General features: G+C 64.5%; 107 protein-coding genes and 3 pseudogenes (1 of these 110 running past the window's edge). 67 read left to right on the forward strand and 43 right to left on the reverse strand.

All coding sequences use genetic code 11. The annotated features are described in order from the left end of the window. Positions 1 to 114 precede the first annotated feature (114 nt). The 3 genes from JMF82_RS00815 to JMF82_RS00825 form a co-directional block, all read right to left on the reverse strand. Entirely contained in the window at positions 115 to 807 is a 693-nt protein-coding gene (locus JMF82_RS00815; RefSeq protein ID WP_201312640.1) for an HAD family hydrolase, read from the reverse strand. Between the two features lie 11 nt (positions 808 to 818). Beyond that, complete coding sequence (locus JMF82_RS00820; RefSeq protein ID WP_201312641.1) at positions 819 to 2033, reverse strand: substrate-binding domain-containing protein; 1215 nt, start codon at positions 2031 to 2033, stop codon at positions 819 to 821. Positions 2034 to 2370: 337 nt separating this feature from the next. Beyond that, positions 2371 to 3744 (reverse strand): Do family serine endopeptidase, encoded by a 1374-nt coding sequence (locus JMF82_RS00825; protein WP_201312642.1) that lies wholly within the window; start codon positions 3742 to 3744, stop codon positions 2371 to 2373. Positions 3745 to 4176: 432 nt separating this feature from the next. On the opposite strand from JMF82_RS00825, the gene JMF82_RS00830 reads away from it, so the two are divergent. The 10 genes and pseudogenes from JMF82_RS00830 (at position 4177) to JMF82_RS00875 (ending at position 12858) form a co-directional block, all read left to right on the forward strand. Next, the gene (locus tag JMF82_RS00830) at positions 4177 to 6321 is read left to right on the forward strand and encodes an adenosylcobalamin-dependent ribonucleoside-diphosphate reductase (protein WP_201312643.1); all 2145 of its coding nucleotides are present in this window, start codon (positions 4177 to 4179) and stop codon (positions 6319 to 6321) included. 138 nt (positions 6322 to 6459) lie between these two features. Then, a complete protein-coding gene (locus JMF82_RS00835; protein ID WP_236585229.1) occupies positions 6460 to 7038 on the forward strand; it encodes a histidine biosynthesis protein HisIE in 579 nt (192 codons plus the stop codon). Between the two features lie 252 nt (positions 7039 to 7290). Next, positions 7291 to 8034 (forward strand): NrdJb, encoded by a 744-nt coding sequence (locus tag JMF82_RS00840; protein WP_201312644.1) that lies wholly within the window; start codon positions 7291 to 7293, stop codon positions 8032 to 8034. A gap of 150 nt (positions 8035 to 8184) precedes the next feature. Beyond that, a complete protein-coding gene (locus tag JMF82_RS00845; protein WP_201312645.1) occupies positions 8185 to 8949 on the forward strand; it encodes a TonB family protein in 765 nt (254 codons plus the stop codon). Positions 8950 to 9027: 78 nt separating this feature from the next. After that, a pseudogene (locus JMF82_RS00850) lies at positions 9028 to 9318 on the forward strand (NrdJb); the annotation flags it as partial. 98 nt (positions 9319 to 9416) lie between these two features. Then, positions 9417 to 9812 (forward strand): hypothetical protein, encoded by a 396-nt coding sequence (locus JMF82_RS00855; RefSeq protein WP_201312646.1) that lies wholly within the window; start codon positions 9417 to 9419, stop codon positions 9810 to 9812. 222 nt (positions 9813 to 10034) lie between these two features. Then, a complete protein-coding gene (locus tag JMF82_RS00860; protein WP_201312647.1) occupies positions 10035 to 10799 on the forward strand; it encodes an energy transducer TonB in 765 nt (254 codons plus the stop codon). Positions 10800 to 10866: 67 nt separating this feature from the next. Next, positions 10867 to 11130 (forward strand): annotated as a pseudogene (locus JMF82_RS00865) (NrdJb); the annotation flags it as partial. 289 nt (positions 11131 to 11419) lie between these two features. Next, positions 11420 to 12037 (forward strand): hypothetical protein, encoded by a 618-nt coding sequence (locus JMF82_RS00870; RefSeq protein ID WP_201312648.1) that lies wholly within the window; start codon positions 11420 to 11422, stop codon positions 12035 to 12037. Continuing rightward, entirely contained in the window at positions 12034 to 12858 is an 825-nt protein-coding gene (locus JMF82_RS00875; RefSeq protein ID WP_201312649.1) for a hypothetical protein, read from the forward strand. Before JMF82_RS00870 ends, JMF82_RS00875 begins: the two co-directional genes overlap by 4 nt. 151 nt (positions 12859 to 13009) lie before the next feature. Here the strand turns inward: JMF82_RS00875 and JMF82_RS00880 are convergent, their stop codons facing one another. Genes JMF82_RS00880 through JMF82_RS00890 form a run of 3 tightly spaced genes read right to left on the reverse strand, consistent with a single transcriptional unit; the run spans position 13010 to position 14810 of the window. Then, positions 13010 to 13504, reverse strand: a complete 495-nt coding sequence (locus tag JMF82_RS00880; RefSeq protein ID WP_201312650.1) for a hypothetical protein — start codon at positions 13502 to 13504, stop codon at positions 13010 to 13012. A 60-nt stretch (positions 13505 to 13564) separates the two neighbouring features. Then, positions 13565 to 14047: a hypothetical protein gene (locus JMF82_RS00885; RefSeq protein WP_201312651.1), complete on the reverse strand. Its 483-nt coding sequence runs from the start codon at positions 14045 to 14047 to the stop codon at positions 13565 to 13567. 43 nt (positions 14048 to 14090) lie between these two features. Beyond that, complete coding sequence (locus JMF82_RS00890) at positions 14091 to 14810, reverse strand: hypothetical protein (protein ID WP_201312652.1); 720 nt, start codon at positions 14808 to 14810, stop codon at positions 14091 to 14093. A 368-nt stretch (positions 14811 to 15178) separates the two neighbouring features. Between JMF82_RS00890 and JMF82_RS00895 the strand changes: the two genes are divergently transcribed. Beyond that, a complete protein-coding gene (locus tag JMF82_RS00895) occupies positions 15179 to 15937 on the forward strand; it encodes a hypothetical protein (RefSeq protein WP_201312653.1) in 759 nt (252 codons plus the stop codon). Positions 15938 to 16182: 245 nt separating this feature from the next. Here the strand turns inward: JMF82_RS00895 and JMF82_RS00900 are convergent, their stop codons facing one another. After that, positions 16183 to 16395 (reverse strand): hypothetical protein, encoded by a 213-nt coding sequence (locus JMF82_RS00900; RefSeq protein ID WP_201312654.1) that lies wholly within the window; start codon positions 16393 to 16395, stop codon positions 16183 to 16185. A gap of 394 nt (positions 16396 to 16789) precedes the next feature. Here JMF82_RS00900 and JMF82_RS00905 point away from each other — a divergent pair, with 394 nt between their 5' ends. From JMF82_RS00905 to JMF82_RS00915, 3 genes are all read left to right on the forward strand, one after another. Further along, positions 16790 to 17134 (forward strand): hypothetical protein, encoded by a 345-nt coding sequence (locus JMF82_RS00905; protein WP_201312655.1) that lies wholly within the window; start codon positions 16790 to 16792, stop codon positions 17132 to 17134. A 139-nt stretch (positions 17135 to 17273) separates the two neighbouring features. Beyond that, on the forward strand, positions 17274 to 17582 hold the full coding sequence (locus JMF82_RS00910) for a HigA family addiction module antitoxin (RefSeq protein ID WP_201312656.1): 309 nt from the start codon (positions 17274 to 17276) through the stop codon (positions 17580 to 17582). A gap of 373 nt (positions 17583 to 17955) precedes the next feature. Beyond that, positions 17956 to 18330, forward strand: coding sequence for a hypothetical protein (locus JMF82_RS00915; protein WP_201312657.1), 375 nt, complete (start codon positions 17956 to 17958; stop codon positions 18328 to 18330). 341 nt (positions 18331 to 18671) lie between these two features. Here the strand turns inward: JMF82_RS00915 and JMF82_RS00920 are convergent, their stop codons facing one another. Beyond that, entirely contained in the window at positions 18672 to 19409 is a 738-nt protein-coding gene (locus JMF82_RS00920) for a CPBP family intramembrane glutamic endopeptidase (RefSeq protein ID WP_201312658.1), read from the reverse strand. 973 nt (positions 19410 to 20382) lie between these two features. Here JMF82_RS00920 and JMF82_RS00925 point away from each other — a divergent pair. Beyond that, positions 20383 to 20670, forward strand: coding sequence for a DUF2845 domain-containing protein (locus tag JMF82_RS00925; protein ID WP_201312659.1), 288 nt, complete (start codon positions 20383 to 20385; stop codon positions 20668 to 20670). 113 nt (positions 20671 to 20783) lie between these two features. Here the strand turns inward: JMF82_RS00925 and JMF82_RS00930 are convergent, their stop codons facing one another. Then, positions 20784 to 21347, reverse strand: a complete 564-nt coding sequence (locus JMF82_RS00930) for a TetR/AcrR family transcriptional regulator (protein WP_201312660.1) — start codon at positions 21345 to 21347, stop codon at positions 20784 to 20786. Positions 21348 to 21498: 151 nt separating this feature from the next. On the opposite strand from JMF82_RS00930, the gene JMF82_RS00935 reads away from it, so the two are divergent. Genes JMF82_RS00935 through JMF82_RS00945 form a run of 3 tightly spaced genes read left to right on the forward strand, consistent with a single transcriptional unit; the run spans position 21499 to position 23636 of the window. Beyond that, positions 21499 to 22233: an SDR family oxidoreductase gene (locus tag JMF82_RS00935; protein WP_201312661.1), complete on the forward strand. Its 735-nt coding sequence runs from the start codon at positions 21499 to 21501 to the stop codon at positions 22231 to 22233. Positions 22234 to 22245: 12 nt separating this feature from the next. Beyond that, the gene (locus JMF82_RS00940) at positions 22246 to 23013 is read left to right on the forward strand and encodes an SDR family oxidoreductase (protein ID WP_201312662.1); all 768 of its coding nucleotides are present in this window, start codon (positions 22246 to 22248) and stop codon (positions 23011 to 23013) included. Between the two features lie 26 nt (positions 23014 to 23039). Next, the gene (locus tag JMF82_RS00945; protein WP_201312663.1) at positions 23040 to 23636 is read left to right on the forward strand and encodes an NAD(P)-binding domain-containing protein; all 597 of its coding nucleotides are present in this window, start codon (positions 23040 to 23042) and stop codon (positions 23634 to 23636) included. A 205-nt stretch (positions 23637 to 23841) separates the two neighbouring features. On the opposite strand, the gene JMF82_RS00950 is transcribed toward JMF82_RS00945, so the two are convergent. The 3 genes from JMF82_RS00950 to JMF82_RS22145 form a co-directional block, all read right to left on the reverse strand. Further along, positions 23842 to 24384, reverse strand: coding sequence for a TlpA disulfide reductase family protein (locus JMF82_RS00950; RefSeq protein WP_236585230.1), 543 nt, complete (start codon positions 24382 to 24384; stop codon positions 23842 to 23844). 71 nt (positions 24385 to 24455) lie between these two features. Then, a complete protein-coding gene (locus tag JMF82_RS00955; RefSeq protein WP_201312664.1) occupies positions 24456 to 25556 on the reverse strand; it encodes a transporter in 1101 nt (366 codons plus the stop codon). A gap of 180 nt (positions 25557 to 25736) precedes the next feature. Beyond that, positions 25737 to 26264 (reverse strand): DUF2946 domain-containing protein, encoded by a 528-nt coding sequence (locus tag JMF82_RS22145; protein WP_255559914.1) that lies wholly within the window; start codon positions 26262 to 26264, stop codon positions 25737 to 25739. Between the two features lie 324 nt (positions 26265 to 26588). On the opposite strand from JMF82_RS22145, the gene JMF82_RS00965 reads away from it, so the two are divergent. Further along, positions 26589 to 28286, forward strand: a complete 1698-nt coding sequence (locus tag JMF82_RS00965; RefSeq protein WP_201312666.1) for a D-aminoacylase — start codon at positions 26589 to 26591, stop codon at positions 28284 to 28286. A 140-nt stretch (positions 28287 to 28426) separates the two neighbouring features. Here JMF82_RS00965 and JMF82_RS00970 read toward each other — a convergent pair whose 3' ends face one another. Together JMF82_RS00970 and JMF82_RS00975 are read right to left on the reverse strand one after the other, a co-directional pair. Further along, complete coding sequence (locus JMF82_RS00970) at positions 28427 to 29647, reverse strand: DUF418 domain-containing protein (protein ID WP_201312667.1); 1221 nt, start codon at positions 29645 to 29647, stop codon at positions 28427 to 28429. Between the two features lie 152 nt (positions 29648 to 29799). Next, positions 29800 to 30498, reverse strand: a complete 699-nt coding sequence (locus tag JMF82_RS00975; RefSeq protein ID WP_201312668.1) for an ABATE domain-containing protein — start codon at positions 30496 to 30498, stop codon at positions 29800 to 29802. Positions 30499 to 30579: 81 nt separating this feature from the next. Between JMF82_RS00975 and JMF82_RS00980 the strand changes: the two genes are divergently transcribed. The 3 genes from JMF82_RS00980 to JMF82_RS00990 are packed head-to-tail and all read left to right on the forward strand — an operon-like array spanning position 30580 to position 32387. Then, the gene (locus JMF82_RS00980; RefSeq protein ID WP_201312669.1) at positions 30580 to 31272 is read left to right on the forward strand and encodes an alpha/beta hydrolase; all 693 of its coding nucleotides are present in this window, start codon (positions 30580 to 30582) and stop codon (positions 31270 to 31272) included. A gap of 35 nt (positions 31273 to 31307) precedes the next feature. Next, the gene (locus JMF82_RS00985; RefSeq protein ID WP_201312670.1) at positions 31308 to 32162 is read left to right on the forward strand and encodes an alpha/beta hydrolase; all 855 of its coding nucleotides are present in this window, start codon (positions 31308 to 31310) and stop codon (positions 32160 to 32162) included. Positions 32163 to 32192: 30 nt separating this feature from the next. Beyond that, positions 32193 to 32387 (forward strand): SDR family oxidoreductase, encoded by a 195-nt coding sequence (locus tag JMF82_RS00990; RefSeq protein ID WP_201312671.1) that lies wholly within the window; start codon positions 32193 to 32195, stop codon positions 32385 to 32387. A gap of 34 nt (positions 32388 to 32421) precedes the next feature. On the opposite strand, the gene JMF82_RS00995 is transcribed toward JMF82_RS00990, so the two are convergent. Next, the gene (locus JMF82_RS00995; RefSeq protein ID WP_201312672.1) at positions 32422 to 33177 is read right to left on the reverse strand and encodes a molybdopterin-binding protein; all 756 of its coding nucleotides are present in this window, start codon (positions 33175 to 33177) and stop codon (positions 32422 to 32424) included. After that, a complete protein-coding gene (locus tag JMF82_RS01000; protein ID WP_236585231.1) occupies positions 33170 to 34102 on the reverse strand; it encodes a cytochrome b/b6 domain-containing protein in 933 nt (310 codons plus the stop codon). Before JMF82_RS01000 ends, JMF82_RS00995 begins: the two co-directional genes overlap by 8 nt. A 396-nt stretch (positions 34103 to 34498) precedes the next feature. Here JMF82_RS01000 and JMF82_RS01005 point away from each other — a divergent pair, with 396 nt between their 5' ends. Beyond that, positions 34499 to 35692 (forward strand): GGDEF domain-containing protein, encoded by a 1194-nt coding sequence (locus tag JMF82_RS01005; RefSeq protein WP_201312673.1) that lies wholly within the window; start codon positions 34499 to 34501, stop codon positions 35690 to 35692. Positions 35693 to 36249: 557 nt separating this feature from the next. Here the strand turns inward: JMF82_RS01005 and JMF82_RS01010 are convergent. The 3 genes from JMF82_RS01010 to JMF82_RS01020 form a co-directional block, all read right to left on the reverse strand. Further along, on the reverse strand, positions 36250 to 36747 hold the full coding sequence (locus tag JMF82_RS01010; RefSeq protein ID WP_201312674.1) for a hypothetical protein: 498 nt from the start codon (positions 36745 to 36747) through the stop codon (positions 36250 to 36252). 260 nt (positions 36748 to 37007) lie between these two features. Next, positions 37008 to 37568, reverse strand: a complete 561-nt coding sequence (locus JMF82_RS01015; RefSeq protein ID WP_201312675.1) for a cytochrome P460 family protein — start codon at positions 37566 to 37568, stop codon at positions 37008 to 37010. A 361-nt stretch (positions 37569 to 37929) separates the two neighbouring features. After that, positions 37930 to 38928 (reverse strand): restriction endonuclease, encoded by a 999-nt coding sequence (locus JMF82_RS01020; protein WP_201312676.1) that lies wholly within the window; start codon positions 38926 to 38928, stop codon positions 37930 to 37932. Between the two features lie 250 nt (positions 38929 to 39178). Between JMF82_RS01020 and JMF82_RS01025 the strand changes: the two genes are divergently transcribed. The 3 genes from JMF82_RS01025 to JMF82_RS01035 all read left to right on the forward strand — a co-directional run bounded on the left by JMF82_RS01025 (position 39179) and on the right by JMF82_RS01035 (position 42357). Next, a complete protein-coding gene (locus JMF82_RS01025; RefSeq protein ID WP_201312677.1) occupies positions 39179 to 40078 on the forward strand; it encodes a hypothetical protein in 900 nt (299 codons plus the stop codon). 396 nt (positions 40079 to 40474) lie between these two features. Beyond that, entirely contained in the window at positions 40475 to 41527 is a 1053-nt protein-coding gene (locus tag JMF82_RS01030) for a hypothetical protein (protein WP_236585232.1), read from the forward strand. 164 nt (positions 41528 to 41691) lie between these two features. Beyond that, on the forward strand, positions 41692 to 42357 hold the full coding sequence (locus JMF82_RS01035; protein ID WP_201312678.1) for a CDGSH iron-sulfur domain-containing protein: 666 nt from the start codon (positions 41692 to 41694) through the stop codon (positions 42355 to 42357). 22 nt (positions 42358 to 42379) lie between these two features. Here the strand turns inward: JMF82_RS01035 and JMF82_RS01040 are convergent, their stop codons facing one another. Beyond that, a complete protein-coding gene (locus JMF82_RS01040; RefSeq protein ID WP_236585233.1) occupies positions 42380 to 43108 on the reverse strand; it encodes a DoxX family protein in 729 nt (242 codons plus the stop codon). An 82-nt stretch (positions 43109 to 43190) separates the two neighbouring features. Between JMF82_RS01040 and JMF82_RS01045 the strand changes: the two genes are divergently transcribed. From JMF82_RS01045 to JMF82_RS01060, 4 genes are all read left to right on the forward strand, one after another. Beyond that, positions 43191 to 43991 (forward strand): carbonic anhydrase family protein, encoded by an 801-nt coding sequence (locus tag JMF82_RS01045; RefSeq protein WP_201312679.1) that lies wholly within the window; start codon positions 43191 to 43193, stop codon positions 43989 to 43991. A gap of 150 nt (positions 43992 to 44141) precedes the next feature. Beyond that, positions 44142 to 44675 (forward strand): hypothetical protein, encoded by a 534-nt coding sequence (locus tag JMF82_RS01050; protein ID WP_201312680.1) that lies wholly within the window; start codon positions 44142 to 44144, stop codon positions 44673 to 44675. Between the two features lie 72 nt (positions 44676 to 44747). Next, positions 44748 to 45203 carry a hypothetical protein gene (locus JMF82_RS01055; protein ID WP_201312681.1) on the forward strand — a complete coding sequence of 152 codons (456 nt, stop codon included), beginning with the start codon at positions 44748 to 44750 and terminating at the stop codon, positions 45201 to 45203. A 146-nt stretch (positions 45204 to 45349) separates the two neighbouring features. Further along, complete coding sequence (locus JMF82_RS01060; RefSeq protein WP_236585234.1) at positions 45350 to 45706, forward strand: hypothetical protein; 357 nt, start codon at positions 45350 to 45352, stop codon at positions 45704 to 45706. Positions 45707 to 45759: 53 nt separating this feature from the next. Here the strand turns inward: JMF82_RS01060 and JMF82_RS01065 are convergent, their stop codons facing one another. Further along, the gene (locus JMF82_RS01065; RefSeq protein WP_201312682.1) at positions 45760 to 45993 is read right to left on the reverse strand and encodes a hypothetical protein; all 234 of its coding nucleotides are present in this window, start codon (positions 45991 to 45993) and stop codon (positions 45760 to 45762) included. A gap of 213 nt (positions 45994 to 46206) precedes the next feature. Here JMF82_RS01065 and JMF82_RS01070 point away from each other — a divergent pair, with 213 nt between their 5' ends. After that, positions 46207 to 47256: an alpha/beta hydrolase gene (locus JMF82_RS01070; RefSeq protein WP_201312683.1), complete on the forward strand. Its 1050-nt coding sequence runs from the start codon at positions 46207 to 46209 to the stop codon at positions 47254 to 47256. Between the two features lie 86 nt (positions 47257 to 47342). On the opposite strand, the gene JMF82_RS01075 is transcribed toward JMF82_RS01070, so the two are convergent. Together JMF82_RS01075 and JMF82_RS01080 are read right to left on the reverse strand one after the other, a co-directional pair. Beyond that, positions 47343 to 47870, reverse strand: coding sequence for a PH domain-containing protein (locus JMF82_RS01075; RefSeq protein WP_201312684.1), 528 nt, complete (start codon positions 47868 to 47870; stop codon positions 47343 to 47345). Between the two features lie 128 nt (positions 47871 to 47998). Then, a complete protein-coding gene (locus JMF82_RS01080) occupies positions 47999 to 48580 on the reverse strand; it encodes a TetR/AcrR family transcriptional regulator (RefSeq protein WP_201312685.1) in 582 nt (193 codons plus the stop codon). Positions 48581 to 48694: 114 nt separating this feature from the next. Here JMF82_RS01080 and JMF82_RS01085 point away from each other — a divergent pair, with 114 nt between their 5' ends. Both JMF82_RS01085 and JMF82_RS01090 read left to right on the forward strand, forming a co-directional pair. Next, complete coding sequence (locus JMF82_RS01085) at positions 48695 to 49372, forward strand: glutathione S-transferase family protein (protein ID WP_201312686.1); 678 nt, start codon at positions 48695 to 48697, stop codon at positions 49370 to 49372. Positions 49373 to 49416: 44 nt separating this feature from the next. Continuing rightward, positions 49417 to 50082, forward strand: coding sequence for a glutathione S-transferase family protein (locus JMF82_RS01090; RefSeq protein ID WP_201312687.1), 666 nt, complete (start codon positions 49417 to 49419; stop codon positions 50080 to 50082). 23 nt (positions 50083 to 50105) lie between these two features. On the opposite strand, the gene JMF82_RS01095 is transcribed toward JMF82_RS01090, so the two are convergent. Continuing rightward, positions 50106 to 50933, reverse strand: coding sequence for a class I SAM-dependent methyltransferase (locus JMF82_RS01095; RefSeq protein WP_236585235.1), 828 nt, complete (start codon positions 50931 to 50933; stop codon positions 50106 to 50108). A gap of 161 nt (positions 50934 to 51094) precedes the next feature. On the opposite strand from JMF82_RS01095, the gene JMF82_RS01100 reads away from it, so the two are divergent. Beyond that, positions 51095 to 52147, forward strand: a complete 1053-nt coding sequence (locus tag JMF82_RS01100) for a LacI family DNA-binding transcriptional regulator (RefSeq protein WP_201312688.1) — start codon at positions 51095 to 51097, stop codon at positions 52145 to 52147. Positions 52148 to 52447: 300 nt separating this feature from the next. Further along, positions 52448 to 53500: a ribosome small subunit-dependent GTPase A gene (rsgA, locus tag JMF82_RS01105; protein ID WP_201312689.1), complete on the forward strand. Its 1053-nt coding sequence runs from the start codon at positions 52448 to 52450 to the stop codon at positions 53498 to 53500. Positions 53501 to 53567: 67 nt separating this feature from the next. Here the strand turns inward: rsgA and JMF82_RS01110 are convergent, their stop codons facing one another. Then, positions 53568 to 54344 carry a hypothetical protein gene (locus JMF82_RS01110; RefSeq protein ID WP_201312690.1) on the reverse strand — a complete coding sequence of 259 codons (777 nt, stop codon included), beginning with the start codon at positions 54342 to 54344 and terminating at the stop codon, positions 53568 to 53570. Positions 54345 to 54798: 454 nt separating this feature from the next. Beyond that, positions 54799 to 55629, reverse strand: a complete 831-nt coding sequence (locus tag JMF82_RS01115; RefSeq protein ID WP_236585246.1) for an endonuclease/exonuclease/phosphatase family protein — start codon at positions 55627 to 55629, stop codon at positions 54799 to 54801. Between the two features lie 280 nt (positions 55630 to 55909). Between JMF82_RS01115 and JMF82_RS01120 the strand changes: the two genes are divergently transcribed. From JMF82_RS01120 to JMF82_RS01135, 4 genes are all read left to right on the forward strand, one after another. Further along, on the forward strand, positions 55910 to 56305 hold the full coding sequence (locus JMF82_RS01120; protein WP_236585236.1) for a GFA family protein: 396 nt from the start codon (positions 55910 to 55912) through the stop codon (positions 56303 to 56305). A gap of 3 nt (positions 56306 to 56308) precedes the next feature. After that, positions 56309 to 56542: a hypothetical protein gene (locus JMF82_RS01125; RefSeq protein ID WP_201312692.1), complete on the forward strand. Its 234-nt coding sequence runs from the start codon at positions 56309 to 56311 to the stop codon at positions 56540 to 56542. Between the two features lie 138 nt (positions 56543 to 56680). After that, the gene (locus JMF82_RS01130; RefSeq protein WP_201312693.1) at positions 56681 to 56881 is read left to right on the forward strand and encodes a hypothetical protein; all 201 of its coding nucleotides are present in this window, start codon (positions 56681 to 56683) and stop codon (positions 56879 to 56881) included. A 260-nt stretch (positions 56882 to 57141) separates the two neighbouring features. Further along, a complete protein-coding gene (locus JMF82_RS01135; RefSeq protein WP_201312694.1) occupies positions 57142 to 57723 on the forward strand; it encodes an OmpA family protein in 582 nt (193 codons plus the stop codon). 175 nt (positions 57724 to 57898) lie between these two features. Here JMF82_RS01135 and rho read toward each other — a convergent pair whose 3' ends face one another. After that, positions 57899 to 59638, reverse strand: a complete 1740-nt coding sequence (gene rho, locus JMF82_RS01140; protein ID WP_201312695.1) for a transcription termination factor Rho — start codon at positions 59636 to 59638, stop codon at positions 57899 to 57901. A 183-nt stretch (positions 59639 to 59821) separates the two neighbouring features. Further along, positions 59822 to 60172: a thioredoxin TrxA gene (trxA, locus tag JMF82_RS01145; RefSeq protein ID WP_201312696.1), complete on the reverse strand. Its 351-nt coding sequence runs from the start codon at positions 60170 to 60172 to the stop codon at positions 59822 to 59824. A gap of 454 nt (positions 60173 to 60626) precedes the next feature. Between trxA and JMF82_RS01150 the strand changes: the two genes are divergently transcribed. The 11 genes from JMF82_RS01150 to JMF82_RS01200 all read left to right on the forward strand — a co-directional run bounded on the left by JMF82_RS01150 (position 60627) and on the right by JMF82_RS01200 (position 75060). Next, positions 60627 to 62324 (forward strand): DEAD/DEAH box helicase, encoded by a 1698-nt coding sequence (locus JMF82_RS01150; RefSeq protein WP_201312697.1) that lies wholly within the window; start codon positions 60627 to 60629, stop codon positions 62322 to 62324. Between the two features lie 139 nt (positions 62325 to 62463). Further along, on the forward strand, positions 62464 to 63141 hold the full coding sequence (gene ftsE / locus JMF82_RS01155) for a cell division ATP-binding protein FtsE (RefSeq protein ID WP_201312698.1): 678 nt from the start codon (positions 62464 to 62466) through the stop codon (positions 63139 to 63141). Beyond that, positions 63138 to 64130 carry a permease-like cell division protein FtsX gene (ftsX, locus tag JMF82_RS01160; protein WP_236585237.1) on the forward strand — a complete coding sequence of 331 codons (993 nt, stop codon included), beginning with the start codon at positions 63138 to 63140 and terminating at the stop codon, positions 64128 to 64130. Before ftsE ends, ftsX begins: the two co-directional genes overlap by 4 nt. Positions 64131 to 64275: 145 nt before the next feature. Then, positions 64276 to 65118, forward strand: a complete 843-nt coding sequence (locus JMF82_RS01165) for a response regulator (protein WP_201312699.1) — start codon at positions 64276 to 64278, stop codon at positions 65116 to 65118. Next, positions 65115 to 65816: a uracil-DNA glycosylase gene (gene ung / locus JMF82_RS01170; protein WP_201312700.1), complete on the forward strand. Its 702-nt coding sequence runs from the start codon at positions 65115 to 65117 to the stop codon at positions 65814 to 65816. Before JMF82_RS01165 ends, ung begins: the two co-directional genes overlap by 4 nt. Positions 65817 to 66003: 187 nt before the next feature. After that, the gene (gene rpoH, locus JMF82_RS01175; RefSeq protein WP_201312701.1) at positions 66004 to 66861 is read left to right on the forward strand and encodes an RNA polymerase sigma factor RpoH; all 858 of its coding nucleotides are present in this window, start codon (positions 66004 to 66006) and stop codon (positions 66859 to 66861) included. A 111-nt stretch (positions 66862 to 66972) separates the two neighbouring features. Further along, positions 66973 to 67671 carry a response regulator transcription factor gene (locus JMF82_RS01180; RefSeq protein ID WP_201312702.1) on the forward strand — a complete coding sequence of 233 codons (699 nt, stop codon included), beginning with the start codon at positions 66973 to 66975 and terminating at the stop codon, positions 67669 to 67671. Continuing rightward, on the forward strand, positions 67668 to 69098 hold the full coding sequence (locus JMF82_RS01185) for a HAMP domain-containing sensor histidine kinase (protein WP_201312703.1): 1431 nt from the start codon (positions 67668 to 67670) through the stop codon (positions 69096 to 69098). Before JMF82_RS01180 ends, JMF82_RS01185 begins: the two co-directional genes overlap by 4 nt. Before the next feature lie 113 nt (positions 69099 to 69211). Then, positions 69212 to 72415, forward strand: coding sequence for an efflux RND transporter permease subunit (locus tag JMF82_RS01190; RefSeq protein WP_201312704.1), 3204 nt, complete (start codon positions 69212 to 69214; stop codon positions 72413 to 72415). Next, the gene (locus JMF82_RS01195; protein WP_236585238.1) at positions 72408 to 73607 is read left to right on the forward strand and encodes an efflux RND transporter periplasmic adaptor subunit; all 1200 of its coding nucleotides are present in this window, start codon (positions 72408 to 72410) and stop codon (positions 73605 to 73607) included. Before JMF82_RS01190 ends, JMF82_RS01195 begins: the two co-directional genes overlap by 8 nt. Then, on the forward strand, positions 73594 to 75060 hold the full coding sequence (locus tag JMF82_RS01200) for an efflux transporter outer membrane subunit (RefSeq protein ID WP_201312706.1): 1467 nt from the start codon (positions 73594 to 73596) through the stop codon (positions 75058 to 75060). Before JMF82_RS01195 ends, JMF82_RS01200 begins: the two co-directional genes overlap by 14 nt. Before the next feature lie 809 nt (positions 75061 to 75869). Here the strand turns inward: JMF82_RS01200 and tal are convergent. From tal to JMF82_RS01220, 4 genes are all read right to left on the reverse strand, one after another. Next, on the reverse strand, positions 75870 to 76823 hold the full coding sequence (tal, locus tag JMF82_RS01205; protein ID WP_201312707.1) for a transaldolase: 954 nt from the start codon (positions 76821 to 76823) through the stop codon (positions 75870 to 75872). A gap of 38 nt (positions 76824 to 76861) precedes the next feature. Continuing rightward, positions 76862 to 78151 carry an NAD(P)/FAD-dependent oxidoreductase gene (locus tag JMF82_RS01210; protein ID WP_201312708.1) on the reverse strand — a complete coding sequence of 430 codons (1290 nt, stop codon included), beginning with the start codon at positions 78149 to 78151 and terminating at the stop codon, positions 76862 to 76864. Between the two features lie 50 nt (positions 78152 to 78201). Beyond that, the gene (locus JMF82_RS01215) at positions 78202 to 80370 is read right to left on the reverse strand and encodes a primosomal protein N' (RefSeq protein ID WP_201312709.1); all 2169 of its coding nucleotides are present in this window, start codon (positions 80368 to 80370) and stop codon (positions 78202 to 78204) included. Between the two features lie 459 nt (positions 80371 to 80829). Further along, positions 80830 to 81948, reverse strand: coding sequence for a DUF3667 domain-containing protein (locus JMF82_RS01220; RefSeq protein WP_201312710.1), 1119 nt, complete (start codon positions 81946 to 81948; stop codon positions 80830 to 80832). 135 nt (positions 81949 to 82083) lie between these two features. Here JMF82_RS01220 and JMF82_RS01225 point away from each other — a divergent pair, with 135 nt between their 5' ends. Then, positions 82084 to 83451: an MATE family efflux transporter gene (locus tag JMF82_RS01225; RefSeq protein WP_201312711.1), complete on the forward strand. Its 1368-nt coding sequence runs from the start codon at positions 82084 to 82086 to the stop codon at positions 83449 to 83451. A 114-nt stretch (positions 83452 to 83565) separates the two neighbouring features. Further along, positions 83566 to 85431, forward strand: a complete 1866-nt coding sequence (gene sppA, locus JMF82_RS01230) for a signal peptide peptidase SppA (protein ID WP_201312712.1) — start codon at positions 83566 to 83568, stop codon at positions 85429 to 85431. Between the two features lie 70 nt (positions 85432 to 85501). Here the strand turns inward: sppA and JMF82_RS01235 are convergent, their stop codons facing one another. After that, positions 85502 to 86326, reverse strand: a complete 825-nt coding sequence (locus JMF82_RS01235) for an ATP-binding cassette domain-containing protein (RefSeq protein WP_201312713.1) — start codon at positions 86324 to 86326, stop codon at positions 85502 to 85504. A 222-nt stretch (positions 86327 to 86548) separates the two neighbouring features. Continuing rightward, positions 86549 to 86767: a hypothetical protein gene (locus JMF82_RS01240; RefSeq protein WP_201312714.1), complete on the reverse strand. Its 219-nt coding sequence runs from the start codon at positions 86765 to 86767 to the stop codon at positions 86549 to 86551. Between the two features lie 94 nt (positions 86768 to 86861). Between JMF82_RS01240 and JMF82_RS01245 the strand changes: the two genes are divergently transcribed. Continuing rightward, a complete protein-coding gene (locus JMF82_RS01245; RefSeq protein ID WP_201312715.1) occupies positions 86862 to 87644 on the forward strand; it encodes an SDR family oxidoreductase in 783 nt (260 codons plus the stop codon). 241 nt (positions 87645 to 87885) lie between these two features. Here JMF82_RS01245 and JMF82_RS21885 read toward each other — a convergent pair whose 3' ends face one another. From JMF82_RS21885 to JMF82_RS01260, 4 genes and pseudogenes are all read right to left on the reverse strand, one after another. After that, complete coding sequence (locus JMF82_RS21885; protein WP_236585239.1) at positions 87886 to 88257, reverse strand: hypothetical protein; 372 nt, start codon at positions 88255 to 88257, stop codon at positions 87886 to 87888. Between the two features lie 87 nt (positions 88258 to 88344). After that, positions 88345 to 88548, reverse strand: a pseudogene (locus JMF82_RS22225) (DUF4124 domain-containing protein); the annotation flags it as partial. Positions 88549 to 88552: 4 nt separating this feature from the next. Then, on the reverse strand, positions 88553 to 89497 hold the full coding sequence (locus JMF82_RS01255) for a DegV family protein (protein WP_201312717.1): 945 nt from the start codon (positions 89495 to 89497) through the stop codon (positions 88553 to 88555). Between the two features lie 126 nt (positions 89498 to 89623). Then, positions 89624 to 92041 (reverse strand): acyl-CoA dehydrogenase, encoded by a 2418-nt coding sequence (locus JMF82_RS01260; protein WP_201312718.1) that lies wholly within the window; start codon positions 92039 to 92041, stop codon positions 89624 to 89626. A gap of 190 nt (positions 92042 to 92231) precedes the next feature. Here JMF82_RS01260 and JMF82_RS01265 point away from each other — a divergent pair, with 190 nt between their 5' ends. The 7 genes from JMF82_RS01265 (at position 92232) to JMF82_RS01295 (ending at position 102689) form a co-directional block, all read left to right on the forward strand. Then, a complete protein-coding gene (locus tag JMF82_RS01265) occupies positions 92232 to 93023 on the forward strand; it encodes an AMP nucleosidase (protein WP_201312719.1) in 792 nt (263 codons plus the stop codon). A gap of 342 nt (positions 93024 to 93365) precedes the next feature. Next, the gene (locus JMF82_RS01270) at positions 93366 to 96275 is read left to right on the forward strand and encodes a TonB-dependent receptor (protein WP_201312720.1); all 2910 of its coding nucleotides are present in this window, start codon (positions 93366 to 93368) and stop codon (positions 96273 to 96275) included. 82 nt (positions 96276 to 96357) lie between these two features. After that, the gene (locus JMF82_RS01275) at positions 96358 to 98184 is read left to right on the forward strand and encodes a sulfotransferase (protein WP_201312721.1); all 1827 of its coding nucleotides are present in this window, start codon (positions 96358 to 96360) and stop codon (positions 98182 to 98184) included. After that, the gene (locus JMF82_RS01280; protein ID WP_201312722.1) at positions 98174 to 98791 is read left to right on the forward strand and encodes a 2OG-Fe(II) oxygenase; all 618 of its coding nucleotides are present in this window, start codon (positions 98174 to 98176) and stop codon (positions 98789 to 98791) included. The genes JMF82_RS01275 and JMF82_RS01280 overlap by 11 nt, the downstream gene beginning before the upstream one ends. A gap of 45 nt (positions 98792 to 98836) precedes the next feature. After that, positions 98837 to 100201, forward strand: coding sequence for a sulfotransferase (locus tag JMF82_RS01285; protein WP_201312723.1), 1365 nt, complete (start codon positions 98837 to 98839; stop codon positions 100199 to 100201). Positions 100202 to 100309: 108 nt separating this feature from the next. Beyond that, entirely contained in the window at positions 100310 to 101632 is a 1323-nt protein-coding gene (locus JMF82_RS01290) for an aspartyl/asparaginyl beta-hydroxylase domain-containing protein (RefSeq protein ID WP_201312724.1), read from the forward strand. A gap of 100 nt (positions 101633 to 101732) precedes the next feature. After that, complete coding sequence (locus JMF82_RS01295; RefSeq protein ID WP_201312725.1) at positions 101733 to 102689, forward strand: quinone oxidoreductase; 957 nt, start codon at positions 101733 to 101735, stop codon at positions 102687 to 102689. A gap of 81 nt (positions 102690 to 102770) precedes the next feature. On the opposite strand, the gene JMF82_RS01300 is transcribed toward JMF82_RS01295, so the two are convergent. Both JMF82_RS01300 and JMF82_RS01305 read right to left on the reverse strand, forming a co-directional pair. Further along, positions 102771 to 103655: an ion channel gene (locus JMF82_RS01300; protein WP_236585240.1), complete on the reverse strand. Its 885-nt coding sequence runs from the start codon at positions 103653 to 103655 to the stop codon at positions 102771 to 102773. 74 nt (positions 103656 to 103729) lie between these two features. Next, the gene (locus JMF82_RS01305) at positions 103730 to 104002 is read right to left on the reverse strand and encodes a hypothetical protein (protein WP_201312727.1); all 273 of its coding nucleotides are present in this window, start codon (positions 104000 to 104002) and stop codon (positions 103730 to 103732) included. A gap of 59 nt (positions 104003 to 104061) precedes the next feature. On the opposite strand from JMF82_RS01305, the gene JMF82_RS01310 reads away from it, so the two are divergent. The 3 genes from JMF82_RS01310 (at position 104062) to JMF82_RS01320 (ending at position 105214) form a co-directional block, all read left to right on the forward strand. Beyond that, a complete protein-coding gene (locus JMF82_RS01310; protein WP_307837949.1) occupies positions 104062 to 104508 on the forward strand; it encodes a PIN domain-containing protein in 447 nt (148 codons plus the stop codon). Positions 104509 to 104579: 71 nt separating this feature from the next. Beyond that, the gene (locus JMF82_RS01315) at positions 104580 to 104999 is read left to right on the forward strand and encodes a hypothetical protein (RefSeq protein ID WP_201312729.1); all 420 of its coding nucleotides are present in this window, start codon (positions 104580 to 104582) and stop codon (positions 104997 to 104999) included. A 26-nt stretch (positions 105000 to 105025) separates the two neighbouring features. Beyond that, positions 105026 to 105214: a CPXCG motif-containing cysteine-rich protein gene (locus tag JMF82_RS01320; protein ID WP_201312796.1), complete on the forward strand. Its 189-nt coding sequence runs from the start codon at positions 105026 to 105028 to the stop codon at positions 105212 to 105214. Between the two features lies 1 nt (position 105215). On the opposite strand, the gene pncA is transcribed toward JMF82_RS01320, so the two are convergent. After that, the gene (gene pncA / locus JMF82_RS01325) at positions 105216 to 105863 is read right to left on the reverse strand and encodes a bifunctional nicotinamidase/pyrazinamidase (RefSeq protein ID WP_201312730.1); all 648 of its coding nucleotides are present in this window, start codon (positions 105861 to 105863) and stop codon (positions 105216 to 105218) included. A gap of 217 nt (positions 105864 to 106080) precedes the next feature. On the opposite strand from pncA, the gene JMF82_RS01330 reads away from it, so the two are divergent. After that, positions 106081 to 106428: a hypothetical protein gene (locus JMF82_RS01330; RefSeq protein ID WP_236585241.1), complete on the forward strand. Its 348-nt coding sequence runs from the start codon at positions 106081 to 106083 to the stop codon at positions 106426 to 106428. A 57-nt stretch (positions 106429 to 106485) separates the two neighbouring features. Continuing rightward, the gene (locus JMF82_RS01335; RefSeq protein ID WP_201312732.1) at positions 106486 to 107679 is read left to right on the forward strand and encodes an MFS transporter; all 1194 of its coding nucleotides are present in this window, start codon (positions 106486 to 106488) and stop codon (positions 107677 to 107679) included. A gap of 78 nt (positions 107680 to 107757) precedes the next feature. Here JMF82_RS01335 and cls read toward each other — a convergent pair whose 3' ends face one another. Next, a complete protein-coding gene (cls, locus tag JMF82_RS01340; RefSeq protein ID WP_201312733.1) occupies positions 107758 to 109161 on the reverse strand; it encodes a cardiolipin synthase in 1404 nt (467 codons plus the stop codon). A 70-nt stretch (positions 109162 to 109231) separates the two neighbouring features. Continuing rightward, a complete protein-coding gene (locus JMF82_RS01345) occupies positions 109232 to 110161 on the reverse strand; it encodes a LysR family transcriptional regulator (RefSeq protein ID WP_201312734.1) in 930 nt (309 codons plus the stop codon). Positions 110162 to 110260: 99 nt separating this feature from the next. Between JMF82_RS01345 and JMF82_RS01350 the strand changes: the two genes are divergently transcribed. Next, entirely contained in the window at positions 110261 to 111502 is a 1242-nt protein-coding gene (locus JMF82_RS01350) for an MFS transporter (RefSeq protein WP_236585242.1), read from the forward strand. Positions 111503 to 111538: 36 nt separating this feature from the next. Beyond that, a protein-coding gene (locus tag JMF82_RS01355) for an SDR family oxidoreductase (protein WP_201312735.1) crosses the window boundary here: on the forward strand, positions 111539 to 111935 show its beginning. Its footprint extends 662 nt past the window's final position; only the first 397 of its 1059 coding nucleotides appear in the window; its start codon is at positions 111539 to 111541; its stop codon lies beyond the right edge, outside the window.

The raw sequence follows: 111935 nt of genomic DNA on the forward strand, positions 1-111935 counted from the left end.
GTGGCAACCGAAGGCAGCACCCCGCTCTCAAGAGAAAAACCGTGCAGACCGGCGCGAAAGGCTGTCGCCCACAGGGTGCGCTCCTGCAGAGGTAGGTGGCAGGGGCGATGGGGGCTACCCCTGCTTCTCCAGCCAGTCGGCGAGCTCGCCCATGTGGCGCACATCGACATCCGGCGCCCGCCCCAGCGCCCCGGGCCACGGATGCCCCGCGCGATTGATCCATGCCGTGCGCAACCCCGCGTCGCGCGCGCCGACCACATCCAACTCCGGGTCGTCGCCCACGTGCAGGATCTCGGCGGCGCTCAAGCCGAACCGCTCGGCGGCGGCAAGGAAGATGCGCGCGTCGGGCTTGGGCACGCCGGTATCGCGGGCGCATACGTGGTGCGCGAAGTGCGCGCGGATGCCGATGCGGTCGAGGTCGGCATTGCCGTTGGTGAGGCTGGCGATTGGCCAGCGGCCGGCAAGGCGCTGCAGCGCCGCCAGGCTTTCGGGGAAAAACTCCACGCTGTTGCGCGCGGAAAAGTAGATCTCCCACAACGCCTCCACCGGCGCCTCGTCGATGCCGCAGTGGGCAAAGGCGCGCTGGATGGTCAGGTGGCGCTGTGCGGTGAAGTCGTGGGCGAGGTCGGTGCGCTCGGCGGCGACCTCGGCGCGCAGCGCGCGCATGGCCGGGATGGGCCATGCGCGTGCCACGTCGGGATAGTGCTGGCGCAGGTACGCATCGACATCGCGGTCCGCGCGTTCCAGGGCCGGCAGTACCGGCCACAGGGTGTCGTCGAGGTCGAGCGTGATGGCGCGGATGCGCACGCCGCGAGCGATCAGTTGCCGCTGACCTTCAGTACCTGGTCAAGCTTCACCGTATCGTTGCTCAGGTGGTTCCAGTCCTTCAGCTGGGCCACGGTCACCGAGTACTTCTCGGCAATGATGGACAGCGTCTCGCCCTTGGCGACCTTGTGCGTTTCGCTGGCCGCGGCGGCCTTGCGCGATTCCACCGCCTGCTTGGCTTCCAGCGCGCGCTCCGAGGTCGGCGCGGTGGCCGAGGCCGAGGCGTAGGTCGCGCCCGGCGCGGCGAGCACCGGCGGGGCCGGGGTCGGTTCCACCTGCATCTTGATGCCGATCTCGGCGAGGATCTTCTCGCGGCGCGCCGTGTCGTTGGCGGCCAGTTCCGGCGCATCGGAGTACGGCACCAGCTGGTGCTGGCGGGCCAGCGCCTTCACCGTATCGGTGTGCAGGAATTCCATGAACTGCTGGATCAGCGCGGCCTTCGGGCTGTTCGCGTTGGTCACCAGGTACAGCGGGGTGTAGAGGATGTAGCTGCCGTCGGTGACGGTGGCGACGCTCGGGCGCACGCCGTTGACGCTCACCATCTTCACCTTGCCGTTGTTCGCCACGCCCGACAGCGTGGTCACGCCCAGCGCGTTCGGATCGAGCGTCACCGCCTCTTCCAGCTTGGCCGTGTTGACGTACAGGCGGGGCGCGGCCACCGGCTGGTTGCCGCGGCCGAAGATCAGGCGGCGCAGGCTGTATTCCACGCCGTCACCCGGGCTGGCCACGGCGTACAGGTTGATCGGCGCGTCCTTGCCGCCCACGTCCTTCCAGTTGGTGATCTTGCCGAAGTAGATGTCGTGCAGCTGCTTCACGGTGAGGTTGCCCGCCGGGTTCGACGGGTGGGTGATCATCGCCAGCGCGTCGTATGCCACCGGCATGAACTGCAGGTCGGTCTCGGTGCCACCGGCGCTGCCGCGCGCGCTGCCGGCCACGTCGGCCATGCCGTGGGCGACCGCATCAAGGCCCGAGGCGGTGTTGAACGGCTGGATGTCGATGCGGCCCTTGCCGCTCTTTTCCCAGGCCTTGGCCACGTCGTCGACCACGCCACGGGCGGTGGCGTAGTCGCCGCGCCAGGTCAGCGAGGGCAGCGCGGCGGCCTTGCTCGACTTGGCGGGCGTCTTGGTCTTGCCGGCGGCGAGTGCGCCGGTGGCCGCGCATGCGGTGAACAGCGCGACGATGAAAAGGCGGGAAATGCGTGATGACATGGCGGTTGGGAACCCCGAGTGCTGAAGGTGGATCCGCAGGCCGCCGTTCCGGGCGCGCGTGCAGGGACTGATGTAACCCGGGTATTTCAGCCAGCTCAGGGCCAAACATCAAGCTCGCGCGACGCCCTGACACCGGGAAAAACGCGATGCCGCGCACGATGTCTTCACATCGTTCATGGGCGGTTATTCGTCTCAGCGCGACCCATACGGTCGCACCTGCCATGCGACGATTCGGCGGGCTTTCGATCGTCCCCGACCGCGCGTGCTGCCGCTCACAGGCAAACTGCCAAGGGCTTCGTCATTCCGGCTGACGCCAGCATGACGAAGCCCCGATGGCTCAGCGGATATCCACGTAGCGCACACCCTCGTCGCCCGACACCACCAGCACCAGCTGGCGCGGATTCACGCCGGACAGCTTCTGCAGCGTGCGCATGTCGGGCACGCGCAGGTTGCCCACGCCGATCACGATGTCGTCGGGCTGCAGGCCGGCCTGCGCCGCGCGGCTGCCCGCACGCACCACGCTCACGCCCACGCCGGCAATGCCCTGGCTGCGCATGCTCTGCGAGAGCTCGCTGAAGGTCACGCCGGCCAGCCGCGGATCGAGCTTGGCGCCATCGACGGTGGCCAGCTTCTCGGGCGTCAACTTTGCGGTGACGTCCTTGCTGGCGCCGTTGCGCTGCACGGTCAGCTTCACGGTGGAGCCGATCGGCATCAGGCCCTCGGCATTGCGCAGCTCCTGCGCGCTGCGCAGCGGCTTGCCGTCGATCGCGGTGATCACGTCGCCCACCTCGATGCTGGCGCTGTCCGCCGCCGAGCCGCCGGTCACGCGCGTCACCACCACGCCCTTGGTGTCCTTCAGGCCCAGCACCTTGGCGATGCGCGGGGTGATGTCCTGCGCCTCCAGGCCCAGGTTGCCGCGATTGACCTTGCCGTGCGCGATCAGCTGCTGCATCACCTCGCCGGCCAGGTTGGTGGGGATGGCGAAGCCGATGCCCACGTTGCCGCCCGAGGGCGAGATGATCATGGTGTTGATGCCCACCAGCTCGCCGCGCAGGTTCACCAGCGCGCCGCCGGAGTTGCCCGGATTGATCGACGCGTCGGTCTGGATGTAGTTCTGGTAGCCGGTGCCGCCCAGGCCCGAGCGGCTCAGCGCGGACACGATGCCCGAGGTCACCGTCTGGCCCAGCCCGAACGGATCGCCCACCGCCACCACGAAGTCGCCCACGCGCAGCTTGCCGGAGTCGGCCATCGGCAGCGCCGCCAGGCCGGTCGCCTGGATCTGCACCACCGCCAGGTCGGTTTCCGGATCGGTGCCCACCAGCTTGCCCTTCACGTCGCGACCGTCCTGCAGGGTCACGGTGATGTCGTCGGCGCCGCCCACCACGTGGTTGTTGGTGAGCACGTAGCCCTTGGCCGCATCCACGATCACGCCCGAACCCAGGCTCTGCTCCACGCGCTCGCGCGGCGAACCCTGCAGGCCGAAGAACTGGCGGAACACCGGGTCTTCGAAGAACGGGTCGCGCACCTGCACCCGCGTCTTGGTGGAGATGTTCACCACCGCCGGCGTCACCTTCTCCAGCATCGGCGCCAACGAGGGCAGCGGTTGCCCGTCGACCACGGGCGGCAGCGCCGCCGCGTGTCCGGCAAGCGGCAGCGCGGCGGCGGCAACAAGACTCAAGGCAGCCCATCGGCGGGCAACACGAGCAAGCATGGAAGCTCCTTTTTCACTTTGAAACGGCGGTCGTTCGACTCGCAACGCGGCGCGCGGTTCCTCAAGGTCGCAACGCTTTGCTCCGTTGCCTACCGCGGTGCCCAACGGGCTCCAAGGATGCGTTCGCAGCAAGCTTGGGAACAGGAACGAAGAACGCGTGGAAAGACTTTACAACCAACCATCCGAGGGGTAACTTTCTCTTCCGTTCGCGACCACAACATCTTGTGTGACGACGCTGGTAATAAACCCAAGAGCTGGTGTCAGGGGATGCGGCCTTGGGGGAGTTGTCGAAGGTCAGGCAGGGAGCGCAGAGGTCGGGCAGTGTGCTGGCTATGTGGTTTCTCAGGCACATGACTGACGCGAGCGGCAAAGCCGAATAAAACAAGAAACCAACACGGGGCCGAAAGGCCGAACCGGGAGGTCAGGAAGCCGATGAGCACCATGCGTGCACCAGCCGTAAATCGCGACACCACCATTCCGCTGCAGCCGGCGTCGTACGACATCTGGGACAAGAAGTACCGCCTGAAGGCGAAGTCCGGCGAGCCGGTCGACGGCAGCGTCGACGAAACCTACCAGCGCGTCGCCCGCGCCCTGTCCGAGGTGGAAACCACCCCCGAGCTGCGCGAGCACTGGAACGAACGCTTCCTGTGGGCGCTGCGCCGTGGCGCCATCCCCGCGGGTCGCATCACCTCCAACGCGGGCGCGCTGGAGCACAAGCCGGCCACCTCCACCATCAATTGCACGGTGTCGGGCACCATCCGCGACTCCATGGACGACATCCTGGAGAAGGTGCACGAGGCCGGCCTCACGCTGAAGGCCGGCTGCGGCATCGGCTATGAGTTCAGCACGCTGCGTCCGCGCGGCGCGTACGTGTCGGGCGCGGGTGCCTACACCTCCGGCCCGCTGTCCTTCATGGATATCTACGACAAGATGTGCTTCACCGTCTCGTCCGCCGGCGGCCGCCGCGGCGCGCAGATGGGCACGTTCGACGTCAGCCATCCCGACGTGAAGGAATTCATCCGCGCCAAGCGCGAAGACGGCCGCCTGCGCCAGTTCAACCTGTCCCTGCTCATCACCGACGGCTTCATGCAGGCGGTGGAGCACGACCAGGACTGGCCGATGGTGTTCCCCGTGCACGTCAAGGAACAGGACGAGATCGACCTCAACGACCCCAGCAAGGTCGTGTGGCGCGAGTGGCCCACCCACGAAAACTACGTGGAGCGCGAAGACGGCCTGGTGGCCTGCAAGATCTACGGCCACATCCGCGCGCGGCACCTGTGGGACATGATCATGGTGTCCACCTACGACTTCGCCGAGCCGGGCTTCATCCTGATCGACAAGGTCAACGAGATGAACAACAACTGGTGGTGCGAGCACATCCGCGCCACCAACCCCTGCGGCGAGCAGCCCCTGCCGCCGTACGGATCGTGCCTGCTGGGTTCGGTCAACCTCACCACCTTCGTGCGCGACCCGTTCGGCCCCAAGGCCCGTTTCGACTGGGACGAATACCGCGAAGTGGTCAAGGTGTTCACCCGCATGCTCGACAACGTGGTGGAGATCAACGGCCTGCCGCTCGAGCAGCAGCGCAACGAGATCCTCTCCAAGCGCCGCCACGGCATGGGCTTCCTGGGCCTGGGCACCACGCTCACCATGCTCAAGATGCGCTACGGCTCGGCCGAATCCGTCAGCTTCACCGAGGACGTCTCCCGCGAGATGGCCGTGGCCGGCTGGGAAGTCGCCCTCGACCTCGCCAGGGAGAAGGGCCCGGCGCCGGTGCTCACCCGTGACTACACCGTCACCGGCGACATGCTGCGCAAGCGCCCCGAGATGGCCACCGACGGCTACAAGGTCGGCGACACCATCCCCGGCCGCGTGCTGCACGCCAAGTACAGCCGCTACATGCAGCGCGTGGCCGAAGTGGCCCCCAACCTGGTGGCCGAGCTCGCCGAAACCGGCGCGCGCTTCACCCACCACAGCTCGATCGCCCCCACCGGCACCATCTCGCTCTCGCTGGCCAACAACGCCAGCAACGGCATCGAGCCCAGCTTTGCCCATCACTACTCGCGCAACGTGATCCGCGAGGGCCGCAAGACCAAGGAAAAGGTGGAGGTCTACAGCTACGAGCTGCTGGCCTACCGCGCGCTCATCAACGCCGACGCGCTGCCGTTCTCCGACGACCCGAAGTCCAAGCTGCCGGAATACTTCGTGGCCGCCGACGACATCTCGCCCAAGGAGCACGTCGACATCCAGGCTGCCGCGCAGCGCTGGGTCGATTCGTCCATCTCCAAGACGGCCAACGTCCCCACCGACTACCCCTACGAAGACTTCAAGGACATCTACTTCTACGCTTACAAGCAGGGCCTCAAGGGCTGCACCACCTTCCGATTCAACCCCGCCGCGTTCCAGGGCGTGCTGGTGAAGGAAGCCGATCTTGAGAGCACCCTCTACCGCTTCGAATTGGAAGACGGTAGCGTTGTGGAACTGAAAGGCAACGAAGAAGTGGAGTACGACGGCGAAATGCACACGGCCGCCAATTTGTTCGATGCCTTGAAGGAAGGGTATTACGGAAAGTTCTAATATCGTCGCCGGGACCTGGTGCTCAGGTTCCGGCACGCTTGCAGGAGTCGTTCCGGATGCCTAGAGGCAAGGCTCACTACAAGATCCAAATCCACGTCGGAGGGGATTACCCGCATGTCTATCGATACTGATTTCGAAGTGAAAGAAGAAGCCATCCAGGTTGTTGACGCGCCGGTGGAGGTTCCCGTGGTCGAAGTGACCCCGGCCGCCCCCAAGAAGGCCCGTGCCAAGAAGAAGTCGGCCGCGGCCAAGAAGGCAGCTCCGGCCAAGAAGGCTGCCGCCAAAAAGGCGGTCAAGAAGGCCGGTGCCAAGAAGACGGCGAAGAAGGCCGTGAAAAAGGCCGCCGCCAAGAAGGTCGCCAAGAAGGCGGTGAAGAAGGCTGCCGTCAAGAAGGTCGCCAAGAAGGCTGCGGCCAAGAAGGGCGCTCGCAAGGTCGCCAAGAAGGCCGCCGCCAAGAAGCGCGTGGTGAAGAAGGCCGCCGCCAAGAAGGTCGCCCGCAAGGTCGCCAAGAAGGCCGTGCGCAAGTCGGCCGCCAAGAAGGTTGCTCGCAAGGTCAGCAGCAAGAAGACGGCCAAGAAGGCCGCAGTCAAGAAGACGGCCCGTAAGGCCGCCGGTAAGAAGGCCGCCAAGGCGGTCAAGAGGTCCACTGCCAGCAAGAAGGCAGGCGTGAAGAAGGCCGTGCGCAAGCCGGCCAAGAAAGCCGCCCGCCGCAAGTAAGTTGTAATCCGGTCCGGCCCGGCGACCAACGCCGGGCCGGATTGTTTCCAGCGACGCGCGCCGCCAGGACGTCGCTACCAAACCCAGGACACGGACGCCTTCGTTAAGGCCGTCATTCCGGCGCAGGCCGGAATCCAGCGCCTCAAGGCCCCAACCCCGCGCCAGGCCCCAGCCCCTAAAGCTGTTGGAAACCCAGGCCCGGACCCCAAGGTTCTGTTAGCGCCCCTCAAGACTCGAAAAGAAGCACACACCATGGCGATCAAGATCGAAAAGAAGATCAAGGGCTACAACGTCGTCAAGCCCGAGGACAAGGCCGCCGCGCCCGTCGCAACCCCTGCCGCGCCGGCCGCCAAAGAGGCGCCCAAGGCAGAAGTCATCCAGATGCACGAGAGCCTGGAGCGCCCCGAAACGCTCATCGGCTCCACCTACAAGATCAAGTCACCGCTGTTCGAGCACGCGTTGTACGTCACCGTCAACGACATCGTGCTCAACGCCGGCACCCAGTACGAACAGCGCCGCCCCTTCGAGATCTTCATCAACTCGAAGAACATGGACCACTTCCAGTGGATCGTGGCGCTCACCCGCATCATCTCCGCCGTGTTCCGCAAGGGCGGCGACGTCACCTTCCTGGTGGAAGAGATGAAGGCCGTGTTCGACCCGCGCGGCGGCTACTTCAAGGCCGGCGGCGTCTACATGCCCAGCATCGTCGCCGAGATCGGCGCGGTGATCGAGCAGCACATGAAGACCATCGGCCTCATCCACGACCCGGAGATGGACGAGAGCACCCGCAAGCTCATCGCCGAAAAGCGCGCGGCCTATGAAGCCGCCACCAACCCCAAGAAATCCGCCCCGGCCGCCGAAGCCAGCACCGAGCCCACCAACGCCAACGGCTTCCCGCCCGGCGCCACCCTCTGCGCCAAGTGCAACACCCAGGCGCTGGTACTGATGGACGGCTGCCAGACTTGCTTGAATTGTGGGTATAGCAAGTGCGGGTGAGGTAGCCTCACCGCGAAATGAGACGAGGCGGCAGCGATGCCGCCTTTTTTTTACAGGCCAGCCATTCGCTTCCGGCCTGAGTCGGATCGTTCGACTGGCTTACACCGATCGCTTCGATCGACAACTTCAGAATGTTCTTGGGGGAATAGAATGAAACGCTTTGCTTTAGGTGTTGCTGCCCTAATCTTCACTCATGCCGTTTTGGCAGAAGACCCAAGTGCAAACGATTGGAAGCGGTCCACGGTCTTCGTCACAGGCGTTGCCGACATTGACGCAAAAGGCAACGTTCAGCATATCGAACTCTTGCCCGACGAGAACAAGGACACCAAGGTGCTCTCAGAAGAGCTCGCGCCACTTGCCAAGTCCACTATGTCCCATTGGGCATTCGAACCAGCGACCGCAGATGGCAACCCGGTGCCAGGTCGCACCTTCCTGCATGGCGTTTTCGAATTCCACGAGGAAGGAAGCAGTTACAAGGCTCGTCTTGCCTTCATTGGCAATGGTCCGCGAATCTACAAGGCGGTAGCGCCGAAGTATCCGAAAACCAAGATATCCGATCGCGTAGAGGCGACCTTGTACATGCTTGCGCTGGTACAGCCGGATGGCAGCATTACAGATATTCATCTTGAGTCAGCACAAAGCACGGGTAAGAGACGGGTTGCCGAGTTTGTTGAAGTCGCCATGATGGCCATGAAATCCTGGCGTGCTGAGCCGGAGACGGTCGATGGGCATCCCATGAGAACTTGGGTTCGCCTCCCGATAACGTTCAACCTGGGCGATCCCCTCAGTGGGCGCCGACACGCCCCTGAGCTTGAACGGTCCGTCGATTCACCTGGGGAACCTCCCACGTCCTCGTCAGGGGATCTGGCCCTGGCGCTCGATAGCCGCATCAAGATTCGTCCTCAAACGCCCTGACGGCGGGGCCAAAAAGGGGGCAGGGTGCCCCCTTTTAATAGAAAGGTACGCTGGCCCCTTTTCGTTGCTCCTGGCACCCTGGCCGAGATCGGCGCGGTCATCGAGCAGCACATGAAGACCATCGGCCTGATCCACGACCCGGAGATGGACGAGAGCACCCGCAAGCTCATCGCCGAAAAGCGCGCGGCCTACGAGGCCGCCACCAACCCCAAGAAGTCCGCCCCGGCTGCCGAAGCCAGCGCCGAGCCCACCAACGCCAACGGCTTCCCGCCCGGCGCCACCCTCTGCGCCAAGTGCAACACCCAGGCGCTGGTACTGATGGACGGCTGCCAGACTTGCTTGAATTGTGGGTATAGCAAGTGCGGTTAAAGTTCTGCGCGTAAGTGCCGATCAGTAAAAGGGCGGCAGCAATGCCGCCCTATATTTTTGTCCGGTACTTTCTGCTCGAATGTAGGGATTGACGTCAAATGAAGGACTTCAAAGCTGGCGGAGATATAAACGTCGGTGGCGATGTGTATATCTATGACAATTCGACGCAGCACAAACTTCTAATCACCTGCACCGATAGACAGCTATACGAAGAGCGATTGCATCGCACTGCAATTTTGAGCGACGAGCGCAAACGCAAGTGGAAGCGTCTTGGGCTGGCGTGGCTGATTGTTGGAAGTGGATTTGCTGCGGGAGCCATTTGGCTACAGGCGATCGGACAGGGGGCGTTCTCGACCCTACTTCTCGGACTTGGCGGTCTAACTCTTGCCGCAGCCTCCGTCAAAGTAATTGACGAGCCGACCGTGTTTGAGCGGCGTCAGCTACAAGCGCTTCAAGAAATATCATTCATCTTGAAAGAGCGTGGCCTGGAATGAACTGCCGATTGGTGCCTGCCCATCGAATAGGGTACTGGGTCGCAGCTTGAGTAAAAGATAAATGTCCTTGGCAAACGGGGTCAGGTTTACTTCTTTTGTATACATAAGTTAACCTCGTCCCGTTTGCTGCTGGCCATTCGCTTCCGATCCGAGTCGGATGATTCGATTGGTTTAAGCTGATCGCATCGAGCGACAAATTAGAGCGTTTTTGGGGGGGGCGGAATGAAACGCTTTGCTTTAGGTGTTGCTGCCCTGGTCCTCACTCATGCCGTTTTGGCAGAAAGCCCAAGTGCAAACGATTGGAAGCGGTCCTCGCTGTTTGTTACTGGCCTTGCCGACATTGACGCACAAGGCAATGTTCAGCATATCGATCTCTTGCCGGATGAGGACAAGGACAGCAAGGCGCTCTCGGAAGAGCTCGCGCCGCTGGCCAAGTCCACCATGTCCCATTGGGAATTCGAACCAGCGACCGAAAACGGCAAGCCGGCGGCAGGTCGCACCTTCCTGCATGGCGTTTTCGAGTTCCACGAGGAAGGAAGTAGTTACAAGGCTCGTCTTGCCTTCATTGGTAATGGTCCGCAAATCTACAAGCCGGTGGCGCCGAGATATCCGAAAAGCATGATCGCCGATGGTGTTCAGGCCACTTTGAACATGATCGTGCGGGTACAGCCGGATGGCAGCATTACAGACATTCACCTTGAGTCAGCACAAAGCACGCGTAAGAGACGGGTTGCCGAGTTCGTTCAAGCCGCCATGGTGGCCATGAAATCCTGGCGTGCTGAGCCGGAGATGGTCGATGGACATCCCGCGAGCACTTGGGTTCGCGTCCCGATATCGTTCAACCTGCGAGATACCGTCAGCGGGCGCAGATACGCTCCTGAGCTTGAACAGTCCATCGATTCGCCCGCAGAACCTCCCGCGTCCTCTACAGGCGATCTGGCCCTGGCGCTCGATAGCCGCATCAAGATTCGCCCTCAGACGCCCTGATGGCGAGGCTAAAAAGGGGACAGGGTGCCCTTTTTAAGAGAGGCACTCTGGCCCCTTTTGCGTTGCTCCCAGCATCCTGGCTGAGATCGATGCGGTGATCGAGCAGCACATGAAGACCATCGGCCTGATCCACGACCCGGAGATGGACGAGAGCACCCGCAAGCTCATCGCCGAAAAGCGCGCGGCCTACGAGGCCGCCACCAACCCCAAGAAGTCCGCCCCGGCTGCCGAAGCCAGCGCCGAGCCCACCAACGCCAACGGCTTCCCGCCCGGGGCCACCCTCTGCGCCAAGTACAACACCCAGGCGCTGGTGCTGATGGACGGCTGCTAGACTTGCTTGAATTGTGGGTATAGCAAGTGCGGGTGACGTGCGCCTGACTCGAAATCAGGCGTATGTGCAAACGTAACGTGGATTTGAATTTCGCCATATTGGTCAATGAAATCAAAGGGCTACGCTGCAAGAGCGTGGTCCTTTTTCTTTGCTCCCACGCGGTCGATTTTCACTATGTACGGTTCGTGTACGGGATGCAGCCTATGGCTAAAGTCTAGTGGGCGGCGTTTCGAGTTGACGCCGGGCTTTCGCACTTGAATCATTTGAGCAGGACCTCAGGGGAAGAGCCATGTTCGAAGATGCAAAGCCGCAGATCGAAAACATTGTTGCCTTAGTCGCGTTGTGCCCGGATAAGCTCCAGGAGAAATGCTTCGAACTGCTCTTAACTAGCTACCTTCAAAGCCTGTCTCCAAGCAGGCCAGCGGCTAATCCAGCCAGCGTCACACCCGCTCCTGCTCTAGCTCCTCATGAAGCGCCCTCCAACGCAGGAGCGTCTGCGACGATTCCGGACGCAATCAAAACGCGCTTCAACTCGCTCGTCAGCAGAACCAAGGTCAACGGCGCAAAAGCAGCCGATCTTTTCGACTTCAACGTCGATCCATTTACCTTTCATGCGTTGTCAGTGCCGGGCTCCTCGACCACAGAGAAGATGAGGAATGTCGCGCTCTTGCTCGCGCTTAAGGGATATCTCATCTCGGCAAGTTGGGTTGCGGACTGGAAGGAGTTTCGCGCCACATGCATTGATCACAGTTGCTGGGATCAAGGCAACGTGGCAAAAACCATGAAGCACAAGTGGTTCAAAGTCGCATCCTCAGCAACAGATATCAGCCTCACTGGGGAAGGGATCAAGGCAGCCGAAGGGTGCTTCACTAAGTTGGCAAGCGGCCCCGATGACGCCAGTGCATGATGCCGACTAGCGAAGATTTGGAATCCTTCCATGAGCGTGCATGCAGTCTGCACACACAGCTCGGCACCAATCACAATTTCGCCCGCGTTGACCAATCGGCTGCACTTGCAGAGGCTGCGAGAGACTGGCTGAAAATCTCGGCGGCGCTGAAGGAGGCAGTAGATGGATTCCTTCCCGCGCTCGAACAGTTCGACAGCATCATGGCAGAGGTGTTGAAGGCGACGAAGCAACGCACTCGGGCGAGTGTATTCCGCAAACACCTTGAACCTTTCAAGTCCGTCTTCATGGACTCCGTCGTTGTTCCTCTAATGAGGTACGAGGGCAGCCCGTCGCAAGCCGCTGCACGTCAACTGGAAGGCGTATTCGCCGGCTTAGTCAGCACAGACGAAGAACAGTACATTTCCGAAGCTGCAAGGTGCTCTTCAGTCCGATGCCACAGGGCAGCAATCGTGATGTTGTGGGCAGCTGCAATTGCTCGAATTCATGCCGAAATCCAAAACGTTGGGTTTGCGGCCTACAACGCAGCCGCAGCCGCATCAGTGAAAAAGAAAGGCAGTCCCTTCAACCGCATCCAGAACTCAATCAACGTTGCGAGCTTGGCGGACCTTCAACTAGGCCGCGACTTCGACCTCATCGCGGTGGGCATGGAGCTATGGGGATATGACAGCCAGACCTTTGACGAACTAAATCGTTGCTTGAACATAAGAAATGCTGCTGCTCATCCAGGATCGTTTGAGCCAACGAGCTTGGATGTCCGACAATTTGCCGAAAAGATTAAGCGCTTCATTTTTGAGTTTTTTGCAACGAAAAGGAAGATTTGAAAAAAGGACGGAGGTAGTTAAGTCCGCCTAACTACCTCTGTCCCTTTACCCTGAAGGGACAGAACTTCGCCGTCTAGGATTCTCGGACACGGTGCAGCGCCTGACCTGCAACGGTGCTTTGGATTGAAAGTTGATGCGCGGCAGCCACAAGTTATCTCCAAACCATCCAAATGGGCGCATTGATACGAGGGGCAAGCTCAATGGCCTCGCTCACAACTTTGTCCCTTGCCTCCAAGACTTTCAACGCCAGCGCCTTCGTTTCCGCCTCAGAGACGCCATTCAGTCGCGCGGCGGACACTTCGCTCTCCGCCTTCTTAGCTACATTCATGTAGTGCCTAAGGCTCGGAAAATAGATGGCGATGAGCGCACTAACTCGGAAATTTTCGTCGGGCAATTTCTCTTCCGTGAGCGTCTTGATCTGCGCAAACATTGCCTCGCGCTTGGACGGGTCGCGCTCGGCAATTTCCAAACAATCGGCCATGCGACGAAGGCGGTGATTTGCGCGACGCATAATCGTCACTACTTCTTCCAGCTTTGCGCGCCTGAGCTGGCGCTCAGACGCGCGGAGGTTGAAAGTGGAGGTGGCCAGTGCAGCTGCCACACCGCTAGAAAGAATAGTAAGGAGACTACTAATGACGACGTTCATGTTTCCCCCCAGCTTGGTACTCTTGTTTAAGGACTAAGCCCGCAATTATGACGCCGTTACCTATTTCCAAAACTTCCAAAGCGGCGCATTTACGGTAGGCCCCAGCTCAATTGCTGCGCGGTAAACCCCTTGGTGGCATGCGGTCAAAGCCTCAAACTGCTTAACCTGTTTAGCCATCCCTGCCGCGCCAGTTGCAGCCCAACCGGCTCGCGCCGCAGCGTCAAATTTTGGCTTCAGCGTTGGAAAGTAAATGGCGATGAGTGCCACCACTTTTTCATGAGCAATGTCGTTCTCACGAGCGCTTTCGGCCATGAAATCTTGATAGGCCTTGAGGTCTGCAGGGCCGGCCAATGCTTGGTTGGCCAGTCTCGTCATTCCCGCGAAACGGGCATGTTGCTTATGCAAGAGGCCGCAGAGAAGCTCAAGCTTCTCACGTTTAACCGAACGCTCCTGCTGGCGAGCATTGAGCAAGAAGGTGACGAAACCCGAAGCGAGGCTGCTTGTCACCACGGTTACGGCGGTTGTGGCCCAGTCCATTGACACTACCCCTTTGTGTTTGTTCCCAAGTTGTTAGCGGAAACTGGGGTCAGAGTGTACTTTTCAAGAAAGTCGACTCTGCACCCTCACTTTGGTGGTCGCCGTCCCTGTGGATAGTTGCCGATTCGGCTGCCTGCGATAAGAGCAATGCAAACAGTTGCGCGCGAAAGCGGACGCTAACGAGTAGCAGACTTGCCCAGTACAGCCCGACGATGGCCATGCCAAGGAAGAACTCAGGCCACGTGGGTTGGGGTGGCCAGTGGAGATCTTTGAACTGTAGGTAGAGCACCGCCGCCACTGGAAGCGCACCAAGCTTCTCAAGCCCGCCCGAAATGAGTGGATGTTTGTCCTTCAGGCGCTCATGTCGCTGTGAGGCGTACTGCGCCATTGCCTCCAGCCGTCCCTTGGGAAAGGAGGTGAGCCATGCGATCAGTTGCTGGTAATGGTAAAGATCAAAGTCGAGCTGGTCGGCAAACTCACGCCGCTCTGACGCAAAGCTGGGCAGCCTCCATTGCCGCCAATGACCACGCGGCGCGATCGCGAGAATCAACCCGCCGACTTCCACAATCAGCATCACGGCTGTGAAGATCAGCGCAATCTTGGAACTAGGGAATAGCTTGGCCGCAAGCAGGCCAGTAAACCCCGCGCCGAAACCTAGGATGTAGCCCCATCGCTGACGCGTGCTCGGTGTGACCGACAAACTTTCGTGGTCAGGCAGCGCATCAATGCGCGCATTCAGTGCAGCAAAGGTCAATGTCGCCGGTTCCATAGCTCTCCCCTTGTTTAAACAAGGATAGAGCGGCCGGTCGCGCCCCGCCAGAAGGCCACTAGAAGGCCTATCTTTCTGAGGTTGGATCGTGAACAACGGGAGCGGCGCTGACTAAATCCCCGAACTACCCCTGTCCCCTTAAGCTTGCTCTTCGCCCCACCGCCTATATGGTGAGAGGCATTCTGCCCCTCCTTTGCCAGCCTTTTTGGATCGCAGGCCGTCTGTCGAATTGTGACGTCGCCTAGCAAATATTCCGTTCAAGATTTCTTTCCGCTGCCGACGCCCCATTTTCGAGGGCCCACCCCGAGTGATTTCATGATTGGCAATCAGTGCGCAAGGCGCTGGCATGACTTTGGCGGAGGACTTCTATGGATGACCAACAATTGAAGTGGACACGCAAGCTGGGGAACGTTGTTGAAAAAGCTTTGCCGTTTGTACTGACAGCCGCTGTAATCTGTGCCTTGCTCGGGCTTGAGTGGCTTACGTTTGATAACGGGCGTTCCAGGTACTTCTTTCTTTTCATCGCGGCTTTGAGTGTTGCATGGGGCTTGCTTCTGACAGTCGAGAAGGTGCGGCGATTAAATGCTTTGCCTGATACGAAGCGACCAGCAGCAAGGGCGCGAACGAGATTTCGCTCGGAAGCACTTGCCGCGATGGCCATCATCTCTTTCCTCGGCCTGTTCTTCCGCGCTGGCTTTGATCACGACATCGCAAACTATCCAGCGAGATTGGGCTATTTGAATCAAGCGGCTAATGAACTCTCTCGGATCCTCCCGGAGGACCAGTGCGCCAAAAGACCGGATTCGGGCACTTGCAATCGGGTCTGGAGTTCACTGCATGGGCTTCAACGCGCCATCGGTTCCGCGAAGGAGTCCGACGTCTATCAACTCATGGAATCCGCAAATCGAGCGTTGGATGAGACTTTGCAGCGATCGGTATCGCTGGATCAGGAAACCATTCGAGTGGTTCAGGGAAACCTGAATGACGCGGTCATCGATGAGCGGAGGCTGTCAATTCTGTTCGAGGCCTTGCAGCTCTTTGCCATCACCTTCGCCGTTTCAGCTATTTCGAGGAAGCTGGCGTTGGCATGGATTGATCATAGAGAAATGATGGCTAAAACCGCCTAGTTTTTGGATACCAAAACAGGGGCAGGGTGCGCTTCTTAGGAAAGTTCACTCTGCCCCTTGTTTTGTTGGCTACTGCACGCTGGTCAGCTATTCCAACTAGTAATGAGCCGCCAAACAACAATACAGGCGGCAATGACTAGTCCTGCTGTCTGAAGCTTGCGATTTTTCGTGCCGGTGCTAAACGCGCATAGCGTCATGACAAGAACGAGCCACAATGGCACACACATGGCCAGGTTCATCGGTGATTACGCAAAGAAGTAACTGCAGCCGACCGTCCCGACGAGGCTGCCAATCCAGCCACCAACGCCAATGCCCGCCCCGGTGCCGAACCCCAGGGTTCCGTATGCACCGATTACACCGCCAATCGCTGCGCCAGCAATGGATGTTCCCGCTTGGCAAATTTCCACATTGCTGCCGCCTGACACCTGCGCAATTTCATCCGTCGTTAACTCTTGCATGGGTAGTGCTCCTTTTTGGGTGGAACGACGAAAGTCCTCCATCAAGGCACGGTAGGCAATCAGACAATTCTGAAAGAATGTAAAACAGGGCTAAGAGCCGACTGCTAAACGGTGCTCTCTGTCCTCTCTCTCGAAAGACGCACAACCCTATGTGCGAAGCCACGACACCGCCCCGGCCAGTATCACCGCACGCGTCATCTTCCATTAGACGGACGTCCATCCCGTCGAAATCCGACAGACGGTGCGAACGCCAGTCGTTAGCTTCGGACGGTCACTCGCGTCGTCGTTTGCAAAACCTCGCCAGTGACCATGACACCAAGTCATGAGGCGCGAGCCGTGAGTGCTGGAAACACTCACGACCCGCTAACCATCACCAACTGACTGGAAGTTGATCATGGCTACCCACGATCATACGGTACGCATTCGCCCGTCTGTTCCCGCTGACGGCACCCTCACTCCTCCCGCTGGCGCCCCGCCACACACACGTGTGGCATGGCCCGAAACCCTGCGCCATGGCACGCGCGGTGACATCGCCCTGGCGCTGCTTGCCCTGACCCGCCTGCGTATCGACAGCGAGCGCTGCCGCATCGCGCAGGCCCAAGGTATTCCCGGCAGGCCGCTGCGGTGGCCGCTTTCCATGGCGGAAGCCACCCGCCTCGGCACGGCCATCCACTGCCTCCAGCAGTACGCCAGCCTGCTCGGCCACGAGCCCCGAGTGAACCCACCCCACGTCCGATGATCGCCCTTGCGGCGCATCGGCCAGCATGGCGATGCGCCGCTCCCAGGCGATCACCGACAAAGCCACCAGGCATTCACTGACACGGAGCGCTGTAAGCGCCTATCCGCTACGCGGCCGTGCCCGACAGGGAAGACAACCCATGGAACTGATCCAACTCACCCCGCACCTGGACGTGGACCCCTCGCAACCACTGCGAACCCCCGGCGAAATCCTGCTGCACGCCTACCTGATCCCCCAAGCCCTCAACCCCGCCCGACTCGCCCGCCGCACCGGCATCCCCGCCCATCACCTCAAAGCCTTCCTCAACGGCACCCGCCCCATCGCCCCCAAAGCCGCCATCCGCCTCTCCCTCGCCCTCGACACCACCGCCTTCTATTGGCTGGCGCTACAGGCGCGATGCGATCTGGAAAAGCCCGTGCTCCGTACCTACCGCCCTATCGTTGATTAAGCGCGTTTGAGCAACAGAAACCCGCGTGGGTGACAGGAAAGAGATGAAAAGGTGCCAGGGACAATTTCCGGGAGCGGCTTGCGGCGGCTACCGCTATACATGCCACATTAGTCAAAAGGGTAGCGCGAGCAAAGTTGTTCGAAGCGTGTTTACGGGGCGAATTGGACGCTTTACTAAGATCACTGAAATCTGTCCTGCGGAGGGTCCCGGGCAAACCCATGCCCAATATGTGCGATATAAAAACGAGAAAGGAGAGACAATCCGCACATACAAGGACTGACCGTGTTGGTGACTTCAAGCACAGAAAGCCATTAACGGGTGGGCCAGAGGGCAGACCGGTACCTCCGCCGCCTCCCAAGAAGGATGGAGATCAATGAGGCGGCTAGACGTTATTAGGCTCTTGGATGGGAAGTTATCACCCAGCCAATTTCAAGAGATCTATAGTGAAGAGATTGCAAGGCATGTGAAGGCCTTGGAGAAGGGTGGAGCGAGCGCGCCAGTCATTCTCAGCGGCGAACAGGCGGTGCTGGTGGGGACGCCAGAACTTCGAAGTTTGTCGCGCAGTTGCCTTCTCTGGTCGATCACGAAGGAGACGCTCGCATACGTGATTGACGCACTGACGCTGGATCCAAAGACCAGTTTCGCTAGTGAGGGATTGCGAGAGACGGCCATGGAATTGGCGGATTCCGATTTTGGGCGCGCGGACATCGAGAAATTTGTTGATGTGCTCCGCGCCCGAGAGAAGTAGCGTGAAGTGAGGTAGGTGCGCGCAAGGCGCTTATCTTAGCCAGCACAACCAAGGGGACCACAGCCAAGGGGGCGGAGGTGGTTAAAGCCGAAGGCAGTTAGGCCCGCCTAACTACCTCCGTCCCCTGGACCGCCGCTATCAAGGGCGCGGTGAGGTTCTGATGCCCCTTCGTTCTGGTCATTAATTGACCCTCTTAGGTGGGTTCTTCGTCACCATTCCCCCTTGTTGGCGGACTGTACTGGCCACCAATAGGCGAGATGGCGTTGTCAAAACGGGGGAAGATTCACTTCTCTTGAGTCCGGTGTGCGCGCGACTCTGTTATCACCGTGTCTTTGCATCCTTCACTTCATGGACAAGGCGATCGCTGTCGCGACGTTGGTGAGGTTGTGCAGCACAACGCTGTTGAGCAGGCTGCCTGACCGCAGGCGGACATACATGAGTCCGCATGCACCGATGGCTATATACGCAAACGTGCCCCAGGCGAAGACGAAATGTCCGCTCTGGAAACGCCATGCGTGCATGAGCGCGAAGGCAATGGTGGGTATTGAGAAGACCAGGATTGCATTTGCCGCCCTGCCTTTGCCTTGTGGTTTGTCATGCGTGCGGAGAAGTGACGGCATGAGCCCTCTGAATACGATCTCTTCATCCAAGCCGGATACGAGTGCCATGAAGAGCATGCTGGCCAGCGTGAGTTCCCGATGGATAGGAATGAAGTGAGCCGTGGCCAGGTTCATTGCAAGCAGGGCGACGAGCACCAGCAGGGTAGGCCAGTGGCTGTTTGGTCGTGGTGCGCATAGCCCGATGTCTGCGAGGCTGAAACTCTTGAGGGCCGCTCTGATGAAGAGGCCAAGTCCAACAAGGGCCAGCACCTTTCCAATCCATGGCGTGGCTGGATTGCCGTCATGTCGATCCAGAATCACGCCGGCAGCAAGACAGGTGCATTCAACAAGCAGTGCGCCAACCGCTAGAAGAATATTTCCATGCCTGGGAAGGATGCTCTTGAACGTCGTCTTCAGAGCCAGTAGCAAGATAAGCATCAAGGCAGCGATGCAGAATGACGGAACGAGGAATGGCGGCACGACGTAACCTTTGAAACCGTCAACTAATAGAAGAGTGGCGGCCCCTCGGAGGGGCCGCCATGTAGCACGCCTTTTTCAGCAGGCGAAACAGAAGAATGGCCATAGTCCAGGGGATGGGCCGTCCACCGTGCCATCACCCGGGCGACACATTTGAAGGCCGCCGCTCACCTGCTCGATCTCGGCCTCTTCAAGCTCAACCATGTGGTATCTCCTTGCATCGTCAATGACGGAACGCCTCCGTCAGGCAAACGTATGTCCGTCTGGAGTCCTGGCGGACAACGTCGGCATCTCGTTCTGAGACGTCGAAGGGTCGACGCTCATGGCGCATGCCGCGCCTGAGGATCATTGACGTGGCGCCCCAAGCATTGCTATCAGCGAATGCCAGGCAATGTCCGCGGATTTGCCTGTCTCGTATGTACGGTGCTTCCCTAGGCAATGCAGCTGATTCAATAATGGAGTCGTCGGACAGGATTTATTTTCTGCCGCCAGACGCGAGCTGGTTGGTGATTTCCGATAGGGATGCCGACGTAACGATCTTTTGCTTTCGGGATGCGTCGCTTCTTTCGGAATTCAGAATGCACTACGACGGATCGTTCTATCAGGACGATAGCGGTCGAGAAGAGTTTTATGTTGAGTCCCCTGATGAGCTACCTATCCCCCAGTTCTGATGGGGGGTCTTCTTTGAGCTTCTTTGCCGAAAAAAGAGGAAGGGCAGAGTGAGATGCCCCAAGCTAGTCGGACGTCGGTCCTTGAACGAGGAAAATCCCTCTGACCCCGATTTTGAAGGGCAAGGGCAGGTGGCGAAGCGGGGCGAGTTTGAGCAGCTTGTGCTGCTTCCGATCAGAGTCGGCGTGCAATGACGGTAATCTGCGCCTACACACACTCCAGCCGGAACCCGACTGGTCAGATCCTAAGGTTGTCCTAAAAAATGAGCAGACGCTGGAGGCACATCGGGTGCCAGGGAGCTTTCCTTATGCGTCGCTATCTGATTCTTCCCTTGCTGCTTGTGAGCCTGTTCGCGCATGCCGCGGCCTCACTACGCGTTGGCAACAAGGTGCTCACCGTCGGTGACAGCGCGGCGCGAGTGCTTCAGTTGATGGGTGAGCCGTCGATTCGTGCGTTCAAGCAATTCCAGGTGGGAGGGCTGCCGCCTAACCAGGTTGCGAACGGGGAGGAATGGCAATACCTGCAGAACGGCAAGACGATCATCGTGACCGTTGTGGGTGGAAGAGTCGTTAACTTTGAAACGGTCCACGACTGATCTGTGAAAGCAAGCGGCACAGCCTTTCCTGCAAAACGGGTCAAGCTCACTTCTCTTGAGTCCAGAAGTGAACCTAACCCCGTTTTCCTACTATGAAGCGTTCAAGGAACGCTTCACGCCGCGCTTTCCTGTGTCCGAGACAGGATGGCGCTGGTGATGAGGTGAACGAGCTGATCCGCTCGTGGCGCAAATGAGGGTTGGTCAACTGCCCAGCCTAGCGCTGTGATCAGGGCGAACAGGTCGTCCCCATTCATATCGGCGCGCGCCGTTCCTTCGTCTTGGGCACGCACCAGCAGTCGCGCGCCTGCCGAGTGCACTGCGGCGCACGAAGCGTAAAGCGCGGAGTCCGGGTTGGTGTGGGCGGCCGCCATCATGGCGACAACGCCCCTATAGCTTTGGGCGAATGTCACCAAGGCTCGAAACCAGGTGAGCAGTGCTTCGTCGGCCGATGTCGACGTTTCGAGTTCGGCTGCCTTCTGCGTCAGTGCGTCCAGGTGGTTGCACAGCAACGCTTCGAATAGGGCCTCCCGCGACGGGAAGTGACGAAGCAGTGTGGCCAAGCCCACGCCGGCCCGGCGGGCGATGTCGCGCATCGATGCATCGGCACCATGCTCGGTAACGACGTCACGCGCGACCGTGAGTATTTGGCTGCGATTTTTTTGGGCGTCGGCGCGCATGCGGGAACCTTGACAAGCGGATCACTGATCCACATTATGTGGATCAATGGTTCGGATGCTGTGATCAGGATCTGGATCGGTGGTCCACAAGATACAGGGCCTTTGTACCCATGGGAACAGAGGCACTGCCCGATACGCCGAAGGAAAAGTCATGGGAAAGCTTGAAGGTAAGGTGGCAGTCATCACGGGTGGCGCTACCGGCATCGGCCGCGCCGCGGCAAAGCGCTTTATCGAGGAGGGCGCGTTCGTCTTCATCTTTGGCCGCCGGCAGGAGGCGCTCGACGCCGCCGTGGCCGACTTTGGGCCGAAGGCCCGCGCGGTGAAAGGCTCCGTCTCCAACGAGGCCGACCTCGATCGGCTCTACGCGGCGGCGAAGGCCGAGCGGGGAACCCTCGACATCGTCTTCGCCAATGCCGGGGCGGGAAGCCCGCTTCCGCTCGGCAAGATCACCGCCGAGCACATCGACGAAATCTTCGACACCAACGTGAAGGGCACGATCTTCACGGTGCAGAAGGCGCTGCCGCTGATGGGGGCGGGCGGTTCGATCATCCTGACCGGATCGAGCGCCGGCACCACGGGCGCCCCAGGATTCACGGCCTACAGCGCGAGCAAGGCCGCGGTGCGCAACCTCGCCCGGACGTGGGCGGAGGACCTCAAGGGCACCGGCATCCGGGTGAACGTGCTGTCGCCCGGGGCGACCGCGACGGAACTCGCCAAGGAGGCACTCGGCGAGGAGGGCCAGAAGGCCTACGGCGCGATGACTCCCCTCCAGCGCATGGCCGACCCGGCGGAGATCGGGGCAGTGGCCGCCTTTCTTGCCTCGTCGGACAGCAGCTTCATGACCGCCAGCGAGGTCGCCGTCGACGGCGGCTTGGCGCAGCTCTGAGGAGAAAATGAAATGACACCATCACTCAAGGGCAAAACCGCTCTCGTTACCGGGGCATCACGTGGCATTGGCCGCGCCATCGCCGAGCGTCTTGCAAAGGACGGTGCCACCGTCGCGCTAACCTACAACGCCAGCAAATCCAGCGCGGACGAGGCCATCGCGGCCATCGAAAAAGCGGGAGGCGCCGCGTTCGCGATCCATGCGGACCTCGTTGACCCGGCGGCCGTCCCGGCGTTGTTCGAGCGACTCGACGACGAGTTCACCCGGCGGAACGGAAGCAAAGCCCTCGACATTCTGGTCAACAACGCGGGCAATTCCGGTTGGGTTGGCTTCAAGGACGCCACGCCGGAGAGTTGGGACACCCTGATGGCGGTCTACGCCCGCGCGCCCTTCTTCATCGTCCAAGCCGCTCTCGATCGTCTCGCCGATGGTGGACGCATCATCAACATTTCTTCCGCTGCCGCCACGAAGCCGGTGACGGCTGCACCCGTCTATTCGATGGCTAAAGCGGCCATCAACACCTTGACCCATACACTGGCCATCGAGCTGGGGTCGCGTGGCATCACCGCGAACGCCGTAGCGCCTGGCTATACGCGAACGGATGCGAACGCCGACTTTCGGGAGAACCTCGAACTCGTCAAGGTGGTCGAGGCCCAAATCGCGCTGGGCCGCTTTGGCGAGCCCTCGGAAATCGCCGCCGTCGTGGCGTTCCTGGCCTCCGATGACGGCCATTGGGTAACCGGCCAAACCATCGAAGCAAGCGGCGGCTACAAGCTATGACCGCGCTTGGAAACAAGGAGAAACCCATGAGCTACGCCATCATTGGCTTTGGCAAGATCGGCCACGCGCTTGCCGAGGCGTTCGCCCGCAACGGCATCGAGGTGGCCGTTGCAACCACACGCGACCCGGCAAGCTTTGCAGCCGATGCGGCCGCGATCGGATCCACCATCATTCCCAAAACCCTGGCGGAAGCCGTCAAGGCGGACGTCATTTTTTTGGCCGTCCGTTTCGAGTCGCACCCGGAGGTCGCCAAGGCACTGCACAGCTGGAAGGGAAAGACCATCATCGACGCGATGAACACGCAGGCGCCGCTTGAGGAGCTTGACGGTCTACCGTCCTCTACCTTCGTCGCGAAGGCGTTTACCGGAGCGAGACTGGTGAAGGGCTTCAACCATTTGGTCGCCGCGGTGCTTGGCCAGGACCCGGCCGTACACGGTGGCAGAAGGGTGGTGTTCCTGGCGAGCGACGATGACGGCGCCGCAGCGGATGTTGCCGCGCTTGCGGAAAAACTCGGTTTCGCGCCAGTCCAACTCGGCGGGCTTTCGGAAGGTGGATGGCTGGTGCACGCGCGCGGAAGAAGCTGGGGTCATCTGATCTTCAAGGACTTGGTCAAGTTCGACTGACGAATCGCCATCGCGAATTTCGGGGCGATTCTTCCTTGTTGGTAGCGGCAGCTTGGCGGCCTTGGATCGCCGGCTTCACCCACATGCATCGTGGCCGATGCGTGCTGTGCCAGGGCCTGACTCGTACCCGACGTTCTTCACTAAAAGGGGGCAGGTTCACTTCTCTTGAGTCCGGAAGTGAACCTGTCTCCGTGGTCTTTGCAGGTCAATAAGGCGGCTTGTCCAACAGTGGAGTTACCACCGTTTCGAGCCTGTCACGAGTGAGTTCGGGTTGCTTGTCTTTCCAGCCGTCGTGGACAAGAAGGCCATGTCGATCGATGACGAAGCTGACCGGCAGGCGCCAGATGCGGCCATAGCCGGGTACGTGCGGATCGCCGAGCAGCCCCGTGGGGAAACTGAGCGTGGACGCCACCTTCTTCACCTGGTCAAGCATGTCCGGCGTATCAAGACTGAAACCCAGTACGACGAGATGGTCTTGCGCATGCTCCTGCGCATAGCGGGACAACATGGGCAGCTCATCGCGGCAGGGTTCACACCATGTGGCCCAGAAGGTGAGGATGACGGTTTTGCCGCGGAGTTCGTCCAGCGAGATGTGTCGCCCGTCCAGCGTGTTCAGGGTGATGCCTGGCGCCGGTTGTCCAAGGCGAAGCTCGTTGGCGAATGCCGCTGACATGCCGGCGAGCAGCAGTACAAGCACCGCGAGGTAACGCCACGCGCGCTTCATCTGTCCATGTCGAACCGCAAGCATTGCAGGCCTGCTCGCGGGATGCGTGGCGCATGTCCGCATCGGCGCCCCTGCTTTCTGGTCAGCCGGCATGATCACAGCTGCATGCTCAGGCCGACGGTGCCGGTCCAGCGCGGGAACAGTTGGTATCCCTGCAAATGGCTGTACACGGGCACCTGCACGAACGCATAGAACTGGAGATTGCGGCTCAAGCTGGCGCTGATGCCTGGGCTGAGATAGGCCACCGTACCGGCGGTGTCAGGGCGGTCGGCAAAGGCACCCTGGTCGGCGCTGCGGTGAATCACGTTGACCTGCAATTGCGGCACCCAGTTTGCGTGTGCCTCGTATCGCAGGCCGAAGCTGGCGGAGGTGAGGTTGCCAGGCCGGAAGTCGGCGCCTGGTCGATTCATCTTCTCGCTCACGGCGGCCTGGAACTGGCCATTCACGAACATATCGAAGTTCTGGCTGACGGGTTGGTAATAGTAGGCACCGACGATGAGGTCGGTGCTGCCCGTGCCCGCCTGCAGGCTGCTATCCAGCGACTGCCCAAGGTAGGGGCCGGAGTGGAACGTTGTCGGGTGGCCGATCAGGTCACCGTCATCGGTCCCGCCGCCGTAGTGGCCGGTCGGCAGTTTGATGCCGAACTGGATGCCCAGGTTGTGCAGGGGCAGAAAGCCCTGGTAGCTGCCGATGAGCTTGATATCGCCCAGGCCGGCCACGTGGGCGTTGCTGACCTGATCGGGTGCCGTCGCGGCGGGCGTGTAGGGGGCCAGTTGCGTGCCGTAAGTGTCGTGATCGCGAACAACATAGGGCACCACAAACGTCACGCCCCAGTCGGCATTGAAGTGATAGGCCGCAGCAACGTTGATGTAGCGGTTGACGGTCTGCTTCTCGATCTCGCCTCCGCCCAGCGAAGGGTCGGATGGCTGGTTGACCACCTGCTGGGGTGAGGCCTTGCCACTGCCGTGGCGAAGTTGGTCCTGGTCGATGAACGTGTAATCGACGTTCAAGCGCCATCCGCTGGCAGTCGAGTAACCGGTGGCCGCATCGGTGCTGAGGGTGCATCCGCATGTCGCGCATGCGCTGGCTACTTGCGGGAACAGCGCGGTGAGACACAACAGGGTGCTCGCTGCGCCGGCTTGGCGAAGCGACCAGCGGCGTGGCGTGAAGGTGAAAGAAGATCGGGTGACGCGCATGGGGTGTTCCAATAACGTGCCGCGAACGCAAGACGGTTCGCCAGGCATGGACATGTTTGAGTGCTCGCGCAGCCGCGTTGGAACACGTGGGCTTGCACGTGGTCCGGCGACCGGGGCGTCGGTAGCTTGAACGGCGGCCGTCAGTCCAGCGCAAGGTGTGCGCGGACGCTCGCCGGCTTGTCAGGAAACGTAGGGAGGCCCGCGCGGGCGCGCATCCTCGCGTGGCGTCTTTTGTACTTCGGCCTCGTGCAGGGCCGCGGATACAAAGGCGCGTGGCGGTGCAGGATCGTGATGCAGGATAGCGTGCGCAGCTACCAGCGACTGGTGATCAAGCAGGACGCAATAGCCGCAACGATCAGTCGCGTCGGCCGGATGGTCGGGCGTCGAGGGATGATCGGTGCCGGCCAACGCATGCGGGCAATCGCCACTCACCATGCTCATCATGCCCGCCATGCCGTGCATGGCGGTATGTGCCGGCATCACGCGCGACACAAGCGGCGCCACGACAATAAACGCCATGGCTAGCCAGGCTAGCCAATGGACGAGCTGTCGTTGGGCTCTGCGTCGGGGCACGAAATCTGTCGGGACTGGAGGGCTAACAGGTGAAATGTAGCACGCGGCTGTCGCCCACCCGCTGCCACTGATGTCGCAGCTGCGGCGCAGGATTGTGCGGGTGCTTTCATGGCGCCATGCGCCGAGGCCTGGCATGCGTGCTTCCGCGGCGCTTGTTGCAAAGGCAAGGGTCGGGTGCGCTTTCTCGGAAAGCCGGCGCTGATTGCTGCTTTCGCAGCGACGTCAGCCAGGGCAGCGCGCGATTACCCGCGCTCTGGCGGCAACGATGAGCCCGCCTGCGATATGGATTTGGAAGGCCGTGCCCAATCGCCTTACCATCCCGTTCGGGGCGTATTCCCGGGCTGCAACCCGTCAAACCCGGGTTGCGCAATAGTCGCCGCACGCTCACTGGTCAACTCATTAAAGGGCATTGCCATGGTCGCTGTCCTGCGTCTTCGTGTTGTTCCACTGGCTGTACTCATGGGTCTTTCGTCGCTGGCGTCGGCACATGACGTGCTGATCCGCAACGGCATGATCTATGACGGCTCCGGCGGCAAGCCTTATGCCGGCGAAGTAGCGATAGACGGTGACCGCATTGCTTATGTAGGCCCGGCGCGCAAGGACGCGGGCAGCGCCAAGGACACGACCGTCATCGATGCGCATGGCCAGGCCATCGCGCCCGGCTTCATCAACATGCTGTCGCACCCGGAAGACTCGTTGTTCGTCGACGGACGTGCGCTGAGCGACCTCACGCAAGGCGTGACGCTGGAAGTGTTGGGCGAGATGTCGATGGGGCCCTTGAACCCTACCATGCAGCGGTTGATGGCCGAGCGTCAGATCGACATCAAGTATCCGGTGACGTGGACGACGCTGGGCGAGTATCTGTCGCTGCTCGAGCGCAAGGGCATCTCACCGAATATTGCATCGTTTGTCGGTGAGGGCACGGTGCGCACCCACGTGCTGGGCGAGCGGAATGTGGCACCCGATGCCGCGCAGCTTGCCGCCATGCGCGCGCTGGTGCGGCAAAGCATGGAGGAGGGCGCGCTGGGCGTAACCACGGCCTTGATCTACTCGCCGGAAACCTATGCCAAGACGCCGGAGCTGATCGCCATGGCGCAGGAGTCGGCACGCTGCGGCGGCATCTATTCGGCGCATATGCGCAGCGAAGGCGACCGCATCGAGGCCGCCATCGACGAGACGATCGCCATTGCCAAGGCCAGCGGGGCACCAGCCGAGATCTATCACCTGAAACTGGCGGGCAAGGACAACTGGAACAAGATCGACAAGGTGATCGGCACCATCGAGCAGCAGCGCGCGCAAGGCGTGCGCATCACGGCCGACATGTACACCTACACGGCGGGCGCCACCGGGTTGGATGCGGCGATGCCATCGTGGGTGCAGGACGGCGGACTGGAAGCATGGATCGCGCGCCTGCGCGACCCGGCCATACGCAAGCGGGTGCTGGAGGAAATGCGCAATCCGCATCCGGACACCTGGGAAAACCTGCTGGCCGCGGCGGGCGCGGAGCACACGGTGCTGCTGCAGTTCAAGAACCCCGCGCTCAAGAACCTCACCGGGAAAAGCCTGGCGCAAGTCGCGCGCGAGCGTGGCGTGAGCCCGGAGGATGCGGCGATCGACCTGGTGATCGAAGATGGCTCGCGGGTCGGCATCGCCTACACGCTGATGAGCGAAGAAAACGTACGTCGCATGGTCGCGCTGCCGTGGGTGAGTTTTGATTCCGACGAAACGGGCGCGGCGCCGGAAGGCGTGTTCCTGAAATCGTCTCCGCACCCGCGCGCCTATGGCAGCTTTGCCCGCGTTTTCGCGCAGTACGTGCGCAAGGATCACGTGCTGACCGTGGAGCAGGCGGTGCGCAAACTGAGCACGCTGCCGGCCGATGTCCTCTCACTACCGGATCGCGGTCGCCTGAAGGCGGGTGCGTACGCCGACGTGGTGGTGTTCGACCCCGCGACGATCCAGGATCACGCCACCTACGCCAAACCGCACCAGCTGACCACGGGTGTGCAGCAAGTGCTGGTGAACGGCCAGTTCGCCATCCGCGACGGCAAAGCGACAGGCGCGCCTACCGGCCGCTTCGTTCGCGGCCGCGCCGCCAAGTCACTCGGCGGCAGCTGCAAGGATGCCGCGAGCCAGTGGACCTGGACGTGGACGAAGTAGTGCACGTCGACGGCTTTCATGGTGAAGGTGCTGGCAGGTAGTCGGCCCGACGCCGTTGCGTTCGCTCATCAAGGTGATGGGCAGCATGCACTTTCCGGGAAAGGCGGCCATGGATCGAAGGCGCACCTTGGAGCATGGGCCTAGCTCTTACGCAGCCGCATGGGCTGGCGAACGCCATACATCAAAGTGCGCCATAGCCACTCGATGGGACCGAACCTGAATCGGCGGAGCCACCATTCACTGACAATAATCTGGGCGATGTAGACGGCCAATCCCAGCACCAAGGTCCGTGCAGCGCCGAGACGGCCAAACCAGCCCAGGCCGTAGCCATAGAACAGCCACCCGAATACCAGCGACTGACATATGTAACTGGTGAAGGCCATGCGGCCCAAAGGGGCGAATATGCCAAGCACCTTGCGCGCGCGAGTGAACCCAAGAAGCAAGAGCAACACGCTTGCGTATCCCGACGCCAAGGCGATGGGTCCCAACGGCGCGACCAAGGTCAGCCAGGGCTGATACTCGGCGGAAACGAGGGCGCGCCCGGAGCCATCCATGAATGTCAGGACGGCGCCCAGCGACAGGCCTGAAACAGTCGTGCATAAGAGCCACGGCTTGTACCTGTCAGGATGGCGAAGAACGCCGCTGCGCCAAACCAGGATGCCGGCAAGGAAGAGTGCCAGCGTCCTCGGCGCAATGTAGGCAAGTAGGGGCAAGAGCACAGGGATCTCTTGCACGCGGAAACGCAGCACGTCTCCGTAACCACCGTTCGCGTAGATGCGGTTTGCATCCGCTACCTGTTGCTGAAGCAGGGCAGTCGTCGGCCAGTATCCCTGTGGCAAGAGAAGCGAGAGGCTCACGAAGAGCACGACCAGGCCCAGTGCCGCCGCGCAGAGCGCACGGTTCGGAAAATAGAGGAATGGGATGGCGAGCATCCCAACGAGCGCGTACTCCGTAAGAATATCGCCGTTCCATATAAGACACATATGGATCACGCCGAACACAAGCAGCACGCAGACACGGCGGACAAGCAACGGCAACCTGGATGGGTCGTCCTGCAAGTGCTCGAACTGGATGGCCATCCCTACGCCGAACAGTAGCGAAAACAGCGAAATCGCTTTCAGCTCCAGCACGGCAGTGACGAACGTCTCCGCCAGGCGGTCGATCCATGGCATCGCCGGATCAGGTGGCAGAAACTGCTGGAAAACAGAGACTCGAAACTCCGTTACCAGGTTGACCATCAGCACGCCGAACAGGGCTAGCCCGCGCAAAACATCGATGGCTTGAACACGCTGGGTGGGGCTGACCGGAGCCGAGTGCTCGGTCACTGGAGCATCCTTTACGATCACAGCGGCCTGCTGCATGGAAACCCCTCCGCTTCAAGCCGTCGCGACGATGGCGCGCGGATGATGCGCGGGCTATCACTGGCCTGCAAGCCTTCAGCGCGCAGATTCCTGGGGCCTGCTCTCTGGTCCGATGCCTGAAGATCGAAACGATGCCCGCGAAGGCATCGAGTCTAGTTCTTCGTCTCTTTTTGACGGCGCCGGTGGGCGGCCTGTTTGGCGCGGTTGCCGCAGAACGCCATGCTGCACCAGCGGCGGGCGTGTCCCCGCGTGTGGTCGGCAAAGAGCAGGGTGCAGGTCGGCCCTTCGCATGCCTTCACATGCGAGAAGTCTTCGTCGCAAACCAGGCGCGCCATGGCTTCGGCGATCGGCAGCAGCAACGCCTCGGGTGAGCTCCAGCGACGCTTGGCCGCGAACGTCAGCGCCGTCGCATGATCCGACGGCAGTGCCACGACTTCGCCGTAGCCCTCGTCACGCCGGAGCAGCTCGTTCAACGGTTCGAGCGCGGCCAGGTCTTCAGGCGTCAGCGGACGCCCCTTGCGTTCGCGAACGAACGAACGGAACCACTCCCTCAGTGCTCTCGCCTGCGCGGCAAGACGATCCATCTCGCCCGGGATCGCCCGCTCCCGAATGTCGCGAAGCACCTCGTCAGGCACGAGTCGCGCCTGTTGAAGCCAGCCAAGCAGCCCTTCACCGTCTTCAAGCCAGTCGATGGGCGTTTCGACGGGCGTCGCCACGGAGTTGAGGAAATCGAGTCCGGTGGAATCGGCCAGGAAAAAGGCGGGCATCGTCTGGGTCATGGAACCTCCTTGCGCAACGGTAACCTCCTTAATTGTGCTTGACAAGTTACGCTTTACGAGAATAACCTCCATGTCGACGTTTGTCTGGTTACGCCAATCGGCGAGGCGGCCTTACCCGCAAGCCTTGGCACCATGCCGCTGGAGGGCAATACGATGAAATCTTCACCCGCAACCGTGGTACTGGCCCATGGAGCCTGGGCCGACGAGTCGAGCTGGTCGAAAGTGACGAGCGAACTCCACGATAAATCCATCAAGGCGGTTACTTTTGGCCTGCCCATGTCGTCCTTCGCCGGTGATGTGGCGGCGTTGGAGGAGGTACTGGCGGCGATCGACGGCCCGGTGGTGCTGGTGGCGCATGCCTATGCCGGCGCGGTGATCGCCGCCACGCAAAGCCCGAAGGTGAAGGCCCTGGTGTATATCGCGGGCCTGGCGCCCGACGAGGGTGAAACCGTGGCCGAGGTGTTCAATCGCTTTGGACACGACGACAAGGCGCCGGTGTTGGCGCCGGCCAGCGACGGACGCCTATGGCTGCCACCCGAGGCCTTTGCGACCGCTTTCGCACAACACGCGACGGCGCAGGAACATCAGGCGCTCGCCGCCGCGCAGCGACCCATATCCCCCGACTGCATCTCGGTTCCCGTCGGTGAGCCGCTGTGGAAGCGCGTACCGGCCTGGTACCTCGTTGCGCAACACGACCACATGATTCCCGAGAAAACGCAGCGCTTCATGGCCGAGCGGATGCATGCGCATATCCGCGCCTATCCCGTCGACCACCTGCCGAGCGTGACCGCGCCATCGCTGGTCACCGACATCATCGGCGACGCACTGCGCGCCATTGCTGACTGATCCCCAACACGCCCACCCAGACAAGGGAGACTGCCATGTCCGTCATCCACTATCGCAAAGCCCGCGTCGAAGACATCGACGTTTTCTATCGTGAAGCGGGAACGCCCGGTAAGCCGAAATTGCTACTGCTGCACGGCTTTCCGAGTTCGGGGCACATGTTTCGCGACCTGATTCCTCTCCTTTGCCATGACTTCCACATCGTGGCGCCGGATCTGCCGGGCTTTGGGCAAACGGACATGCCCCCGCGCGCGGCATTCACATACAGCTTCGATCACCTGGCGGCGATCATCGATGGCCTGACCGACGCCATTGGTTTTGATCGCTACATCGTCTACGTGTTCGATTACGGTGCGCCGACGGGTTTTCGCCTTGCGGTGAAGCATCCTGAGCGTATCCAGGGCATCGTCACGCAGAACGGCAACGCGTATGTGGAGGGGCTGAGCGACGGTTGGAATCCCATTCGCGCGTATTGGGAGAACCCGACCGACGCCAACCGCGACGCACTGCGCGCCCTGTTGACGCCGGAGGCCACGCGCTGGCAGTACGTTCACGGCACCGCCGACGAATCGCGGGTGTCACCGGATGGCATCGGGCTGGACAACTACTATCTCGCTCGTGAAGGTGCGCACGAGGTACAGCTCGATCTGTTCCTCGACTACCAGAGCAATATCGCTCTCTATCCCGCCTTCCAGGCGTACTTCCGCCAGCATCGGCCGCGCCTGCTGGCCATCTGGGGCAAGAACGATCCGTTCTTCCTCCCTCCTGGTGCCGAAGCGTTCCGCCGGGATATCCCCGACGCCGAGGTGCGATTCCTCGATACGGGTCACTTCGCGCTGGAAACGCATGCCGGCGAGATCGCGGATGCCATCCGCACGTTCTTCAAGCGGTAAACCCATGGGCCCCTGCGCCGGGAGCAAGCCATGTCCACTACCACCGCCGTCCGGCTGGCCGGGGATTTCGGCGCGGTGATACTGGTCGCGCGCGAAGCGGGCATCGCACGATACGGCCGGCCCGAGGAGATCGCGGAGCTCATGGCGTTCCTGGTCTCACCGGCCGCTCGCTGGATGACCGGCTCGATGCTTCGCATGGACGGCGGCGAGGTCAAGTCGCTGTAGCCGGGCCACGCTTGGGATGACACGAGGGCGGGATTCAGATGCCGGCATACCATTCGTAGCCTTGGTCCTCCCAGTAGCCGCCCTTGCCGTCGCCGATATCGTCGAACGAGCTGACCAGTTCGATGCGGGCAAGATACTTCGCCTGCTTGTAGCCGAGTTGGCGCCCAATGCGCAGGCGCAAGGGCGCACCGTTGGGCACCGGCAGCGGCTGGTCGTTCAAGGCGTAGGCCAGCAGGGTTTGCGGGTGCCTGGCCTCGGCGAGGTCGATGCTCTCGTAGTAAGGCGTGTCTTCTTCCATCTCGTCAAAGCAATGGAACATGACGAAGCGCGCCTGCGGGGCGACGCCGACATGATCGAGCACCGCGGAAAGTCGCGTTCCCTCCCACTTGCCGATGGCGCTCCAACCTTCCACGCAGTCGTGGCGCGTGATCTGCGTACGCACGTCCAGGCGCTTCAGGTCATCGATGGAGAGCATGGCCGGCCGGCTCACCAGCCCATCCACCCGCAGTTTGTAGCCGCGAAAGTTGTCGGCCATCAGGGCCTGGTAGGCCGGCGTGGCGGGCATGGTGGTGCCATTGGGATGGAACACCGGCGATATGTCGGCTTCGGCATATTCCCTGGCCATGCTGCTCGACGGCGACAGCAAGGCCTGCACGCGGCGATTCAGCCCCTCCGCCTTGCCGAGCACGTCGGGGCCCCACAGCGTCTGCGAGATGCGGTCACAACCGGCGGCGAGCACGCTCGCCGCGCCCACCATCGTCATGCGCAGGAACGATCGGCGATCAGTCATGAGGGCGGTCCTCCGATGGGCCGGATGTGTCGGGCGCCTCTCCGTCCGGGGGCGGTGGGGCGGCTGGCGTGGCATCGATGGCGTAGTAGCCGGTGATCATGCCCCGCAGCTGGTTGAACACACCGGTGATCAACACTTCGAACAGGTGGATCAGCACGAAGGCCACGAAGCCCCAGGCGATGATGAAATGAATGGTGCGCGCCGACTGCCGGCCGCCGACGGCTTCGACCAGAGGCGAAAGCACGGCATCCATGCGGGGCGACATGGCCAGCCCCATGAGCACGATGCCCACGCCGAACACGAAGATGACGGTGAGGTAGGCAAGCCGCTGCAGGATGTTGTAACGCAGCGCCTCCTCGCCGTGCGGGTGCTTGAAACGCAGGTGATCGACAACGGATCGGCCGATGCCGCGCCAGTCCGCGCCCGTGGGCCACAGGTCGCGTTGCAGATGGCGCGTGGCTGCGGCGTAGCCCACGAAACACAGGCCGTTCAACACGAATACCCACGCAAAGAAGAAATGCCAGCGCCGCCCCATCGCCAGCCACTGCGGGCCGGGCACGGTGAGCCATGAGGGAAACCCGCGCATCTGCGCACTGCCATCCTCGCCGTTGGATACGCCAAGCACGCCGGTCGTGTTGAACTCGTGCTTGCCGATGCGCGTGACACCCTGCAGGTTGCCGGCCGCGTCCTGGCGCGCGCCCAAGGCGAGGATCGCCGTGCCTTCGTCGGATCGATTGCCCCAGTACAAACGCGGATGAGCGTTGAATATCTGCAATCCGCTGAGGAACATGAGCGTCAGCGCAACAACATTGATCCAATGCATGATGCGGATCGGCAACGCGTGTCGATAGACGATCCTGCGCGATGGCTTTACATCCACGGGAGTGGAAGGCATTGCGCCAGCATCGAGGCTTTCCGAACTCATGGCCGTACTCCAGGGAAGCAGGGCAAACCGAACGGCATGCTGCGTAGCCTACTCGCGCCGCCACGGACGTGCTGGCCACGGCGATCGCCGTGGCCATGTGGCGCTCAAATCCGGCCTCGCGGGCCTGTCGGTTCAGGCAAACGACTTCGCGCCAAGGCTGATGTTCTACCTCCGTCCTACCGGTTATTTCGCGCCCGGACGCCGGCAGGTTACACCGCGCCCTCGGGACGTCCACGCCGCGCCTTTGCATCCGTGCCGCGGCCCGAGCATCGCGCCTTTCTCAAGGCGGCCTGCAGGCTGCCGATACGAGACCACGGGATATCCAGGGGCGCTTTGCCCGCCGGCCGGATACGAAGATAATCCGGCAGCGTAGCGCCATCGTCATTTGGAGAGGCTATGGAATGGATCGCGGGTCTGGTGCATGCGGGCACGCTGCTACTGGTCAACGCGTTGCTGGCCGCGCTGTCCTCCGCCTTCTTCTTTGCCTTGTATCTAGGCCACCCCCGGGTCAAGCACCTCCTTGGCGTGCTGCTATGGGGTATCAGCTACGCAGCCTTTGCGGCCGGCTTCGGGGTACTTTTCCTCCCAGCTTTTCACGTCGACTTTCCGGCGCTGGGGCTGGTCGGAAATCTCTTGATCGACGCGGGCGCGATCCTGGCGTTACTTGCCGTCAACGTTTACCTGGAACTGCGCTGGCGCGGGTTGTGGGTGTTGGTGCCGGTGATCGCGATTGCGCTGGTCGAGACCGTGCTGGTCCTCAAGGAGGGCGAAAACCTCCGCCATATGGTTATCTTGGGCAGCGTGCTGACGGGCTTGACCACGGTCGTGACCGGCATGGCCTTCTGGCAGTGCAAGGACCAGGCACAGCGGCCGGTGGCGCGTCTGGCCGCGGTATTCCATTTCCTGTGGGCGGCCGTGCTGCTGGTCCGGCTGTCGTGGTGGATCGCCCATCCCATGGCCCATGCCGAGCAGGACCCTACCTCGACCTTCGGTCTGCTCTCCCGGATGGTGCTCACCTGGATCATTACGCCAAGCTTGCTGTGGATGTTGACTCGCAAGCTGGACGCCGAGCTGATCCGCCACGCCAGCCAGGACCCGTTGACCGGGGTCGCGAATCGACGGGTCATGTGGGAGGAAGGGCAGCAGCGGATCGCGGCATCACATCCCGGCAGCGCCTGCGTGGCCGCGCTCATGATCGATGTCGACCGGTTCAAGTCGATCAATGACCAATGGGGTCATGACGGGGGCGACAGGATACTCATCGCCGTCGCCGACACGCTAAGGCGAAATATCCGCGAAAAGGACATCCTGGCCAGAGTGGGCGGCGAGGAGTTCATGGTGCTTCTCCATCACGCCGAACCAGGCGCGGCGAAAGAAGCGGCGGAACGTTTGCGCAGGGCGGTGGAGGAAGAAACCATCACGCTGTCACCCGGCCATGAATTGCGCTGCACGGTCAGCATTGGCTACTGCGTCTCCGTGCGCAAAGAAAAAAGTTGGCGAGACGTGGTGGTGGCGGCAGACAAGGCCCTCTATGCGGCCAAGCGGGCGGGACGCAATCGCGTCATGGGCGCCGACGATTCAACGCGGTAAGCGGCGATGTCGCCGGACCGGATGCATAGGCCATCGAGGCATCGTCGCGATCGCGAGGCGTGCGATCCCGGCCAGCCATGGTTGAGCCAGGGCGCTTGGGATTAGTCGTCACCTCGCTACGCGTCGCCAGCACTGACAATGCCACGCGAGTACCGCAGCCGTCGGTTGAGCCGTCGATCCGCGTGTTCACGCCGTTCCAGCCAGGCAGGCTTCCGGCCCTTCCGGCACAGCGGCATCGGGATCACTCTTCAGGTGACGACAAATGGATCTGGCACTGCTGGTGGGCTCACGCCCGAAAAGGAAATGGGCGGCCCTTGCGTGGCCGCCCATCAGTCCAGCCAGTTCGCCGTGTTCGGCGGCCTGTTGGTGCTCCGCCAGTATGGCGGTCGCATGCTTGGCCGAGTTGTCCTGCCAACCCGGGAGCAAGGCCAGATTAGGTGACTGACCGTTGTGCTTCGATCAGGGGAATCTTAGTAAGTCGTAAAAGAGCCCCCAGGAAAACGGCAGACAACCTTGAGGACAGCGCAAGGTTCAGGTTTCCCGCTCCTTGAAGCCACTCAGGTCATCAAGGTCGGTTTGTCGAAAGGAAGGGGCTTGGCGCCAATGTGCGTCATGGATGGCTCGACGCGCTCAAGCAGATCCCGTGGCGCGTCGAGCACGACCAGGATGCGTCCCTGCGCGATCTCGTCGTGGAATTTCCGGCGCACCGGATCCTCCACGGCCGAGCCTGCCAGTGCTGTCGCCCAACCGCCTACCGCCGCTCCGCCAAGGGTCATCGCGGCAGCTCCGGCGAAGGTAAAACCCAGTGGCGGGATCGCTATGGCCACCAGGCCGCCCAGCAAGCCCGTCGCCGCACCGCCAAGCACGCCTCTGATCGCTGCCGGGTAGAAGTCGCCATCGACCACTTTTCTTTCGCAGGGGATGGCCTCCAACTCGATGTCGGAGCGGGCGATCAATGAAATATCCCTGTCCGCGACCCCGCAATCGCGCGCCACTTCCATCGCAACCCCCGCGGCTTGGATGTCAGGCACGCTGAATACATGACGCATCTTCATGGCCGCTGATGCCATGAGGTGAAATTAGCCCCGGTCGGGTAATCGCCGTGGCAAGCTTTCGTGGTGTGACTGCTATTTAGTTGCTAAATGGCATGTCGGCCAGCGGAAGGTTTTTCGCTATTCACTTTCATGCCTGGCCGCCTGAAACTTCCGTCGACGCGGGCGACGCCGCGACGCAAAAGAGGGCGGAAGTGGCCAAGCCCGTCCGGCTGCCTCCCTCCAGCGCGGTGAGGCATGACCTCCCGGGCGTGGCGCCACAGTTACCGGTGGCGGTAGTCGGTGAAGACGTAATCCCTGTCTTTCACGATGGTGTGGCACGCAAATCCGCACTTGGCATCGTGGTCTTGTGGCGGCTTGCTGGCTTCCGTGCCCGGCGTGAATTTGTCGGATGCGGCGTCGTACTCGAACACGGCGTATCCCCAGCCGCCGCTGTCGGCGAACCGCTTGCTGTCCTTCACCATGAAATCCACGTCATGCTGCGTGGCGGGCACGCTTGCAGCCGGGAAGGTCTCCAGCTTCTTCGGAGTCCAGTGGATCTTTGCCATTTTCGAACCATCCGGAAATGGCTTGCCGTTGCCGGGAATGCCCGACCGGAAAGCTTCGATCATGGTGGGATTGCCGAGGATCGCTGCCTGCAGTCCGTTGTTCTCGCTGATGGAGATCAGCTGCCAGCTCTCGTACCCCTTGAACTCGGAGAAGGCGAGTCCGTTCGGTACCTTCAGTTCGTACTTGTCCTGCGTGGAAAGGGCCAGTGCCGCGCCGCCAAGCGACAGAAGGACCGCGGCGGAGATCGCCATCGCAAGCTTGCTGTTGTGTTTCATGGCTGCCCCTCGGTGGTTGTGCATTCGCCATCCGTCGCAGTGTCTCCGGCGGGCGCGTTCCGGGCTGCCGACGCCGGACGTATCTGGTTAGGCTCCACAAGGCTATGCGTTGCCTGAAGGTCGAGAAATAGGCCGTTTGGCGAGCTTAAGCATGACCCGCCCGGGCGTAGAGTTCGTGTTTCTGCGCCTGCTGATTTCTCGGCGCCATAGGCAATGCCTTCGGGCAAGAGAGAGCGCGACCCATAAGCCTGGAACCAGCGTTGGGACGCATGGGTCGGGACGTGTATCTACTCGCACCCAAGTCAAAAACCGATTGACCAGGCCCTCGGTTCGCGGACGCTGGCCTCGGTCGATGCGGGGTTCATTGCGTCGGCGCTGTTTCCAGCTCCGGCGTGGTCTTTTCCAGGATCTTCATGGCCTCGCGATTCCGCTTCTGCCAATCGCGTAGCTCATCCTTGGACATGGGTGGGTCTGCCTTGTAGATCTTTCGGGCAGGCGACGCGATGGGCTGCGCGGGCGCGGAAGCCGTTTGAATCATTCCGACGCCTTGCGCTGGAGTGGCGCTTTGAACGGCCGGAGGTGCCGGCGCCAACGGCGTGCCTGGCGCTTCCGCGGAACGTGCCGGCTGCTGCTTGGACAGTGCGAACGCGACCAGCAGGCAGATCAATACGACGCCGGCGAAGAGCACCGGATTGTCCAGGGCGACTTCAGGTTCTTTCTTCGCCTGAATGCCCCTGACGGTGGCGAGCAAAGCGCGGCCGTCGACCAGCTCGATACGCTTGCCGCGAGCGAATGCGGCCGCATCGGTCGTATAACCGCCGAGCGCGACGATCTTCACGGCGTTGGCGCCCTGGTCCACCAGGATGCCGAACATCTCCCGGACGGTTTGCACGCCTACGCTTTGCGAGCGCCACTGTTTGCACTGAACGAGCGTGATCTGCCCTTCCTTGTGCAGCTCCAGGTCGACGCCGCCGTCAGCGCCTCCCTGGCCGGTCTCCTTCACGGCGTAGCCTTGCCGACGGAACGCTTCGCCGACCAGCCGCTCGAACGTCTTCCAGTCCATGTTGCGAAGGCTGTCCATGCCGGTCTGCGATTCCAGCAAGCGCCGGCGCTGGCGCCGCCTGAAGAACGAAGCGAGCGACGTGAGGGTGCAGACCCACAGGGCGAACCACGCAAGAGGCGTGTAGACGCCCGTCGATGACGCCTTGGCAAAGGCCAACAGAAACGGATGGCTGCTGGAGCCCCACAACCAGCCGATGCCGTACTGGATACCGATGAAGCCAATCAATCCAAGCACCAGGCACGCTGGCCAGGTCATCGAAGCCAGGATGTCGAAACCGCTCTCCTTGCGCTTTCCCATGGATCCCCCTGATTGACGGTCACGCCAGACTGTCGTGCTGGCGATAGGCCCGAAGGCTATCGCTGAGGAGAAGCCCGCGCCAGCGTCATGGGGATGAGGGTCGAGGCAGCGGGCTAGGCGCGTTTTTTCCCAAGTTCGACGCGGCTCCTGGTTTTGCACCGTCGACGGGCTACATCCTCTAGGTGGCCTTGGCGCCAACGGCTATGCTGGACCTGCTCGGCGCGGGGGCGCCGATCCAAAAGGGGGAGATATGACGACACGATCCAATGGACCGTCCGCTGGCCTTGGCTGGCTGGCCAACGGCTTCAGCGTGGGCTTCCGCCATCCGAAGCCATTGCTGGGAGGGGCAGCACTGCTGATAGTGGCGTGCCTGTTGCCGACGCTGATCACGCTGCCGATGCAGTTCGGCGCCATGGCCAATGGCACACCGGCGAGCCCGACGGCAGTTGTCTCGATCATGGCCGTCTCGATGCTGGTCAGCCTGTTGATCTTGCCGCTCTATGCAGGCTACCTGCAGGTGGTCGATGCAGCCGAGCGTGGATTGCCGGCTCGCGCGCGCGACGTCTTCAATCCCTATCGACAGGGCGAAGCATGGCGCCTGATCGGCTTCGGTCTGGCGAACATCGTGGTCTACATCGCCGTGATCGGCATCGTCATCGTGCTGGCGGGAGGCGGCATCGTCAGCTGGTATATGCAGGCGCTGACGGCACAGGCCGCGCACCAGCCACCGCCGGGGCTGCCTTCGGGTTTTGGAACCGCCATGGCGCTCTTCATGGTGGTCGGCCTTTTCATGATGGGCTTCTACGCGATCAGCCTTGGCCAGGTCGCACTGGGCAAGCGCAGCGTGTTCGGCGCCATGGGTGATGGCGTGGTCGGGGCGCTGAAGAACCTGTTGCCGTTGGTGGTGTTTGCAGTGAGCCTCGTGCTTGCCTGGATCGTGGTCATCATCGCCTTCGCGATCGTCGCGCTTGTGCTGACCCTGATTGCCAAGTTCGTCGGCGCGTGGCTGATGCTGGTGCTGATGGTTCCGCTCTATCTCGCGTTGATGTTGACGATGATCGCGGTGATGTTCGGCGTCATGTACCACCTATGGCGCGATGTGTGCGGCGGCGACGCCATGGCCGGCATGGCTGCTGCAACTGCCGCTTGATCTGCAGCAGACCAACACGTCGTCGTTCAAGGCAGGGCCGGAGCGCACTTTCCATGAAGTCGACTCTGGCCCTGGTTTGTACTGGTCGCATCCCATATGAAAGCGACCAGCCCCTTCACATCACCGGGAAGGGATCGGGGCCACTGCTCGTTATTTCTTTCGCCGGCATCGCCCTGGACGCCCGCTTCTTTCGAGCCCCGTCTGGTGCGCCTTTTCTAGAGAAGCATCGACGGGTTTCGAACCCGCACGACAACTGTTCCTGCTTTGACTCCTGTTGGGGTTCCTGATCAAGGGAACCCTCGACAAAAGAACCTGTCTACCGTGGCTCGCCTCAACACGCGCGGACGATATGCGCAGGTTTTTGCCGGGGGTTATTGGCTTGCATGAGGCAGGGTCGTGGAACGTTCTGGGCAGGTCGGACATCGACAGGAAGGGGATCGTGCTCGCGGCCTGGCGTTGCTCGATGTCGAAACGCGAGAGAACCTGGGCCGCGGGCGATGGCGACAGCCGCCGCTGACGCGCCCGGCGCTGACGCTCGCATGGGTTCTCGTATGCCTGCTGCATGCGTTGTTTGCGCTGGCGCTGTGGTACGAAATGCAGCCCGGAAATCGACCCGCCACAGTGACGAGTGCCGGCAGCGATCGTGCGTTGATCGTGCGCCTGATCGATCGCCCGGCCAAGCCACGCGTCGCGCAGCCACCCGAGCCGCCCGTGCAGGTGGTGCCGCTGCGACAAGTGGCAACAGCGCCGGTTGTTCCGGCGGTGCACGAGAAACCCCGTCGTGACGCCATGGTCGTGCAGGACCATGAGGCGACGCCTGCGCCGGCGGCTTCCACGGCCACGCCGCCCGCCATCCACGTGTTCGGCGTGCACCTGCCGCCTTCCACGGAACCCGCCCCGGCCACCGCCAATGCCAAGGCCGAAGCGGCCAAGCCCGCGGATGATCGCCAGATCATGCAGCACGACAGCAACCGCATGCAGTACAAGGCCACGCGCTTCGAGAAATATTTCCCTCCGCCGAACGAGACGGCCGGTGGCGCGGTGGGGCGGCATATCGGCGACGCGCTGAAGGCGATCGCCAAAAGCGTGTGCGATCCCGACAAGAAAAGTACGGCGGCCAACCCGCTGTGCGCCGCGCCCCCGCCGCCCGCATCGCCCATGGATCGCGATGAGCGCCTCAACCTGCCACCAGCACCCCTGGCCGGCGATGCGAATCTGCCCAAGGGTCCGTCACTCGAAAGCTGCATCAACGAGTACAAGGCGGGCGATCCGCTGTCGTCCGGCTGCCCGGTGAACACGCCTGATCTCGCCTTCAAGGCCGAGATGCGCGAATGCATCGATCTGTTCCGCGCCGGCAAGCGCCTCAAGACCTGGTGCCCGCTCGATACGCCGCAGCGGGCAGCTGCCGAGGCGTCGCATGCGTCTTCCTCGAGCGCGAGTTCGCCCTGAGCATATCCGGCGATGCATGGCGCTTCCTTGCTCGCCGTTCCCTGTGCCGCGCCACTCCCAATTCACGCCGTCACGTCGCGTCCGGGTTCATGGTTACGGCATCAGGGCAACCCCAGGGGCAGCAAGGGGTGAATCGTATGGCTCAGGCAAGAAAACCTGTCCAGGTGACCGTTTCCATCAATGGGCCGTACCTGGTCGTTGGCGATATCCCGCTGGCGACGCAAACCGTGGTCGCCGATGACGATGGCGGTTCGGAAGACTGGAAGGAAGGGCCACCGATCGACCATCCGGCGAGCTATGCGCTATGCCGGTGCGGCATGTCGCAGTCGAAGCCGTTCTGCGATGGCTCGCACAAGAAGGTCGGCTTCGATGGCACCGAGACGGCAAGCCGGCAGGCGTACCTCGACCAGGCACAAACCCTCGAAGGCCCCACGCATGCGCTGACCGACGCCCAGAATCTCTGCGCCTTCGCCCGCTTCTGCGATCCCAACGGGCAGGTCTGGAGCCAGGTCTCCGCCTCCGAGGATCCACAGGTGCGCGCCACCTTCCTGCGCCAGGTCAACCAGTGCCCGTCAGGCCGGCTGGTGGCCTGGGACAGGTCGACGGGCGAGCCGGTCGAATACCCGTTGCCGGTGTCCATCGGCCTCGTCGAAGACCCGGTGGAAGCATGCAGCGGTCCGCTGTGGCTGCGTGGCGGCATCCCCGTCGTCTCCTCCGATGGATTCGTGTACGAAGTGCGCAACCGCGTCACGCTCTGCCGATGCGGCCAGTCGAAGAACAAGCCGTTCTGCGATGGCACGCACGCCGCGGTGCATTTCAGGGACGATTGAGTGGCGTCAGGTAGCGGCAGATTCAAGCGGGCTTTCGCTTCGACGCCCAGTAGCTGTCCAGCGACCACGTACCCGCGCCGCCCATGCACAAGGCAATCAAGCCCGCCGCGTACAGCAGATCGGTTTCATAGCCGGGCTGGCCAAAATGCGCGCCCATGGCGTCGTAGGACATCAGCTTGATCGAGCTGAAGCCATGGGGCAGGTGCACCGTGAAGATAGCGACAGCCAGCACGACGAGCATTGGCAACGCGGCAACCGGGACAAAGGCGCCCAGCAGGACCAACAACCCGCCGATCAACTCGATGGCTATCGTGGCCCATCCCAGCAGTTCGGCGAACGGCATGCCCATCGCGTGCAGGATGGCGATGAACGCATCCGGGCCTCGGGCGAGCTTTGCATAGCCATGCTCCATGAAGCCATAGCCAATGATCAGCCGTAACGGCAGCGCGTAGATATCGCGGGGCAGTGGAAGGGGAGCGATGGCGAAGCTGGCGAGAAGTGATGTCTTCATGCCGGGTCCTTCGCTGTGGCAACCGCACGGGTTACATGCGTCCGCGATCGAATGAGGTCCGCTCCCTTGATGACGGGGCCGGTCTGTCCATGCGATGGGCGGGAAGGGCAGGCCGGGATGATGTGCGAGCCAGGCGACCTGGCCATTTTTCACGGTGGCGCGAGGATCTCCGGGGGAGAATCCCGTCGCCAGCCATCCCGCCCCGGGGAATACATGCGGCGTCGGCGGCAAGGCGGTCACGGCGGCATGTCCGCGCTTCAACCGGCATGACTGACATGGCCGATTCCCATGGGCGTGGTTCGGCGTCATCGGGGGAAGGGTCATGCGGACATCGAAGCGGCATGTGACGCATATGGCCGCCGTGGCGGTCACGATGGTGTCGGTGGGGGCGTTGGCGTTCCCGTCGTCGACGGATACGACTGCGCCGACGCCGCATTGGGCCTATTCGGGCGAGGCCGGGCCGTCGCATTGGGCGTCGCTGGATCCCCGCTTTTCCGCCTGCGGCGCCGGCATGGCCCAGTCGCCCATTGACCTCGAATCGCACGATGCCAAGCCCGGCAAGGCTGGCGAGTTCCACATCGACTATGAGAAGGGCAACGTGGACTTGGTGAACAACGGCCACACGGTGCAGGCCAATGTCAGCGATGCCAAGGATACGGTGGTCTACGAAGGCGACACGTACCGGCTGGCCCAGTTCCACTTCCACTCACCCAGCGAGCACACCACGGACAAGACGCGGTTTCCGTTGGAGATCCACTTCGTCAACCAGGATGGCGCCAAGCACATCCTCGTCGTGGGCGTGATGGTCAAGCTGGGCGATGAGAACCCGAGCCTGGCGCCCGTGTTCCATAGTCTGCCGCCGCCCAAGGGAAACGCGTCTGCCACCACCGGCAAGCCGATGGCGGTGGATCTCGCCTCGGTGCTTCCCAGGAACCACGAGGCCTATGTCTACAGCGGCTCGTTGACCACGCCACCCTGCACGGAGGGCGTGCGTTGGATCGTGCTGGCGCATCCCATCCAGATGTCCAAGGAGCAGGTCGCGTCGTTCTCGAAGCTGTTCCCGGACAACCACCGGCCTTTGCAGAAGGTCAATGGCCGGGAAGTCGACGATGACCCGGATTGACGAATGCCCTGCGGACGGGCGGCGCGCCCGTACCGAAGGGATGTGGCCATCTGCGGGATGGGTGACGCCGCGGACCTGGCGCTGCATCGCGGCGCTATGCAACACGGCCATCAGCGGCGATCATGCCACTTCGACTTGAGGTAGCACGCCATGACGCACTCCGACGACGATTTCGAAACCGGCCACGCCTTCCATGACGATGACGACAGCTCGCTGGAGGCCCATGTCTGGCAGCTCCTGCTGCTGATCAACCCGGGTGACGACGACACGGCGTTCCAGCAGTTCGCCGGCTATCGGGATGTCGTGGGCGATACACCCGACGATGAGGTGGACGTGGCGCAGGCAGTGGAGCAGGTGGCCGATTGGCGCTCGACGTTCCATGTGGATGCCGATGACACGCGCGCGCTCATACAGGCGCTCGAAGAACTGTCGACGCGTTGGAACATCGACATCGATTGGGACGGCGACACCGACGAGGATGAATTCCACGCCGACGTCGATGCCGCCGATCTCATCGGCATCGCCTACGACAACCTCGCCCCGCACGGATACACCTTGTGGGTTCGCGATACCGACGACGACAGCGTCGCCGGCTGGATGACGCTGTCGCGGGACACCGAGGCCATGCGCGAGCTGGCGACGGAGTTGGGCGTCCATCTGCGCCGCGGCAACGAACTGGGCTGACAGTGTTGGCCGCCGGCTGGATGATCCCCGCGCTGGCACAGAGGATGGACGCCCACGGATGACCGCTTTCACATGACTGCGACGATGCACTATCCCTACGCGGCTTTTCATGCGCGGCTGCAGCAGGCCGGCGGCGATGCATCGCCGCAAGCACTCGGCACGTTGCCTCCGTTGCTCGAACGCTTGCTGGCGCCGCCGCAGTCGCGCGCCAAGGTGATGACGTCGCTCGACCTGTTGCTGAAGGCGCGCAAGGCCACCCTGCAGGCGGCATTCGACACCACGCTCGCGGCTGACGAGCTGCGTCGTTATCAAAAGTTCGCCAAGCCCGGGAAGCCGTCGGCGCATATCGTGCAGCTTCGCCAGAAGCAGGCGGCGGCGCGCCAGGCCACGAGCGTGGCGCGTCAGTCGCTGATCAAGGCCGCCGCCGCCTTCGTGCGCGATGCCGGCATCGACGTGCCCGAACACACGCCGCTGGACGTCTTCATCATCGACTGGATCGATACCCACGTTCCTGCCGGCCACACCTGAACACCGCGTCGTGCCCGTGTCCAAAATATGTTCTTTAACATAATTTGCCGCGGCGTAAGCTCGTGGGCCGGTAACGTCATGTACCGCGGGTAGGGCCGGCCACGGCCCGCCTGCCGATATCGGATACGCACAGCGAGGAGCGGATCATGAAGAACTATCTGGCGGTTTATCTCGGCAACGAAGCATCACGCAAGGCATCCGGATGGGATGCCTTGGACGAGGGCGCACGCAAGAAGCGTGAGCAGGAAGGCATGCAGGCCTGGGGCGCATGGGTCGAGGCACACAAGGCTTCCATCGTCGACACCGGCGCGCCCTTGGGCAAGACGCTGCGCGCTTCCAAAGGCGGCATCGAGAGCGTTCGCAACAACCTGGCGGCCTATACGGTGGTGCGTGCCCAATCGCATGAAGCCGCCGCCAAGATGTTCGAAGGACATCCCCATTTCACGATTTTTCCGGGCGACTCGATCGAGATCATGGAGTGCTTGCCGCTGCCCGGCCAATGAGGACAGCCCTCTCGCTTCGGGCCACGATTCACCGGATGGCTGGATCACCGCAATCAGGAACGCCTCGCCTCTCGGCACGTCCAGGACATCCGATAGGCTGATGAAGTAGTGCGCGTTGAGATCGTCGTTGGGCACGCAGCGTGCGGTGTCGAAACCGCCTCGCGCGAGAGCGCCATGATGTCGTCGGGGCCGTCGAAGCTGACGAAGGGCGTGCCGGAGGTACGGGCGCGGTCGTACAGCATCTGGTGCACGGGGCGTTCGGCGGGATCGAACAGGTCGAGCGGCACGCTGATGTTCCGATGTGTCCGGCGATAGAGGTAGCCCCGGCCCGCTGCGTGGCGAGGGCCGAAAGATCAGCCCGCGGTGAAGGCGATTTGTATCCGAATGTGTCCGAACGCCCCTGGATACATAGACATGCAAAGGCCCCGTGCCGCCCACACAATCGCCATACATCGCCATGGTCTTCTATTCCGGCACATCAACCAGCCGGGAGAGGCCCCATGTCGGACCACATCGATCAACGCAGGCGCAAGTTTCTGGGCACGGCGGCCTTGGGCCTGGCGGCCACGCAAGTCGGCTGGATGTCCTTTGCGGATGCGCAGACGGCCAAACCCCTCACCGATGGCAAGGAGGCCGCTCGCGCGGGGCGCACCTCGTTCTCGTCGATCAAGCACGTGAAGACGGATGTGCTCGACATCGCCTACGCCGAGGAAGGCCCGGCCAACGGCAAGCCTGTCTTGCTGTTGCACGGCTGGCCGTACGACATCTACAGCTTTGTCGACGTGGCGCCGATCCTGGCGGCCGCCGGGTATCGCGTGATCATTCCTTACCTGCGCGGTTATGGCGACACGCGTTTCCTCTCCGCCGATACGCCGCGCAACGGCCAGCAGGCCGCCTTGGCCGCCGACGGCCTGGCACTGCTCGACGCGTTGCATATCAAGAAGGCGATCGTCGCCGGCTTCGACTGGGGCGCGCGCACGGCAGACATCATGGCCGCGTTGTGGCCGGAGCGTTGCAAGGCGCTGGTGTCGGTGAGCGGCTACCTGATCGGCAGCCAGGAACTCAACCGCGCGCCGCTGCCGCCGAAGGCCGAGCAGCAGTGGTGGTACCAGTACTACTTCACCACCGAGCGCGGCGCCGCGGGCTATGCCAAGTACACGCACGACTTCGCGCGCCTGATCTGGGAGACCGCCTCGCTGAAGTGGGCGTTCGACGATGCCACCTTCAACCGCTCTGCGGTGGCCCTGGACAATCCCGACCAGGTGGCCGTCGCGATCCACAACTATCGCTGGCGCCTGGGGCTGGCGCAGGGCGAAGCCAGGTACGACGAACTGGAGAAGAAGCTCGCCACGCTGCCTGCCATCGCGACTCCCACGATCACGATGGAAGGCGACACCAACGGTGCGCCACATCCCGAACCCAGCGCGTATGCCAGGAAGTTCACCGGCAAGTACGAGCATCGGCTGATCACCGGCGGCATCGGCCACAACCTGCCGCAGGAAGCGCCCGAGGCGTTTGCCAAGGCGGTGATCGATGTCGACAGGTTCTGAGGCCCGCACCGAGCGCCTGTCGTCGCATCGCAAAAGAAAGGGGCGCCGTGGCGCCCCTTTGCGTGTGTGCCGGACCGGAACCTGGCCTACATGTTCTCGACGGGCAGCACGCGGCGGCGCGTGCGCTCACGCAGCGAGCAATCGCGCAGCGTGTCCGCCATGGCTTCCAGGCCCGGGATGCCGTAGAGGCGAACGCTGGGCATGTCGCGGTCGGAGGAATGCATGCACAGCAGGCATTGCCCGAGCAGGCGCATGCCGAGCGGCTTCTCCAGATCGAAATGATCGACGCGGAACAGCTCGAGGTTGTCCTGCGTTTTCGACAACAGGCCGCGCTCCACGCGGATGCGCTGCGTGGTGATGGTGTAGCTCACCGAGATGCTGTGCATCCAGTACACCAGCGCCGCGATGCCCAGCGTGACCACCGCGATCACGTATTGCCCGAAGCTGTAGAACACCGCCGGGTGTCCCTGGAAGAGCACCTTCTCGACCGTGGCGTCGCGGGCCGCCTGGTACGCCTCGAGATCGGTGCCGCAGAACCGGCACTTCCTGGCGACGGCCATGATGGATTCACCGCACACCGGGCACGGCTTGCGCTCTTCACTGGCTTCGGTCATGGCCCCTCTCCCCGGAATGGATACGTGCTGCTGCCTGCGCAAAGTCTGCCCGATTCTGGCATGGGCTGGCATGGGCGGGCGAGCCGCCGTTCACGCCGCGTGGGGCCTTCTTCCGAGGTCCGCCGCGCTCAATCCTGCTTGAGCAAGGCCAGCGCCTGAAGCCGCGCCGATTCGCGCAGGGATTTGCGCAGCTCGGGGTCATTGGTGGTGCGGGCCAGCACCATGCCGCCCACGCACAGGGCAACCATCGCCTCGGCGCGGCGGTCCGCGTCGCGGATGCCCTTGAGTGCGCAGCGATAGATATGACGCATGCCACGCATGAGGTCGGTATACGCCTGCTGCGGTTCCAGGCCCGCACGCGCGACATCGGAGGGCAACGCATAGAGCGGGCAGTGCAGGTCGATGTTCTCCAGCACTTCATCGCTGAGATACAGGTCGACGAGCATGCGCGCCATGCGCTTGGGATCGTCGACGATCTGGTCTGCGTTGGCCGTGGCGAACGGGTTGCAGGTTTCGAAGCTCGCCACCGCGGCGGCGTAGAGATCGTCCTTGCTGTCGAAATGGTGGTAGAACGCGCCGCGCGTGAGTCCGGCGGAGGCCATGACCTGGTCGATGGTGACCTGCTCGAAGCCGTGGCGATTGAACAGGCGACGTGCGGACTCCACCACGCGTGCTCGTGTCTGCACCTTGTGTTCAGGGCTGTATGGCATGACTGCGACCCTCCTTGGGGATAGGTATAGCAGGCCTGAAAATATGTTCTTTAACATATTTTCAGGCGGGGTAACCTCGGTCACCGGTCATGGACAACACAGCGGAGATCGAAGATGAAGATCTACTGGATCAAGGCGCAGGCGCCGCGCCGGGTATTGGCGCTGGTGAAATATCTCGGCATCGATGCCGAGTGCATCCAGGTCGATGCGAAAGCCGGTGGTCTCAAGACCGCCGAATACAAGGCGCTCAACCCCAACGGCAAGGCGCCGACCCTGGTCGACGGCGACTTCGTGCTGTGGGAATCGTCCGCCATCAATGCCTACCTGTGCATCAAGGAAGGTTCGGACATGTGGCCGGCGCACCATCCCGCCGAGCAGGTCGAGATCATTCGCTGGCTGTCGTGGAACGACAACCACTGGGCAAGCGCGGTGGGGCCGTTCTATTTCGAGTTCGTGGTGAAGGAAACCTTCAACATCGGTCCGCCGGATCGCTCCGAGCTGGCCGCGGCGCTCCCCGGCTTGAAGCAACTTGCCGCCGTCCTGGACGCTCACCTCGAAGGCCGTGACTTCGTGGCGTGCGGCCGGCTCACCATCGCCGACTTCCAGCTCGCCGCCATGGCCTGCGACTGGCGCCGGTCGGAAATGCCCCTCGCCGACTTCCCCAACATCGTGCGCTGGCTAGACGGCCTCGATCGCCTGCCTGCCTGGTCGGACCCGTGGCCGGTCCATGGTGCGAACACGCGCGATGCGGCGCGGGATTCCGCGCGGGAACACCGCTCCAGCGTGGCCTGAGCCACGCGACGGCAACGATGTCCTGATCACCCAAGGAGGCACGAATGGCCGAGCTGATTCTCACCACCTTCGACTGGGTTCCCGAGATGCCGCGTGGCTATGTGCGCGACCTGCGCGTGCGCTGGGCACTGGAGGAGGCGAAATGGCCCTATCGCGTCGAGAGCGTGCCGTTCGACGCGCGCGGCGCCGGCCATTTTGCGCACCAGCCCTTCGGCCAGGTGCCGTGGCTGACGGATGGCGACATCTCGATCTTCGAGAGCGGCGCCATCCTGATGCACCTGGGGCTGCGCAGCGAGGCATTGATGCCCATCGATCCGCGCGGACGGAGCATGGCTATGGAGTGGCTGTTCGCGGCACTGAATTCGGTGGAGATGGCGAGCGTACCCTGGTCGATCTTCGTGTTTTCCGGCATCGCCGATGAAGCACCGGGCAGGAAGCTCCTGGACAACTTCCTTGGCGCCAGGCTCACGCATGTGGAGGCGGTCCTGGCCGAACGCGAATGGCTGGCGGGTGCGTTCTCCGTCGCCGACATCGTCATGGCGGATGTGCTGCGGCTGGTCGATCGCTTCGACGGGCTGGCGGCGCATCCAGCCTGCCGCGGCTATGTCGCGCGCGCCACGGCCAGGCCGTCATTCGTCAAGGCGCATGCCGACCAGATGGCGCATTTCGCGGCGGCCGACGGCACGGCGCCTGCACAGCCCCAGCGATAACGCCTGCGTTGCCCAACAGGCGCTCACGATGCGCGGGCACGAATGACCCAGCATGCCGCGTTGAAACGCACGTCGCCGTCATCGACGAACGGATCGAACGCGGGCCGCACGGCGGCGACGACCCGGGCGCGGGTCGCGGCATCGGCCTGCTGCATCGCGACGCCCACCGGCCCCAGGCGCGTGAAATAGTGGGTCAGCTCGCTTTCGGGATACGCGCAGGTAACATCGAGCGGCTGGACGTCGACATCCAGCCAGCCGCCATCCGACAACAGGGATGCCGTGCGCTCCCTGTCCGCGAACGCGAACTGTCCCGGTCCGGGCTGGCGGGCAGGGAGATCGATCACGGCTGCCGCCGCGCGTTCGGCCGCCGTCATGTACGGATTCTCGTCCGCGCTTCGCCACGCGATGAAGCACAACGTGGCCTCGCTGCGCGCGGCACGCCGGAGGTTCAGGAAGGCCGCCACCGGTTGCTCGAAGAACATCACGCCGAGGCGCGAGATGAACAGGTCGATGCTGCCGGGCTCGAAGGCGTGCGTCTGCGCGTTGTCGCAGACAAACCTGGCGGTGGAGCGCTCGCGCCGTGCGCGCTTGATCGCCGCATCCATCATCGGTCGCGAGATGTCCACGCCCGTGCATTCGGCGTCCTTGCCCAGCGCCCGGGCCGCGGCGAGCGTGGTATCGCCGGTGCCGCAGCCGATATCGAGCAGGCGATGCGGCTTGCGGGCTCGAACCTCGTCGACCAGCACCTCCCTGAGTGGTCGGAACATGCCATCGAGTACCGGCTGGAGATCGACCCAGGCACATCCGGAATGCCCGTTCCAGGCATCGATGGGCGATGACGCGGCGGTCATGTTCGCTTCCCCGGGCGGCAATTCGGAGGAGGGCAGCCTGGGCCATGCGCGGTCGACCGGGCGTCAAGGACGCAGCCACCGCTCCGCGGGCCCCGCCGCCTTGTAAGGCCCCGGTCCCGGAGGCATAGTCACCCGGCAGCTTGGCACGGCCGGGAGAAGACATGCGGGTACGCCTGGAAGATGTAGCGCGCGCGACGGGCGTCTCGCCGAAGACGGTGTCGCGCGTGCTCAACGAGGAGCCCTCGGTCAAGGAATCCACCCGCCAGAAAGTGCTGGCGGCGATGGAGTCCATGAACTACCGGCCCAGCCCCTCCGCGCGCGGCCTGGCCGGCAGCCGTTCGTTCCTGGTGGCGATGCTGTATGACAACAACGACAACCCGGCCTCGACGTATCTCGCGGAGATCCAGGACGGCGTACTCGACGCCTGCGATGCCCATCGCTACAGCATGATGGTGTGCCCGCTGCGGGTGCGTGACCAGGACTTCATCCGTCGCGTCGATGCCCTGGTGTCCGATCACCACATCGATGGCGTGATCGTGACGCCGCCGCTTACCGACTACTCGCCCTTGCTCAAGCGCCTGCAGGAACATGGCGTGCCGCACGCGAGCATTTCGCCGGTCAATCATGAGGGCGTGATCGGCGTCTGCATGGACGAACAGAAGGCCGCGAAGGCGCTGGTCGACCACTTGTTGCAGCTGGGTCATCGCCGCATCGCCTACATCGCCGGCTTTGCCAACCATGGCGCCAGCCGCTGGCGACTCAATGGCTACAAGGACGCGATGGCGGCAGCGGGCATCGCCTACGATCCGAGGTACGTGGTGCAAGGTGAATTCACGTTCGGCTCGGGCGTGCTGGCCGCGCGCCAGTTGTTCACGCTGCGCGATCCGCCCACCGCGATCTTCGCCGCGAACGACGATATGGCCGCGGGCGTGATGTGGGCCGCGAACGAGCGCGGACTCAAAGTGCCGCAGGACCTCTCGGTCTGCGGCTTCGACGACACGCCGCTGGCCACGCAACTGTGGCCGCCGCTGACCACGGTGCGCCAGCCCAGCCGCGACATGGGCAAGCTTGCCGCGTTGCAGTTGATGGAACTGTTGCGCGGCCGCGGCAAAGGCCTGCTGGTGCAGGTGCCTTATTCGCTGCAGTTGCGTGAGTCGACGGCCCCCGCGCCGCGCGAGTTGCCTGCCAAGGGCCGTCGCAAGACGCGCGTATGAGCGCACGGGCAGCGCAGGCGTGGGTCGACGCATGCGCATGCGTTCCGTCATGGCTAACGAAAGGCTTGCAGCACTTGCATGTGCCGCAGCGCGTGGCTACTCTGCGCCTCCTTATCAACCCCAACCAAGAGGAGGAATCGACAATGATTGTTGTAGCAGCAGCCTCCGCCGGGTCGACGCGCTTCTGATTTCCGGCCAGCTTTTCCGCTGGCGCGCTTCATCTCTCCGCTTCGCACCCAGGCGATCCGTTCGGCCCCGTTCCCGGCTGGCCGTCGTTCTCTTTGTCTGCAGGGTGCTCCCATGCTTTCGACGTTTTCCCTCCACCAGCTCGGCTGGCGGCCTGAATATGCGCGACATCTGACGCTCGACGATTTCGAGGCGGGCTATCCCGCTCGCGTCGCGGCGGTGCATCGCGGTGGCCTGGACGTGTTTTCCTCGCGCGGCCATGGCACGGCGGTGGTGCCTCACCACGTCAATGCCGACGCCGGCATCGCGGTGGGCGACTGGGTTTTGGTGGAACACGAGGCCGATCGCGTGATCCGCCTGCTGGACCGCCAGTCGCTGGTCGCACGCGTGGCGGCCGGCGAAGGTCATCGTCGCCAGTCCATCGCGGCGAACCTCGACGTGTTGTTCATCGTGTCCTCGTGCAATGGCGACTTCAATCCGTCGCGCCTCGAGCGCTACCTGGCGTTGGCGATCGACGCATCGATCATGCCGGTGGTGGTGCTCACCAAGGCGGATCTTTGCGATGACGCAGGCGACTACGTGGCGATGGCCGAGCGGCTCGCGCCATCGATCGCCGTGGTGGCCCTGGATGCCACCGACGCGTCCTCGGTGGAACAACTGGCGCCCTGGTTGGCGCCGGGCAGGACGGCGGCCTTTGTCGGCTCGTCCGGCGTAGGCAAGTCCACCCTGGCCAACAGGGTGATCGGCGAAGCCATGCAGCTTACGCGAGACATTCGCGAGGACGATGCGCGCGGCCGCCACACCACCACGTCGCGCGAGATGTTTCCCACGGCGATGGGTGCGTGGGTCATCGATACGCCAGGCATGCGCGAGTTGCGGCTCGCCGCCCCTTCGCCGGATCTGGGTGCAGTGTTCGACGACGTGGAGTCGCTCGCCTCGCAGTGTCGTTTCCGCGATTGCCGGCATGAGGACGATGCCGGTTGCGCGGTGATCCAGGCGGTCGTGGAGGGCATGCTGGATGCACGGCGCCTCGACAACTATCGCAAGCTGCAACGCGAGGCGGCACGCGCGCAACGCAACCAGCGCGAAGAGCGCGAGCATGGTCGCCAGTTCGGCGCCATCGCGCGGCGCGCCATCCAGGCCAAGCGCGAAAGGCTCGAGCAGTGAATGGCGCGGGCGGATGCAAGGCCAAGGCGACGGAGGCTGCGTCACGCGGCCTCCGTCGTGGCAGGGACTACTTGCTCGCGCCCTTGTAGGTCAGCTCGGTGTTGTAGCTGTCCACGTGGGATGAACTGCTTTCCGTGGCGTCGTTGAGCGATTTGCGCATGGCTTGCGCATCCTGCTTGCCGTACACGTTCTCGACCATGGTCCACAGCGGCGTTTCGGGATCCTTGCCCAGGTCTTCCCATGACTTGGCGGGAATCACCACGACGAAGTCCGGTGCATCGGGGCCCGCCTGTTGCATCTCGCCGATCATGTAGTTGTTGGGCCATTTCGCCTTGTCGGCCGCCGCGGCGATCTTCTTGGCGACATCGACGAAAGCCTCGTGCGGCTCATGCCCGTTCTTGAGCTTGAAGTCGATCACCTCGATGTACGGCGCCGTCAGGCCCATGCCCTTGGCCATGTGGCTCAGGTCGTTGCGCGCCTGCACGAACCCGCTCACTTCACTCTTCAGGTGCGGATTGACGCTGGTGCGGAAGATGGGGTCGCATGCCTTGCCCGTTTCATGCATCGCATCGAAGGCCGACCACGGCACGGCATCGGTGGTGTAGGAGTAGGCGAAGGTATCGCCGGTTTCGTGGGACCAGGCGGTCCAGGTGTATTTGAAACCATGCTGGCTGAGGCACTGGTTGTAACTCTTGATGCCGGCCTCGTAGGCCTGCTGGTCCGCGGGCGCTACAAAATCCGTGTAGTCGCGAATGAGCATGGGCTTTGGCGCGTCGGCAGCGACGACGGCGGTGAAGCAGCAGCAGGCGGCCACGCCGGCCAGCCAGGGCGTCGATGATTTCATGATGGTCTCCCTTGAGGCGGCAGCCTCGATGGTGGTTGCGGTCGCGTTGTGCAGCGAAGGCGCGAGAACGGTCGATCACGAAGGCAACAGCGTGGAGTGAGGGTTCTGCCACAGGGGGAACGAAAGAACGACGGACACGACGTGTCGGCAACGCGTTGTGGGTAGGGTGACGCAACGCGCTGTGGCGTCGTCGTGCCCGGCGTGTCGGAAAGGGAGCGTGGTGGGTGATCGAGCATGGCGCATCCCGACTTGGTCGATGGCGGCAGGTTTGCGTGAAGCCGATCGCGAAAGGGCGGATGGCGTGGCGCGTCTGCCTGAAGCAAAGCCGGGCGGCCGTACGAATGTTGCGCCGGGGGCGCGAAGTGGAAATACGCCGAAAAGCATAGGCCGCCCATGGGGCGGCCTTGCGGTGCCAAAGTGCGCTGGCTGAAGCGCGACAGGGTCGCCGTACGGGTCAGTGCCTGGCCGATGCCCAGGACAGGTCGGTGACGACCGGGAAATGGTCCGACGGATAGCGCCCGTTTTCCTGCGTGGTCACGGTGGCGTAGTGCGTCGGCGTGAAACCGCGGGTCAGGATGAAGTCGATGCGCTGGTCCGGCTGGCCGGTGAAGTTGTGGAAGGTCTTCTCCGGGCCTTCGACCTTCGGCGACGCGACACGGGCATCCTGCAGGGTTTTCACCAGCAGCGCGTAGGTCGGGCTGGCGGGCGTGGTGTTGAGATCACCGGTGAGGATGAATGGCACGTCCTTGGGCAGTGCCGCGATTCGCGCGACGATCTCCTGGGCGCCTTTGAGGCGCGCCGGTTCGTCTTCGTCGCGGTAGGGAAGGTGCGTGTTGTAGTAGTAGAACGTCTTGCCCGTGGCGATCTCCTCGAACAGCGCCCAGGTCACCATGCGCGGGAGTGGATGTCCCCAGGTGATGCTGCCGGGCTTGTCGGGGGTGTCGGAGAGCCAGAAGTTGCCCGAGTCCTTCAGGCGCAGCACGTCCTTCCGGTAGAACACGCCCATGTGCTCGTCGGCATGGCCGCCGAAGCGGTCGATGCCGAACCAGGTGTATTCGGGCAGCTTGCTCACCACGTAGTCGCCCTGTTCCTTGTGCAGCTCCTGCGTGCCCATCAGGTCGGGATGCTGCTCACGGATGGTCCGCACGAAAATATCGCGGCGTGCCTCCCAGCGATTGGGGCCATCGGCGGCCACGGGCGTGCGCACGTTGAAGCTCATGACGCGCAGTGTCTGCGCGGCGGCCGGAAGGCTCGCGGAAGCCAGCATGGCGAACAACAGGGACATCAGACGAGGACGGAACAGGGACACGATCACCTCCGGCGTGCTGAGAAGGCTGGGACCGTAACACGATCCGCCGACACGGTGGCACGGGCTTGCGGTAAGGTGCGCGCCATCACACGGCATTCCACGGCGCGCACGGCATGAGCGACACCCCGATCCAATGCGATGTGCCGCCGAAAGCGTGCGCGGCATCCCGTCCATCCTTCCCCCGCGCCGCGTACCCCGCACAGGCTGCCTCGCGGGCGCCGGGACGCCGCGCCATCGGATCAGGGAAGCCGCGGCCATGACCCAGCGCGTCGCCACCTGCAGTTGCCGCCAGCTCATGTTGCGCACGACGGAAGAACCCCTGCGCGTATCCATCTGCCATTGCCATGCCTGCCAGCGCCGCACGGGCAGCGTGTTCGGCGTACAGGCGCGCTTCCGTGAAGGGAGCGTGGTGATCCGCGGCCATGCGACCGCGTATGTACGCAAGGGCGATACCGGCCAGAGCGCCACGTTTCATTTCTGTCCCGTGTGTGGTTCCACCGTGTTTTACCGTCTGGATTCGGTGGAAGGGCTGATCGGCGTGCCGGTAGGTGCCTTCGCCAATCCCGCATTCCCCACGCCCCATATCTCGGTCTTCGAAGAATGCATGCATCCGTGGGTGCAACTCCCTGAAGACATCGAGCACATGGCATAGCGCATGGTGGCCAGCCGCAACACGCTGGATCTTTCGCGCGTGCTGATGAAGCAGGTCGCCTGGTCCACGGTGCAGGGCGACTCGCCGGCAGTGGAAAGCACCGGCCCAAACGGCGCCGGCGGTGCGCGCGCGGCATCATCCATGCCAGCGTGGTCCGTGCCGATCGCGGCATGCCCGGCGAAGCCGCCGGCCCCCCCCGGACTCGCGACGTCGGGCGATCTCTGGAAGGAATTTTGATCCATACTTGTCGATGGCTTTCAACGCATGGAGCGCTCGCGCGTTCCGTGCGTCGGGCCGCACACGTGATGCGGCAGGGCGGGAAGGGACATGCAATCCGGAGAGTTCGACCGTTGGGCAAGGACGCGTGAGCGGGGCATGTGGCGCTTCGTGCTGCGCAGCGGCGTGGTCTTCTACGGCCTGCCGATGTTTTTCACCATGACGTATCTCATCCCGCATCCCCGGCTGACCACGCTGCAGTCGGCGCTTTTATGGCTGATCGCCGGCGTGGGCTTCGGCGTGGCGATGTGGCTTGTCCAGGAGCGCCGATTCAGAAAGGTGACTCGACGTCCATCGTGAGTCCGCCTTAACAAAAAAGGCGCCTTCATCTTCATCTGGTCTTTCGGCTTGCTGGCGCAGTGTCTCGTGAGACCGCGGTCAGGCGGTTGATGGCTGCGGTGGGTCGGTGTGTGCGCGTGCCTGCATGGCTGTGGCATGCGTGACAACCGGGAGGCTTCAGCGCGTTCCGCCTGACGTAGGGGGCGGGGTCTCTCGGCATGCAGCTGCTCTGCTGTCCAGGGCAGGCGCACGCATGAAGCCAAACAAGAGGAGACCAACCCATGGCACGCCATACCACCTACGTCGTTCGTGCATTCGCTGGTGCAATGATCGTCGCGCTCTGCGGCTGTTCCGACTTCGTCAAGAAGACCGATTACGATGCCGCCATTACCGAGCTTCGCGGCAATGACCAGAAGCAGCAGCAGGAAATCGATTCGATCAAGCAGGAGATGCAGCAGAAGTTCGCGCAGTACGACTCTCAGATCACCGCCATGCAGGGTCGCATCAGCGTCAACACCATCGCGCATTTCGACACCAACCAGTCGACCATTCGTGACGACGACAAGAAGCAGCTCGATGATTTCGCCAAGATCATCAAGGATCACCACTCCAACGCCGTGATCACCGCCGAAGGCTTCGCCGACCCGTCCGGCAGCGCAGCCCACAACCGCCGCCTCGCGCAAAAGCGCGCCGAAGCCGTCCGCGACTACCTGATCCAGACCGGTGGCCTCAACGCCGAGCAAGTCCGCGCCGTCGGCTACGGCGAAGTGAAGAACCGCCAGGTGGTGAAAGGAGCGCACGGCGACGAAGGCCAGCCGAACCGCCGCGTGACCCTGGTGACGGATTTCACGGGTAGTACCTGATCTATCGCGAGCGCCGGAGAGCCGCATGGGGCGGGGCCTTCATGAGGTGCCCGCCCCTTTCCTCTGCGGATGCCAGGTTGCGTGGCTGGCATCCGCAGACGGTGAAAGTCGCTTGTAACGCAAACGACAAAGGCCGCCCGAAGGCGGCCTTTGCATCTTCGCGAAGCGCTGGCGGTCAGCGCTTCATCGAATTGAAGAACTCGTCGTTGGACTTGGTGTTCTTCATCTTGTCGAGCATGAACTCCATCGCGGCCAGCTCGTCCATCGGATGCAGCAGCTTGCGCAGGATCCAGATCTTGGAGAGCAGGTCCGGCTCGATCAGCAGGTCTTCGCGGCGGGTGCCGGAGCGGTTGATGTCGATGGCCGGGTACACGCGCTTCTCGGAGATGCGGCGGCTCAGGTGCACTTCCATGTTGCCGGTGCCCTTGAACTCTTCGTAGATCACCTCGTCCATCTTGCTGCCGGTGTCGGTCAGCGCGGTGGCGATGATGGTCAGGCTGCCGCCTTCCTCCACGTTGCGCGCGGCGCCGAAGAAGCGCTTCGGGCGCTGCAGGGCGTTGGCGTCGACACCGCCGGTGAGCACCTTGCCGGAGCTCGGCACCACGGTGTTGTAGGCACGGGCGAGACGGGTGATGGAGTCGAGCAGGATGACGACGTCCTTCTTGTGCTCGACCAGGCGCTTGGCGCGCTCGATCACCATCTCGGCGACCTGCACGTGGCGCACGGCCGGCTCGTCGAAGGTCGAGGAGATCACTTCCGCACGCACCGTGCGGGCGATTTCCGTCACTTCTTCCGGGCGCTCGTCGATCAACAGCATGATCAGATGGACGTCCGGATGGTTGTACTGGATGGCCTGCGCGACGTTCTGCAGCATCATCGTCTTGCCGGACTTCGGCTGCGAGACGATGAGGCCGCGCTGGCCGCGACCCACCGGCGCCACCAGGTCGAGAATTCGGCCGGTGATGTCTTCGGTGGAGCCGTTGCCGCGCTCGAGCTTGAACGCCTTGCGCGGGAACAGCGGCGTCAGGTTCTCGAACAGCATCTTGTTCTTCGACGCCTCCGGCGGATCGCCGTTGATGTCGTCGACCTTGAGCATCGCGAAGTAACGCTCGCCTTCCTTCGGATGGCGCACGCGTCCGGTGATGTAGTCGCCGGTGCGCAGGTTGAAGCGGCGGATCTGGCTGGGGGAGACGTAGATGTCGTCCGGACCGGCGAGGTAGGACTCGTCCGCCGAGCGCAGGAAGCCGAAACCGTCCTGCAGGATTTCCAGCACGCCCTCGGCCCAGATGCCACCGCCGGAGCGGGCATGCGCCTTGAGGATGGAGAAGATCACGTCCTGCTTGCGGGCGCGCGCGACGCCTTCCTGGATGCCCAGCGACTCCGCGAATTCCAGCAGCTGGATCGCGTTCTTGCGCTTGAGCTCCGTGAGGTTGATCAGGCGGTCGTTGCTGCCGGCATCGGCGTAGTCATCGTCCACCGGCAGGCCGTTGTTGTTGCGCGGATGCTGCGGGTTGCCGCCACCGCCGCCCTGGCCACGCTGCTGGTTGCGTTCGTGGCGACGGCGACGACCGCGGCCGTCGCGATCATTGCGGTTGAACTGCTGCGGGTTGCCGTTGCCGCCCTGCTGCTGGCCGCCCTCGCGGGCTTCCTGCGGCTGGCGCTGGCCGCCCTCGCCCTGAGGCGCCGATTCGGCAGCCGGTGCGGGGACAGGGGCAGGGGCTTCGACGGCCGGCGGCGCGGCGCGCTCAATGGGCGGCAGCGGCGGCATGTCGAGCTGGGGCTGCTTGTCGGCCTTTTCGGCGGCCGCAGCGGCCGCGGCCGCGGATTTGCGCGGCGCGCGCGTACGGGTTTCGGCCACAGGTTTGGCGTCGGCGCCCTTGGCGTCGTTGGTTTCTTTGCTTTCGATATCAGACACGGGCAAACCTCTGCGGGGCGCCGTTGGAAAAGGAGGGAAGGTTGCGTTGCGCGGACGGCGCGGGGGACAGGACTGTCCCGACGGACGAGAAGAAATCTAGCACCCGGTCCGCGGCGGCGTAAAGCGCCGCGGCCGGTAAAGTTCACAAAAGCCTTCGCGGATCGCGCTGGGCGCGAAGACGCGTCAGACGGCCTTGTCGACCGGCTGGGCGATGGCCTTGTCGATCAGCTGGGTCAGCGCGCCCTTGTTGACCGCGCCGATCTGGGTGGCTTCGACCTTGCCGTTCTTGAACACCATCAGGGTCGGGATGCCACGGACGCCGTAGTTGCGGGGCGTCTTCTGGTTATGGTCGATGTTGATCTTGGCGATGCGCAGCTTGCCCTGGTACTGCTGGGCCAGCTCGTCCAGGATCGGCGCGATGGCCTTGCACGGGCCGCACCATTCCGCCCAGAAGTCGAGCAGCACGGGCGTATCGGAATTGAGCACTTCCTGCTCGAAGGCGTCATCGCTTACATGGGTAATCAGGTCGCTCACCGGGGTCTCCGAAGGTAGGCGGGATGGGGCTTTCACGACCTCGCGCCCAGCATCGGCTACACTGGGGCGCCCATGAAGCGCGGGATCGTACTGGAAGGAAGGCTGATGCCATTGCGGCAGGCCTCCATTCCAACGTAACTCGGGGCACGATTCAAGCGATTCAAGGGCTGTCCCAGGCGGCTCCGTTGACATAGGTGAAAGGGTTTTCCTTGCGGGACAAGCCCTTACGCGGGCGCAATCCTTTGACCTATGCCAGCGGAGCTGCCGGATTACCGCCGCTCCCTCCGGCGCCCGCCATGGCAAGCGTCGCCGGCACGCGCAATCTCACGATTGGGCCTGCCGCCGTGCCCTCTGGCTGCGCCGATCATCCACCTTGTTCCTTGTAGCGTCTCACCGGCAAGGAGCCGGGCGGCCGCCGCTGATGGCGCCGCCCGTACCAGAGTCTCCATAAGCAATGTCTCAAACCGTACTCACTGATACTTTTTTCACCAATTTCGATCTCCACCCGCTGCTCCAGAAAGGTCTCGACGAGGCCGGCTTCACCCGCTGCACGCCGATCCAGGCGCTGACCCTGCCGGTCGCGCTCACCGGCCGTGACGTGGCGGGCCAGGCCCAGACCGGCACCGGCAAGACCTGCGCCTTCCTGGTGGCGATGATGAATCGCCTGCTCACCACGCCTGCCGTGGCCGAGCGCAAGGACAGCGACCCGCGCGCCCTGGTGATCGCGCCCACCCGCGAGCTGGCCATCCAGATCGAGAAGGACGCCAAGGCCATCGGTCGCCACACCGGCCTGCGCACCGCGCTGATCTACGGCGGCGTCGACTACGACAAGCAGCGCCAGCAGCTCAAGGACGGCTGCGACATCATCATCGCCACGCCGGGCCGCCTGCTCGACTACTACAAGCAGCACGTGTTCGGCTTCGAAGGCGTGGAAGTGATGGTGATCGACGAGGCGGACCGCATGTTCGACCTCGGCTTCATCAAGGACGTGCGCTTCATCTTCCGCCGCCTGCCGGCGCGCGAGCAGCGCCAGGTGCTGCTGTTCTCCGCCACGCTGAGCCACCGCGTGCTGGAGCTGGCGTACGAGCACATGCACAACGCCGAGAAGCTCGAAGTGGAGACGGAAAACGTCACCGCCGACCGGGTGCGCCAGGTCGTCTACTTCCCCGCCAAGGAAGAGAAGATGCCGCTGCTGCTCAACCTGCTTGAGCGCACCACGCCCACGCGCAGCATCATCTTCGTCAACACCAAGGCGGCGGCCGAGAAGATCACCGATCGTCTCAAGCGCCAGGGTTATCGCGTCGGCGCGTTGTCCGGCGACGTGCCGCAGCTCAAGCGCCAGAAGCTGCTGCAGCGCTTCCAGGAAAGCCAGCTCGACATCCTCGTGTGCACCGACGTGGCCGCGCGTGGCCTGCACATCCCGGCGGTCAGCCACGTGTTCAACTACGACCTGCCGCAGGATGCCGAAGACTACGTGCACCGCATCGGCCGCACCGCGCGCCTGGGTGCCGAGGGCGACGCCATCAGCTTCGCCTGCGACCTGTACGCCATGAGCCTGCCGGACATCGAAAGCTACATCGGCCAGCGCATCCCGGTCGCCAACATCGAGGCGGACATGCTGGTGATGCCCAAGGCACGCGAGCAGGATGCCCAGTTCATGGCCGAAGCGGCCGAGGACAGCGCCGCGTTTGGCGACAAGGTGGAGCAGCGCGGCGACAAGGACGGCTCGCATGGACGCCCGCGCAGCCGCGGCGGCCGCGATGGCGATCGTCCGCGCAGCGACAAGCCGCGCGAACCGCGCAAGCCGCGTGCGGAAGCTCCGGCCGCCGCCAAGCCTGAAAAGGTCGTGGCGGCGGAGGCCAACCCCGCCGAAGATGCCTCCGGTGATGGCGCTGCGCGCAAGCGCCGCCGCCGTCGTGGCGGTCGCAATCGCCGTCGCGAAGGCGAGGTGGCGGCGACGGAAACCTCGGCACCGGCCGAAGGCCGTGGCCAGCGCGGCGAGCGTCGCCAGCAGCGTGAGCGCGCCGGCAATGACGCCAACCACTCGCGCCCGTCGCGCCATGTGGCGATCACCTCGGGCGTGCAGGGCGAAAGCGCACCCAAGAAGGTGGGCTTCTTCCGCCGCCTGAGCCGGTTCTTCACCGGTCGCTGAGCACCGGCGCGCGCGACGCGCCTACGCAGGGCTGTCGCGGAGCGGATCCGCGGCAGCCGGTGCACACAAATCGCCTGACCTTCGCCCGTGCTTCCCTTATCCTTGTCGCCAATGCGACATCCAGGATCGGGGACACGCGGTGATCCGCTTCGACCAAGTCAGCAAGCGCTATGAAGGCGGCCACGAGGCCCTGTCTCAACTTTCCTTTGAAGTGGCGGCCGGCGAGATGGCTTTCGTCACCGGCCATTCCGGTGCGGGCAAGAGCACGCTGCTCAAGCTGCTCGGCCTGATCGAGCGCCCCTCGCACGGCAACATCACGCTGGACGGGCAGAACCTTGGCAAGGTTGGCCGCGGTGGCATTCCGAAACTGCGCCGGCGCATCGGCATGGTGTTCCAGGACCACCGCCTGCTGATGGACCGTACCGTGTTCGCCAACGTCGAGCTGCCGCTGATGATCGGCGGCATGGCACCGGGCGATCGCAGCAAGCGCGTGCGCGCGGCCCTCGAAAAAGTGGGGCTGCTTTCCTACGAACGCCAGTTGCCCGCCACGCTGTCGGCGGGCGAACAGCAGCGCGTGGGCATCGCGCGCGCCATCGTGGCCAAGCCCATGCTGCTGATCGCCGACGAGCCCACCGGCAACCTCGACCCGACCCTGGCGGTGGAAATCATGGGCCTGTTCGCCGAATTCCAGCAGGTGGGCACCACGGTGCTCATCGCCAGCCATGACCTGCCGTTGATCAAGCGCATGAAGAAGCGCGTGGTGGTGTTGGATCATGGCCGCCTGGTGGCCGACATCGCTTCCGAGGAGGTCCTGTGAACACGCAGACCGACATGCCGCTCAACGAAAGCCCGCTGCTGTCGGAAACGCACGGGCGGAGCGGTCGCCATCGCGCCCGGCCGGTGGCGAGCTGGCGCGAGCATCACGGCTGGAGCGCGGCGGCGAGCTTGCGCCGGTTGATGTCGCGCCCGGTCGGCACGCTGCTCACGGTCGCGGTGATGGCGATAGCGCTGGCGCTGCCGCTTACGTTCTACCTGCTGCTCGGCAACGTGCAGAAGATGGGCGAGGCCTTGGGCCAGAACCAGACCATCAGCGTGTTCCTGCAGCCGAGCCAGAGCGCGTCCTCCGCCGATTTGATGGCGAAGAAGCTGCGCGATCACGCGAGCGTGGCTGCGGTGACGGTCAAGACCCCGCAGCAGGGCATGGACGAGCTGGCCAGGATGCAGGGCTTCTCCGGTGCGCTGCATACCCTGGATGCCAACCCGCTGCCTTATGTGCTCGAAGTGCTGCCCAAGGCGGACGTCACCGCCGACAGCGTCGACAGCCTCGTGGCCGACGTGCGCGGCATGCAGGGCGTGGACCAGGTTCAGGACGGCGGCACCTGGCGCCAGCGCCTGGAGGCGCTGCTCGGCGTGGGTGAGCGCGCGGTGCTGATTCTCGCGGTGCTGCTTGCGGTGGCGGTGCTGCTGGTGGTGGGCAATACGGTGCGCGTGGATATCTCCAGCCGCAGCGAGGAAATCGGCGTGCTGATGCTGGTGGGCGCGAGCCGTGCCTTCGTGCGCCGCCCTTACCTGTATGCCGGCATCTGGTATGGCCTGTTCGGCGGCCTGCTGGCGGTCGGTTTCGCGGTGCTGGTGGAATGGGCGCTGGCCGAACCGGTCGCCCGCCTGGGCCAGGTCTACGCCGGCAAGCTGCAGATCAACGTGCTGCCGGTCTGGCTGCTGGCCGCGGTGCCGGTGGCATCGGCGGTGCTGGGCTGGCTGGGTGCCCGGCTGGTGAGCGCCTGGCAGTTGCGCAAGGCCGCGTGAAGCGTGCGCGGGCTCACGTCCGCGCCAAGTAGTCATGCGGGTGGTGGTTTACCGGTGCAAGATACCGGCCTGGGATCGTGGTGCCGGAGGATTGCACCCGGGGGACAGGGATAGGGAATCCCGGCCAAGAGGTGGATGACAGGGGATGAGTACGAGTTTCAGCAGTCGAGTGATGGGAACGGCGCCCCGGGTGCTGGTCGTGGACGGTTCCAAGGTGGTGCGCCAGCTGATCGCCCGTGTGCTGAAGGCCGAGCTGCCGGAATCGGAAGTGGTCGGCGCCGGTTCGGGGGCGGAAGCGAAGGAGCTGCTCGAGGGCGGCGCGTTCGACTTCATCACCATCGCGCTGCGCCTGCCGGACATCGACGGCCTCGAGCTGGCGCGCCATGTGCGGGAGTCGGCGGCACAGGCCTATGTCCCCATCGTGGTGGTATCGGGCGACGTCGATGATCGCCTGCACAGCCGCACCCTTGGCGAGGACGTCACCGATTACTTCGACAAATCGCTGGGCTTCCAGGCCCTCGCGGACTTCATTCGCGGCTACGTGCGCCCGGTCGACTCGGCCGAGGGCGAAGTGCTGTATGTGGAGGACAGCCGCGTGGTGGCGCTGGCCACCCGCCGCATTCTTGAGAAGCATGGCCTGACCGTGCGCCATGTGATCAGCGCCGAGGATGCGCTGGCGCTGCTGGAGACCGCGCGCGAGCAAGGCAAGGTGGGCGCCGACATCGTGCTTACCGACGTCAGCCTCAAGGGTGAGCTCACCGGTGGTGACCTGCTCGAGCGCATCCGTCGCGAATACGGCTACGGCAAGGGCCGCCTGCCCGTGCTGGTGATGACGGGCGACGAGAACCCGGTCAACCAGGCCGCGCTGCTGCGCACCGGCGCCAACGACCTGGTCGAGAAGCCGATCGAGGAAAGGCTGCTGATCACCAAGCTGCTGTTCCAGTTGCGCGTGTCACAGCACCTGCGCGAACACGGCGAGGCGGCATGACCGAGGATCGCGTGAGGCTGGAGCCGTCCTGGAAGGACCGTATCGGTGACTATCTCGGGCGCCCGGACATGCAGGCGCTGTCGGCCTTCCTCCGTTCGGAGAAGCAGGCCGGCAAGGTCATCTACCCGCCGGGCCCGGACATCTTCGCCGCCTTCGACCACACCCCGTTCGATGCCGTGCGGGTGGTGATCCTGGGGCAGGACCCGTACCACGGGCCGAACCAGGCCCACGGCCTGTGCTTCTCCGTGCGGCCGGGCGTGCAGGTGCCCCCGTCGCTGCAGAACATCTTCAAGGAGATCCACCGGGATCTGGGCATCGCGCCGCCGGACCACGGTTGCCTTACGCCCTGGGCCGACCGGGGCGTCTTGCTGCTCAACGCCACGCTCACCGTGCAACAGGGCATGGCCGGCTCCCACCAGGGCAAGGGCTGGGAAGGCTTCACCGATGCCGCCATCGATGCCCTCAACCGCGAGCGGGAGGGCCTGGTGTTCATGCTGTGGGGGTCCTATGCCCAGAGGAAGGGCCAGCTCATAGATGCCCGCCGCCATTGCATTTTGCGGTCCGTGCACCCATCTCCTTTGTCGGCGCACCGAGGCTTCCTGGGTTGCGGCCACTTCTCGGCGGCCAACCGGTACCTGGAAAGCCGCGGGGTGGCCCCGATCGACTGGTCCCTTCCGCCCCGCGCCGAACTCGGCTGAAACGGGCTTTTCACCGCTGCTGAACCGCCCGCCAGGCAAAGTGGAGCCTCCCCTGGGATGCACCACTGGACGTGTGTCCCAAATTCCTGTACTATTCAGTTCATCAAAGGCCGCGGAACTTGCCGGGGCCTTTAGCACTCTCTCTACCCGAGTGCTAAGCTGATCCCTCATTCAGGAGGTTCCACACATGTCTCAAGCTTTGGTGACCGCCAACCTGCCGGTGCCGAGTGTCGTCGGCAGTCTGGATGCCTATATCTCGGCGGTCCATCGGATCCCGGTGCTGAGCCAGGAAGAAGAGCAGTCCCTGTCGCGTCGCTACAACGAAAGCGACGACCTGGAGTCGGCCCGCAAACTGGTGATGTCCCACCTGCGTTTCGTGGTGCACGTGGCCCGCGGTTACAGCGGCTACGGCCTGCAGCTTTCCGACCTCATCCAGGAAGGCAACATCGGCCTGATGAAGGCCGTGAAGCGCTTCAACCCGGACCAGGGCGTGCGCCTGGTCAGTTTCGCCGTGCATTGGATCCGTGCCGAAATGCACGAGTTCATCCTGCGCAACTGGCGCATCGTCAAGGTGGCCACCACCAAGGCGCAGCGCAAGCTGTTCTTCAACCTGCGCAAGAGCAAGAAGCGCCTGGGCTGGATGAACGCCGAGGAAGTGCGCACCGTGGCCAAGGACCTGGGCGTGCCGGAAGCGACCGTCCGCGAGATGGAATCGCGCCTGTCCGGCCGTGACATCGGCTTCGAAGCCCCGGCCGATGCCGAGGAAGATGCCAAGCCGGCACCGGAGGCGTTCCTGATCGACGAAGGCGCCGATCCGTACGAGAACGTGGCCGACGCCGACCAGGCCGACAACCAGCTCGACACGCTGTCGACCGCGCTGCAGAAGCTGGACGAGCGTTCGCGCGACATCATCCAGCGCCGCTGGCTGAACGAAGACAAGGCGACGCTGCAGGATCTTGCCGATGAGTACGGCGTTTCCGCCGAACGCATCCGCCAGGTCGAGGCGAATGCCATGAAGAAGATGCGCTCGCTGTTTGCCGCGTAAGCGCATCGAACGGCGTAACATGCCAACGGCCCCGCTCGGGGCCGTTGGCTTTTTGCGGGGACAGGGAAGGCTCCGCGTTCCTGTCACTGGATACGCACTAGCTTCCTAGCCATGGCCCGAGTGCTGGTCATCGAAGACGACGAAACCACGGCGCGAGAAATCGTCGCCGAGCTCAGCGTGCATGGCATGGCCGCCGAATGGGTGGCCAACGGGTGCGAAGGGCTCGAGCGCGCGAGGCAGGATGGCTTCGACCTCATCACGCTCGATCGCATGCTGCCCGGCATGGATGGCATCGATGTGGTGGCCGAATTGCGCCGCGCGCAGGTCGACACGCCGGTGCTGATGATCAGCGCATTGAGCGACGTGGACGAACGCGTGCGCGGCTTGCGCGCCGGTGGCGACGATTACCTCACCAAGCCGTTTGCGCCGGACGAAATGGCCGCGCGCGCGGAAGTGCTGCTGCGCAGGCGGCAACCGCAGGCCGTGCAGCGCCTGCGCGTCGCCAATCTCGAGCTGGATCTGGTGAGCCATGTCGCCTATCGCGACGGCCAGCCGCTTACCTTGCTGCCCACCGAATATCGCCTGCTGGAGTTCCTCATGCGCAATTCCGGCCAGGTGCTCACGCGCACGATGATCTTCGAAACGGTGTGGGGTTTTCACTTCGACCCCGGCACCAACGTGATCGACGTGCACATCGCGCGATTGCGCCGCAAGATCGACACGGCGGGACAACCGCCGCTCATCCACACCGTGCGCGGCACCGGCTACATGCTGACGGTCGCGCAGGAAACCGCCTCGGTGACGCCATGAACGCGCGCCCCAACGCCTGGCATTCGGCCACGTCGCGATTGATCATGATCTACGGCGCGCTGTTCGCGCTGTGGGGTTTCGTGCTGGTCGGCGTGATCCAGTGGGAAACCACGCGCTACCTCAACAATGTCATCGACCAGATGCTGCTGCAGCGCATGCACTACATCGGGTCCACCGAGCCCGATCGCCTGCCGGCGACGGTGGATGCGGCGAGCAAGATCGATCCGCACGGCATCATGTCGGTCGGCCTGTTCGACCACGAGCATCGTCCGCTGGCGGGCAACATCGACAACCTGCCGCGCGCGCTGCCACGCGACGGGCAGGTGCACCAGCTTGCGCACGGCCTGCCGCGTCCCGATCGCGATGCCGAGCGCGTGCGTGCGCGTGGCCTCGCATCGGAGCTGCCCAATGGCGACATCCTGGTGATCGCCAAGGACACCAGCACCATCGACGGCATCGGCGCGATCATCCGCCGTGCCTTGCTGTGGGGCATATCGCTCACCATCATCCCGGGCCTGCTCGGCGGTTTCCTGCTGCGCCGGGGACCGGAGAAGCGCATCCGCGCCTTGCAGGAGGCGACCGATCCGATCCGCCAGGGCGACCTTTCCAAGCGCCTGCCGGTAAGCCGCCGTGGCGACGAGGTGGACCAGCTCGCCGGCATCGTGAACACCATGCTGGGCGAGATCGAGCGCCTGATGAACGAAGTGAAGGGCGTGTGCGACAACATCGCCCACGACCTGCGCACGCCGCTCACGCGTCTGCGCGCCCGCCTGTACCGCACGCAGCAGCAGTTGGAAGGCCAGCCCGAGGCAACCCTCATCGAGGCCTGCATGGTCGACATCGATGCGGTGCTGACGCGTTTTCGCGCGCTGCTGCGCGTGTCCGAGCTGGAAGACCGCAACCGTGCCGCCTGCTTCGACGAGGTGGACGTGGGCCAGGTGCTGAGGCAGGTGCACGAGTTCTATGCACCGGTGGCCGAGGATCGTGGACAGCCGTTCGAGCTGGACATCCAGGCGCTGACGCCGATTCGCGCCGACGCGCACCTGCTGTTCGAGGCGCTCGCCAACCTCGTGGGCAACGCCATCAAGTTCACGCCGCCGGGCGGACAGGTGAGCTTGCGTGCAAGCATGGACAAGCGCGGCCCGCGCGTGGATATCGTCGACAGCGGCCCGGGTATTCCCGCCGATGAGCGCGATGCGGTGACGCGTCGCTTCTATCGCGGCGACAACAGCCGCACGACGGCGGGTTCCGGTCTGGGCCTGAGCATCGTCAGCGCGATCGTGCGCCTGCATGGCTATGCGCTGGACATCGGCGAAGCAGGCAGTGGTGCGCGTCTCACGTTGTATTGCTATCCGCTCGCGCCCGGTGAAAAACCGGGCACCTGCCTCTCGCGATCCATGCCGGAAGTCACGCCTGCCATCGTGTGACGGCCGCTTTGCCGGCAACATGAAATTATCTTCATGCGTCCGGGTGAGCCGGGCGCATCAAGTGCATGCGAAAATTTGTCGCGACGCATCATTCGCGCACGGAAATCCCCCGCATGCTTGGCATCGTCCGGATCGCGCTCACGCGGCCCTACACCTTTGTTGTCCTCGCCCTGACCATCCTGATCTTCGGCGTCATGTCGGCGGTGCGCACGCCCACCGACATCTTCCCGGACATCAACATCCCGGTGATCGCCGTGGCATGGCAGTTCACCGGCATGACGCCCGACCAGATGGCCGGACGCATGAATACGCCGTTCGAGCGCGTGCTCACCACCACGGTGAACGACATCGAGCACATCGAGTCGGAATCGCTCAATGGCATGGGCATCACCAAGATCTTCTTCCAGCCCGGCGTGAACATCGCGACGGCGAATGCGCAGGTGACCGCGGTCGCGCAGACGCTGCTCAAGCAGATGCCACCGGGCGCGACGCCGCCGTTGATCGTCAATTACAGCGCGTCGACGGTGCCTATCCTGCAGCTCGCGTTGTCGGGCAAGGGCCTGAGCGAACAGCAGCTCGGTGACCTTGGCCTCAACCTGCTGCGCCCGCAGCTGGTGACGGTGCCCGGCGCGGCGATTCCCTATCCGTTCGGCGGCAAGACACGCCAGATCCAGCTCGATGTCGATCCCGCCGCGTTGCAGGCGCGCGGCCTTTCGGCGCAGGACGTGGCCAACGCGCTCGCCGCGCAGCAGCAGATCAGCCCGATCGGTACGCAGAAGATCGGCAAGTACGAGTACGTGATGCTGCTGAACAATGCGGCCGAGCGCGTGGCGGAGCTGGAAAACCTGCCGGTCAAGAACGTCAACGGCGCGACCATCTACATCCGCGACGTGGCCCACGTGCGCGACGGCGCGCCGCCGCAGACCAACATCGTGCACGTCGACGGCGTGCGCTCGACGCTGCTGTCGGTGCTGAAGAACGGTTCCACGTCCACGCTCGCCATCGTGGCGGGCGTGCGCGACCGCCTGGCCAGCATGAAGGACGCGCTGCCCGGCGATCTCACGATCACGCCCATCGGCGACCAGTCGCTGTTCGTGCGCGCCTCGATCGATGGCGTGATCCGGGAAGGCGTGATCGCCGCGGCGCTGACCAGCCTGATGATCCTGCTGTTCCTGGGCAGCTGGCGATCGACGCTGATCATCGCCACCTCGATTCCCCTGGCGGTGCTCGGCTCGGTGTTCACGCTGTCCGCCATCGGCCAGACGCTCAACATCATGACGCTCGGCGGCCTCGCGCTCGCGGTGGGCATCCTGGTGGACGAGGCCACCGTGACCATCGAGAACATCAACTGGCACCTGGAGCAGGGCAAGGACGTGATCACGGCGATCGTCGACGGCTCGTCGCAGATCATCGTGCCCGCCTTCGTTTCGTTGCTGTGCATCTGCATCGTGTTCGTGCCGATGTTCTTCCTGCCTGGCGTGGCGCGCTACCTGTTCGTGCCGATGGCCGAGGCGGTGATCTTCGCCATGATCTTCTCGTTCATCCTGTCGCGCACGCTGGTGCTGACGATGGCGAAGTACCTGCTGCACGAGCACCCGCCGACCGTGGACGAGCACGGCCAGCACCTGCCGTTGCCGCCGCCGAAGTCGGCGTTGGGCCGCTTCCAGCGCGGTTTCGTGGATCGCTTCGAGGTGTTCCGGGCGGGCTACAGCGGCATGCTCGATCTCGCGCTCCGGCATCGCAAGGTGTTCGTCACGGGTTTCCTCGCCTTCGTGCTCTTGTCGTTCCTGTTGTTGCCGGGCCTGGGCAGCAACTTTTTCCCGGACGTGGACGGCGGCCAGATCCTGGTGCATGCCCGTGTGCCGGTAGGTTCGCGCGTGGAAGTGACATCGGCCGAGTTCGCGGACATCCAGAAGGCCATCCGGCAGGTCATTCCGCCGGACGAACTGGAGGCCATGGTGGACAACATCGGCCAGTACTCCAGCTCGATCAACACCATCTACAACAACACCGGACAGATCGGCGAGCAGGATGGCGACATCCAGGTCTCGCTGAAGGAAGGCCATCGCCCGAGTGCCGAGTACGTGAAGATCCTGCGCGAGAAGCTGCCGCGGCTGTTTCCCGGCACGGTGTTTTCGTTCCCGCCGGCGGACATCGTGAGCCAGATCCTCAACTTCGGTTCGCCGGCGCCGATCGACCTGCAGATCCGCGGCTTCCATCTCGACCAGAACTTCGAATACGCGAACCTGCTGCTCAACCGCATCCGCAAGATTCCGGGCGTGGCGGATGCGCGCATCCAGCAGTCGCAGGCCTCGCCGGCGTTCCGCATCGACGTGGACCGCACGCGCGCGGGCTTGCTGGGCCTGACCGAGCAGGACGTCACCAGCAGCCTGGTGGCCGATCTTTCCGGCACCTCGCAGGTGGCGCCCACGTTCTGGCTCAATCCCGACAACAACGTCACGTATCCGATCTCGGCGCAGGTGCCGCAATATCGCCTGGATTCGCTGGCCTCGTTGGCCAACCTGCCGATCACCGCCAGGAACGGGGGTAACTCGCAGGTACTCGGCGCGCTGGCGGATGTGTCGCGCACGCACAGCAACATGGTCGTGAGCCAGTACAACATCCAGTCGATGGTGGAGATCTACGCCACCACGCAGGGGCGTGACCTCGGCGCGATCGCCGCCGACATCCAGCAGATCCTCAAGGACACCGCCAAGGCCAAGCCCAAGGGCGCGAACATCGCGCTGCTCGGTCAGGTGCAGACCATGAACGATGCCTATTCGGGCCTGCTGTTCGGCCTGCTGGGTTCGGGCGTGCTGGTGTACCTGCTGATCGTGGTGAACTTCCAGTCGTGGACCGATCCGTTCGTGATCATCACCGCGCTGCCCGCCGCATTGGCCGGCATCGTGTGGATGCTGTTCGTCACGCGGACCACGCTGTCGGTGCCCGCGCTCACCGGCGCCATCATGTGCATGGGCGTGGCCACCGCCAATTCGGTGCTGGTGGTGAGCTTCTGCCGCGAGCGCCTGGCGTTCCATGGTGACGCCACGCTGGCGGCGCGCGAAGCGGGCTTCGTGCGCTTCCGGCCGGTACTGATGACCGCGCTGGCCATGATCATCGGCATGGTGCCGATGGCGCTGGGCCTGGGTGATGGCGGCGAACAGAACGCGCCGCTGGGCCGCGCCGTGATCGGCGGCCTGCTGTTTGCCACCACCGCCACCCTCATCTTCGTCCCCGTCGTCTTTTCCATCGTGCATGCGCGACGCGGTCGCGCCTCCGATTCGGCCCCCGTTGCCGGAGAACCCGTCCATGTCTGAGCATCTCCATCCGCTTCCCGAATCGACGCCGTCGCCGCGTCGCCTGCGCCTGGCCGCGCTGATCGGTGCCGTCGTCTTCGGCTCGGTCGTGGTCGTCGGCGTGGCGGTACGCATCTCCGATGCGCGCAGCCTGCGCCAGTGGACCGACGAGCAGGCCATCCCCACCGTGGTCGTCACCACGCCCGAGGCGGGCAACGGCAAGTCGCCGCTGGAACTGCCCGCGCAAATGGACGCCTATACCAATGCGCCCATCTACGCGCGCACCAGCGGTTACCTGAAGTCCTGGAACAAGGACATCGGTGCGACGGTGAAGGCGGGCGACCTGCTCGGTGAGATCGACACGCCCGACCTCGATCAGCAACTGCTGCAGGCCCAGGCCGACCTGGCCAGCGCGAAGGCCAACGCGGCACTCGCGGCCACCACCGCCAAGCGCTGGCAGGTGCTGCACCAGACCGATCCCGATTCCGTATCGCAGCAGTCGGTGGACCAGTACAACGGCGACTTCGCCGCCAAGCAGGCGCAGGCCAACGCGGCGCAGGCCAACGTCGATCGACTGAAGGCGCTGAAGTCGTATGCGCGCATCATCGCGCCGTTCGATGGCCGTGTGACGGCGCGCAACACCGACGTGGGCGCCCTGGTCACCGCCGACAGCGGTGGCGGCACGCCGCTGTTCCAGGTATCGGACACCAGCAAGCTGCGCGTGTACGTGCGCGTGCCGCAGGTGTATGCGCCCAGCATCCATCGCGGCGACGAGGCCACGCTGACCGTGCCCGAGTATCCGGGCAAGACCTTCAGCGCGAAGGTCGAGGCCGATGCGCGCGCGATCTCGCCGACCTCGGGCACGACCCTGGTGCAGTTGCTGGTGGACAACCCGGACGGCAAGCTGCTGCCCAGCAGTTACGCGAGCATCAGCTTCAACCTCGCCACCGCCGCACTTGGCGTACGCGTGCCGGCCGAAGCGCTGATCTTCGACGACAAGGGGCTGCGCGTGGCGACGCTGGATGCGAATGATCAGGTGAAGTTCAAGACGGTGACCATTCGGCGCGATTACGGCAAATCGGTGGAACTGGGTTCGGGCCTGGAGGCGGGCGATCGCGTGATCAGCAATCCACCGGACGGTCTGGTCGACGGCGATCCGGTGCGCATCGCCAAGAATCCGCAGGCAGCGGCGAAGCCCCATGAAAAAGCCTGAGTCGTTCGCGTTGACGTTGGCCGCCACGCTCGCGCTGGGCGCGTGCTCGCTGGCGCCGGCGTACAAGACGCCGGAAGCGCCGGTCGCCGATCACTATCAGCCGGCCGGCCCATGGACCACGGCGGCGCCCGCCGACCAGCTGCCTCGCGAAGGGTGGTGGACGTTGTACGGCGATGCGCGCCTGGACGATCTCGAAGGCCAGCTCCTGGCGCACAACGCGGATCTCGCCGCGGCGTTGGCCAGCTACCAGCAGTCGCGCGATTTCCTGCAGCAGGTGCGCGCCGATCTGTTTCCGCAGGTGGCGCTTGGCGCGGGTGCGATCCGCAATCGCCAGTCCGACAACTCGGCGTTGCGCGGGCCCACCTCACCCACCTGGTACGACACCTATTCGCTGACCGGGCAGGCGACGTACGAAGTGGACCTGTGGGGACGCGTGCACGACAACGTCGCCGCGGGTCGCGCCTCGATGCAGGCGTCGGCTGCCGACCTCGCCTCGGTGCGCCTGAGCCTGGAGGCACAGCTCGCCGACAGCTACCTCGTGCTGGTTGGCCTGGATCGGCAGATCGACCTGTTGCAAAAGAGCGTGGATGCCTACCAGCGAGCGCTGCAGCTCACCCGCACGCTGCAGGCGGGCGGCGCGGTGTCGGGCCTGGACGTGAACCGTGCGCAGACGCAGCTGTCTTCCACGCGTTCGCAGCTGTCGCAGACCAAGGCACACAGGGGCGACCTGTTGCTGCACGCCATTGCCGTGCTGGTGGGCCAGCCGGCGTCGAGCTTCACACTGGAAGCGAAGACGGATCTGCCGGCATTGCCGGTGATTCCCGTGGGCCTGCCGTCCACCTTGCTGCAGCGCCGCCCGGATATCGCGGCCGCGGAGCGGCGCACGGCGGAAGCGAACGCGCAGATCGGCGTGGCGCGTTCGGCCTTCTTTCCCTCCCTGACGCTCAGCGCCGGCGGCGGCTTCAGCAGCGGCGCATGGGGCAACCTGCTGACCGCGCCGAGCCAGGTGTGGGCGTTGGGGCCGAGCCTGCTGGTGGACATTTTCGACGGTGGGCGTCGCCGCGCCCAGGTGGATGCGGCGCACGCGGCCTTCGACGAGGCCAGCGCGCATTACCGCGGCACGGTGCTCACGGCGTTCCAGCAGGTGGAGGACAACCAGTCGCTGCTCAACAACTATGGCAGTGCGTTGGTTGACCAGGGCGACGCCACCACGGCCGCGGACCATACGCTCAACCTGTCGATGGCCTTGTACAAGCAGGGCGCCAACAGTTACCTCGACGTGGTGACGGCGCAGGTGGCATCGCTGGATGCGCACCTGACCTTGCTGGGGCTGCAGACCAACCAGCTGCGCGCAAGCGTGGGATTGGTGAGGGCGCTGGGCGGTGGTTGGGAGAGTGGGGATATTTCGCCGGAGGTGTTGGCGAAGGATGCGAAGGCGCAGGCGAAGAAGTAGCTCCGTCTCCTTCTTTGTGTTGTAGGAGCGCACCCTGTGCGCGACAGCCTTTCGCGACAGTCTCCATGGTCGTCATCCCGGCGCAGGCCGGGATCCAGTAGTGTCCAGTCTTCGGCTGTCGCGATACGACCAGGTTGCCGCTTACGCGGCGGGCGTTTCGACGTCCTGCCGGCGACGCGAAGCTAGTCCCCGTGGGACGACGCGAAGCTAGTCCCGTGGGACCGCCGAGTCACTTTTCTTTTGCTGGCCCACGCACGCGCAGGAGCGCGTGCGAACGGCGAAGCCGGCCCGAAGGGCGGAGGGCGGAACGCCCGGAGTCAAAGATCCCACGGGGACTAGCTTCGCGTCGAAAGTAACCCAAAGAAAATGGCCTTCAGAGCCAGGGCTCATGGCAGTACGTGGGATAGAAGCGTCGGCCGATCGAGGCCAGCCGTGATGCGCTTGTTACTACCTCGAACGGAGCCGCTATACCGCGACGCGTCATCGCGAAGAGGACTTAAAGCCACTTCGCTGAGCCGTGATGAAGCCTATGGGGTGCCATACCCTTTCCCCCTCTCCCCTCCGGGGCACGCGGGGAGCGGCCATGGATGGCCGCGGCTTTGAGGAGCGAGGAGAGGGCTGGGGTGAGGGTGGGGACCGCGACGACGTTACCTACTGCATGTAGGAGCGCACCCAGTGCGCGAAAAGCCAACGAAGCGGTGACTCCGTAACGCCGCGGTCGCGCACTGGGTGCGCTCCTACAAGGGCCGTGCACTGTTCAAAAAAAACGCCCCGTACCGGGGCGTTTTTCATTGCGGATGAAAGAGCCCTTACAGCTTCTTCGCCAGCAACGCTTCCAGCTTGCGCTGATCAACGGCGAACTTGCGGATGCCGTCGGCGAGCTTGTCGGTGGCCATGGCGTCTTCGTTGTGGCCCCAGCGGAAGGCGGCTTCGGTGAGCGGGGCGACTTTTGCCTCGCGCGTGCCATCGTCCTGCAGCGCGCGCGGCAGCGGCGAGTGGTCCTGCTGCAGCTTGTCGAGCAGGTCGGGGCTGATGGTGAGGCGGTCGCAGCCGGCGAGGGCCTGGATCTGGCCGATGTTGCGGAAGCTCGCGCCCATCACCACGGTGTCGAAGCCGTGCTTCTTGTACCAGGCGTAGATGCGGCGCACCGATTTCACGCCCGGGTCTTCTTCCGGTGCGTAGCTCTTGGTGTCGGTGTTGGCGACGTACCAGTCCATGATGCGGCCGACGAACGGCGAGATCAGGAACACGCCGGCCTCGGCGCAGGCCACGGCCTGCTCGAACGAGAACAGCAAGGTGAGGTTGCAGTTGATGCCGCGCTTCTCGAGCTTTTCGGCGGCGCGGATGCCTTCCCAGGTGGAGGCCATCTTGATGAGGATGCGATCGCGCTTCACGCCGGCTTCTTCGTACAGCGCGATGAGGCGTTCGGCCTTGGCGATGGTGGCGTCGGTATCGAACGAGAGGCGCGCATCGACTTCGGTCGACACACGGCCGGGCACCAGCTCGACGATCTTGCGACCCACGGCGACGGCGAGATGGTCGCCGGCGTCGATCAGCTGCTGTTCGCGCGAGTTGCTTTCGGACTTTGCGCGTTGCACCGATTCGTCGATCAGCGGTGCGTACGCCGCCGATTCCGTCGCCTTCAGCAGCAGCGACGGGTTGGTGGTGGCGTCGACCGGGTGGTAGCGGGCGATGGCGTCGATGTCACCGGTATCGGCGACGACGGTGGTGTACTGGCGCAGCTGTTCGAGTTGGGAAGACACGGCGTTGTCCGGCAGGAAAAGACGTCCATTGTCCACGGCTACGCGTCCCGGGGCAAAGTGGCCGTCTCATCGGCGCCAGTGACGATGCGGGCGTGGCGCTGGTAGGTCCAGTAGGCCCAGGCCCAGTCCAGCATCACCACCAGCCGGTTGCGGAAGCCGATCAGGAAGGCGATGTGCGCCACCAGCCACACCCACCAGGCGAGCAGGCCGGAAAGTTTCAGACGGCCAAACTGGGCGACGGCAGCCATGCGTCCGATGGTGGCCAGCGAACCATCGTCGCGATAGCGGAACGGCGGGCAGGTCTTGCCCTGCCACCGGGCCTTCATCGTCGCGGCGACATAGCGCCCCATCTGCTTGGCGGCGGGCGCTACGCCCGGTACCGGCCTGCCGTCCGGTTGGGTGACGCTGGCGAGGTCGCCGATCACGAACACCTCGGGGTGGCCCGGTACGCTGAGGTCCGGCTCGACCAGCACACGCCCGGCGCGATCCACCGGCGCGCCGAGCTGGCGACCCAGGGGTGAAGCGGCCACGCCCGCGGCCCACAACACGGTGCGCGCTGCGTGGGGCGTGTCGCCCAGCATCACGCCTTGGGCGTCGATCCGCGTGACCGACGTATCCAGGCGCACTTCCACGCCGAGCTTTTCTAGCTGGCGGCGTGCCTTTTCGGACAGCTCCGGCGCGAAGGCCGGCAGCAGCCGTGGCCCGGCTTCCACCAGGAGCACGTTGGCCTGGCGCGGGTCGGCGCGGCGGAATTCGCGCGGCAACGTATGCCGCGCGATCTCGGCCAGCGTGCCGGCCAGCTCCACGCCGGTCGCGCCGCCGCCGACCACCACGAAGTTGAGCCAGGCCTGCCGTTGCGCCGGGTCGTCTTCGCGCTCGGCGCGCTCGAAGGCGAGCAGCACGCGACGGCGGATGGTGAAGGCGTCGTCCAGCGTCTTGAGGCCGGGCGCATGGGGTTCCCAGTCGTCATGGCCGAAGTAGGCGTGTGTCGCGCCGGTGGCGACGACGAGCACTTCGTAGTCGAGCATGCCCCGGTCGAGCGTGACACGGCGGCGGGAGAGATCGACACCCCGCGCCTCGTCCATCAGCACGGTGACGTTGGGCTGGCCTCGCAGGATCTGTCGCAATGGCGCGGCGATCGATGGCGCGGAAAGCCCAGCGGTGGCGACCTGGTAGAGCAGCGGCTGGAACAGATGGTGGTTGCGCCGATCGACCAGGGTGACCCTGGCGCCGGTATCGGCGAGTCCGCGCGCCACGGCCAGGCCACCGAAGCCGCCGCCGAGAATGACGACGCGAGGATGCGAGCCGGGGGATGCGTTGTCTTCCATGTGATGCCTCGTATGAAGTCGGGAATCATGGGAAGCCACGCCGTGCCCCGTCAGTAGAGATCGATGGGGTCGACGTCGAGCGACCAGCGCACGCGACGTGCCGAAGGCAGCGTCGACAGCATGCGATACCAGGGGCGCAAGGCGGTGTGCAGCGCGCCGCGCGTCTCCGCCTCGATCAGCAATTGGCCGCGATGCCGGCCCGCGCGCAGCGGCATCGGCGCAGGCATGGGGCCGGCCAGTTGCAGCGGTGCCCCGGCGAGTGCGTGGGCGGCATCGGCGAGAAACGCATCGACGTGCTCGCGCTGGTGCGCTTCGGCGCGCAGCAATACCTGGTGGCCGTAGGGTGGCAGCTGGACGCTGCGGCGCTCATCCAGCAGCGTGGCCGCGGCGGCGGCGTAGCCTTGCGCGAGCAGCTGGCGCAGCAACGGATGGTCGGGGTGATGCGTCTGCAGCAAGACGCGTCCGGGCTTGCGCGCGCGACCGGCGCGGCCGGCCACCTGCACCACCAGCTGGGACAGCCGCTCGCTCGCGCGGAAGTCCACGCTGTGCAGGCCCTCATCCACGCCCACGATGGCGACCAGGGTGAGATTGGGCAGGTCGTGTCCCTTCGCCAGCATCTGCGTGCCGACCAGGATCGCCGGGCGATCCTCGTGCAGGCTTTCCAGCAACTGCTCGAAGGCATCGCGTCGGCGCGTGGTCTCGCGGTCGATGCGCAGTACCGGCACGTCGGGGAACTGGGCGGCCAACGCTTCTTCCAGCCGTTCCGTGCCCTGGCCCTGGGGCTTGAGGTCCGGCGCGGCGCAGGCGGGGCACTGTGCAGGCAGGCGCGCGGTGTAGTCGCAGTGATGGCAGATGAGCTGGCGACGCCCCGCATGCAAGGTCATCGGGTGTTCGCAGCGCGGGCATTCGGCATGCCAGCCGCAGGCGTGGCAGAGCAGCACCGGCGCGTAGCCGCGACGATTGCGGAACACCAGCGCCTGCTCGCCACGCGCCACGGTGTCGGCGACCGCGGCCAGCAGGGCGGGAGACAGCCCGTGCTCCAGCCGCTGCGCACGCATGTCCACGATCTGCACCTGCGGCGGGCGAATCGCACCGGGACGCGCGCGCAGGTGCAGGGCGCGGTAGCGGCCGGCCTGCACGTTCGCCAGCGATTCCAGCGAGGGCGTGGCCGACCCCAGCACCACCGGCACGTTGAGTGCACGGGCGCGCAGCAGGGCAAGATCGCGGGCGTGGTAACGGAAGCCCTCCTGCTGCTTGTAGGCGCCGTCGTGTTCCTCGTCCACCACGATCAGGCCCGCGTGGGGCAGGGGCGTGAACACGGCGGAGCGCGTGCCCAGGATCACCTTGGCTTCGCCCGATCGCGCGCGCAGCCAGGCACGCGCGCGATCACCTTCGGCGAGATTGGAATGCAGCACCTCCACCGCGACGCCCAGGCGGTCCCGCACGCGGCGTACCGTCTGTGGCGCCAGCCCGATTTCGGGCACCAGCAGCAGCGCCTGTTTGCCCTGGGCGACGACCTGTTCGATCAGGGCGAGATAGACCTCGGTCTTGCCGCTGCCGGTGACGCCATCGAGCAGGAACGATTGGAACCGGCCGAGCGACTCGGCGATGGCGTCGACCGCCTGGCGCTGCTCGGGCATGAGCTCGGGCGGCGTGCTGGTCGGGACGGGCGTGGCACCGGTGATTTCGGTGCGCTCGATCAGGCCGGCCTCGTCGAGGCGCCGGGCGGCGTCGCGCCAGCCCGGCAGCAGCTCGTGGAGCAGGCCGGCCGTCACCGGGCCGCGCGCCAGCGCTTCGAGCAGCGCGCGGCTGCCACCGCGGCGGCTGCCGGCGTCCAGCGCACTGCGTCCGGCCGCAGTCAGCGCCCAGGCTTCCTCGCGCAGGTCGGGCAGCGGTCGGTCTTCGCGCAGGGCCAGCGGCAGCGCGTTGGCATACGCCTCGCCCGGCGCGCCCAGCCAGTAGTCGGCCGCCCGGGCCAGCGTGGCCATCAGCTCGGCGTCGAGCAGCGGGCCCTCATCCAGCACCTTGAGCACCCGCTTGAGGCGGGCGTTGCCGACGGCGGACTCCACGTTCGCCTCCACCACCACGCCCACGGCCTTGCCCTTGCCGAACGGCACCAGCACCCGGCTGCCCACGTCCGCCCGGCCCGTCGAAGCAGGCAGGTAGTCGAACAGGGTCGGCAGGGGAACCGGGAGGGCGACGCGTTGGACGGCGGGCATGCATACCTCGTGACGTCCCAGTGTAACCGGCCCGCCACGAGGGGACGAAGCGTGCATGCGCGGGCGAATGGTCTGCCGGCGGCGGTTTGCGGAGGCTTGCTGCCCCGCCATCTAGGAATGGGGGCTAAGTGACTATTGGCACGGGGCTTTTGCGGTTATCCACAGCGCCTGTGGATAAGTCTGTGGATCGAGCGTTGAAGGAGGCCCCGCAAGCGCATGAAAACGGCCTTGGGCACGTACTGTTCAACTTTTAACCAGGCTGAAATATGCCTATAAATCAGCGAGTTAAAATTTACATGCAGCCCGTGTTCATGCAATTGCCATAGGCACGGGTCTTGCCTTGACAGACCTGTGACGCTGTGCAAAACCCCCGTCGCGGCGACGGAGGCCATGCGAGAAACCAGCGCGCCTACGCGGTTTGTGTGTGATGTAAGTCACAAAAAATTCGCACGGCGAATGTCAATGCGCGAGGCCGAGCAGGGCGGCAAAACCCAGCGCAAAACCGATCAGCCACGTGTAGCACCAGCCGATGAACAGGTACTTCACCGTGGTCAGGAACCAGCCCTGGCGATAGACCCGCTTCTGCATGATCAGCAGATAGACCGGCACCCACATGGCCAGCACCCAGATCACCAGCAGCAGCGGCGTGCCCACCCAGGCCGCGTGCGGCAACAGCCAGCTGCGCAGGCCGCCGACCAGCACGCCGAGCAGCAGGGCCAGGAACATGAAGGCGTGGCTGTGCAGTGCCACGATCAGGTGTTCCATATAAAGACGGCGCTTGAACAGGTACATCAGCTTCAGCAGCAGCGCGAACAGCGGCATCACCACGAACATGGTCTGCGGCAGCACGCCAAAGACGCCGGCCAGGATCCGCTCCTGGGCCGCGGCGCCTTCCTCGCCGCCGACCATCGCGCCCCGGAGATTGACGCCCATGTGCTCGATGGACCGGTTGATGCTGCGGTTCATGCTCGCCGGCAACCAGCTCGCTTCGAACTTGTTCTGGTGGAAGTCCCAGCCATCCTCGGTCTGGACCTGCAGCGGCGCGGCGCCCAGCTGTTCCAGGCGATGGTTGGCGTGGTCGCGTTCCACGCTGATCAGCTTGCGGATGGTCTTCTTGCCGTGGTCGGCGTGGTCGGCCGCCTTGTCGATGTCCTTGCGCATCTGCTCGAAACGCGCGCGCACCGCGTCGGCGGTGTTGTCCTTGGCAAAGTCGCCGGTGCCGGCGCTGGCCTCGAGGTTGGTGTCGGCGAAGCCGATGTTGTCGATGGCGATGCGGGTGACGAAGAACGCCAGCAGGCACAGCACGAACATCAGGCGGAACGGGGCGACGTAGCGCTGCCGGCGCCCGGAGAAGTACTCCATGGTGAGGAAGCCGGGCCGGTAGAACAGCGGCGGCACCGTGTGCACCACGCGGCCGTCGATGTGCAGCACCATATCGAGGGTGTCCTCGACCATGTGGTGCATCGGCCGCAGCACCGAGTGGATCGATTGCCCGCATTCGTGGCAGAACTCGCCCTGCATCGGCGCACTGCAATTGGCGCAGTGCAACCCTTCGAACGACACCAGTTCCTTCTTCATGCGTCTCCCCCGAGTCAGCCCAAGATCTTGGCACAAGCGGGTGACATCGGCATGGCCTGTGGCTCTCATGGGGCAGTCGGCGTCGGAAGGGCGCCCGGTCCGGTGCGCTAGAATGCCGGGCCCAGGAGTCTGTCCATGTTCTCTTTCCGCCCCGATCGCGCCAGGGTGGCGCACGAGGTCGGCGCCACCGTGCGCCTCGCCCTTCCGTTGATCGCCGCGCAATTGGCCGCGGTGGGTCCCAACTTCGTCGATGCCGTGCTCGCCGGGCATCTGAGCGCGCACGTGCAGGCTGCCGTGACCACGGCGGTAAGCATCTGGGCGCTGGCCCTGGTGAGCGGCCTGGGCATGATGATGGCGGTGCCGCCGTCGGTCGCGCAGCTCGACGGCGCCGGCCGCCGCCACGAAGTGGGCGCCGTGTTCGTGCAGGCGCTGTGGCTGGCCTGGGGCATGGGCATCGTGATGTGGTTCCTGGTGCGCAACGCCACCCTGATGCTGGACTGGATCGGGGTGGTGCCGACGCTGCGCGCGGACGTGATGCACTTCCTGCATGCGATCAGCTGGGCCGGCCCGGCGCTCACCAGCTACTTCGCGCTCCGCGGCCTGTCCGAGGGCCTGTCGATGACGCGTCCCTCGATGTATTTCAGCTTTGGCGGCCTGCTGGTGCTGGCGCCGCTGGGCTATGTGCTGATGTACGGCAAGTTCGGCCTGCCGGCGCTGGGTTCGCTGGGCAGCGGCATCGCCACGGCGACCGTGTTGTGGCTGGAGATGGCGGGCTTTGCCCTCTACATCGCCAAGCACCCGGCCTATCGCGATCTTGGCCTGCGCGAAGGCATCGCGTGGCCGAAGCCGAAGATGCTGCTGGAGCTGCTGAAGATCGGTGGCCCGATGGCGGTGACCCTGCTCGCCGAAGGCGGCCTGTTCGTGGCGGTCGCGCTTGCCATTGCGACGCTGGGCGAGACGGTGGTGGCCAGCCACCAGGTCGCGCTGAGCGTGGCGACGGTGGCCTTCATGATTCCGCTGGGGCTGTCGATGGCGATTACCGTGCGCGTGGGCAATGCGGTGGGCCGCGGCGATGCGCGCGGCGTGCGTTACGCGGGCCTGTGCGGCATCGGCCTGGCGCTGTGCGTGCAGACGGTGTCGTCCTCGCTGATGCTGGGCATCCCGCATCTGCTGGCACGCATGTACACGCACGACGCGGCGGTCATCGCGCTGGCGGCGCAGCTGATGCTGCTGGCGGGTTTCTTCCAGTTTTCCGACGGCATCCAGGTCACCTCCAACGGTGCGCTGCGCGGCCTCAAGGACACCCGCGTGCCGATGGTGATCACCCTGTTCGCCTACTGGGGCGTGGGCATGCCCGTGGGCTGGTGGCTGGCGTTCCGCCACGGCATGGGGGCAAGAGGCATGTGGATGGGCCTGATTGCCGGGCTGACCATGGCGGCCATCCTGCTGTTCACCCGCTTCTGTCGCAGCGCCTTCCGCGAACGCTGGCAGCGCCCGGTCTGAAGCGAAGCTGTCGCCCCTGCGGCGCGCCGGGCGTCATCTTCCTGTGTCTCCAGCACTACATGACCTGCGTTGCGCGAACGGCTACGCTGTCACCGACCTTCTGAGGGATTTCGCATGACGGAACGCCGCCCCAACGGTTTCTGGGCTTTTCTCTGCGTCCTTGGGCGCGGCATCAACGTGGTCAGGCTGGTCGTCCTCAACCTGGTCTTCTTCTTCTTTTTCTTCATTGTGCTGCTGGTGCTGCTCGGTGGTTACCTGGGCAGCCGCGGCGAGCACGCGATCCTCAGCGACAGCGTGCTGGTCATCAAGCCGAAGGGCGAGCTGGTCGAGCAGTACAGTATCGAGCCGATGGAGCGCCTGCTGGCGCAGCTGTCGGGCAACCCGCCCAAGCAGATCCAGTTGCGCGACCTGGTGGGCGCCATCGACGCGGCCGCGAAGGACACGCGCATCACGCGCATCCTGCTCGAACCGGGTGACCTGCAGGGCGGCGGTTTTGCCGCGCTGCGCGAAGTAGGCGCCGCGCTGGACCGTTTCCGCGCCGCCGGCAAGCCGGTGATCGTGTGGGCGGCCAACTACGACCAGGGCCAGTACTACCTCGCCGCGCACGCCGACCGCGTCCTGGTCGATCCGCAAGGTGGCGTGCTCATCACCGGCCTCGCCAACTACCGCCTGTTCTACAAGGATCTGCTCGACAAGCTCGGCGTGGACGTGCACCTGTTCCGCGTGGGCCAGTTCAAGAGCGCCGCCGAGCCGTACATCCTCGACCACGCCTCGCCGGAGGCGAAGGAAGCGGACAGCTTCTGGATGGGCGGCCTGTGGGACAGCTATATCAACGAGGTGGCGAAGCTGCGCAAGCTCGAGCCCGCCACGCTGCGCGCCGACATCGACGGCCTGCCCCAGAAGATCGCCGACGCGCGCGGCGACCTTGGCCGCCTCTCGCTCGACCAGCATCTGGTCGACGGCGTCGCCACGCCGGCCGAGCTCGAGGCGATGATGCGCAAGGAAGGCGTGCCCGCCGGCAAGAAGGGCGAGGGCTTCCGCCAGATTTCGCTGCAGCGCTACGGCGCCAACCTGCCCGACAACGATGGCGGTTTTGCGCCGGGCGTGTCGGTGGTGGTGGCCGAAGGCGAGATTTCCGGCGGCAAGCAGCCGCAGGGTTCGGTGGGCGGCGATTCGACGGCCGCGCTGATTCGCGCCGCGCGCACCGACAAGCGCACCAAGGCGCTGGTGCTGCGCGTGAACTCGCCGGGCGGCGAAGTGTACGCGGCCGAACAGATCCGTCGCGAAGTCGCGTTGACCCGTGAAGCGGGCATCCCGGTGGTGGTGTCGATGGGCAACGTGGCGGCCAGCGGCGGCTACTGGATCTCGATGAATGCCGATCGCATCTACGCCGAGCCCAACACCATCACCGGTTCCATCGGCATCTTCGGCATGGTGCTCACCGTGCCGGGCACGCTGGACAAGCTGGGCGTGAAGAACGACGGCGTGGGCACCGGCCCGCTGGCTGGCGCCTTCGATATCACGCGACCGCTCGATCCCAAGGTGGGCATGGTGATCCAGGCCACCATCGAGAAGGGCTATCGCGATTTCGTGGGCCAGGTGGCCAAGGCGCGCGGCAAGCCGTACGACGCCATCGACACCATTGCGCAGGGCCGCGTGTGGACCGGCCAGCAGGCGCTCGATCGCGGCCTGGTCGATCAGCTCGGCGGTCTCGGCGAGGCCGTGGCCGATGCGGCCTCGCGCGCCAAGCTGGGCAAGGACTATCCGGTGCGTTACGTCGAGGAATCGCTGGGCGGCTTCGAGCAGTTCCTGGTGAACCTCAACGAGAGCGCGATGGTGCGCGTGGCGCAGTCATACGGCCTGCAACTGCCGGCATGGGTGGCGCATATCGACACGATGGCGCCCGAGCTGAAGCTCCTGCGCCATGTGGAAAGCGGGCGGCCGAACATCTACGCCTACTGCTTCTGCTCGCCGCGCTGAGCGAACCGCTTCCGCAAAAACCAAGGCCCCGGCTTTCACCGGGGCCTTGCCATGCCAGGGCGGGCGCCGGCTACATCACGGCGGCGCTGTAGTAGTCGCCGTTTACCTGCACATGTACGGGCATGCCGAAGGCATCTCCCAGCGCCTCGCCTGTCAGCACATCGGCCTTGTCGCCCTGGCGCAGCACGCGGCCGTCGCGCAACAGCACCACGCGTTCGATCTCTGGCAATACCTCCTCGATGTGATGCGTCACCAGCAATAGCGTGGTGCCGCTGCGTGCGAGGCCACGGAGGCTTTCCAGGAAGCGCCGGCGGCTGGCCATGTCCAGGCCCGCGCAGGGTTCGTCCAGCAGCAGCGCACGCGGACGATGCACCAATCCGCGCGCGATCAGTACGCGCCGCGCCTCGCCGGTGGACAGGCTCGCCATGCGCCGGCCCAGCAGATGCGTGGCGCCGGCGTGGGCAATCGCCTCGTCGGCACGTTCGCGCATGGCCGCGGTGACGTGGTGATCCAGCCCGAGCCGGCGTGCGGAGAAGAAGCTCGACAACACCGCCTCGGAAACTTCCAGCGTCGCATCGCCGGTGCAATCGTCCTGCAGCGAGGGCGAGACGATGCCGAGCAGTCCACGCAGGTCCGAAACATGCCACCGATCGCGTCCGAACACGCGCATGGATGGCGTGCCGTCCTTGCGCGCCAACGGATACAGCTCGCGCGTGATCAGCCGCACCAGGGTGGATTTGCCTGCGCCATTCGCGCCAAGGATCGCGGTGTGCTCACCCGCGTCGATGCGCAGGCTGAAGTGGTCGAGGATGAGGCGGTCGCCGCGCATCACGCTGGCGCCGTCGATCTCAAGCAGTGGCGCGGAGGCCAGTTCATCGGGGTGGGGGGCGTTCATGCGTTCAACCATGCCTGCCCCGGACTGCGTTGCCAACCCCTTCCAGTGTGGACGTCCATGTGAGGTACGAGGCAGTCAACCGCAAGGTTCTTCATGGTGGGAGCGCACGCTGTGCGCGACCGCAGCGTATCGGGGCGTGCGGCAATGAACGGTCTTCGCATCATGGTCGTGATGCTTCGCCGGCCCTCGCGCACAGGGCGCGCTCCCGCAGGTTGGCCAGTGCTACTGTTCGGCAGCCTCGATCTGCTGGCGCTGCTTTTCCGCCTGCTGATCGACGGTCTTCTGCACATCGCGGGCGCGCTGCTCGTCCTTCTTCAGGTCGTCCCACGGCGTGGCGACGCGCGCGGTGCTGGCGGCGGCCGGTTGCGACACGGGCGCGGGCGGCTTGCCTGAACAGGCGGCGAGGGAACTCAGGCACAGAAGCAGGGCAAGGCGTGTCATGGGCGGTCCTCAGGGCGCATGGGCGGCAGTGTCGGGCCTGTCGGCGATGCCGGCAAGCTTGGCGTGGCACGGACCCAGGTTCTAAGCTCGGCGCATGAACGCACGCATCGACGCCTGGCAACTGCAGGGACACACCGCGCTGGTCACCGGCGCCAGCAAGGGCATCGGTTATGCCACGGCGCGTGAACTGGCGGGCCTGGGAGCCAATCTGTTGCTGGTGGCGCGCGACGCCGACTACCTGGAACAGGTGCGGGTGGACCTGCTGGATGACTTCCCGGGCATCGAGGTGATGGCGTTCGACGCCGACCTCAGCGAGCAGGAAGATCGCCTGGCGGTGTTCGACTGGATCGCCGACCTCGGCGCGCCGCTGTCCCTGCTGGTCAACAACGCCGGCGGCAACCAGCCCGCGCCCACGCTGGCGTATCGCGAGGACGAATACCGCGCGATCTTCGAGCAGAACGTATTCTCCGCGTTCGAGATGTGCCGCCTCGCCCATCCGCAGCTGGTGCAGCATGCGAACGCGGCGATCGTCAACGTGGGTTCGGTCTCGGGCATCACCCATGTGCGCACCGGTTCGCCCTATGGCATGACCAAGGCGGCCTTGCATCAGCTCACGCGCAACCTGGCCGTCGAGTGGGCCACCGACGGCATCCGCGTCAATGCGGTGGCGCCGTGGTACATCCGCACGCAGCGTTCGGAGCCCGCGCTCGCCAACGACGAATACCTCGACGAAGTGCTGGACCGCACGCCGCTGCGCCGCATCGGCGAGCCCGAGGAAGTGGCGGCGGCCATCGCCTTCCTGTGCCTGCCGGCCGCGAGTTACATCACCGGCCAGGTGCTGGCCGTGGACGGCGGCTTCCTCCATTACGGTTTCTAGGCGACGCGACAGCGAGGTTGTCCACAGCCGGTGTGGACTGCCTATGGGCAAGCCTGTGGATAGGTGATGCAAGTGCGCGCCGGTCTTTGCTTTTCACCATCGTGCTCAATGTCGCGCCACGCACGCCGTGGCTTTTCCACAGCCGTTGGGGAAAGCCTGGTGGCAAGCCTGTGGAAAACCCGGTGTCGCGCTTGCGCAGCAGGCACTTGCATGACATTGCGCAATAAATGCGCAGCGCCGCTCAGCAGTTGCGCAGCTGGGCGAGCAGGGTGGCTTCGCGTTCTTCCAGCGGCGGGCGATCGCTCTTGAAGGAGCGGCGCAGCTTGGTCTCGTTCTTGTCGTACTCGTCGCGCAATGCGTGGCAGGTTTCGGCGGGCGTGAGTTCGTGGCACTGGTCCTGCACCCAGACGAAGTTGCGCCCGACCAGGCCCGGGGTGACGCGGCCGCGATTGAGCTCGGGCGCGGACGCCCCGGCCCCTCCGGGTGGCCCGTAGGCCTGGGACAACGACATTCCCCCGCCGCCGACGATGCCGAACGGCACCAGGTAGGGTTCCGGGTAGCCATTCTCGCTGAGATAGGTGGTCTGGTCGGTGGCGCGGACACATGCATACATCACTGGCAGCGGGGCCGAGGGCGCCACAGGCGGCGGTGGGGGCGCTGGTGACGTTTCAGCCGCAGGGGCTTCCGGGGCGGCAGGCGGTGGCACCACCCGCGGCTGCGAGTCGTCCAGTTGCAGGGCCTGTTGGCGCTGGCCCGCGGCACACGGCTTGTCCTGATAGGAGACCGTGCCGTTGGCGGCCGTGCATTGATAGGCCGTGCCAGCCCACGCCGGTACGGCGAGCGAAAGCAACCACACAACAATGCATAGCCGGATCATGCGCGACCTCCCGTGGGCGGCAGGCATCCTCTCAGAATTCGGCGACGTGCTCCTCGGCGGCAAAACCCAGCGTTACCGCACCTTCGCCGACGTTGACCATGCCGGTGATGCTCATCGGCGCCTCCATCAGTTCCACGCCGCACTCCTCGCATGCTGCCCGCAGGCCATCGTAACCCGGCAGCTTGGGCAGCTCGGCCAGGTCGCCGCCGTAGCTGACGCACACGACCGGCACCAGCAGGCCGGCGTGCACGCGCTTGGCCGCATAGTCGAACAAGGTCTCGGCGCCGTGCTCGAAGCCACGGACCTTGCCGACCGGCCCGGTTTCGCCGCGATAGCCGCGCAGCAACGGCTTGATGTCCAGCGCCGAGCCGAGCACCGCGCTCATCAGGCCCACGCTGCGGTCGCCCTTCTTCTTGGCGCGCGCGCGCAGGTAATAGAGATCGCGCGGCAGCATGTAGCCGTACGAGTTGTTGGCGATATAGGTAAGGCGTTCGCGGATCGCCGCCGGCGCTTCGCCGGCTTCGATCAGGCGCGTGGCCTCGACGATGGCCGGGCCCGAACCGGCGAAGAGGCTGCGCGTATCGATCACGCGCATCAGGAACGGACCGGTGATGTTGTTGCGTTCGCGCACGTCGCGGTAGTTCTTCAGCACCGCGAAGCTGGCCTTGATCACATGGTCGTTGATGGCGCTGCGCGTGGCGGTGATGGTCAGGCAGAACACGCAGTCCTGTTCCAGCACCAGCTTGTCGAGAAACAGCTTCTGCACTTCCTCGATCGAGCAGGGCTCGGTCTCGGCCGAGTGGCTGCGGCTGCCGAGTTTTCGATCGAGAAACCGGTGCAGTTCGACCTGGTTGCGGTTGTCCAGGAAGACTTCGTTGTCGACATGGATGGTGATAGGCATCACCGCGATGTTGTGCTTCTGCAGGAACGCCTGCGGCAAGTCGCAGGACGCATCGATGGCCAGCCCCATCCGCATCGTCTCACCCCCAATCTGTGACGCGGCCAACATAGCACGCGCCCTTGCCGGTGCCGACCCTGACGCTTGGCGCATGGCCTAGGACTTTTTCACCGGTCCGCGGGCCTGCTGTTGTTCAGGGCATCGCTAACGAAGCTGTTTGTAGATGGCCGCATCGAACGCGTCGACCTGCACCACCGCGTCGCGCGCTTCGTTGGCTTCGCCGAGCGCGGCGTATTCCTCGGCCGTGATGATGCCGGCGGCCAGTGCGATGTCGTCGAGCTGGTCTTTCGAAGCGCGATCGATCCGCCCTGCACGCACGGCATCGCGCAGCTTGGTTTCCACGGGCAGGGCACGCACGGCTTTGTCCAGTGCGGCCTCGAGTTCGCCCAGGCCCGGCTCGTGCGGGCCGGGCACGTGGATGTCTTCGGTGAGATGGATGCGCGCCTCGCGGTCTTCCAGGATGGCACGAGCGGCGCGCTGTCCCAGCGCGTCCGAGGGTGGCCGGAAGCGCGCGCCCAGTGGAAACACCAGCAGGCGGGCGACACCCGCGGCGAAACCCGATGGGAGGTTGTCGAGCACGCCACGCAGCGCCTCCTGGGTGCGATACAGCGCGAGGGCCACGCCCCAGCGCGCAAGATCGTAGTTGGACGCCAGCTTCGGTTCGTCGTGGTAACGCTTGAGCGTGGCGGTGGCGAGGTATTGCCAGGCCAGTGCATCGGCGAGTCGGCCGGAGATCTTCTCGCGCCGCTTCAGCGAACCGCCCAGGGTGACCATGCACAGGTCCGACACCAGGGCGAATGCCGAGGCGAAGCGCGTGAGGTGCTGGTACTGGCGGCGCAACTCGGTGTCCGCCGGTGCCGGGGCGAGCCGGGAGCCGGTAATCCCCAGCAGCAGCGCGCGCACGCCGCGGGTGAATACGAAGTTGATGTAACCGAAGGTCGCACGGTCGAAGGCGACCCGATCCTTCGCCGCGATCGCCTGGATCAGCTTCTGCACCCACGGATGGCAACGGATGGCGCCCTGGCCATAGATGATCATCGAACGGGTGAGGATGTTGGCACCCTCCACGGTGATGCCGATCGGTACCGACATCCACATGCGCGACAGCGCGTTGCGCGGCCCGCGCTGGATGGCGGCGCCGGCGCGGATGTCCATCGCATCGCTCACCACCTCGCGCATGGCATCGGTGAGGTAGGCCTTCGCGATGGAACCGAGCACGGCGGGCTTCTCGCCCGCATCGAGCGCGCCGCAGGTGAGCGTGCGCGTGGCGGTCATCAGATAGGTGAGGCCGGCGATGCGCGCCAATGGTTCTTCGATGCCTTCGAAGCGGCCGATCGGCGTATCGAACTGCTCGCGCACCGTGGCATAGGCGCCGCAGATGCGGGTGGCCATCTGCGCGGCCCCCACGGCCAGCGCCGGCAGCGAGATGGAACGGCCGGCGGCGAGGCTTTCCATCAGCATGCGCCAACCGTGTCCGGCCTGCGCCACGCCGCCGATGATGGCGTCCATCGGTACAAATACGTCGTGGCCTTCGATTGGCCCGTTGGCGAAGGGCACGCCCATCGGATCGTGGTGCTTGCCGATCACCACGCCCGGCAGGTCGCGCGGGATCAATGCGCAGGTAATGCCTCGATCCACCGGGCCGCCGAGCAGGCCGTGCGGATCCTTCAGTCGGAAGGCCAGCCCGATCAGCGTCGCCACGGGGGCCAGGGTGATGTACCGCTTGTTCCAGTTGAGGCGCAGGCCGATCACTTCCTCGCCCTGCCAGCGACCCCATTCGACGATGCCTTCCGATTGCGTGGCGGCGGCATCGGAGCCGGCCTCCGGACCGGTCAAGGCAAAGCAGGGCACTTCCCGTCCTTCGGCCAGGCGAGGCAGGTAGCGCTGCTTCTGTTCGTCGGTGCCGTAATGAAGCAGCAATTCGCCGGGCCCCAGCGAGTTGGGCACCATCACCGTCACCGCCGCGGCGACCGAGCGCGTGGCGATGCGGGTAATCACGCGCGAATGCCCGATCTCGGACATGCCCAGCCCGCCGTAGCTCTGGGGCAGCACCATGCCGAAGAAGCGCTCGCGCTTGATGAACTCCCAGACCTCGGGTGGCAGGTCGCGATCCTGTTCGATCTGCCAGTCGTCCAGCATCTCGCAAAGCCTGGTCACCGGGCCGTCCAGGAAGGCCTGTTCGCGCGGGGACAGCGGCTTGCATTCGAAGCGGTGCAGTGCTTCCCAGTCGGGCATGCCCGAGAAGATCTGCGCATCCCACCACACGGTGCCGGCTTCGAGCGCGATGCGTTCGGTTTCCCCGAGGCGCGGCATCACCTTGCCCAGCACGGGCAGCAGGGCGCGCGCGAACAAGGCGCGGCGAAGGGGCGCAAAGCCCGTGGCGACCGCGACGAGCGCCGCGGCGAATAGCAGTCCATATAAAAGGTGTGGCGAGCCGACTCCGCGCAGGACCCAGGTGGCGAACAGGGTGGCTGCGGCGGCAACCCAGGCCAGCCATCCATGCCCGACGAAGGCAAGGCCCAACAGAAGCATCAGGGCAACGAGCAGACCGATGATCAGCATGGTGTCCTCCTGGCAGCCGTCGCCATCGTGGACAGGCAGGCTTCAAGAAAATGAAAAGACTCCGAATGCACGGCGCGTGCGGGCGCCTCGCAACAGGTAAGATGCGCGCACTGATCTGGCATCTTGCCGGCGTGGCGTCGCCGGTAACGCGCAGCGGGACAACAAACGCTGCGCCGACCCAAGGGGTCTTATGAAGGACAAACAGGAGATCGTCTCCAACTGGTTGCCGCGTTACACCGGCACGCCGCTGGAGCAGTTCGGCGAGCACATCCTGCTCACCAATTTCGGCCATTACGTCGAGCTGTTCGCGCAATGGCACGGCGTCGAAGTACGGGGCCGCGACAAGCCCATGCCCAACGCCACCGCCGACGGCATCACCCTCATCAACTTCGGCATGGGCAGCCCCAATGCCGCCACCGTGATGGACCTGCTCAGCGCCATCGGTCCGAAGGCGGCGCTGTTCCTCGGCAAATGCGGTGGCCTCAAGAAGAAGAACGCGATCGGCGACCTGGTGCTGCCGATCGCCGCCATCCGCGGCGAAGGCACCTCCAACGACTACCTGCTGCCCGAGGTGCCGGCGCTGCCGGCGTTCCAGTTGCAGCGCGGTGTCTCCACGATGATCCGCGACCTCGGCTACGACTACTGGACGGGCACGGTGTACACCACCAACCGCCGTGTCTGGGAGCACGACGAAGCATTCAAGGATTATCTGCGCCGCACCCGCTGCATGGCGATCGACATGGAAACGGCCACCATCTTCGCGGCCGGCTTCGCCAACAAGATTCCCTGCGGCGCCCTGCTGCTGGTTTCGGACCAGCCCATGATTCCCGAAGGCGTTAAGACGGAGTTAAGTGATCGTAACGTGACGACCCAATTCGTGGAACGTCACATACGTATTGGTATTGAAGCCCTGAAGCTGGTGCGGCGCCGCGGACGCAGCGTCAAACACTTGCGCTTCGAGGATGACGGCGGGGTCGATTAGCCTTGTGAAATCAGTGGCCTGGCGGCGTGCCATGCGTCCGCCCAGGCTGCCTTCACCGTGGTTTCACCATCTTCACACGATGGTCGAACAGTCGAGGCCCTGGGCCCTCGGCGCTGGGGTCTCGTCCCAATGCGGGGAATGAATCGAAATAAATTGCGTTGCCTGTCAGCGGACGGCAAATTCTTGCTGTATAGATTTTATTGACTATCTGTAAGTAAAGCGTGATAAATGCGTAGCGCTGTAGACCAAGGTCTACCCTAATGCTTTGGGTGACTCGGGCGCGGGTTTGAGGCGGGGAATCTTTCAAACCCAGTCATAAATAAATAACGGGAGGGTGTTCTCATGAAGTTTGGGGTTAAGAAACTGTCTGCGTCAGTGCATCTGGCGCTTTCTCTGGGTGCGGTGCTCACCCTTGGTGGTGTGTCCACGGCTGTGTTCGCCCAGGATGCTGGCACGAGCGCAAACGTTGATGCCCAGGACCAGTCGGCAGGAGCCCAGCAGGCTCCGGACCAGAAGGCCAAGACGCTCGAAACCGTCACCGTGACGGGTTCGCGCATCCGCCGCGTCGACGTCGAGACCGCTAGCCCGGTGCATACGATCGACCGCTCGCAGATCCAGTCCAGCGGTAAGGCGACGCTCGGCGACCTGCTGCAGGAAATCCCGTCGGTGGCCGGTGCGGCGACCAACCCGCAGGTGAACAACGGCGGTGGTGACGGTGCCTCCACCGTGTCGCTGCGCGGCCTTGGTTCGCAGCGTACGTTGATCCTGGTGAACGGCCACCGCGTGGCCCGCAACGACATCAACGCGATCCCGGCCTCGATGGTCGAGCGCGTGGAAGTGCTGAAGGACGGCGCCTCGGCGACCTACGGTTCCGACGCCATCGGCGGCGTGGTGAACTTCATCCTGCGCAAGGACTACCAGGGCGCCGAAATCAGCGCCAACGTGGGTGAGTCCGACCAGAACGACGGCTTCCGTCGCGGCTTCTCGGCCATCTTTGGCCACAGCAGCGAGAAGGGCAACATCACCGCCGGCCTCGACTACAACAAGTTCGACGGCATTTCGTCGGCGCGTCGCGACTTCGCCAAGAACGCCACCTACCTGTCGTCGGGCTCGGTGTTCAATGCCGGTTCGAGCCGCACGCCTTCGGGCCAGATCAAGGCTCCGTCGGGCACGGTGACGCTCAATGGCCAGCCGACCGGCAAGACCAGCCTCAGCGATTATCGTCCGTACGATTCCAGGTCCGATGCCTATAACTATCAGGAACAGAACCTGATCCAGACCCCGCAGGAGCGCACCAACGCTTTCGCGCTGGCCAACTATCAGCTGACCGACAGCATCCAGGCCCACCTGGACTACTTCTACAACAAGACCACGTCCAACTTCGCGATCGCGCCGCTGCCGTTCGACGCGCTGTCCGATGGCGTGCTGGTGTCGAAGAACAACTACTACAACCCGTTCGGCGTCGACTTCGGCACCGACGGCACCACGCAGGGCAACGGCTTCCGTTCGCGCTTCACCACGCTGGGTCAGCGCCAGGGCCACTACAGCACCGAAACCAACCAGGTCAACGCCGGCCTGCGCGGCAACTTCGGCAATGACTCGACCTGGCAGTGGGATGCCGACCTGAATTACGGTCACATCACCCAGCAGCAGCGCAGCTTCGGCTACATCTACTACGCCGGCCTGCGCCAGGCGCTCGGTCCGTCCTTCCAGGATCCCGCCACCGGTGCGATCACCTGCGGCACTGCCGCGAACCCGATCACGGGCTGCACCCCGCTGAACATCTTCAACGTCTACGATCCGCAGACGATCGCCACGCTGAAGAATTACGCGGCCAATCCGTACTACAACACGCTGACCATCTCGCGTCGCGCTGAAGCGAACGCCAGCGGTGAGTTGTTCAACCTGCCGGCCGGCGCCGTGTCGCTCGCCGTGGGTGCGGACTACGACAAGGAATACCAGAACTACGGCGTCGACTACATCGCGACGACCTCGGGCGCTGGCGGTACCTGCCAGATCTCGCAGGAAGCCTGCTCCACGCCGCTGTCGGGTAGCTTCAACGTCAAGGAAGTCTATTACGAAGCCCTGGTGCCGATCCTCGCGGACAAGCCGTTCGTGAAGTCGTTGAACCTGACCGTCGGCCAGCGCTACTCCGACTACTCCTCGGTGGGCAGCAAGACCACCACCAAGGTGGCCGTGGAATGGCGTCCGATCGACGACCTGTTGCTGCGTGGCACCCTGGACGGCGTGTTCCGCGCACCGACCATCAACGACCTGTACGCTGGTGCGGCCGGTTCGGCCCCGCCGCTCACCGATCCCTGCATTGGCTACACCGGTGGTCATCCGAATGCCTGCCAGAACGTGCCGACCGACGGTTCGTTCAAGGGTTCGGGTCTCAGCCAGACGACCGGCGTGAACTCGGGTTCGGTGGCTGCTGGTTACAAGCTGAAGCCGGAGTACGGCCATACCTATGACTTCGGCGTCGTGTACGACCCGAGCTGGGCCCAGGGCCTGTCCGTCAGTGCCGACCTGTGGCGTGTCACGCTGAACGACACGATCACCAACGTCGGTGCGAACACGGTGGTGAACGCTTGCTACAACAACAACGCCAGCCCGTTCTGCTCGTTCATCCATCGCTTCAACGATGGCCAGGTCAACTACATCAACCAGCCGACGGTGAACCTGGGTTCGCTGAACGTGAAGGGTGTCGATTTCAGCGGCAAGTACCGCATCCCGCACTTCGATGTGGCCGGCACCAATGTCGGCGACTTCGCGGTGTCCCTGGATGCCACGTATCTGATCCGCTACGACAACGATACCGCTCCGGGCCAGCCGGGCGATGTCACCAACCACATGGCCGGCGTGTACAACCAGCAGGCGCAGTACGGTAACTTCACGCGCTGGCGCGCGTTGGGTGGCCTGAACTGGACCGCTGGTGCGTGGTCGGCCTCTTGGACGCTGCGCTACATCGGTGCGGTCAACGTCGGTTCGAAGGATCCGTCGATGGGCTTCAGCGCTGACGCGGCGATCCCGAACGTGGTGCTGCGCATCCCGTCGATCACCTACAACAACTTCCAGTTCGGCTATAACATCGCCCAGTACAACACCCGCGTGGACGTCGGTGTGGACAACGCGTTCGACAAGCAGCCGCCGCTGTTCTATCAGAACAACGTGCTCAATGCGAACACGGACGTGAACACTTACGACACCATCGGCCGCTACTTCTGGGCTCGCGTGACCGTGAAGTTCTGATCGACATCGGGCTGTACGCCGATAACGAAACCGCGCGGTGCAAGCCGCGCGGTTTTTTTTCACTTACTCGATATGCGTCGTGATGCAAGCAAGCATTGAACCCATTGCCACTTTCGTACACGAAGGCGCTCTGAGCGAGGCCGAAGCGGCCTGCAGGGAGTTGCTGCGCAAGCAGCCCGCCTTTGAGCCCGCACTCGAATGGCTGGCCTACGTACTGCAGCTTCAGCAACGCTCGGCCGAAGCCCGCGACTGCTACCGTCAGCTGACCGAGCTCAACCCCCATAACGATAGCCACTGGAGCAACCTGGCGACCCTGCTCAGGGACGAGGGAAAGCTGGACGAGGCCGAGCGCGCCTACGCGACCTCGCTGCGCATCAATCCCGACGATTGCATCGTGCAGGGAAACCTCGGCCTGCTGTACATGGAGCGTGGCGAGTACGTGCGCGCGCGTTCGCTGTTGGTGGAGGCGACCCAGCGCCAGCCGGGCGTCATGAGTGTCCGGATCTACGCGGTGATGGCCTGCTACGAATGTGGCGACACGCTGGGCGTGGAAGAACTGCTCGCCGGCTGGGAAAGCTGGCCTCCCTTGTCGGAGGATCTGCGAGTCGACCTCGCGTGGATTTTCGCCCAGTTGGGGCGCGCCGCGGAAGCGGAGCGCCTGCTCAACGAAACCATGGATACCTCCGGGCAGCGGCCCAGGACGGTGGCGCGCCTGATTCATCTTTACGAGCGCGTGAATCGCCTGGACGAGGCACGCGGCTTGCTCGAACAGTTGCCTGAGCCGGAGACGCTCACGGATGAAGTCGACCGTTACGAGGTGATCGCGGCGCATGGCGTGATGGCCCAGCGAGGTCGCGACCCGGCCATGACGCGCGGCCTGTTGGAGCGCCTGGTCACCCAGACCAAGGAGCGCAAACACCGCAGCAATCTCTATTTCGGTATCGCCAAGGCCTGTGACAAGGCAGGTGAAACCGCCGCTGCGATGCAGGCCCTGGCAGAGGCGCACGCCATCCAGCTGGAGAACGCCGCCCAGCTCGTCCCGGAACTGATGGCGCCCGGTGTCGAGCCGCTCGCGCCATCGACCCTGCGCGTGGAAGCCTCGGATCTCGGTTCGGACGAATCCTGGCGGGAAGCCGGCGACGTGGCGACCTCACCGGTATTCGTCGTGGGATTTCCGCGCTCCGGCACGACCATGCTGGAACAGATGCTCGACGCCCATCCTGGTCTTGCCTCGATGGACGAGCGACCGTTCATGCAAGCCATTGCCGAACGACTCCAGCATCACGGCTTGCTCTATCCGGAGCATCTTTGGAAGCTGAGCGAAGACGATGCCGAAGAATTGCGCCGGTATTACTGGCACCTGGTGTCTCGTGCCGTCGAGCTCGCTCCGGGCCAGCGCATCGTCGACAAGAATCCGCTCAACCTCCTGCATCTTCCGTTGATTGTGCGATTGTTCCCGAAGGCACCGGTCATCCTCGCATTGCGGCATCCCTGCGATGTGCTGCTCAGCTGCTACATGCAGAACTTCCGTTCGCCCGGCTTCCAGGTGCTGTGCTCCTCGCTGGACCGCCTCGCGCGCGGCTATGTGAACGCGATGCGCTTCTGGGTGCACCACGAGGCGCTGCTCAAGCCGCACGTGCTGCGCCTGCGTTATGAAGACCTGCTCGACGATTTCGAACCGATGGTGAAGCGCATCGGCGATTTCATCGGTGTCGAGGACGCCACGCCGTTGCTTCGGTTCCACGAACATGCGCAACAGAAGGGTTTCATCAGCACGCCTAGTTACTCCCAGGTGACGCAGCCACCCAACAAGCGCGCGGTCGGGCGCTGGAAGCGGTATGCCGATGCGTTCGAACCGTTGCGGCCGACCCTGGCCGAGGTGATGGAGCTTTGGGGCTATGACTTCTGAATCGGTGCAGCGCGACCGCCATGACGTTCGCAGCTATGTCCAGTATTTCGACGGAGCGCTGCCGGCGCCGTTCTGCGAGCAGCTGATCGCGTCGTTCCACCAGTCGGTCGAGCACCAGCTGGTACGCGGCAAAGGCTGGCGCGCGGGCCTCGATGCGAGCGCCTGGACCGAGCTGGACCTGACGCCGCTGGCGGACGACGCGTTCAAGGGTTTCTTCTACCGGCAGATCGACGAGTACCTGGAGCGCTACAACCGCAGCCTCGGCCTCACCATCGATGTGCCGTCATCGAACGTGATCGCCCCGTTGCGCATCAAGCGCTACATCGCCGGTTCCGGCGACGGCTTCCAACCGCACTTCGATTCGCTCGGCGAAGTGGCCAGTCGCTACCTGGTGTTCCTGTGGTATCTCAACGATGTGGAGCGGGGCGGCGAAACCGAGTTCTGCGATCTTGGCCTCTCGGTGCAGGCGCGCGCGGGGCGGTTGCTGGTTTTTCCGCCGTACTGGATGTACCAGCACGCCGGCTTGCCGCCGCAGTCGAACGACAAATACATCCTTTCCACCTACCTGATGTTTCCCGCGGCGTCGGTCCAGGGGCGAGGGCTATGATGCGACTATGCACAGTCGCAGCACGTGGCATGAGGTGATGAAGGCATGAAGGGTTCCACGCCAACGGGGCAGGCGCAGGTATTTCCTGCCGATCCCGTGCAGGCGCGCGCCACGGCGCTGCAGTGGCGGCAGCAGGGGCGGCTGGAGGCGGCGGCGGGCATCATGCATGCGGCAGGAATGAGGTCGTTGGGCAGCGCGGATGCGGTGTTCGACTGCGCCCTGTTCATCAAGGAAAGTGGCAGGCATGCGTTGGCCGCGGAGCTGTGCGACGCGCAGCTGGCGTTGTCGCCGAACCACCTGCGCCTGCTGGCGCTGGCCGGCAGCATCGATCACGAGCTGGGGCGTTTCGACGCCGCCCGCACCCGTTACCTGGCCGCCATCCACGGCGGCATCGATCTCAATCAATGGTTCCTGCTGCACGCGTTGTCCACCACGCAGCGCTATGACGACGCGAACCATCCCGACTTCGCCTTGTTCGAGGCCCATGTGCACGACGCGCGCCTGTCGTCCCGTGCCCGTGCGGCGGTATGTTTCGCGCTCGGCAAGGCCTGCGACGACGTCGGCGACATGCGGCATGCCGCCTCGATGTTCCGTGAAGCCAACGGCCTGGTGAAACGTGAGGTCCACTGGTCACGCGACGTGTGGGAGCGTTTCGTTTCCGCCCAGATCCAGGAGCCGCCGGCGGCCGCGCTGGGCGAACCGTCCGGTTGCATTCCGGTGTTCGTGGTCGGCATGGTGCGCAGCGGCACCACGTTGCTGGCGGATCGCCTGGCCCGGCACGCCGAGGTGCGCAACCGGGGCGAGATGCCCTTCATCGCCTACCTGGCGGGGCAGCTCAAGGCGCAGGGCCTCCTGCATGACCTCCGTGCGTGTGCGCAGGCGCGCCAGGTCTACCTGGCGCATCTGCGCCAGGACGATGCGCCCGCGCGCTGGTACATCGACAAGCACCCCCTGAACTTCCGCTACGTGGGCCTGATCCATCGGCTGTTTCCGGAAGCGCGCGTGCTCTACTGCCGGCGTGACCGCCGAGACAACGCGCTGTCGATCTACAGCCAGTATTTCGGCCACGCGGACAATGACTACGCCTACGATTTCGAGGATATTGCCAGCTACGCCCATGGCTGCGATCGTCTGATGGCGCACTGGGTGCAGTCGCGGGGACTGCCGGTGCACGTCGTCGACTACGAGCGGATGGTGGGCGATCCGGAAGCGACACTGGCGGGGGCTGGGGCGTTTCTCGGCCTGCCGGAGGAGGCGGCTGCGACGGAGACACCTGCCGCCGGGGCGATTGCCACCGCGAGCATGTGGCAGGCACGGCAGCCGATCTATCATCGGTCGGTAGGCCGGTGGCGCAGCTACGGGGAGTGGCTGCCGGAATTGGAGCGGTTGGGCGCGGGCGGCGACGCCTAGCGCGGCGGCAGGGGAAACATCGCGGGGCCATGCCTTGCCGATGTGCCGCCAGTACGAATGGCCGGGCGGCAGCGTCGCCGCCCGGAGGGTCGATGTATCGGGGGAGCGATGAGTACGGAGTTTCACGGCGGTTCCAAGGCCTTGCGCGAACAGGCGCATGAGGGCCTGCGTCAGGGCAATCTCGCGCTGGCCGAACACCAATTCGCGCGGCTGCTGGAGCTCGTTCCCGACGACGTGGAAGCCCTGCAGTTCGTGGCGAGCCAACGCCTGGCGCGGGGGGAGTCGCTGCAGGCGATCGCGATGCTGCTCACGGCCGAACGCATCCGGCCCGGCGACGCGAACATCCTCCACCAGCTCGGCGTGGCCCGGATGGCGGCGGGCGAGTGGCGTGGCGCCGCGGACAGCCTTCGCCGTTGCATCGACCTGGCCCCGGACATGTTCGTGGCCCGCCTGCGTCTCGGCATCGCGCAGGAGCGGCTGGGCGACGCGCACCAGGCGCTGCTTGCCTATTTCGGGGCGGTGAACTCGGCCCAGGCGCAGGGGCGCTGGCTGAGCGACGACACGACCGCCCCCGGGCTGCGCGACATGGTGAAGTACGCCATGCGCTATATCGATGCCGGACGCCGGCAGCTGTTCGACCGGGTCATTGCGCCATTGCGCGATCGCTACGGCCGCGCGGAGCTGTCACGCGTGGAGCAGTGCCTTGCGATCTATCTCGGCGAACAGCCGGCGCGGCTGCCCGATGCGCGGCAGAAGCCGAAGTTCCTGTACTTCCCCGGTGTGCCGAGCCAGACCTACTACCCGACCAGCCGATTCCCATGGCAGTCGCGGCTGGAAGAGGCCAAGGACATCATCAAGGAAGAATTGCAGGCCGTGCTGGCCCAGGACGAAAGCCTGGAGCCTTTCATGAAATTCAGTTCGGCGGATGTCGCGGAAGACTACCTGCGTTCGTCCAGCCAACAGGCCGCGGCGTGGGATGCCTTTTTCTTCTACCGGCACGGCACGCGCTACGACGACAACTGCCAGCGTTGCCCGCGCACGTCGCAGTTGCTCGATGAACTGCCCTTGGTGCGCATCCGCGACCATGCGCCGGAAACGCTGTACTCGGTACTGCGGCCGGGCACGCACATCCTCCCGCATCGCGGTGTCACCAATACGCGCCTGGTCACCCATCTTCCGCTGATCGTTCCACCCGACTGCGCCATCAACGTCGGCGGCGAGCTGCATGAATGGCAGGAGGGGCGCTGCGTGTCCTTCGATGACACCTTCGAGCACGAGGCATGGAATCGCAGCGACCGGACGCGCGTGGTGATGATCCTGGACAGCTGGAATCCCGACCTCACCGAGGTGGAGCGCGTCGCCGTCACCGACCTGGTCGAGGCCATCGGCGATTTCAATCGCGCCAGCGAGGTGGCGGTGCCGGGCGGCTGAATTTCGGCCGCCGCACGGGGCGTCAGGCTCCCGTTTCCCACGCGGGCAGAGCGGGAAACTGTCATGCTTGTACCGACACGACCGTTGCCAGGAACGCCCCATGCATGCGCTGACCTTCGACCACTTCGGCCCGGCTGGCGTCCTGCGCTGGGCGGAACGCCCCGATCCGGTGCCGGGTCCGGGCCAGCTGCTGGTGCGCATGCAGGCCGTGGGGCTGAACTTCGCCGACGTCTATCGCCGCAACGGCAACTATCACCTCACCGGCACGGCGCCGTGGGTGTTGGGTTATGAGGGTGCCGGCGTGGTCGAGGGCGGAAGCGATCCGCTGTTTCCGCCGGGAAGGCGCGTCGGCTTTGCCGACATGCCGCACGCCAATGCCGAGCTGGTGGCCGTGGATCGCGAGCGCCTGATTCCGTTGCCCGATGACATCGATGCCGATACGGCCGCCGCCATACTGCTGCAGGGCCTCACGGCGCAGTACCTGGTCAGCGACAGCTTTCGTGTGCAGCCTGGTGATGTGGCCGTGGTGCATGCGGCGGCCGGTGGCGTGGGACTGCTGATGGTGCAGATGCTCAAGGCGCTGGGCGCCGTGGTGTTGGGCGTGGCGTCCAGCGAGGCCAAGCGCGATGCCGTCATCACCGCCGGAGCGGACGTGGCGGCGGGCTACGACGAGTGGGTGTCAGCCACGAAGGCGCTGACCGGCGGACACGGTGCGACCGTGGTGTACGACTCGGTGGGGCGCACGCTGGGCGACAGCCTTGCGGTCGCACGCATCGGCGGCACGGTGGTGTTCTATGGCATGGCGGCGGGCGATCCCGCGCCGGTCGATCCGCGCCTGCTGATGGATCGCTCGCTGACGCTTACGGGCGGCGATCTGTGGAACGTGCTCACGGGTGGCGAGGTGCGGCGCGAACGTGCCGCTGCGCTGTTCGAGCAGATCCGCAACGGCGTGCTGAAGCCATGCATCGCCGCTCGCTTTCCCTTGCGCGAGGGCGCCGAGGCGCACGCTTATCTGGAAAGCCGCGCGGCCATCGGCAAGGTCCTGCTCACCCTGTAGGAACGCACCCAGCGCGCGATGGCATCGTTCGGATCGCCAGGGCTTTCCGCGCTGGGTGCGACTTGCCCAGGCATCGGGCGCCTACGAAACATCCGACTCGTCATCCACCGGCAACACGTGATGGAACACGCTGTAATCGATGTGGCTCACGCCGAGCTCGTCGTCGTGTACCAGGTCGACGTAACGATGGTTCCAGCGCCACTCGCGATAGCTCCACTGCCGCCGCGCCAGCATCGATTGCGACGTGGTTTCATCGATGCCCTCGATCGACAACATCAAGGTGGCTTCCGTGGCGGCGAGCATGTCGGGCGTCAGGTCGTGCAGCGGGCTGCTTTCGTCGATCACATGCATCAGGCTCCAGCTCAGCATGAACACCGGATGGCGATCGCGCAGCAGCTTGAGGTCATGGATGCGGCGCAGCCGAAAGCCTTCGGGTGACGCTTCGCGCAGCAACAGGTGAAGCTTGGCCGAGGCTTCCGCAATCACGTTCTGCCGTGCGTTCGCCGCGCGGATCATCAGTGTGGGCTGGCCGTGGATGCGCCGGATCACCGGATGGTCGGCGAAGATCATCTTGGCGCGCGGCCGCGAGAAGCGCGCGAACACCAGGCCGGTGACCAGCGCGATGCTCAACATGCCGCTGAAGATTTCCACCGTGGCGATGACATGGCCATACACCGTCTGCGGATGCATGTCGCCATAGCCCACCGTGGCCAGGGTTTCCACGCTGAAGAAGAACGCGCCGCCGAAGTTGGCCGGAAACTGGTTGGCGATGGCGTGGTCGCCGAGCTGGTAGAGCGTGGCGAACAGCGTGTTGAGCAGTACGAAAACGGTGGCCGCCAGGCCGAAGAACACCGGCCAGCGAATGGTGAGCGCGAAATGGTAGATGTCGTCCCAGAAGCGGCGCATCAGGCCATGGCTGACGAAGGGGCGACCGCCGATGTTGACCGTGCGAGGGCGTGGGGACATCGGATGCAGCCAGCGTGGCATCGTGCAGGACCGGTCGTGGGAGGGCGCCTCGATTTTATCGTGGCGCCGGCGGCTTACGCAGGGGGCAGGGGGTCGTCGAACCCGGTGTAGTCGTCGGGAAAGATGGGCGTGCCATCGCCTTCCAGTCCTATGATCGCGGCCAACGCCTTCGCCGACGCCTGCTCGGCCCGTTCGCGTTCGCGGAAGCTGCGGTTCTCGGCGATCGCGTAGTACACGGGGTAGCCATGGCGCGCGCGGGGTGTAACCACGAGGCAGGCGGTAAAACGCGAGCCTTCCGCCACCGCCGTGGCGTGGACAGCGTAGTCGTCGAAGAGGCGGTCGGTCATGGCGGCGGTCCAGGTGGGGTGCCTCATTTTAGCGGGTCGGCTGTGCCACCATGCGCGCCATGTCCGCATCTCCTCCCCGCCTTGTCCTCGACACCAATGTCGCGCTCGACCTCTTCGTGTTCCGCGATCCCGCCGTCCGCCACGTGCTGGATGCCCTGCAGGCCGGCGTGGTGCAGGCGGTCGTCGACGAGGCTTGCCGCGCCGAATGGCTGGCCGTGCTCGGCTATCCCGGGTTTTCCCTGGACGAAGCGGCCCGCCAGGAAGCCGCGCTGGCATTCGACCGGTGCGCAAGCTTGCTGGCGGCCACGCAGCTGCCGCCAAGGGCCGATGTCAGGCTGCCGCGCTGCGCCGATCCGGACGATCAGAAGTTCCTCGAACTCGCCTTGCTTGCCGACGCCCGGTGGCTGTTGAGCAAGGACAAAGCCGTGCTGCGGCTGGCCCGGCGCACCGCGCGCGAGGGCTGGTTCCAGATCGTGGCGCCGGCCGCGTGGCAGCCGCCGGCGTGAGCACGCGGTTCACGCGGGATTGATCGCGCATTCGCGATGCTCCCCGCGTTGACCAGGCATGGAGTCCGACAATGAAGGCAGCACAGAGCGTGGCAGGTGCGGTGGTGGTGGGCGCGTTGCTGCTCACGGGGTGTGGCGTCACCAACGATCACGACAAGGTGATCCGGGACGCGGTGGCCAATCGCGTATTCCTCTACCAGACGCCGGGCGCGAATGACGCCACGCTGCAGGTCGTGCGGGCCAATGGTTACTTCGGCGGCGGCTGCTCCAGCCAGATCATGATCGACGACAAGTTCGCCGCGCAGCTGGAAACCGGCGAGCAGGTGTCGTTCTCGGTGCCCAGCGGTTCGCACGTGGTGACGCTGCAGAATTCCGGTGCCTGCCACAAGACCGGCAGCGATGCGCAGGTGCAGGCCACGCTGGCGCCGGGTGAGACCACCCAGCTGGCGGTGAACAAGTGGGGTTCATCGCTTTCGCAGGTCAAGCGCTGACCGCGCGGGAAGCTCCCATGACGCCGATGCTCGAACCGGTCCTCACCTATTGCCCGTATTGCGGCGAGCCGATCGAAGTCCTGGTGGACAGTTCGGTCGAGAGCCAGCACTACATCGAGGACTGCCAGGTGTGCTGCCGACCCATGCAGGTCTCGGTGGAGGTCGACGAGGATGGCGCGCTGCACGTGCGCGCCACCTCCGAGAACGACGGCTGACTCAGCCCAGGGTGCCGGACTCCAGCGTGTCCACGCCCAGCTGGTCGAAGCGGACGCGCGTGGCGATATCGGTATCCGGCGTTACCGGCCGGGTGAGATCCCACACCACGTGCGTGCGATAACCCAGGTCCACCGCGTCCTGCGCCGTCCACAGCACGCATACGTCGCGGGCCAGGCCGCACAGGTAGATTTCATCCACGCCCTTCGCCCGCAGCCAGTCGTGCAGTTCGGTGCTGGGGCGCGTGCCGTCGGGCCCGTGGTTTTCGCGGAAGCCGCTGTAGGAATCGACGCGCGGGTCGTCGCCCTTGCGGATCACCTTGTCCACGCGGGACCAGTCGATGGACGGATGCAGGGCCGCGCCCGGTGTTTCCTGCACGCAATGATCGGGCCAGAGCGTCTGCGCGTGGCCGTAGAGCGGGATGCGCTCGAAGGCCTCGCGTCCGGGATGCGAGCTGGCGAACGAGACGTGCCCGGCCGGATGCCAGTCCTGCGTGGCGACCACATGCCGGAACACCTGCCGTTCCAGCAGCCGGGAGATGCCGGGAACGATGGCGTCGCCTTCATGGCAGGCGAGGGTGCCGCCGGGCATGAAATCCGGCTGCACATCGACCAAAACCAGGGCTGCGCGGCTGCTGACGGGGGGGCTCATGGGGCGCATCGGGCTCGTAAAAGTCTGCGGCCGCAAAGTCTAGTCGTGCTCCGCCTCAACGCGGTGTGACCGGCTCGACGGGTGTCCTGTACGTGATGAGCGGGGTTCAGGGTAGGAAATTTCCTACGTGACGCGGGTCATCGTTCTGGCTGCAGGCATAATGGCGTCAAACAACAAAGACGATGGGACAGGGGCGATGCCTTACGACCAATCTTGGATGGGATACGGCCTGGTGGGCGCGCTGGAGGCCGGCGCGATCGCCGCGGCGGTCGGGTTCCTGGTGTTTGCCTTGCTCACCCGCATCGGCCGCAGCCAGGGCTGGAGCATCGCGATGGAGCTGAGCTGGTCGTACGTGGCCGCCATGGCGCTGGCCGGCGGCCAGGACCTGTGGAACCTGTTCTATTTCAACTACGGCCGCCTGCAATCGCTGCAACTGCTGCGCATCCGCCTGGCTGCGGTGCACGATGCGGACAACCTGGGCCAGCGCGTGCTGTTCGAATTCATCGGCGCAGGCATTGGCGTGTACCTGGGCTGGCTGGCACTCGGCCGTCGCCACCCGACGTAAGGCGGCCGCGGGCCTTGCCCGCCGCCGCATGGTTTCTTCCGTTTCCACGTTGTGCCCATGTCCAACCCAGCAGATACACAGGCCCGCGGTTTCCGGCTGACCCTGCGCATCGTCCAGATCGTGTGCTTCACGTTCCTGGCCTATCTCGTGATCGGCATGCAGCTGGCAGTGCTGCCGCCCTTCGTGCACGAGGACCTTGGCTTCAGCGCGGTCATCGCCGGCCTGGTCATCAGCACGCAGTATGTCGCGACCTTGCTGAGCCGTGGTTTCGCCGGGCGTACCTCGGACACCTCCGGCCCCAAGCGCGCGGCCTGGATCGGCCTGCAGGCGTGCGCGGCGAGCGGGTTGTTGATGATCGTCGCTGCCTTGCTGCGCGCGTGGCCCCTGGCCTCGCTGGGCGCGATGCTACTGGCGCGGCTCGCCCTGGGCATGGGCGAAAGCTGCGTTGCCACCGGTTGCATCATGTGGGGCATCGGGCGCGTGGGCACCGAACATACGGCCAAGGTGATCTCGTGGAACGGCATCGCCACCTATGGCGCGCTGGCCGTGGGCGCGCCGCTGGGGGTGGTGCTGGTGTCCCTCGGTGGCTTCGTGATGATCGGCCTGTCCGCCGTCGCGTTGATGCTGCTCGCATGGGTGCTCGCATGGCGGCGCCCGCCGGTACGCGTGGAAGCGGGCGAACGACTGCCCATGCATCGCGTGTTCAGCAGCGTGGCTCCCTATGGCATGGGCCTGGCGCTGGGTTCGGTGGGCTTCGGCGTGATCGCCACCTTCATCACCCTCTACTACGCCAGCCAGGGATGGGTGGGTGCCGCGCCCACGCTGAGCGCCTTCGGCGTGTGCTTCGTGGGCGTGCGCTTGCTGCTCGGCTGGTCCATCGCGCACTTCGGCGGCTATCGCGTTGCCCTGGTTTCGCTGCTGGTCGAGGCCGCCGGGTTGTTCGTGCTGGCGACGGCAAGCCACGTCGGCGTGGCCATGCTCGGCGCATCGCTGTGCGGCATCGGTTTCTCGCTGGTCTTTCCCGCTCTTGGCGTGGTGGCGGTGGAGCGCGTGAGCGTGAGCAATCGCGGTGCGGCGCTGGCGGCCTATTCGGTGTTCATCGACGTGGCGCTCGGCGTCACCGGTCCGTTGGGCGGATGGATCGCGTCCGGCGGACGTTACGGCCCGATGTTCGCCACCGCCGCCGCACTGTCGCTTGGCGCGGCGCTGCTCACCGGCACGCTCTACCTCGGCTACGGCAAGTCCCGCTGACGCCTTGTCCCTCGCGGGAACGCAGCCAATGCGCGGCCGCGGCGGCTCGCCCACCGCTTCGCGCCCCTGCCGCTCGCTCTACAGTACGGGGTCGAACAGCCGCGCGACGTGCATTGCCAGTCGCCGCAGATACGGTGCCTTCAAATATTCCGCCTCCGTCACTTCATGCGCATGCGAGAAATCCTCGAGCAGCATGACCTCCACCTCGGCCGCGAACTCTGTTCCCACGCTGAGTGCGCCGATCTCGAAGTTGAGGCGGAACGAACGGTTGTCCAGGTTCATGCTGCCGACGGACGCGGTGTCATCGTCGATCAGCACCACCTTCTCGTGCAGGAAGCCGGGCTGGTAGCGGAACACGCGGATGCCCGCGCGCACGGCATCGTGTGCATACAGGCCGGTGGCGAGGAAGACGGCATGGTGATCCGGTCGCGACGGAATCAGCACGCGCACGTCCACGCCGCGAAACACGGCCAGCCGCAGCGCGGACATCACCGCCTGGTCGGGCACGAAATAGGGCGTGGTGATCCACAATCGTCGTCGCGCCGCGTGAATCAGCGTGACGAAGAACAGCGAACACGTTTCCTGCCGGTCGGCCGGGCCGGTGGCGGCTATCAGGGTATGCGCATGGCCCACGGCATGTTCGGGACGCAGCAGGGGCGGCAATGCACCGGTGACCCAATGCCAGTCCTCGGCGAAGCTGCGTTGCAGGTCGGCCACGGCCGGGCCTTCGATCTGCAGGTGCGTGTCGCGCCATGGCGACAACGGCGGTTTGAGGCCGAGGTACTCGTCGCCCACGTTGAGCCCGCCGACAAAACCCCGCATGCCGTCTACCACGACGATCTTGCGGTGGTTGCGGAAGTTGAGCTGGAAGCGATTGCTGCGCCGTTGCGTGGCGAACGAGTGGATCGCCACGCCGGCTTCGCGCAGTGTTTCCACGTAGTGGCTGGGCAGGGCGTGGCTGCCGATGCCGTCGTAGAGCACGCAGACTTCCACGCCTGCGCGCACGCGCTCGATCAACACCTGCTGCATGCGCCGCCCCAGCGCATCGTCATGGATGATGAAGAACTGCAGCAGCACGCAATGCCTGGCTTCGCCGATCGCCGAGAGCATGGCGTTGAATGTCGCCTCTCCATTCACCAGCAGGCGAAGCTGCTGTCCGGCATGGAAACGCGCATGCAGCATCGTCGCGATTTCGTCGTAGCGTCCGCATACCCATGGCGTCGAGTACGCCGATTCGAGCGTGGTGTTCGCCATGGCCTGCATCTGCTCGCGACGCAGGCGATGCAGGTCGACGTAGCCGTGAAACCGGCTGCGGCCCAGGTAGAGATAGGGAACGAGCGTGATGTAGGGCAGCAGCACCAGGCCCAGCGCCCAGGCGAATGCGCCTTGCGGCGTGCGCGTGTTCATCACCGCGTGCATCGCGGCGACCACGCCGGCAGCGTGCAGCACGAGCAGGACAACGCCAATGACGCTGCTCAGCATGGGCAGCACCCGTGGATGGAGGAAAGGCGCGTGCGAATCGGGTTCGGCATGCTGTCCTCGCGGTAATGGTTCAGGTCATGGCGTTGCGCACAGTATCGAGCACGTCGCGTTCGCGTTGCTGCAGCTCGTGCTGCAGATGATCCACGAACAGGCGGATGCGTGCAGGCAGGTAGCAGCGGCTGGGATAGATCGCATAGATGTGCGCGCCGGGCAGGACCACGTCGCCCTTCAGCGGCACCAGCCGGCCGGCGCGAACATCCTCGGCGATATCCCAGGCCGACTTGAACGCCAGTCCGTGCCCAGCCAGCGCCAGTGCGCGCATCAGGTCGCCGTTGTCACAGGTGATCGAGGCATCCACCCGGAGCGGGCGAGGTCCCTCCGGCGTCTGCACGATCCAGGGCAGGATGCCGTGGCCGGGGCGGTGCAGCATCAGGCAGTCGTGCCGCTGCAGATCCTCCAGCGTGCGCGGATGGCCGCGCCGGGCAAGGTAGGCCGGCGATGCGCACAGCACGCGGAAGCTGCTGGCGAGCAGGCGCGACACCAGCCGCGAATCGGCCATGGTGCCCCCGCGCACGGCCACGTCCACGCCGTGCTCGAACAGGTCGAGCACGGCGTCGGAGTTCGTCAGGCGCAGGGTGAGGGCAGGGTGCCGGGCCGCAAAGTCAGCCGCGATCGGGCCAATGTACTGCCGCCCCATGTCCACCGAGGCAGAGACGTGGAGCTGGCCGCGCACCTCCAACTGGCGCAGGCCCACCGCCGAATGGGCGTCGTCCACGTCCGCGATGATGGCCTGGGCGCGCTCGAAGTAGATCGTGCCCTCCTCGGTCAGCGCCAGGCGCCGCGAGCTGCGCTGCAGAAGCCGCACGCCCAGGGACTGCTCCAGCCGGTTCAGGCGCTTGCTGGCGGCCGCCGGCGACAGCCCGAGCGCCCGCCCGGCCGCCGAGAGGCTGCCGTCGGTGACCGCGCGGACGAACAGCCGCATGTCCTCGAAATCGACCATCTTCAACTTTCAGGAAAAGATGCCTCTCTAGTTTGCTCAATTCCCGCCAAGCCGGACAAGCCGCAAAGTACCCGGCAGTCCATTTCTGGCGTTTCCTCCATGAGCCTCTCCTCCCCTTCCGAAGGGATGGCACCTGCCGACACCGTGGGCGCGGGCGCTTCCCGCCTGGCCCTGCTGGCGCTGTCCGTGGCTGCTTTCGCCATCGGCACCACCGAATTCGTGATCATGGGCCTGTTGCCCGAGGTGGCCGGCGACCTGCACGTGAGCATCCCCTCCGCCGGCTTGCTGGTCTCCGGCTACGCGCTGGGCGTCGCCGCGGGCGCGCCGCTCCTGGCCGCGCTCACGGCGCGCATGGAGCGCCGCAACGCGCTGCTGCTCCTGCTCGGCCTGTTCATCCTGGGCAACGCGCTGTGCGCCGTGGCGCCGAACTACGGCGTGCTGATGGTGGCCCGCGTGGTCGCCGCGTTCTGCCATGGCTCGTTCTTCGGCATCGGCGCCGTGGTCGCCTCGCACATCGTTCCCCGTGGCCAGGCAGCCCGTGCCATCGCCCTGATGTTCACCGGCCTGACGCTCGCCAACGTGCTGGGCGTGCCGTTCGGCACCTTCCTTGGCCAATGGGCCGGCTGGCGCTCCACCTTCGGCGCGGTGACCGTGCTGGGCGTGGTGGCGGCCATCGCCGTGTGGCGGCTGGTGCCGGCCCTGCCGGGCATGCCGTCGCCGGACATGCGTCGCGAGATCGGTGTCTTGCGCCAGCCGCAGGTATTGCTGGCGCTGGCGATGACGGTGCTGGGCTTCGGCGGGGTGTTCACCGTCTTCACGTACATCGCGCCCATCCTCCAGCAGCAATCGCATGTCAGCGTGGGCGCAACGGGCTGGGTGCTGATCCTGTTCGGCGTGGGCACCACCGTCGGCAACATGCTCGGCGGTCGCCTCGCGGACTGGCGCCTGATGCCTTCGTTGGCCGGCGTGCTGGTGGTGTTGGCGCTGGTGATGTTCGCCTTCGCGTGGACCATGCACAGCACTGTCGCGGCCATCGTCACCGTGTTCGTCTGGGGCGTGTTCGCCTTCGCCACCGTGCCGCCGCTGCAGATGCGCGTGGTGCAGCAGGCGAGCGAAGGGCCACATCTGGCTTCCACGTTGAACATCGCGGCGTTCAATCTCGGCAATGCGATCGGCGCCTTCATCGGTGGCTCGATGATCAACCTCAACCTCGGCCTGCCGTCGGTGAGCGTCGCGGGCGCCATGGTCACGCTGTTGGGCCTGCTGGTGACCTTGGCGAGCGCCGCGCTCGAGCGCCGCCGCAGCTCCCGCGACGCCGTGGCCTGCGTCGCCGGCGCCTGAGCGACGGCGTCTCCATCATCCATTCGGGGGTTTGTCATGACGACATCAAGCAAGGTGGCGCTGGTGGTCGGTGCGCAGGGCGTGATCGGCCGCCATCTGGCCGATCACCTCGCCTCGCTCGATGACTGGCAGGTGATCGGTCTCTCCCGCCGCGGCGGGGCATCGTCGGGGCGTGTGAATCACCTCGCGGTGGATCTGCTGGATCCCGACGACGCGCAGCGGACGCTGGCGCCGCTCGCGCAGGTGACGCATGTGTTCTATGCCGCCTACCAGGACCGCCCGAGCTGGGCCGAGCTGGTCCCGCCGAACCTGGCGATGCTGGTCAATGTCATCGATGCGATCGAGCCGGTGGCGAAAAGCCTGCAACACATCGGCCTGATGCAGGGCTACAAGGTCTACGGTGGCCACCTAGGACCGTTCAAGACGCCCGCAC

It is taken from the genome of Dyella sp. EPa41 (assembly GCF_016586165.1).
Lineage (GTDB): Bacteria > Pseudomonadota > Gammaproteobacteria > Xanthomonadales > Rhodanobacteraceae > Dyella.

Bases quoted from the DNA above. Each gene is read 5' to 3' on its own strand.
- JMF82_RS00820 (WP_201312641.1), bottom strand. From the start codon at position 2,033: ATGTCATCACGCATTTCCCGCCTTTTCATCGTCGCGCTGTTCACCGCA.
- JMF82_RS00825 (WP_201312642.1), bottom strand. From the start codon at position 3,744: ATGCTTGCTCGTGTTGCCCGCCGATGGGCTGCCTTGAGTCTTGTTGCC.
- JMF82_RS00830 (WP_201312643.1), top strand. From the start codon at position 4,177: ATGAGCACCATGCGTGCACCAGCCGTAAATCGCGACACCACCATTCCG.
- JMF82_RS00840 (WP_201312644.1), top strand. From the start codon at position 7,291: ATGGCGATCAAGATCGAAAAGAAGATCAAGGGCTACAACGTCGTCAAG.
- JMF82_RS00845 (WP_201312645.1), top strand. From the start codon at position 8,185: ATGAAACGCTTTGCTTTAGGTGTTGCTGCCCTAATCTTCACTCATGCC.
- JMF82_RS00855 (WP_201312646.1), top strand. From the start codon at position 9,417: ATGAAGGACTTCAAAGCTGGCGGAGATATAAACGTCGGTGGCGATGTG.
- JMF82_RS00860 (WP_201312647.1), top strand. From the start codon at position 10,035: ATGAAACGCTTTGCTTTAGGTGTTGCTGCCCTGGTCCTCACTCATGCC.
- JMF82_RS00870 (WP_201312648.1), top strand. From the start codon at position 11,420: ATGTTCGAAGATGCAAAGCCGCAGATCGAAAACATTGTTGCCTTAGTC.
- JMF82_RS00875 (WP_201312649.1), top strand. From the start codon at position 12,034: ATGATGCCGACTAGCGAAGATTTGGAATCCTTCCATGAGCGTGCATGC.
- JMF82_RS00880 (WP_201312650.1), bottom strand. From the start codon at position 13,504: ATGAACGTCGTCATTAGTAGTCTCCTTACTATTCTTTCTAGCGGTGTG.
- JMF82_RS00890 (WP_201312652.1), bottom strand. From the start codon at position 14,810: ATGGAACCGGCGACATTGACCTTTGCTGCACTGAATGCGCGCATTGAT.
- JMF82_RS00895 (WP_201312653.1), top strand. From the start codon at position 15,179: ATGGATGACCAACAATTGAAGTGGACACGCAAGCTGGGGAACGTTGTT.
- JMF82_RS00900 (WP_201312654.1), bottom strand. From the start codon at position 16,395: ATGCAAGAGTTAACGACGGATGAAATTGCGCAGGTGTCAGGCGGCAGC.
- JMF82_RS00905 (WP_201312655.1), top strand. From the start codon at position 16,790: ATGGCTACCCACGATCATACGGTACGCATTCGCCCGTCTGTTCCCGCT.
- JMF82_RS00910 (WP_201312656.1), top strand. From the start codon at position 17,274: ATGGAACTGATCCAACTCACCCCGCACCTGGACGTGGACCCCTCGCAA.
- JMF82_RS00915 (WP_201312657.1), top strand. From the start codon at position 17,956: ATGAGGCGGCTAGACGTTATTAGGCTCTTGGATGGGAAGTTATCACCC.
- JMF82_RS00925 (WP_201312659.1), top strand. From the start codon at position 20,383: ATGCGTCGCTATCTGATTCTTCCCTTGCTGCTTGTGAGCCTGTTCGCG.
- JMF82_RS00930 (WP_201312660.1), bottom strand. From the start codon at position 21,347: ATGCGCGCCGACGCCCAAAAAAATCGCAGCCAAATACTCACGGTCGCG.
- JMF82_RS00935 (WP_201312661.1), top strand. From the start codon at position 21,499: ATGGGAAAGCTTGAAGGTAAGGTGGCAGTCATCACGGGTGGCGCTACC.
- JMF82_RS00940 (WP_201312662.1), top strand. From the start codon at position 22,246: ATGACACCATCACTCAAGGGCAAAACCGCTCTCGTTACCGGGGCATCA.
- JMF82_RS00945 (WP_201312663.1), top strand. From the start codon at position 23,040: ATGAGCTACGCCATCATTGGCTTTGGCAAGATCGGCCACGCGCTTGCC.
- JMF82_RS00950 (WP_236585230.1), bottom strand. From the start codon at position 24,384: ATGCTTGCGGTTCGACATGGACAGATGAAGCGCGCGTGGCGTTACCTC.
- JMF82_RS00955 (WP_201312664.1), bottom strand. From the start codon at position 25,556: ATGCGCGTCACCCGATCTTCTTTCACCTTCACGCCACGCCGCTGGTCG.
- JMF82_RS22145 (WP_255559914.1), bottom strand. From the start codon at position 26,264: ATGCCAGGCCTCGGCGCATGGCGCCATGAAAGCACCCGCACAATCCTG.
- JMF82_RS00965 (WP_201312666.1), top strand. From the start codon at position 26,589: ATGGGTCTTTCGTCGCTGGCGTCGGCACATGACGTGCTGATCCGCAAC.
- JMF82_RS00970 (WP_201312667.1), bottom strand. From the start codon at position 29,647: ATGCAGCAGGCCGCTGTGATCGTAAAGGATGCTCCAGTGACCGAGCAC.
- JMF82_RS00975 (WP_201312668.1), bottom strand. From the start codon at position 30,498: ATGGAGGTTATTCTCGTAAAGCGTAACTTGTCAAGCACAATTAAGGAG.
- JMF82_RS00980 (WP_201312669.1), top strand. From the start codon at position 30,580: ATGAAATCTTCACCCGCAACCGTGGTACTGGCCCATGGAGCCTGGGCC.
- JMF82_RS00985 (WP_201312670.1), top strand. From the start codon at position 31,308: ATGTCCGTCATCCACTATCGCAAAGCCCGCGTCGAAGACATCGACGTT.
- JMF82_RS00990 (WP_201312671.1), top strand. From the start codon at position 32,193: ATGTCCACTACCACCGCCGTCCGGCTGGCCGGGGATTTCGGCGCGGTG.
- JMF82_RS00995 (WP_201312672.1), bottom strand. From the start codon at position 33,177: ATGACTGATCGCCGATCGTTCCTGCGCATGACGATGGTGGGCGCGGCG.
- JMF82_RS01000 (WP_236585231.1), bottom strand. From the start codon at position 34,102: ATGAGTTCGGAAAGCCTCGATGCTGGCGCAATGCCTTCCACTCCCGTG.
- JMF82_RS01005 (WP_201312673.1), top strand. From the start codon at position 34,499: ATGGAATGGATCGCGGGTCTGGTGCATGCGGGCACGCTGCTACTGGTC.
- JMF82_RS01010 (WP_201312674.1), bottom strand. From the start codon at position 36,747: ATGAAGATGCGTCATGTATTCAGCGTGCCTGACATCCAAGCCGCGGGG.
- JMF82_RS01015 (WP_201312675.1), bottom strand. From the start codon at position 37,568: ATGAAACACAACAGCAAGCTTGCGATGGCGATCTCCGCCGCGGTCCTT.
- JMF82_RS01020 (WP_201312676.1), bottom strand. From the start codon at position 38,928: ATGGGAAAGCGCAAGGAGAGCGGTTTCGACATCCTGGCTTCGATGACC.
- JMF82_RS01025 (WP_201312677.1), top strand. From the start codon at position 39,179: ATGACGACACGATCCAATGGACCGTCCGCTGGCCTTGGCTGGCTGGCC.
- JMF82_RS01045 (WP_201312679.1), top strand. From the start codon at position 43,191: ATGCGGACATCGAAGCGGCATGTGACGCATATGGCCGCCGTGGCGGTC.
- JMF82_RS01050 (WP_201312680.1), top strand. From the start codon at position 44,142: ATGACGCACTCCGACGACGATTTCGAAACCGGCCACGCCTTCCATGAC.
- JMF82_RS01055 (WP_201312681.1), top strand. From the start codon at position 44,748: ATGACTGCGACGATGCACTATCCCTACGCGGCTTTTCATGCGCGGCTG.
- JMF82_RS01060 (WP_236585234.1), top strand. From the start codon at position 45,350: ATGAAGAACTATCTGGCGGTTTATCTCGGCAACGAAGCATCACGCAAG.
- JMF82_RS01070 (WP_201312683.1), top strand. From the start codon at position 46,207: ATGTCGGACCACATCGATCAACGCAGGCGCAAGTTTCTGGGCACGGCG.
- JMF82_RS01075 (WP_201312684.1), bottom strand. From the start codon at position 47,870: ATGACCGAAGCCAGTGAAGAGCGCAAGCCGTGCCCGGTGTGCGGTGAA.
- JMF82_RS01080 (WP_201312685.1), bottom strand. From the start codon at position 48,580: ATGCCATACAGCCCTGAACACAAGGTGCAGACACGAGCACGCGTGGTG.
- JMF82_RS01085 (WP_201312686.1), top strand. From the start codon at position 48,695: ATGAAGATCTACTGGATCAAGGCGCAGGCGCCGCGCCGGGTATTGGCG.
- JMF82_RS01090 (WP_201312687.1), top strand. From the start codon at position 49,417: ATGGCCGAGCTGATTCTCACCACCTTCGACTGGGTTCCCGAGATGCCG.
- JMF82_RS01095 (WP_236585235.1), bottom strand. From the start codon at position 50,933: ATGACCGCCGCGTCATCGCCCATCGATGCCTGGAACGGGCATTCCGGA.
- JMF82_RS01100 (WP_201312688.1), top strand. From the start codon at position 51,095: ATGCGGGTACGCCTGGAAGATGTAGCGCGCGCGACGGGCGTCTCGCCG.
- rsgA (WP_201312689.1), top strand. From the start codon at position 52,448: ATGCTTTCGACGTTTTCCCTCCACCAGCTCGGCTGGCGGCCTGAATAT.
- JMF82_RS01110 (WP_201312690.1), bottom strand. From the start codon at position 54,344: ATGAAATCATCGACGCCCTGGCTGGCCGGCGTGGCCGCCTGCTGCTGC.
- JMF82_RS01115 (WP_236585246.1), bottom strand. From the start codon at position 55,629: ATGTCCCTGTTGTTCGCCATGCTGGCTTCCGCGAGCCTTCCGGCCGCC.
- JMF82_RS01120 (WP_236585236.1), top strand. From the start codon at position 55,910: ATGACCCAGCGCGTCGCCACCTGCAGTTGCCGCCAGCTCATGTTGCGC.
- JMF82_RS01125 (WP_201312692.1), top strand. From the start codon at position 56,309: ATGGTGGCCAGCCGCAACACGCTGGATCTTTCGCGCGTGCTGATGAAG.
- JMF82_RS01130 (WP_201312693.1), top strand. From the start codon at position 56,681: ATGTGGCGCTTCGTGCTGCGCAGCGGCGTGGTCTTCTACGGCCTGCCG.
- JMF82_RS01135 (WP_201312694.1), top strand. From the start codon at position 57,142: ATGGCACGCCATACCACCTACGTCGTTCGTGCATTCGCTGGTGCAATG.
- JMF82_RS01150 (WP_201312697.1), top strand. From the start codon at position 60,627: ATGTCTCAAACCGTACTCACTGATACTTTTTTCACCAATTTCGATCTC.
- JMF82_RS01165 (WP_201312699.1), top strand. From the start codon at position 64,276: ATGAGTACGAGTTTCAGCAGTCGAGTGATGGGAACGGCGCCCCGGGTG.
- ung (WP_201312700.1), top strand. From the start codon at position 65,115: ATGACCGAGGATCGCGTGAGGCTGGAGCCGTCCTGGAAGGACCGTATC.
- rpoH (WP_201312701.1), top strand. From the start codon at position 66,004: ATGTCTCAAGCTTTGGTGACCGCCAACCTGCCGGTGCCGAGTGTCGTC.
- JMF82_RS01180 (WP_201312702.1), top strand. From the start codon at position 66,973: ATGGCCCGAGTGCTGGTCATCGAAGACGACGAAACCACGGCGCGAGAA.
- JMF82_RS01185 (WP_201312703.1), top strand. From the start codon at position 67,668: ATGAACGCGCGCCCCAACGCCTGGCATTCGGCCACGTCGCGATTGATC.
- JMF82_RS01190 (WP_201312704.1), top strand. From the start codon at position 69,212: ATGCTTGGCATCGTCCGGATCGCGCTCACGCGGCCCTACACCTTTGTT.
- JMF82_RS01195 (WP_236585238.1), top strand. From the start codon at position 72,408: ATGTCTGAGCATCTCCATCCGCTTCCCGAATCGACGCCGTCGCCGCGT.
- JMF82_RS01200 (WP_201312706.1), top strand. From the start codon at position 73,594: ATGAAAAAGCCTGAGTCGTTCGCGTTGACGTTGGCCGCCACGCTCGCG.
- JMF82_RS01210 (WP_201312708.1), bottom strand. From the start codon at position 78,151: ATGGAAGACAACGCATCCCCCGGCTCGCATCCTCGCGTCGTCATTCTC.
- JMF82_RS01215 (WP_201312709.1), bottom strand. From the start codon at position 80,370: ATGCCCGCCGTCCAACGCGTCGCCCTCCCGGTTCCCCTGCCGACCCTG.
- JMF82_RS01220 (WP_201312710.1), bottom strand. From the start codon at position 81,948: ATGAAGAAGGAACTGGTGTCGTTCGAAGGGTTGCACTGCGCCAATTGC.
- JMF82_RS01225 (WP_201312711.1), top strand. From the start codon at position 82,084: ATGTTCTCTTTCCGCCCCGATCGCGCCAGGGTGGCGCACGAGGTCGGC.
- sppA (WP_201312712.1), top strand. From the start codon at position 83,566: ATGACGGAACGCCGCCCCAACGGTTTCTGGGCTTTTCTCTGCGTCCTT.
- JMF82_RS01235 (WP_201312713.1), bottom strand. From the start codon at position 86,326: ATGAACGCCCCCCACCCCGATGAACTGGCCTCCGCGCCACTGCTTGAG.
- JMF82_RS01240 (WP_201312714.1), bottom strand. From the start codon at position 86,767: ATGACACGCCTTGCCCTGCTTCTGTGCCTGAGTTCCCTCGCCGCCTGT.
- JMF82_RS01245 (WP_201312715.1), top strand. From the start codon at position 86,862: ATGAACGCACGCATCGACGCCTGGCAACTGCAGGGACACACCGCGCTG.
- JMF82_RS21885 (WP_236585239.1), bottom strand. From the start codon at position 88,257: ATGTATGCATGTGTCCGCGCCACCGACCAGACCACCTATCTCAGCGAG.
- JMF82_RS01255 (WP_201312717.1), bottom strand. From the start codon at position 89,497: ATGCGGATGGGGCTGGCCATCGATGCGTCCTGCGACTTGCCGCAGGCG.
- JMF82_RS01260 (WP_201312718.1), bottom strand. From the start codon at position 92,041: ATGCTGATCATCGGTCTGCTCGTTGCCCTGATGCTTCTGTTGGGCCTT.
- JMF82_RS01265 (WP_201312719.1), top strand. From the start codon at position 92,232: ATGAAGGACAAACAGGAGATCGTCTCCAACTGGTTGCCGCGTTACACC.
- JMF82_RS01270 (WP_201312720.1), top strand. From the start codon at position 93,366: ATGAAGTTTGGGGTTAAGAAACTGTCTGCGTCAGTGCATCTGGCGCTT.
- JMF82_RS01275 (WP_201312721.1), top strand. From the start codon at position 96,358: ATGCAAGCAAGCATTGAACCCATTGCCACTTTCGTACACGAAGGCGCT.
- JMF82_RS01280 (WP_201312722.1), top strand. From the start codon at position 98,174: ATGACTTCTGAATCGGTGCAGCGCGACCGCCATGACGTTCGCAGCTAT.
- JMF82_RS01285 (WP_201312723.1), top strand. From the start codon at position 98,837: ATGAAGGGTTCCACGCCAACGGGGCAGGCGCAGGTATTTCCTGCCGAT.
- JMF82_RS01290 (WP_201312724.1), top strand. From the start codon at position 100,310: ATGAGTACGGAGTTTCACGGCGGTTCCAAGGCCTTGCGCGAACAGGCG.
- JMF82_RS01295 (WP_201312725.1), top strand. From the start codon at position 101,733: ATGCATGCGCTGACCTTCGACCACTTCGGCCCGGCTGGCGTCCTGCGC.
- JMF82_RS01300 (WP_236585240.1), bottom strand. From the start codon at position 103,655: ATGTCCCCACGCCCTCGCACGGTCAACATCGGCGGTCGCCCCTTCGTC.
- JMF82_RS01305 (WP_201312727.1), bottom strand. From the start codon at position 104,002: ATGACCGACCGCCTCTTCGACGACTACGCTGTCCACGCCACGGCGGTG.
- JMF82_RS01310 (WP_307837949.1), top strand. From the start codon at position 104,062: ATGTCCGCATCTCCTCCCCGCCTTGTCCTCGACACCAATGTCGCGCTC.
- JMF82_RS01315 (WP_201312729.1), top strand. From the start codon at position 104,580: ATGAAGGCAGCACAGAGCGTGGCAGGTGCGGTGGTGGTGGGCGCGTTG.
- JMF82_RS01320 (WP_201312796.1), top strand. From the start codon at position 105,026: ATGCTCGAACCGGTCCTCACCTATTGCCCGTATTGCGGCGAGCCGATC.
- pncA (WP_201312730.1), bottom strand. From the start codon at position 105,863: ATGAGCCCCCCCGTCAGCAGCCGCGCAGCCCTGGTTTTGGTCGATGTG.
- JMF82_RS01330 (WP_236585241.1), top strand. From the start codon at position 106,081: ATGGGATACGGCCTGGTGGGCGCGCTGGAGGCCGGCGCGATCGCCGCG.
- JMF82_RS01335 (WP_201312732.1), top strand. From the start codon at position 106,486: ATGTCCAACCCAGCAGATACACAGGCCCGCGGTTTCCGGCTGACCCTG.
- cls (WP_201312733.1), bottom strand. From the start codon at position 109,161: ATGCTGAGCAGCGTCATTGGCGTTGTCCTGCTCGTGCTGCACGCTGCC.
- JMF82_RS01345 (WP_201312734.1), bottom strand. From the start codon at position 110,161: ATGGTCGATTTCGAGGACATGCGGCTGTTCGTCCGCGCGGTCACCGAC.
- JMF82_RS01350 (WP_236585242.1), top strand. From the start codon at position 110,261: ATGAGCCTCTCCTCCCCTTCCGAAGGGATGGCACCTGCCGACACCGTG.